Below are 113,844 nucleotides of genomic sequence, written 5' to 3' on the forward strand. Positions count from 1 at the left end.
CGGAGAAAGAGTGGAAAATGCCGCCGCGCGAGTGGAACATGGCGAAGGCGCAATTTGCCGTTCTCTTCGGCGAACGCTTCATCAGGGCCATGACGGCCTGATGGTCAACCGCCTCGCCGCACACGAACGTATGGCCCGCCCCGTTTGCAAGAGGATTTTACGTTGTTCTGATCAGTCTGCGTCAACGTATACGGTCTCATGGGTGAACCCATGGCCAAGATGGACATCCGCGCGATTGGGGCTCCATAAATTCCGCGGTATCAAGTACCGTTCGTGTGCTCGGGCTCTCCAAACGCCGGTCGACTGTCAGGCCATCTTCTCGATCCTTCCCGCAAACCTCTTTGGCCACCGCGCGCTGGCGTGCGGCCGATCTGATCAGGCAGCCATGCAAGCGTGCCCGCGTTCAAAGGACTGATCCTTGCGCAGGACAGCCCACGCGATCCGTGCCAGTTTGTTGGCCAGCGCCACCACGATAGCATTGCGATGTACGCCTCTCTCGATCATCGCCTTCAGCCAGTGACCGAGAGGCGTGTTGCTCTGGGATAAAGACGGCAACGCGGCTCTTGCACCGTGAATGAGCAGGGTACGCAAATAGGTGTTGCCGCGCTTGGTGATCCCGAACAATCGCGCCTTCCCTCCGGTGGTGTGCTGACGCGGGACAAGTCCCAGCCAGGCCCCCAGGTCCCGAGCTTTGGCAAAAGAGCTCGCATCGCCGACTGCCGCCACCAGCGCGGTAGCATTGAGGACACCGATTCCCGGCACCGATATGAGCCGGCGCATGCTTTCATCCTGGCGAGCCAACGCAACAAACTCCCCGTTCAGCGCGTCGATCCGTGCATTAAGCTCCTGCCATTCGGCACGCAAATCCGCGACCATTTGACGCATCCGCGACGATAGGCTTTCCTCCCCATCGCCCAGTAACGCATCCACGCCCATTTCCAGTTTGCGGCGACCGGCTGCAAAGATCACGCCGCGTTCGAGCAGGAAAGCCCGCAATTGGTTGATCAACATCGTACGTGATGCCACCAACCGCGAACGAGCTCGGTGCAGACTCTGAATATCCAGCTGCTCCTGGCTCTTGAGTTCGACAAACCGCATTGTCGGGCGCGACGCAGCTTCGGCGATCCCTTCGGCATCTCGATCATCGTTCTTCTGGGCTTTAATATAGGGGCGAACATATTCGGGCGACATTAGCCGGATCTCGTGTCCTTGCGCTGCGAACAGCCGCCCCAGATGATGCGCACCGCAGCACGCCTCCATCGCAATTACACAGGCTGGGAGCTTGCGCACATAGTCGATCAGACCCTGACGGCGCATTGATCGACGCACCACCACCGCGCCGTTACCGTCCACGCCTACCACACTGCAAACGTTCTTGCCCAGATCAACGCCAAGGATCACAATAGACATCGGTCCGCTCCTTTCCCTTTTCGAGCACCAGCATCATATCCGATGCCGGGGAAAAGGGGCGGGCCATTCCATAAATTCCTGACAGCCCCGAGAGCGGAGATCATTTCCGTCATCCCAGCGAAAGCTGGGATCTCAGGCGATAGCGCACGACCTGGCCTCACGAGATCTCAGCTTTCGCTGGGATGACGATTGTTGGCGTTCACTCCTGGCCATTTCCATCCTCAATGAAAATCCCGCGATTGCGGCAAGATCCGCACATTGCGCGGATGCCCTGAGGCACGTGCATGAGGCTTGCGAGAAGGCTCCTCCACACCTGTTTGCGAAAGCCGCCCCAACTCCACCGTCCGATCATGCACTCGGGCAGCCATCAGGTGGACGACTCCCTCCTTGCTGCGCTGCACTTCCCCTTCGACCAGCATCAGCCGCGACGCCATGACCGGCCGCCGCTGCATTTCGAACAATCGCGCCCAGAGCAGGATGTTGGTGATGCCCGTCTCATCCTCGATCGTAATGAAGACCGCATTGCCCTTGCCCGGCCGCTGTCGCACCAGCACCACGCCGGCCGTCTTCACCAGCGTCCCGTTTTTCACCGCCGATGTCTGCGCGCAGCTCAGCACGCCCTCCGCCGCGAAGACCGGGCGCAGGAATTGCATCGGATGCCCCTTGAGCGACAGCCGCGTCACCAGATAATCGGCCTCGACATGCTCTGATAACGCCATGGCGGGCAGCATCGCATCCGGCTCATCGCCCAGTTCCCGCGCCTTGGCCGCGGCGAACAGGGGTAATTCATCCGAAGGCGTCCGCCGCGCTTCCCAGAGGGCAGCCCGCCGGTCCTGCCCCAGCGACCGGCAGGCGTCGGCGTCCGCCAGCAACCGCAAGGCCCGCGCCGGCAATCCCGCCCGCCGCGCCAGATCCTCCATAGTGGCAAACAGCCCGTCCGCCCGCGCCGCGACCAGTTGCTTCGCCCAATCCTCGCGAAAACCATCCACCTGCCGTAAACCCAGCCGCAGCGCCAAGGCCCGCCCCTGCCCCTCGCCCCGCTTGCCGTGCCGCGATCGCAGCAACGGTTCGAGCGCATTGTCCCAGCCGCTCATGTTCACATCGACATCATGCACGGTGACGCCATGCTCCCGCGCATCCCGCACGAGTTGCGCCGGGGCATAGAAACCCATGGGCTGCGAATTCAGCAGCGCGCAGGCGAACACGGCGGGCTGGTGGCATTTGATCCAGGCCGAGACATAAACCAGCCGCGCGAAGGACAGCGCATGGCTTTCCGGAAAACCGTAACTGCCGAACCCCTCGATCTGCTTGAAGCAGCGCTGGGCGAACTCCGCCTCATAACCGCGCTCGACCATGCCCTTGATCATCTTCTCGCGAAAATGATGGATGGTGCCGACATTGCGGAATGTCGCCATGGCGCGACGGAGCCGGTTGGCGTCCACGTCGCTGAAATCGGCCGCAACGATCGCCAGCCGCATCGCCTGCTCCTGAAACAGCGGCACGCCCTTGGTCTTGTCGAGGATTTTTTCCAGCTCGTCCTTCGGCCCATGGTCCGGCGCGGGCGAGGGATAGGTCACCTTTTCCTCTCCACAGCGCCGGCGAAGATAGGGATGGACCATATCGCCCTCGATCGGCCCCGGACGGACGATCGCCACCTGGATGGTGAGGTCATAGAGGGTGCGCGGCTTCAGCCGTGGCAGCATGTTGATCTGCGCCCGGCTTTCCACCTGGAACACGCCGATGCTGTCGCCCTTGCACAGCATGTCGTAGACGGCATCGTCCTCCGCCTCCATATCGACCGTCAGTTGATGGTCGCCCAGCCCCTGCTCGCGCATCAGGTCGAAGGCCCGGCGGATGCAGCTCAGCATCCCCAGCGCCAGCACGTCGACCTTCATCAGGCCGAGGGCGTCGATGTCATCCTTGTCCCACTCGATGAAGCTGCGATCCTCCATCGCCGCATGGTGCAGCGGAACCGTCTCGTCGAGCCGGTTCTGGGTCAGCACGAAGCCGCCCACATGCTGCGACAAGTGACGCGGAAAAGGCCGATGCAGCAACTGGTCGACAATGGCCTTCAACTGCACGATCTGCGGATTGTCGAGCGCAAAGCCCGCCTCCACGATCCGCGCATCGCCCATGTCGCCGGAATAGCTGCCCCAAACCGTGCTGGACAGGCGCGTCGACACATCCTCGCTGAGGCCCAGCACCTTCGCCACTTCCCGCACGGCGCTGCGCGAACGGTAATGGATGACGGTCGCGGCGATCCCGGCGCGATGGCGGCCATAGCGCTCATAGATATATTGCATGACCTCCTCGCGCCGCTCATGCTCGAAATCAACGTCGATATCGGGCGGCTCGTTGCGCTCTTCGGATACGAAGCGGGAAAAGAGCAGGTCATGCTTGCGCGGATCGACGGAGGTCACGCCCAGCAGGAAGCAGACCATGCTGTTCGCCGCCGAACCCCGGCCCTGGCAGAGGATGCCCTTCGTCCGGGCAAAGGCCACGATGTCGTGAACGGTCAGGAAATAATAGGCATAGTTGCGCTTGGCGATCAGTTCGAATTCCTGCCGCAGCGATTCACGCACCTTCCGGGGAATGCGCGGACCATGGCGGGCATGGGCGGCCGACCAGGTCAGCTCCTCCAGCCATTGCTGCGCCGTCCAGCCCTCCGGCACCGGCTCATGGGGATATTCATAGGCAAGCTGGTCGAGCGTGAAATGCACCTGACTTAAGAAACGCCCGCTTTCCGCCACCGCCTCCGGACAATCACGGAACAGATGGGCGATTTCGGCAGGGCTATGGACATGCCTCTCCGCATTCGCCTCCAACAGGCGCCCTGCTTTGGCGATGCCAGTGCCTTCGCGGATGCAGCTCAGCACATCCTGCAAGGGACGCTGCGCTGGACTGGCATAGAGGGCGTCCATGGTCGCGAGCAAAGGCACGCCCGCCGCCGCCGAAAGCGCCTTGAACCGCGCCAGCCGCCGCGCATCCCGTCCATCCCGACCCAATGCCGCCCCCAGCCAGACCCGGCGCGGCGCCAAGCGCGACAATCGGACCAGAAGCCCCTCCAGATCGGCCGGAGGCGGCGGCGGCACAAGGCTGAGATGGCCCTGCCTGATCGCCTCCTTCGGCGGCCGGTCATCATAATCATACTCCACCGGCTTGCGATGCGCCGTCTGCTCGGTCGCGGTGGAACCGGGCATCACGATCAACAGCAGATCGTCGAGATAGGCGGTCAGATCCTCATAGCGCAGGATGCAGTCGCCCTTCACCGACCGGAGATTGCCGACGGTCAGCAATTTGGTGAGTTCGCCCCAGCCCCGCCGCGTCGCGGGATAGGCAACGATGTCCGGCGTGCCGTCGGCAAAGACCAGCCGCGCCCCGACGACCAGCCGCAGATCGGTCCGGCAGGCGCGCTCCTCTTCATCGCTGAGTTCCAACGGCTGGCCTGCTTCCTTGCGCGCTTCCAGCAGCGCCTCGCGCATCCGTTCGGGCCAGCGCTTGCGCGCGACATGGGCGCGGACCACGCCGGCGACCGTGTTGCGATCGGCAATACCCAGACCCTGAAGGCCCAGCATGATAGCACGCGTCACCATGTCCTGCGCATGGGACGCGCCGCGCAGGAAGGAGAAATTGGTCGCGGCCACCAATTCGGCAAAGGGTGGAGCCTCAGTCGGCGGGGATTGGCCCGGTGGTTTACGCCGCGCTTTCTCCCGCACGGCTTCCAGCGCCTCCTGCTCCCGCCGGTCGATGGATTTGGGTTTTGCCGGATCGGGTCCGCTGCCCCGTTTCATGCGAACAGGCCATGAATATACCAGCCCGGATGCACCGCTTCGATCCCGTAAAGCCCGTGGCGGAAAATCCAGTAGCGCCGCCCGCGTGCATCCTCGACCCGGTAATAGTCCCGCGTCAGCCCGACGCTTTCCCCCTCCAGCGCGCCGTCCTTGGCCGTCCACCATTCGGGCGCGATGCGTTCGGGGCCTTCATAGCGCGTCACTTCATGCAAAGCCCGCCGCCAACGGAAGCGATGCGGCGGGCCGTCGGGCACTTGCGCCACCACATCGATCGGCTGGGGCGGATCGAACAGATGCAGCGGGCGCAGGGGCGGGTCGCCTGCCTCCTGGCTTTGCGGCCAGTTCATGGGCGCGCGGCTTTCCATGGCGGGCAGGGCAAGCTGGGCCTGTTCGGGAATATGGCTGTCGCTTGGGTGAAGCCGCTGGATACGCGCCCGCCCCGCCCGGATCGACAGCCGGTCCACCAGCGCCGCGACGCTTTCTTCGCGACGCGCCTCTCCCCCTTCCAGCGCCAATTGCGTCGGCGCCATCGGTTCAGCCTGCGGCACGGTGAGGCGCAGCATGTCGAAGCCGAAACCGGGGTCAAGTGGATCGGACAGCGCATCGATCCGTTCCTGCACCAGCCGCATGATCGCGGGCGCATCGCGCACCGGCAGGCTGGTTTCGACCCGCAGCGGAAAGGCGAGGCCATCGCTGCGGAAGAACAGCGCTTCGAACCGCCTACCGCCTTGGCCGCGTTCACCGAGCCGCTCTCCCGCCTCCGCCGCCATCTCTTCCAGCACTTTCAGGGCAAAGGCGGTGCTGCCCATCGGTTCGGCAAAGCGCCGTTCGATCCGGATCGCCGGGCGCGACCGCCGGGGCGCAAGCGGCCGCCGCCCCAACCCAAGCAGGCCATGCAACGCATCCACCGCTTCCTCACCGAAGCGCGACGCCAGGATCGCCGCCGGTCGCGCCGCCAGATCGCCCACGGTACGCAGCCCCGCCCGGCGCAGCGCCACCACGCTTTCCTCCTCCAGCCGCAATGCCTCGACCGGCAGGCGCCGCAGCGCCGCATCCTCGTCCGCCGCAGCGCCGACCGAAAAACGGCACAGCGCATGGGCGCCCTCCGCCGTTCCGGCGAGGGCATGGCGCACCCGCATGCCATGGCGCTCCAGCCGCTCCGCCGCCTCCCGCGCCAGCATGTCCTCCCCGCCCCAAAGATGCGCGCAACCCGTAATGTCGAGCATCAGGCCGAAGGGGGAATCGAGCGCCGCAACCGGCGTATAGCGGGCGCAACCGTCGCACAGCCGCTCCAGCCAGTCCTGATCGCCATGGGGATCGGCATCGAACATACGCAGACCGGGTTCCCGCGCGCGGGCGTCGGCCAGCGTCATGCCGGGCGTCAGGCCCAGCGCCAGGGCATCGGCGTCCAGCGTCGCCAGCCGCATCGCGCCGCGCACCTGCTCGACGACGACCGCAGGCCCTTCGCCCTGCGCTGCCCAAAGGTCAGGCCGCGCGATCCGCAGCCGGTCGACCGGCAGGAACGGAAACCACAGCGCCAGATAGCGGCGCTTGCCGATCGCGTCCTCCGCCATCCTGTCTCCTGCCATCCTGTTCCCTGCCGCTCTGGCCAAGGTCATGGCGTTCATCGCGCCCACCTCCACTTTCTTCAAACATGCCCCGGCCATTGTCCCAGACCAGCCGCCAGCCGAGCCCATCCCGCCCCGCCCGCCGCCGCAACAGGCTGAGATCGAAGGCGCACATGCCCGGCCCGTTCCCCGGCACGGGCAGCGAAGGCGCAGCCGCCACGCGCCACCGCGTATCCGCCGCGCTCGGCACCGGATCGCCGCCCACCCGCAACATGAAGGCCGTCACGCCCGATGCCTCCGCCGCCAGCGCCAACCGCCGGCTGGCCGTCAGGTCGAGCAAGGGCGCGGAACCATGCAGTTCCACCACCAGCCCGCCCAAGGCCGGACAGCGCAGCGCATCCACCGCAGCGCGCAACAGCATCCCGTCATCGGCCATCACGCCGATCACCAGCCGCTCGGGATCGACTCCCAGCGCCGCCAGTCCCGGACCATAGGGCATGCCCCCTGCCCGCCCCGCCGCCGCCGTCCGCAGCCAGAGCAGAGGCGCATCCCCTGCCGCCAGCCGCGCCAGGATTAACGCCAATCCCGCCCCCGCCGCCGCTTCCTCCACCGCAGCGAAGAATTCATGCACCCGGCCACGCGCCAATCCGCCATCCAGCGCCTGATCGATCGCCGCATGGCCGGTTTCCACCCGCGCATGAGGCTGCGAGGCTGGAACGCCCTCCAGCGATGCAATATGCCGCCTGAGGGCGGCGAGGGACTTCACCGACTCGACCATATTGTTTGTTCCTGATTTGTTCTTTTCGACGCAATGACGGACGCTGTCAATTGAGCGTGGCGACCCGATCCAGAAAATGCGCAAGGCGGCGCATCTGCCGGTCCATCAAAGGTTCAAGGATGAGGCCGCCCGTTCGGCCACCGTCATCCCGGTCAGGATGAGGAGCTGATATCCCAAGGCCGATAATTGAACCGAAACCGACCTATTCGGCTTCCATAGACTTGTGCGCCCGGCGCTCTGCCACGAATTCGCTGATCGCCTGACCGCTGGCATTGAGCAGCGGATAGGTGCGCGCGTCGGACAACCAATCCGGGCGTCGGGCACCACTGCCGTAGAAAGTGTCGTAGACGAGGCTGAACGCCAGAAACACCAGAGTCGCGCCGATCAAGCCCTTGACCGCGCCGAAGCCCGCGCCCAGCACGCGGTCGACGGGACCGAGCACCGACTGGCGCGTGCGGCGGCCGATCGCATGGGCCAGCAGCTTGCCCGCGCCGAAGGTGATGCCGAACACCAGCGCGAAGGCGAGCACCGCCGCGCCGCTGGTGCTGCCGATGAAGGGTGTGACCAGCTCGGTGGCCGAAGCGTGGAACAGGCGGATTGCGAAGATCGCCAGCACCCAGGCGATCAGCGACAGGGTTTCCTGCACAAAGCCGCGCATCAGGCCGAAGATCGCACAACCGCCGATCAGGAGCAGGACGAGAATATCGATCGCGTTCATCGCGTTGCTGGCTATCCGCGCCCGAGCATCTGGTCAACAAGTTGCGCGAGGGCGCGATAGCCGCTGACGGAAATGCCCTTCACCCCATCGGCCACGGCGGCAGGCACGAAGGCGCGATTGAAGCCCAGCTTGGCAGCTTCGCGCAGGCGGAGCGGCGCATGGGCGACCGGGCGGATTTCGCCGGACAGCGCGATTTCACCGAAGAGAACGACGTCGGCGGGAACCGGGCGTTCCGACAGCGCGGACATCAGCGCGGCGGCGACGGCCAGGTCGGCGGCGGGGTCCGACAGGCGATAGCCGCCCGCGACGTTGAGATAGACTTCGCAGGTCGAGAAACTGAGCCCACAACGCGCCTCCAGCACGGCAAGCACCATGGCAAGCCGCCCGCTGTCCCACCCGACCACCGCACGGCGGGGGGTAGCGCCGCTGGAAAGGCGGACGACCAGCGCCTGTATCTCCACCAGCACCGGGCGCGTGCCTTCCAGCGCCGGAAAGACGGTGGCGCCTGTTACCGTTTCATCGCGGTGCGTCAGGAACAGGGCGGAAGGATTGCTCACCTCCTCCAGCCCCTCCGCCACCATGGCGAAGACGCCAATCTCGTCCGTGCCGCCGAAGCGGTTCTTGATCGCGCGCAAGATGCGATATTGATGGCTGCGTTCGCCCTCGAAGCTCAGCACCGTGTCGACCATATGTTCCAGCACGCGCGGTCCCGCGATGCTGCCATCCTTGGTGACATGGCCAACGAGAATCAGCGCCGTGCCGCGCTGCTTGGCGAAGCGGATCAGTTCCTGGCTGGAAGCGCGCACCTGGCTCACCGTGCCGGGCGCGCCTTCGATCAGGTCGCTGTGCATGGTCTGGATCGAATCGATGATGAGCAAGGCGGGCGGCGTTTCCTCTCCCAGCGTCGTCAAAATATCGCGGACGGAGGTGGCGCTGGCGAGTTGCACCGGGGCATTGCCCAGGCCCAGCCGCTGGGCGCGCAAGCGGACCTGATCGGCCGCTTCCTCGCCGCTGATATAGGCGACGCGGTGTCCCGCCATGGCGATGCGAGCGGCGGCCTGCAACAACAGCGTCGACTTGCCGATGCCGGGGTCACCGCCGATCAGCGTGGCGGAGCCGGAGACGATGCCGCCGCCCAAAGCGCGGTCGAACTCCGCAATGCCGGTGGTGGTGCGGGGCGGCAATTCGACCTTGTCGTCCAGGCCCACCAGCCTCAGCGCGCGGCCGCCGCTGTGCAGATCATGGCGGGCGGAAAAAATTGTTTCGGCCACTTCCTCAACGATGCTGTTCCATTCGCCGCAATCGTCGCATTGCCCCTGCCAACGGTTTGAAACAGTGCCGCATTGCTGACAGACGAATTTGCGCTTTGCCTTTGCCATGGGGCACGCATATCAGAACATATGCGGAACACAAATCCCCTTTGCATCTTCCCATGGAAACCGGGCGCGGAGTGGGGCATTGTTTCGACATGAAGACCGTTCGTGTCGCGAGCTATAATATCCGCAAGGCCATTGGCACCGACCGCCGCCGGGTTCCGGAACGGGTGATCGACGTGCTGAACGAACTGGACGCCGACATCATCGCGCTGCAGGAGGCGGACCGGCGCTTCGGCGTGCGGTCGGCGGCACTGCCGCCCTGGCTGCTGGAGAGCATCAGCCCCTACAAGCCGGTGCCGCTCAACGTGCATGTCGATTCCATGGGCTGGCACGGCAATGCCATATTGGTGCGCAAGGAAGCGCAAATCGGCACGCATGACGTGCTGCACCTGCCTTGCCTGGAACCACGCGGCGCCACCATGGCGGAGGTGACGCTGGGCAAGGCGAGCCTGCGCATCTTCGGCATGCATCTCGACCTGTCGGGGCTGTGGCGGCGCAAGCAGGCGGCGGCGGTGATCCACGCGGCGGGCCTGCGCGACACCATGCCGACGGTGCTGATGGGCGACCTCAACGAATGGAGCGCGGAACGGGGGTGCCTCGCGGATTTCGCGCGGCATTACAGCTTCGCGCCCTGCGGCCGGTCCTTCCATGCGCGGCGGCCAGTGGCGCGGCTCGACCGCATCATGCATTGCGGGCAGTTGAAGCTGGCCGATTGCGGCGTGCATGAAAGCGCGGCGGCGCGGCGGGCTTCGGACCATCTGCCGATCTGGGCGGAGTTCAAGCTGGGGTGATGCGCGATTCCCGTGGGACAAACGCGCATACCCATCAACGCTCTCTCGACAAGCGGCTCTTGCTCTGCAACTCTCAACCCCATGAAAGAGCGGGAACTCAGGCTCGCACTGGTCTGCTATGGCGGGATCAGCCTGGCCGTCTACATGCACGGCATCACAAAGGAAATCTGGCATCTGGCTCGGGCCAGCCGGGCTTTTCATGACGGCGCGCCATCGGGCAACAGCAGCGAGGCGGTCTATCGCAAACTGCTGAAGGATCTTGAACAGGCCTGCGGCGTCAAATTGCGCGTGATGCCCGATATCATCGCGGGCGCGAGCGCGGGCGGGATCAACGGCATCTTCCTGGCACAGGCGATCGAGACGGGCCAGTCGCTCGACCCGCTGACCGACATGTGGCTGGACAATGCCGATGTCGAAAGGCTGCTCGACCCCGACGCCCGGCCCGCCCGGCGGATCACCAAATTCTGGGCGACCCCGCTCGTCTGGATGGCGGCGCGGCATCCGGGCGACACGGTCGAGCGCACCGTCGCCCCCGACACGCGGGAGGAGGTGCGGCACAAGCTGTCGCACTTCATCCGCTCCCGCTGGTTCGAGCCGCCCTTTGGCGGCGAAGTCTTCACCGCCATGATCCTGGACGCCTTCGATGCGATGGAGGCGACCGGGCGCGGCCCCGCGCTGCTGCCCGCCGGTCATCCGCTGGACCTGTTCGTCACCGTCACTGATTTCGAAGGGCATCCGCAGAGCCTGAACCTCCACAGCCCGCCGCAGGTGGTGGAGACGGAGCATCGCCTGTCGATCGGCTTCCGCGCCCATGGTCAGGTCGGCCGCAGCCTTGCCGATCCTGCCGAGTTGGTCTTCGCCGCGCGCGCGACCGCCAGCTTCCCCGGCGCCTTCCCGCCCTTCACCGTGCGCGAGCTGGACCGGGTGCTGAAACGCCGCCATCGCGCCTGGCCGACGCGGGACGCCTTCCTGACGCGCGCCCTGCCCCGCCACGCCGCGCGGGGCCGCGTGGAGGATGCCGTGCTGATCGACGGATCGGTGCTGGCCAACGCCCCCTTCGCGCAGGCGATCGGCGCGCTCAAGAACCGTCCGTCCCGGCGGGAGGTCGATCGGCGCTTCGTTTATATCGACCCCAAGCCCGGGCACCGCTCGATCCAGCTCAACCGGCAGGGCGAGGCGGAGGAGGCGCCTTCGGGCGAGGAGGCGCCCCTGCCTGGCTTCTTCCGCACCATATTCGGCGCCTTGAGCGACATTCCCCGCGAACAGCCGATCCGCGACAATCTGGAGGCGATCGACCGGCACAGCGCCCGCATCCGGCGCATGGTGCGCATATTGAACGCGCTGCGGCCGGGGATCGAGGCCGAGGTGGAGGGCACCATCGGCGGTATGCTGTTCCTCGACCGGCCGACGCCTGCCCGGCTTTCCGCCTGGCGCGGCAAGGCGCAGCAGCGGGCGGCCAACTCCGCCGGTTTCGCCTTTCCGGCTTACGGGCATCTCAAGCTTTCCGGCATTGTCGAGGATCTGGCCGACCTGCTGTTCCGCCTGAGCGGGGAGGAAAGCCCGCTGATGCGCGAAAGCTACCGCCAGTCGCTGTGGAGCCATGTGCGCGCGATCGGTGCGGATCGATTGACCGAGGATGTCGGTCCCGCCTCCGCCCCGGTCGGCTTCTTCCGCCAGCATGACCTGCCCTTCCGCATTCGCCGCCTGCGTTTTCTGGCACGGCGGCTGGCCGAGACGCTGGAGGTGGAGACGACCACGGATGATGCCATCCTCCAGAAGATGCACGACGCCATCTATGCCGCCCTGTCGCATTATACCGAATGCGAAGGCGTCGATTTCTATAATGGCGAAATCCGGGCAGCGGCGCGGGAGGTGCCCAATGATCCGGGCGCCGCGCTGGAGGCGGTGGCGCAACTGCGGGGCTTGCGCGAACGCGACGAGGCGGCGGACATGATGCTGGCCGATGCGCTGGCGGGGCTGCCCAAGGCGGCGCGGCGCACCATGCTGCTCGCCTATCTCGGCTTTCCCTTTTACGACATCGCCACCCTGCCGCTGCTGCAAGGCCATGGGATGGACGAATATGATCCGGTCAAGGTCGACCGGATTTCGCCGGAGGATTGCAGCGCGATCCGGCCCGGCGGGGCGGAAGCCACGCTGAAAGGCATTGAGTTCAACAATTTCGGCGCCTTCTTCAGCCGCGCCTATCGCGAGAATGATTATCTCTGGGGGCGGCTCCATGGGGTGGAGCGGCTTCTGGATATCGTGATTTCGGCATTGCCTGCGGCAAGCCGTCTTTCGCAGGAGGCGGTGCATCAGTATAGGCGGACCGCTTTCCTGGCGATCCTCGATGAAGAAGAAAAGCGGCTGGACCATGTCGCTGATCTGATCGCCAGCTTGCGAGAGGAGATTGGGTGAACGCAGGCCGGACGCTGTTTCCGATGATGGTGCTGGCGCTGGTTGCCGGTTGTTCTCCAGCCCCCGACGAGCAGGTGAGCGCGAGAGAACGGCCTGGTGAACGGGCCGCCCTGCCCGATTCGTCGTTGACGCGGGATGCGCCGTTGCCCCGCGAAGCGGCGGCTCCGGCATCAGCCCCCGCCATTCTTCCCGACATCGATCCCGCCCTTGCCGACATGCAAGCGGCGCAGGGCGGCGAACGGAAGGCGAGAAATCGGACGCCCGCCGATCCGACCAGTAAAACGCCGTCGCAGTCGCTGCCGACAACACCATCTGTGGCCAACATCCGGCCCCCGGCCTATGTCCTGGACCTGCCACCCTCTGACGGTGCGGCCGACGCCCAGCCCTTTCCCGATGAGGTGACGCGCTACATGGTGGACCGCGACAGTTGCGACCATTTTCGCGGCGAGGAAGCCTATGATACGGAGCGGCTTGCCTATTTGCAGGAGAATATAGCGGAGCTTTGCACGGGCACCGACGCCCGGCTGGCGCTGCTGCGCCAGCTTTATGCCCGTGACCCGGCGGTCATGTCCGCGCTCAGCGGCTATGACGACCGGATCGAGGGCAACGCATCGCAATAGCGCTTACAACAGAGCGTCGATCTGCGTGGCGAGGTCGATGTCGCGGCGCGACAGGCCGCCCGCATCATGGGTGGTCAATATGATGTCGACCCGGTTGTAGACATTCGACCATTCGGGATGATGGTCCGCCTTTTCCGCAAGCAGCGCCACCTGCGTCATGAAACCGAAGGCGGCGGTGAAATCCTTGAACGTGAAGAGGCGGCGGATGCCGTCAGGGTCTTGAACGGCCGTCCATTCGGGCAAGTTCCTGAGCGCCAGAGCGCGTTCCTCTCCATCCAGTTTCGCGATCATCTCTTTTTCCTGACTTTTCCCCGCCTCATCCGACGGCATTAACCCATTTTCCGGTGCGTCGAGAGTTTGCAGACGATTCGGAACATGCTTTATGTCTTCCCTATGCATGATGCCGGTCAACCACCCCGATTTGCGCCGACGCGCGAGGATATCGAAAAGCTGGCGCTGAAGGCGCTGACGCGCCTGCCCGAACCGTTCCGGTCGCATCTTTCCGACGTCGTGCTGTTCGTTGAGGAATTTGCCGATCCCGGAATACTCAAGGAGATGGAGATCGACGATCCCTTCGGCCTCACCGGCCTCTATTCCGGCCGGCCGGTGGGGGAAGCGGCGCAGACCGGCGACATGCCGCCGACCGTGCACCTGTTCCGCCGTCCGCTGCTGGACGAATGGGTGGAAACCGGCGTGCCGCTCGACATGCTGATCACCCATGTGGTGGTGCATGAAATCGGCCATCATTTCGGCCTCTCCGACCTCGACATGCATGTCCTGGAGGACATGGTCACCCTATGAGCCGGGTGGGATTGCACCTGTCGGACGTCGCCTGCGTGCGCGGCGGGCGGTTGCTGTTCCGCGGCGTCGATCTTGCCATGGAGCCGGGCGGCAGCGCGCTGCTGAAAGGGCCGAACGGCATCGGCAAGTCCAGCCTGATGCGGATCTGCGCCGGGCTGCTGCGCGCTTCGGCGGGAACGGTGGACCGCCATGGCAGGGTCGCGCTGACCGACGAACGGCTGGCGCTGGACATGGAACAGCCGCTCGGCGCGGCGCTCGGCTTTTGGGCGCGGCTGGATGCGGCGGCGCCGGGCGCGCTGGACGCGGCTTTGGCGGCGATGGCGCTGGAGGCGCTCCGCCAGGTGCCGGTGCGCATGCTGTCGACCGGCCAGCGCAAGCGCGCGGCGCTGGCGCGGGTGATCGCTGGGGGCGCGCCGATCTGGCTGCTCGATGAACCGGGCAACGGGCTGGACGATGCGGCGTTGGAACTGCTGGGCGATGCGGTGGCGGCGCATCTGGCCAAGGGCGGAATCGTCGTCGCTGCGTCGCATCAGCCGCTGCCGCTGGCGACGCCGGTGATATTGGCGATGCAGGATCATGTCGCGGAGGAGGACGCGTGAATATCCTCCTGACCCTGGCCAGCCGGGATTTGCGGCAGGCCTGGCAGTCCGCCGGGCTGTGGCTGCCCGTCGCCTTTCTGTTGCTGGTCGCCAGCCTCTATCCCTTTGCGGTGGGGCCCGATGCGGCCTTGTTGCGGCGGACTGGTGGCGGCATGCTGTGGATCGCGGCGCTGCTCGCCAGCCTCTTGCCGGTGGACCGGCTGGTGGCGCCGGACAGGGACGCGGGCGTGCTCGATCAGATCGCTCTGCGCGGCATCGGGGAGGAGATGGTCGTGCTGGCGCGGCTGATCGCGCATTGGCTGGGTTTCGGCCCGGCGCTCATGATCGCGACCCTGCCCGCCGCTGCCCTGTTGAAGCTGGATGGAGCGACCATCGGCTTGCTGGAGGCGGGACTGTTGATCGGCACGCCTGCGCTGGCGGCACTGGGGCTGCTGGTGGCGACATTGACCGCCGGGCTGCGATCGAGCGGCGCGCTGGCGGGGCTGCTGGCGCTGCCGCTGGCCGTGCCGCTGCTGATCTTCGGCGCGGGGACGCTGGGCGACGGCAGCGGCGCGGCGCTCAAATTCCTGGGCGCGGCATCGCTGCTGCTGGTCGCGATCACGCCCTTTGCCGGCGGTGCTGCGATCCGGGCGGGGCGGGAATAAGCGAGACGGTTTCGGTTGGAAGGCGGACGATCTGCTTCGCGCTGCTTTCCTTGAAGCGCATCGCGCTCCTGCGAAGGCAGGAGCCCAGTTCCTACGGTGCGATGATCCACAAGCGGCGGAACTGGGTTCCTGCCTTCGCAGGAACACGGATCAATCAATGGCTTGCATTGGCCAAAACTCGACAACCGAGTGCCATTAGGCCAAAGGCGCGGACATGATTGCCGCCCTCGCCTCCCTTCTCTTCATTCTCATTTGGTCGACCGGCTTCATCGTCGCACGGGCCATGGTGCCCCACGCTGCGCCGGAGTTGATCCTTGCCCTGCGGCTGACGCTGACGACTCTGCTGCTGGCAGGGGCCGCGCTTTGTGCACGGCAAGCCCTGCCTCGCGGGCGGCGGTTGACGCTGCACTTGGCGGCTGGGGCGATGCTGCACGGCTTCTATCTGACGCTCAGTTGGTGGGCAGTGAACAACGGCATGCCCGCCGGAGTCATGGCGTTGCTGGGGGCGCTGCAACCGCTGATGGTCGCGGTGGCGAGCGTCGCCTTTCTGGGGGATCGGTTACCGCCCCGCGCCTGGACCGGGCTGGCAATCGCGATTCTTGGGGTCGGCTGCGTGCTGCTTCCCGCGATCGGGCGGGCGGGCGCGGGATCGATCACGATATGGCCTGCGTTTGCGGGGATGGTGGCGGTGCTGGGCATGGCGGGCGGCACGCTGATCCAGCGCGGGGCGATTGCCGGCGATGGCATCGCGATTTCAGGCGCGGTGCAGAATGCGGGCGGCGCGCTGGTCGCGCTGATGGCGGCGCTGATCGTAGGCGAATATCGTTGGGATGGAAATCCCATCCTCTGGCTGGGTCTGGGCTGGTCGGTGCTGGGCCTGTCGGCGGGTGGACTGTCGCTGCTGGTGTGGCTGGTGCGGCATCAGGGGCCGACGCGCATGTCTATGCTGTTGCTGCTGGTGCCGCCGCTCGCCGCCATCGAGGCTTGGCTGCTGTTCGGGGAGCGGCTGGGGCCGGTGCAGCTCATCGGCTTCGCTTTGGCGCTCGGCGGGGTGATGCTGGGCCGATCGACACGGCCCGCGCGCGGCCAGGAAATCACCGAACCGGCCTGACGCTCAGCCCTGCTGTTCGCGCAGACGCTCATGGTGCCGGATCACCTCATCGATAATGAAGCGCAGGAATTTTTCCGTGAAGTCGGGGTCCAGATTAGCGTCGGTCGCAAGTTGGCGCAGACGCGTGATCTGGCGTTCCTCCCGGCCCGGATCGGCGGGGGGCAGGTCGTGGGTCGCCTTGTGCTCACCCACCGCCTGGGTGATCTTGAACCGCTCGGCCAGCATGAAGACCAGCGCCGCGTCGATATTGTCGATGCTCTCGCGATAGCGCTTCAAAGTCTCGTCCACTGTGGTCCTCCGATCAATTGGGAGGCTTTTTGCCGCTTCCGCACGCCCGCGCAAGCTATTCCCGCTTGCCTTTAGCATTTTGGCCCGCCACATGGCGCTTGTCATGACAGCATCCGCCACCGGCAATGTCCATCCCATCGGCCGCGCCAACAGCGCGCCTTCGCTCGCCCCCATGATGGCGCTGGTCGCTGAGGGCATGAATCAGGTCAATGCCGTCATCCTGGACCGGATGCAGTCGCGCATTCCGCTGATCCCCGAACTGGCGGGCCATCTGATCGCAGGCGGCGGCAAGCGGATGCGGCCGATGCTGACCCTCGCCTGCGCCGATCTGGTCGGCTATGCCGGGTCGCGCCATTACAAACTGGCCGCCGCCGTCGAGTTCATCCACACCGCGACCCTGCTGCATGACGATGTGGTCGACGGGTCGGGGCTGCGCCGGGGCCGCAAGACCGCCAATATCATCTGGGGCAACAGCGCCAGCGTGCTGGTGGGCGATTTCCTCTTCTCCCGCTCCTTCGAGCTGATGGTCGAGGCGGAATCGCTCAAGGTGCTGAAGATCCTCTCCAACGCCTCTGCCGTGATCGCGGAGGGCGAGGTCAACCAGCTCACCGCCCAGCGCAAGATCGACACCAGCGAAGAGCAATATCTCGACATCATCGGCGCCAAGACCGCCGCCCTGTTTGCCGCCGCGTGCCGGATTTCCGCCGTGGTGGCCGATCGCAACGAGGCCGAGGAGCAGGCGCTCGACGTCTATGGCCGCAATCTGGGCATCGCCTTCCAGCTGATCGACGACGCCATAGACTATGAGTCGGACGGCGCGACCATGGGCAAGGATGCGGGAGACGATTTCCGCGATGGCAAGGTGACGCTGCCGGTGATCCTGGCCTATGCGCGCGGTTCGGACGAGGAACGCGCCTTCTGGAAGGCCGCGATCGCGGGCAACCGGGTGAGCGACGAGGATCTCGCTTATGCGACCGGCCTGCTGCGCAAGACGGGCGCGATTGCGGACACGCTGGCGCGGGCGCGGCATTATGGCCAGCGGGCGATCGACGCGCTCGGCATGTTCGACAACGGCAAGGCCAAGGCAGCGCTGACCGAAGGGGTCGAGTTCGCGATTGCGCGAGCCTATTGAGGGAACAGGCGCTCGGTTCGTTTGATTTCGGTGTTCCTGCGAAGGCAGGAGCAGCGAATATTCTCCTCCAATCAGCGCATTTCCGCCCATGATCCCCTCTCCCGAAACCATCGCCTTTCTGATGGCCGCCGCGCTGATGGCGGGATGCATCGACGCGATGGCGGGCGGCGGCGGGCTGATCGCCCTGCCCGCCTTGCTCGCCGCCGGGATCCCGCCCGTACCGGCCGTCGCGACCAACAAGCTGCAATCCTCGCTCGGCACGTTCGGCGCCTGCATCGCCTATGCGCGGGCAGGGCATATGGACCTCAAGGCCTATCGCTGGCCGCTGATCGCCGCCTTTGTTGGCTCGGCGGGCGGGGCATGGCTGTTGCAGCGGGTCGACCCGTCCATCCTCGCCGGACTAATGCCCGCGCTGCTGATCGCGCTGGCGGCCTATTTCACCTTTTCGCCCAAGATCAGCGAAATGGACCGGCACCAGCGGGTCGGCGTGGTGGCGCTCAGCCTGCTGATCGGCGCGATCGGCTTTTACGACGGCTTTTTCGGGCCGGGCGCTGGGGCGTTCTACACCACTATCTTCATCGCTTTGGGCGGCCTTGGCCTTGTCCGCGCAACGGCGCAGACCAAGGCGGCCAATTTCGCCAGCAACCTGGCCGGGCTGCTCATCATGATCGCGGGCGGGCATGTGATCTGGATCGTCGGCCTCGCCATGGCGGTGGGCAGCATCACCGGCGGGCAGATCGGATCACGCCTGGCGATGCGCTTCGGCAGCCGGTTGATCCGGCCGCTGCTGATCATCATGTCGCTGGCGCTCACCGCCAAGATGCTGCTGGACCCCAAGAACCCGATCCACGCGCTGCTGTTCGGCTGAATCATTGCGTTGAGGCGCGAATGGCGCGAGAGGGGGCAGCGATGACCGCCCTGCCGATCCCCTTGCCGATCCATGCCGTCCTGCCCGACCTGCTCGCCACCTTGCGCAAAGGCAGCAATGCCGTGCTGGTGGCGCCGCCGGGCGCGGGCAAGACGACGGCCGTGGCCCCCGCCCTGCTGAACGAGCCATGGTGCACGGGCCAAGTCCTGCTGCTGTCCCCCCGACGGCTGGCCGCGCGCGCGGCGGCGGAGCGGATTGCCGAGTTGATGGGCGAGGATGTGGGCGGCACGGTCGGCTATGCGACGCGCCTGGATTCGAAGGCCTCCAAGGCCACAAGGCTGCTGGTGCTGACCGAAGGCATTTTCGTCCGGCGAATTCAGGATGATCCCGAGCTTTCAGGCGTCTCCGCCGTCCTGTTCGACGAAGTGCATGAGCGCAGCCTGGACAGTGATTTCGGACTGGCCTTGGCCCTTGATGCCCAGGGCGCGCTGCGGCCCGACCTGCGGATCGTGCCCATGTCCGCAACGCTGGACGGGGCGCGTTTTGCCGCGCTGTTGGACGGCGCTCCGGTCGTGGAGAGCGAAGGCCGCATCCAGCCGCTGGCGCTGCGCCATGTCGGGCGCGCCGCCGAAAAGCGGATCGAGGATGAGATGGCGGCGACCATCCGCCGGGCGCTGAGCGAGGAAGCCGAGGGCGATCTGCTCGCCTTCCTGCCCGGCGTTGCGGAGATCGAGCGGACGGCGGAGCGGCTGGAGGGCGCAGGCGTGGAAGTCCACAAGCTGCACGGATCGCTCGACCCGGCGGCGCAGCGGGCGGCGATCCGGCCTTCGCGGGAGGGGCGGCGGAAGGTCATCCTCGCCACCTCCATTGCGGAAACCAGCCTCACCATCGACGGCGTGCGGATCGTCGTCGATAGCGGGCTGGCGCGACGCCCGCGCTACGACCGGGCGGCGGGCGTCACGCGGCTAGTGACGGAGCGGGCGAGCCAGGCGGCGGCGACCCAGCGCGCCGGTCGCGCTGCGCGGCAACGGCCCGGCGTCGCCTATCGCCTGTGGGAAGCGGCGGCGACGGCGGGCATGCCGCCCTTCGACCCGCCGGAGATATTGGAGAGCGACCTTTCCAGCCTGATCCTCGACTGCGCGCTGTGGGGCGTGAGCGATCCGGCGGAGCTGCGCTGGCTGGACGCGCCGCCGGGCGCTGCGGTGGCGGAAGCGCGCAAAAGGCTGACCGTGCTGGAGGCGTTGGACGCGGACGGGCGAATCACCGCGCATGGCAAGGCGCTGGCGAAGCTGCCGCTGGAGCCGCGCATCGGCCATATGCTAGTGCGGGCTGGCGAAATGGGGCTGGCGGACATCGCGGCGGAGGTCGCCGTGCTGCTGGGCGAGCGGGGAGTTGGCGGACAGGACGTCGACCTGTCGCAGCGGCGCATGCGCTGGCGGCGAGAAAGCGGGAAACGGGCCGACGCGGCGCGGGCCATGGCAAAGCGCTGGAGCAAATTAGCTCCCCTCCCGCTTGCGGGAGGGGTCGGGGGAGGGAATGTCGGCGTAGGAGAGGGCCATGAAACCGGCCTCGCGCTTGCCCTCGCCTTCCCCGACCGCGTGTCCAAGCGCCGCTCCGCCGACGGCGCGGATTGGGCCAGCGTCGGCGGGCGCGGCTTCCGGCTCGATCCGCTCAGCCCGCTTGCCCGAGAGGAATGGCTGGCGGTCGGAGAAGTCCAGGGCAGCGCAGCAGGCGCTCGCATCCTGTCCGCCGCGCCGATCAGCGAGGCGGAGGTCATCGCCCTGTTCGGCGCTCGCATCGCGGAGCATCGCACGGTGCGCTTCCGCCCGGCCAATGGAGGGATCGAGGCGCTGCGGGAACGGCGGCTGGGCGCGGTCAGGCTATCCTCCGGCTCCGACGACCGCCCCGATCCGGAAGCGGTAGTCACCGCCCTGACCGAAGGCGTGGGGCAAGGCGGGCTGGACCTGCTCCCCTGGTCCGAAGCGGCGTGCTCGCTCAGGATGCGGGCGGATTTTGCTGGGGTGGAGGCGCTGTCCGACGCCGCGCTGATGGAGACGCTGGACGAATGGCTGCCGCCGCTGCTGCAAGGCAAGCGCCGCCTGTCCGACATCGACCGCTCGCAGCTTTCCGGCGTCCTCGAAGGCCTGATCGGCTGGGACGGCAAGCAACAGATCGACCGGCTCGCCCCGCCCGATTTCCGTTCGCCCGCAGGCAGCGCCCATGAAATCGACTATGCCGCCGAAGGGGGACCGCGTGTCGAACTGCGCGTGCAGGCGCTGTTCGGCCTGGAGGAGCATCCGGTGGTCGGCAGCCAGCGCACTCCGCTGGTCCTGTCGCTCACCTCGCCAGCAGGCCGCCCGATCCAGACCACGCGCGACTTGCCCGGCTTCTGGGCGGGAAGCTGGAGCGCTGTGGCCAAGGAAATGCGCGGGCGCTATCCTAAGCATCCCTGGCCCGATGATCCGGCAGCGGCCAGCGCCACTTTGCGCACGAAACGCGCCGATGCCAAGGGGAAGCCTTGACTTGGGTCCGTTCGCTGGTGCAACGCAGCGCCATATTCCCTCAGGAGTCTTTATCGCGATGAGCGCGCGCATCTATCAGATCCAGAAGAACGCCCTGCAATCCGGCAAGGCGCTGACCCGTAAATGGGTGCTGGAATATGCGCCCGCCGAAGCGAAGAAGCCCGATCCGCTGACCGGCTGGGCCGGGTCCGGCGATACGAAGCAGCAGATCATGCTGAGCTTCCCCTCGCAAGAAGCGGCGCGCGCCTATGCGGAGCGGGAGGGCATTGCTTATACGGTGATCCCGACAGCGCCGAAGACGTTGAAAATTCAGGCCTACGCGGACAATTTCAGGTAATTTTCTGGCGCGCGCATTCAATGCCACGCCAGCGCCAAATCGGCCACCAGCGCCGCAAAGCTCGCCACCACGCCAATCAGAAACAAGCGGTACGCATAACCCAGATAGCGATATTTCCGCCGCTGGAGCACCTGCCCATTCTGGTACATGTCACGTAGCATCGCCCGGCACAGCGCATCGTCATCCGCGACGAGCGCCATCATCCGCTCGCTGAACTCGGCCTCGCTGAGACTGGTGAAGATGCCGAAGAACAGCAGATTGTCACTCTCCTCCACTTGCCCCAACGGCCGCCCGACGCTCGGCAACACCGCGAGAATCGCGCAGGTCGCGGCCAGAAACACGCCCACCGCCAGCACCGCCACCGGCCACACCAGCGCGCCCGACCGCAATTGCGCGACGCACAGGGTGAAGATCACCATCGAAGCGCCGATCAGCATGTTCGCCTTCTGATCGGCCATCTGGCTCAGTTGCATATTGGTCTGCACCGCCGTGCGCAGCAGGTGGATCGCATTGGGCACCGGAGCATTAACCGCGTCCATCATCTTCCCCTCCCCTTTTTCGCGACACTCATGCCCGATTGCCGCCTTATTCCCTTGCCAAAGAGTGACGCTTGAGGGCAAAAGCCGCTCTTTCACGGAAAGCACCACGGATAATGACGGATCGCCAGCAGATTTTCGACAGCGTTTTGAGCCAGATCGCGCCTTTCAACAAAAAGGGCGCGGACCTGACCGAAGCCACCACTTTCGCGGGCGATCTGGAGTGGGACAGCTTGACCGTGATGGACTTCGTCGCCGCGATCGAGGACGAATTCGACATCATCATCACCATGAACATGCAGGCAGAGATCGAGACCATCGGCCAGCTCGTGGAAGCCGTGGCGAAGCTTAAGGGCTGAAGCCGGCTATACTGATCCTTGGCGCTGGCGACGGCGCCCGCATATTCGCTTAGCGTCCGGTTCTGCCCCGGACCAACGGCTATTGGGACCACATATGACGACCGAAACCCGTGACCTCTTCTCCAAATTCGACCCTTTGATCGCTGAGCGCGAGGCGCTGCTGGCTACCGGCGTGCGCGATCCCTTCGCGATCGTGATGGACGAGGTGAAGTCACCGACCCAGGCGGTCATCAAGGGCAAGGACACGATCCTGCTCGGCACCTATAATTATATGGGCATGACCTTCGATCCGGACGTGGTCGCGGCGGGCAAGAAGGCGCTGGACGAATTCGGCGCGGGCACGACCGGCAGCCGCGTGCTGAACGGCACCTATCAGGGGCACAAAGAGGTCGAGGACGCGCTCAAGGAGTTTTACGGCACGTCCGGCGCTATGGTCTTTTCGACCGGCTATCAGGCGAATCTGGGCATGATCTCCACGCTGGCGGGCAGGGGCGATTACGTCATTCTCGACGCCGACAGCCATGCCTCCATCTATGACGGCTGCTTCCTGGGCGATGCGGAAATCGTCCGCTTCCGCCACAACAGCGTCGAGGATCTGGACAAGCGTCTTGGCCGCCTGCCCGCCGACGCGCTGAAGCTGGTGGTGCTGGAGGGCGTCTATTCGATGCTGGGCGATGTCGCTCCGCTGCCGGAGATGGTCGCGGCGGTGCGCAAGCATCCCAATTGCATGATCCTGGTCGACGAAGCCCATGGCATGGGCTTTTTCGGCCCCAATGGCCGTGGCGTCTATGAAGAGCAGGGCGTGGAAAAGGACGTCGATTTCGTCGTCGGCACCTTCTCCAAGTCGGTCGGCACGGTCGGCGGCTTCTGCGTCTCCAACCATCCGAAGTTCGAGGTGCTGCGCCTCGTCTGCCGTCCCTATGTCTTCACCGCCTCGCTGCCACCCAGCGTCGTCGCCACGGCCGCGACCTCCATCCGCAAGCTGATGCATGCGGGCGAGAAGCGTGCCCATCTGTGGAAGAACAGCCAGCGGCTGCACAAGGGGCTTCAGGACCTCGGCTTCAGGCTCGGCACGGAAACCCCGCAATCCGCGATCATCGCGGTGATCCTGACCGACCAGACCCAGGCGGTGGCCATGTGGCAAGCGCTGCTGGAACTGGGCCTCTACGTCAACATGGCGCGTCCCCCGGCGACCCCGGCGGGGACCTTCCTGCTGCGCTGTTCGCTCTGCGCCGAACATAGCGACGAACAGGTGGGCCAGATCATTGCGATGTTCGAAGCGGCAGGCAAGGCCACGGGCGCCATCGGCTGATCGCGCCTTCATCTCGACCGCACGACCGGACGGGCATTTAACGCGACGTATTTTCACGCGAAATCGGAACTTTCCACCTGTGGCATTTCTCGCTTAATATTGTTCGTCTAGTGTAACTGTCGATGGCGGACGGGTTTTTCATGGATGAACAGGTGACCGGGTGGCGAGCGATCACAGCCCGCTTCCTGCCGCTGGTGCTGGTCGTTCTGCTGGTCGGGTCGCTCGGCATATTGCTGTACAGCGCCAGCCACGCCGCGCGCGACCATGAGCGCGCGCTGAAGGAACAGCGCCGCAGTTTCGAGACCATTGCCCTCGCCCGCGCTTTCGAGGCCAAAACCGCAAGGGCGGAGGTGACTCTGGCCCGCTATGTCATTAGCCTCGACCCCGATACGGGCCGGCTGTTCCAGGATCAGTGGCGCACCGCCGCAAGCCAGCTCAAGACCCTGAACTATACCACCCGCCATTCCGACTGGCAGCGCGGCAACGTACTGGCGCTGCAGGCGGCGTTCGACCAACGGGGCAAGACGTTGAGCGAGATCGGGCTGCGCACCACCTATGATCAGAAGGTAGGCGCACTCGCCCAGTTCCATCAGGCGGGCAAATCGCGGGACCTGATGCGCATCACCGCCCTGCTGGACCGGGTCATCCAGGCGGAAAATGCCCGGTTGCAGGAACGCAGCGAAGCCGTGTCGCTGGCCGGGGACCGCAATGCGTGGTTCGGCAAGACCTCGCAACTTTTCGGCCTGGTGCTGCTGGTCTGCGTGCTGTTCGCGCTGTGGTTTGCCAATGCCGCCTATAGCGAGCGGCGCAATGCGCGGCGGCAGGCTGAGAATGAAGGCGAGCGCGCCGACCGGCTGGAAGCGGCGGTCGCCGCGCGCACGGCCGAACTGTCCGACGCCTATGAGCAGCTCAAGAAGCAAACCACCGAGCGCGCCGCCGCTGAGGAAAATCTGCGCCAGATGCAGAAGATGGACGCCGTGGGCCAGCTCACCGGCGGCATCGCCCACGACTTCAACAATATGCTGGCGGTGGTGGTCGGCGGGCTGGAACTGGCCAAGCGCAAGCTGCGCCTGAAACCGCAGGAGGCGAGCCGCCACCTCGACAATGCGATGGAGGGGGCCAATCGCGCCGCCGCCCTCACCCGCCGCCTGCTGGCCTTTGCCCGATCCGAACCGCTATTGCCCAATGCGGTCGATCCCGATGCGTTGGTGGCGGGCCTCTCGGATCTGATCGACCGGTCGATCGGTGATCAGATCACCATGGCCTTCGAAAAGGAAGCGCAAGGCTGGCGGATCTTCGTCGACCAGCATCAGATGGAAAATGCGATATTGAACCTGTGCGTCAATGCGCGGGATGCGATGGATGGACGCGGCCGCTTGGTCATCAGGACCGGTCGCGCCCAACTCGCGCCCCAGGAGATCGGGGAATGCGCGGGCGGCGAATATGTGATGCTGAGCGTCAGCGACGATGGCTGCGGCATGACGCCCGAAATCCTCTCCCGCGTGTTCGAACCCTTTTTCACGACCAAGCCGGTCGGCAAGGGCACGGGCCTGGGCCTCAGCCAGATTTTCGGCTTCGTGCATCAGAGCGAGGGCGAGATCCGCATCGAATCCGAACCCGGTCAGGGCACCAGCGTCCACATCTACCTGCCCCGCCATATCGGCGCGGAGGGTGAGGATGCGGTCGACGCGCATGCCCCCGACCGGGAACCTGTCCTGCATCCGCCGACGCGCATCCTGGTGGTGGAGGACGATCCCCGCGTCCTCAACCAGACGATGGCGGCGCTGGCGGAACTTGGCCATCTGCCGGTGGCGTGCGACCATCCTTCAAAGGCGGCGAAGCTGCTGACCAGCCATCGCGACATCGGCCTCATCATGAGCGACGTGCTGATGCCCGACATGACCGGGCCGGAAATGATCCGCACCCTGCCCGCCGGCTGTGCGCATCTGCCGGTGCTGTTCGTCACCGGCTATGCGGGCGATACCATCGAAAGCGCGGATTTTGCGGGGCATGAAGTGCTGCGCAAGCCTTATACGCTAACGGGCTTGGCGCAGGCGCTGTCCCACGCGCTCAACGGATCGCACCACCCCGGAACAGCCGCGGCAGCAGAGTGAGCGCGCCGATCAGCGGCCAGCGCCGCTGCCAGGGCTTGATCTCGATTTGCGTGCCCGCGTGACGGTTGATCTTCCAGGCGAGATAATCGATGCCGCCCGCATAAGTGAAGCTGGCCTTGGCGAGACGGATGACGGAGAGCCATTTGCCCCGCCTTTGCAGCTGCCGCCAGCGGATAGCCGCCTGATCCGGCGCGAGCGATGGCGGAAGTCCCTGCGCCAGCGCAGCCTCCCCAAAGCGGCGATAGCGATCAGGATCGGCGTCGACGATGGAGAAAGAACGGCCTTTCCGCTCCGCGCGCAACTCCGCCCCATAGGTCAGCGTGAAGCCTGTCTTCCAGAGCGACAATGCATCCTGCTCCTCCGCCATCGGACGGGCGAGCGACAGCAGTGTCGGGGTGGCGCTGGCGACGGCACCGATGGCGCGCTGACGGGCGAGGTCGTCCGCTGCCCAGAGCAGCCGCGCCGGCTGGGCGAAACGCGCCCAGACCGAGACATTGTCGGCGGCCGGACTGTTCAGCCGCGCAAAATCCGCCTCCGACAGCACGGCATATTTGGCGATCAGGCCGTTATGCTCGAACGGGAACACATTGGGCGGAATCAGCCGGTTGGCGGTCGCGAGCCAGCGCTTTCCATAGGCGGTGCGATAGTCCGACACGATCAGATAGAAATCCAGCATCAACCCGTCGAGATTCTTCTCCCGCAGGCAGGAACCGTAGAAGAGCACGGCACGCGAGGCATGGGGGTATTTGGCCGCCAAAGCGCCAGCCATGGCAGCCGCTCGCGGATCGGCGGGGCCGGCGAGTTCGGCGGTGACGAGGGAGAGGAGAGTTTCGGGCATCGGTCCTGCTGGGCACTTCGCGCTCCTGCTTTCGCAGGCACGCGCCGGTCTTTCAATCCCGCCGTTTAAATAGCAACGACAGGTTGTTGGCAGGCATTTCCACAAGGCGGTCGAAGCGCAGCCCTTGGGCATCGGCGGCGGCGATCACATCCTCGACGCGGCGCAGGCCCCATTGCGGGTCGCGGGCCTTGAGCGAAGCATGGAATGCCAGATTGCTGGGCGCGGTTTCCACATCGTCACGCAGATAGGGACCGTAGAGATAAAGCAAGCCCTCGGGAGGCAAGCATGCCCCTGCCCCACGCAGCAGCCCGAGCGTCGCGATCCAGGGGGAGATGTGGACCATATTGATGCAGAGGATCGCGTTGGCGCGATCCACCGGCCAAGGCGCAGCAGCGTCGAGCCGGATCGGCGTGCGGAGATTGGTAAGGCCCGCTTCCTGACGCCACGCCTCGATGGATGCCAGCGCTGCCGGATCGGGATCGCTCGGTTGCCAATCGAGATCGGGCAAGGCTGCGGCGAAGTGGATCGCATGTTCGCCGCTGCCGCTCGCCACCTCCAGCACGAGGCCGGAGGATGGCAGTTCTTCGCGCAGCAGGCCAAGAATGGCGTCGCGGTTGCGCTCCGTGGCGGGAGCATAGCGCCTGAGATCGCCGCTGCCCGCTGCAACCGGGCCGGAACCGGGTTCCCACGGCTCCGGCTGGTCCGTCATTCGGCGGCCTGCGCCAGCGTGGGTTCGCTCCAGGTCAGGACCGGCTTGCGCGCTGCCAGCGTCTCATCAAGGCGGCGGCGCGGGGCGAAATAGGGCGCGCCCTTCAGCGCTTCATCGCCCGCCTTGGCGCGTTCCGCCAGGCTGCGCAGCGCCATGATGAACTGGTCGAGCGCGGCCTTGCTTTCCGTCTCGGTGGGTTCGACCAGCATCGCGCCATGGACGACCAGCGGAAAATACATGGTCATCGGGTGGAAGCCCTCGTCGATCAGCCCCTTGGCGATGTCGAGCGTGGTGAAGCCCTCGGCCAGCCCCTTGTCGCTGAACAGAGCCTCATGCATGCAGGGGCCGCTGCCGCCGAACGGCGCGTCCAGCACATCGTCCAGGCTGCGCAAGATGTAATTGGCGTTCAGCACCGCGTCACTCGCCACCTGGCGCAGACCGTCCGCGCCGTGGCTGAGGATATAAGTCAGCGCGCGGGTGAACATGCCCATCTGGCCGTGGAAGGCGACCATGCGGCCGAAGCTGCTGGCATGATGCTCCCCGGCCGTCTCTTCCTCGACCAGCGCGAAACCATTGCCCTGCTTTTCCACAAAGGGCAGCGGCGCGAAGGGGGCGAGCGCTTCCGACAGCACCACCGGGCCGGAACCCGGACCGCCGCCGCCATGGGGCGTGGAGAAGGTCTTGTGCAGGTTGATGTGCATGGCGTCGACGCCCAGGTCGCCGGGACGGACCCGGCCGACAATGGCGTTGAAGTTCGCACCGTCGCAATAGACGAAGGCTCCGGCGGCGTGGACCGCGTCGGAGATCGTCTTCATGTCGCGCTCGAACAGGCCGCAGGTGTTGGGGTTGGTGATCATCACCGCCGCGACGTCAGGGCCAAGGCGGGCCTTCAAGGCTTCCAGATCGACGCGGCCGTCCGGGGTCGCCGGAATATCCTCGACCTTGTAGCCGCAAAAAGCGGCGGTGGCCGGATTGGTGCCATGGGCGCTTTCCGGGACGAGGATGACGCTGCGGGCGTCGCCACGGGCTTCCAGCGCGGCGCGGATCGCCAGCAGGCCGCACAGCTCGCCATGCGCGCCTGCCTTGGGGCTCATCGCGACCGAATGCATGCCAGTCAGCTTTATGAGCCATTCGGCCAGTTCATGGATCACCGCCAGCGCGCCCTGCACCGTCGATTGGGGCGCAAGCGGGTGGAGATCCGCGAAACCGGGCATCCGCGCGACCTTTTCGTTGAGGCGCGGATTATGCTTCATCGTGCAGGAGCCAAGCGGGAACAGGCCAAGGTCGATGGCGTAATTCTGGCGGCTGAGGCGCGTATAATGGCGCACCGTTTCCTGTTCCGACAGGCCCGGCAGGCCGATGCCGTCCGTGCGGGCGAGATTGCCCAGGCGGCTGGCGACCTTCGGCGCTTCCGCGAAGTCGACGCCGGTGGTGTCGGTCGAACCGATCTCGAAGATCAGCGCCTCCTCCAGCATCAGCGCGCGGTTGCCCGTGGCGGTTGCGGGGGCCGTGTCGGCTTCGTCCAAGGCTTGCGGCGCGGTGGGGCGGCCTTCCTTCAGCATGGTCATGCCAGTTCCTCCTCAAGTGCCTTGGCAAAACTCTCGATATCCTCCGGCGTCACGGTTTCGGTGACGGCGACGACGAGGCCGTGGCCGATATCCGGCGCATCCGGGAACAGGCGGCCCAGCGACACGCCGCCCAGCACGCCCTTGTCGGCAAGGGTGCGAACGATTTCGCGGGCGTCCTTCGACAGAACCAGCGTGAACTCATTGAAGAAGCTGTCGTTGAGCAGCTTCACGCCCGGCACCTGCGCCAAACGGTCGGCCGCCTGACAGGCAAGCCCATGGTTGAGCGTGGCGAGTTCGCGCAAGCCCTTCTCGCCCAGCAGCGTCATGTGGATGCTGAACGCCAGCGCACAGAGGCCGGAATTGGTGCAGATGTTCGACGTCGCCTTTTCGCGGCGGATATGTTGCTCGCGGGTCGATAGGGTCAGCACGAAGCCGCGCTTGCCCGCCGCGTCCACCGTCTCGCCGCAGAGGCGGCCCGGCATCTGGCGGACATATTTCTGCTTGCACGCGAACAGGCCCAGATAAGGCCCGCCAAATTGCAGGCCGACGCCGATCGACTGGCCTTCACCCACCACGATGTCCGCGCCCATATGGCCCGGCGCCCGACAAGCGCCCAGCGCAACCGGCTCCGTCACGACGGCAACCAGCAGCGCGCCCGCCGCATGGGCAGCGTCCGCGAGCGGGGCCAAGTCAGCGATGCGGCCGAGAATGTCGGGATATTGGACGACGACGCAGCTCGTATCCTTGTCGATCCTGGCGATCAGCGCATCGATGTCCGTGACGGCGTCCAGGGTCGGCGCTTCATGCACCAGCGCGTCGCCGGTGAACTTCGCCATGGTGTTGGCGACCGAGACATAATGGGGATGCAGGCCGGAGGAGAGGATCGCCTTGCCCCGCTTGGTGATGCGGCGGGCCATGCCGATCGCCTCCCAGCAGGCGGTCGAGCCGTCATACATGGACGCGTTGGCGACATCGCAGCCGAGCAGGCGCGCCACCTGCGTCTGGAATTCGAACAGCACCTGGAGCGTGCCCTGAGCGATTTCCGGCTGATAGGGCGTATAGGCGGTCAGGAACTCGCCGCGCTGGATCAGATGATCGACGCTGGCGGGGACATGATGCCTGTAGGCGCCTGCGCCCAGGAAGAAGGGCGCCTCCCCTGCCGACAGATTTTTCCGCGCCAGGGCCGCCATGTGGCGCTCGACCGCCAGCTCGCTGGCATGATCGGGCAGGCCTGCGATCTTGTCGGAAAGCCGGGCTTCGGCGGGGACGTCCACGAACAGGTCATCGATGGAGGTCGCGCCGATGACAGACAGCATCTCCTGCCGGTCGGTGTCGGTAAGGGGTAGGTAGCGCATGATGTTTTCCTGCGGGCGTCATCCCCGCCTTCGCGGGGATGACGATGATAAGATCAGAGCGAGGCCACGAACTTCTTGTAAGCGGCTTCGTTCATCAGGCCTTCCAGCTCGCTCGCATCGGCAATGCGCAGCTTGAAGAACCAGCCGTCTTCCTCGGCGTCGCTGTTCACCAGCGCGGGTTCATCCTCCAGCGCGCCGTTGGTCTCGACGACTTCGCCGGAGATCGGCGCATAGACGTCCGAAGCGGCCTTGACCGACTCCACGACGGCGGCGTCGTCGCCCTTTTCGAAGCTGGTGCCTTCGGCGGGCAGTTCGACGAACACGATGTCGCCCAACTGTTCCTGCGCATAGTCGGTGATGCCGACGGTGGCGATTTCGCCCTCGACATCGATCCATTCATGTTCGTCGGTGAAATAACGGCTCATGGATTTACTCCCCTCGGAAAACAGTCAAGCCTTGCGGCGGTAACGGTGCGGCACGAACGGCATCGGCGCGACGGTGGCGGCGATGCGCTTGCCACGCACCTCGATCTCCAGCGCTTCGCCCAGCCCGGCATGGGGCAGGCTGACCCAGCCCATGGCGATCGGCGCGCCCACGGTCGGCGCGAAGCCGCCCGACGTCACCTCGCCCACCAGCACGTCGCCGGCATAGATCGCCGCGCCTTCACGCGCAGGCAAGCGGCCTTCGATCTTCAGGCCCACACGCTTCGAACCCGGCCCGTCGGCCAGTTCCTTCATCACGCGGGCATGGCCGATGAAGCCGCCTTCCTCGCGGCGGCGCTTCTGGATGGCGAAGCCCAGATCCGCGCCGATGGTGCTGACGGCGGGCGTCAGATCGTGACCATAGAGCGGCAAGCCCGCCTCCAGCCGCAACGAATCCCGCGCACCAAGACCGATCGGCTTCACCTGCGGCAGTTCGCACAGCGCCTCCGCCAGCAGCGCCGCATCCTCGGCGGGAACGCTGATCTCGAAGCCGTCCTCGCCGGTATAGCCCGAACGGCTGATCCATAGCGACACGCCGCGCCAGGTGAACGGGCCGGACTGCATGAAGATCAGCTCGGCGGTTTCAGGAATGAGCGCCGCCAGCGCCTCGCCCGCTTCCGGGCCTTGCAGGGCCAGCAGAGCCTGCTCGTCCATATGATTCATGACGACCTCATCGGGCAGATGCTCGATCATCCAGCCGATATCGTCATATTTGGTCGCGCCGTTGACGACCATATAGATGGCCGCGCCATCAAAGGCGTCGCCGCCAAGGCGCGAGACCATCAGATCATCGAGAATGCCGCCCTCTTCGTCCAGCAGCATCGAATAGCGCTGGCGGAAGGGTGTCAGTCCCTTGATGTCGCTCGGCAGCAGATGCTCCAGCGCCTCGTCCACGCCCTCGCCGGAGAAGGTGAGCTGACCCATATGGCTGACGTCGAACAGCCCGGCATGCTCGCGCGTCCAGGCATGTTCGGCCATGATGCCTTCATATTGGATCGGCATGTGATAGCCGGCAAAGCCGACCATTCGCGCACCCCTGCCACGATGCCAGGCATCCAGCGGCAGATCCTGCAGCGGCAATTCTTCTTCGAGATGAGCGATGTCGTCATTGCCGGACATGGGAGGTGGCCTTTCCGTACGAGTTACAGGCGACACACGCAGGCGTCCGGAGTCGGACCCATCGCGTCTGCCACCCCCTCTGTCACGGAACCTGAGAGCTTTGACCACCGGCCAATCGACCGGATGGCTTACCCCTTCGGTGGGACGGCGTTAAACCGTCCGCTTTCCAGAGTGCCTGCCCATGATGCGGTCCTTTGGCCTGAGAGATTCCGGGGCGGTTGCTCCTTCGGCGATGGGGTGGCCTGAAAGGCTTCCCATGCTCTCCCGCATCAAGTCCGGCGCCGAATCCTCGGCAACGGAGACCTCTTCGCATTGCGTCAAACGCGCCCCGGCGTCAATCGGGCAATCGGAGAGTATGAGCGGTTTTAGGCAATCTCCAGCCTGCCGAAGATTTCCGCATGGCGCTTTTCCGCATAACGATCGGTCATGCCGGCGATGAAATCCGCGATGTGGCGGCTGCGCTGCGGTTCGGACGAGACGCAATCGTCGCGCCATTCCTCGGGCATCAGCTTCGGATCGGCCTGATAGGCGCGGAAGAGGTCGATGACGATCACCCTCGCCCGGTCGGCCGCCGCAAGCTGCGTGGGATGGTGGTAGAGCGTGGCGTACATGAAACGCTTGAGTTCGCGCTCCTGCGCCGCCAGTTCGGGCGAGAAGGCGACCAGCGTGCGTCCAGCCCCACGGACATCGTCGACCGTTTTCACGCCGGCGTCCGCGATATTGGCCCGGGTAGCGGCGATCAGGTCGTTCGCCATGACCCCGATCTGCTCACGCACCAGTTCGCGCAGCAACCGGTCCTGGGGCACGTCGGGATAACGGACGCGAACGCGATCCCAGCAGATCCTGACCAGCGGAATGGTCAGCAACTGGTCCAGGCTCAGCAATCCGGCGCGCAGGCCGTCATCGATGTCGTGATTGTCATAGGCGATGTCGTCCGCGATCGCCGCCAACTGCGCCTCCAGCGAGGCATGGCTCGCAAGGTCGAGCGGAAACAGCGCGTCCACCTCTTGCATCGCCCAGCCGGGACGGGTGATCGGGCCATTATGCTTGGCCAGCCCCTCCAGCATTTCCCAGCTCAAATTCAGCCCCCGGAACAGCGGATAGGGGCTTTCCAGCAGCATCAGCGTGCGCAACGTATGGGCATTGTGATCGAAGCCGCCATGATCGTCGAGCGCCGCCTCCAGCGCATCCTCGCCTGCATGGCCGAAGGGTGGATGGCCGATGTCATGGGCGAGGCAAAGCGCCTCAGTCAGATCTTCGTTGAGGCCCAGGGTCCGCGCCGTGGTGCGGCCGATCTGCGCGACCTCCAGACTATGGGTCAGGCGGACGCGGAAATGATCGCCGTCGGGGGAGACGAACACCTGCGTCTTGTGCCGCAGGCGGCGGAAGGCGATGCTATGGATGATCCGGTCGCGGTCGCGCTGAAACACGTCGCGGGGGCCGCGCATCTCGCCGCCGGGTTCGGCGTGGAGGCGGCCCCGGCTCTTGCCGGGGTGCGATGCATAGGAAGCAAGCAGCGTCATGCCGCGCCCTTTAAAGCTGTTTCCCGTAATTGGCTACGCCGGCCTCGCGGTTCCGAGTCTCCAGATGGTCCATCCGACCTGAAATCGCTCTACTTGGCCGGGAGCTGTTCAACGACCTCCCCGGCATCGCTTTTCCAGGCAAACACGTCCGCCCCTGCCGATTTGAGCTTGTCCGCCAGCGCCTTGGCGCGGGCGAAGCTGCTGAACGGTCCGACCAGCAGGCGGTTGGTTCGGCCCCAGCCCGCGACCCAGGCATCCTGGGGTTCGAGCGAGTCATATTTCTTGCGTAGCCCCTTCATGGTGAAGGCCAGCGCACCCTTGTTCGCTCCCGTACCCACCTGAAGCCAGTTGCGCGAGGGATTGGCGGCAAGGCGCGCCTTTTCCTCGGCGGCCTTCTTCTTTTCTTCTGCCAGTTGCTTCGCCTTGGCGTCTGCTTCCGCCTTTGCCTTGGCGGCAGCGGCCTTCTTCGCCTTTTCCGCGGCAACAGCGGCGGCGGTTTCGCGTTCGGCGCGGCGGGCTGCCTGCATCTGCGCGATTTCGGAAAGGTCCACCGCGACGACGCTCGATTGGCGTTCGGATTCCGGCACGTCGATGGCGTGGATGATGTCGGCCAGCGACCGGGTCACGGCGGGGTCGATCTGCGGCTGGGGCGCGGTTGCCGGAGGCGCGGCTTCAGCCATAGCGGCAGGAGGGGTGGCTGGCGGAGTAGGTGCGGGCGCCGGGACGGGCGCGCTCTGCGGTTGTGGCACGGGCGAACGAGGCACGGACGCCTGCGCCAGCGTGATCGCGTTGAGCTGACTGGCCGATGGGCTGGCGGGCGTGGCAGGCTGGGCCGGGACAGACTCGAAACCGGGCGCCGGTGGACCCTGCACATTCGCGGCAGGAATGGTGGCCTGTTGTGCTGCGCGGGGCGCAGCCTGAGGTGTGGAAGCGGGCGCCTGCGCTGGTCGAGCGGCGGCTTCCCGTGTCGGCGCAGGCTGATAGGAAGGCGGCGCGGCGACCGGACGAGGCGGCCCTTCCGCCTGGGCGAGCGTGGCGCTGCCCGCCCCATTGCGGCGCGAACGATCCTGCCGTCCGGCCTTGGCAGCTTGCGGCGTCTCGGCAACCGGCGGCCTGGCGGTTGACGCCGCTGACGCAAAGGCTGGCGGCGTCGGCGTCACGGCGGCGATGGTCGTGCCGACATTGGCCGGGAAATGCCCGAAATGCACGGCCGCCGCTTTCTGGGCCGCCGTCAGATAGGGCATTTTCTGCATATAGGGCAGGATCGCCGTGGCGAGTTGCGACGGCATGGTCTGCTCGGCAATCTTCTTCGCGTCGGCCTGCCGGTTGTTCATCGCCAGGATGAAGGCGCGGTAGCGCCAGGCGGCACGGTCGCTCTTGTAAAGCAGCGGTTTCAGCACCCGTTCCGCCGCATCCACCTGCCCCGATATGCCAAGGGACGCCGCGTAGCGATGGGTCAGTTCCACATCATCGGGCGTCCGCTGGAGCGCCGCCTGATAATCGCGCTGCGCCCCGGCCTGATCGCCGGTCATGTCCTTGGCAAGGCCGCGATCGGACAGCAGCACCACTTCGGAATAGCCCAGCCGCGTTGCCTGATCGAACAGGCGCAGCGCCTCGCCCGGATTCTGGTTCTTGAGCATCACCCGGCCAAGGCCCGCCTTCACCTTGCCATTATTCGGCTGGAGCATGTCGGCGCGCGCGAAAAAGCCCGCCGCCGCACGCGCGTCGTCCATGTCGAGCGCCGCCTCGCCCGCGCCGATCAGCGCTGCCACATCGCGCGGATTGGACGCCAGACGCGCGAGATTAGTGTTGAGATTTTCCGCGCTGGAAGGGCGCATCCCCTGCACCTGAGCCGGTTGCGCCAGAATTGGTTGTGCTGGCGCGAGGCCCGCTAAAAGCAGCCCGCCCAGAATCCATATGTCATAACGTCTCACAGGCAGCCCTTTAGCGGAAGGAAGCGGGGCAAGGGAATATGTCGAAAGAAAAAGCGCGCCCGGTTGCCCATGGCAGCCGATAGCGCGCTTGTCCTGCTGAGGCGGGGCCGAAGCCCGCGTCCGATTACTGGTTGCTCTGACGGTTCAGGAAACGCGGAATATCCGGAGTCGGCGCGCCATCATCGCTGGCCGCGGCGCCCTTGTCCGCGCCACGGGTAAGACCCGCCATCCGCTCGAACAGCGTCCCGCCGGTGGCGACACGCGGAGCCGCCTGCGGCGCGGGGGCCGGAGCCGGCTTGGCTTCGGCTTCCTCAGCGCCTAGCAGCAATTCGTCTTGCGAGGGGTCTTCATCCGAGAAGACGGCGGCCGGACGCGTCGGCGTGAAAGGCGCAGGCTTGGGCTGTTCCGCGACCGGCGGGGTCAGCGGCGCAGGGGCAGGCGCCGCAGGCACGTCCAGTTCCAGCGTTTCAGGTTCCGGCTCGGGCGCGGCGGCCGGCGCAGGGGCCGGAACCGGCTGCGGCGCGGACCTGGACGCGGCGGCAGTCGGCACAGCGACGGCCGGACGGCTGGCGAAGCTGAACGGCTGCGTCAACGGCGCGGCAGCGGCGCCTGCATCGCTGTCGATGCCGGTGGCGACCACCGACACGCGGATCTTGCCGTTCAGATTGTCGTTGAACGCCGAACCCCAGATGATGTTGGCATCCGGATCGACCAGCTCGCGGATATGGTTGGCGGCTTCGTCCACTTCCATCAGGCGCATGTCGTCGCCGCCGACGATGGAGACGATGACGCCCTTCGCGCCACGCATCGACACACCGTCGAGCAGCGGGTTGGCGATCGCCTTTTCCGCCGCCTGGAGCGCGCGGCCGTCGCCTTCGGCCTCGCCGGTGCCCATCATCGCCTTGCCCATCTCGCCCATGACCGAGCGGACGTCGGCAAAGTCGAGATTGATGAGGCCCGGCATGACCATCAGGTCGGTGATGCCGCGAACGCCCTGCTGCAACACCTCGTCCGCCATCTGGAAGGCTTCCTTGAAGGTGGTGTTCGGGTTGGCGATCAGGAACAGATTCTGGTTCGGGATGACGATGAGGGTATCGACATGCTTTTGCAGTTCCTCGATGCCGCTTTCCGCCGACTTCATGCGGCGGTTGCCCTCGAAGGTGAAGGGCTTGGTCACGACGCCGACAGTCAGAATGCCGCGATCGCGCGCAGCCTTGGCGATGACGGGAGCAGCGCCTGTGCCGGTGCCGCCGCCCATGCCGGCGGCGATGAAGCACATATGCGCGCCGTCCAGAGCCTGCTCGACCGAAGCGATGGTTTCCTCAGCCGCTGCCTTGCCGATTTCGGGGCGGGAGCCTGCGCCCAGGCCTTCGGTGATCTGCGGACCAAGCTGGATGCGCCGTTCCGCGGGCGAGGCGTTCAGCGCCTGCGCATCGGTATTGGCGACGATGAAATCAACGCCCTCGACCGAGGCGGCGATCATGTTCGCGATGGCGTTGCCGCCCGCGCCGCCGACGCCGATCACCGCGATGCGTGGCTTCAACTCGTCCACATGCGGTGGGCTGATTTCAATGCTCATAAATTCTAGCTCCCTCCAGCTTCGGTGACGTGAGCGAAACTGTCATCGAAGGTTAATGCAACAGATGATGGCGTAATTCACCAGTAAATTTCGCCTGACTTCACTTTATTTCAATAGTTCGTCTTCATGGCTTTGACCATTCTTTGCCACCAGGCAGGCGCACCGATACGATGAACCGTCTGAGAGGCAGGCGCTATCGTTCTAAGATCAACCGGGTTCGAAGCGCCGTAAAGCGCAAGACCGGCCAAAGTCGCAAAGGCCGGACCGCTATGCGCCTCGGGCAAGGCGGCGAGGCCACGGGGCCGCCCGATGCGCACGGCGCGCCCTAAAGCACCCTGGGCATAGTCGGCAATGCCCTTCATTTCGGCGCCGCCGCCGGTCAGCACCACTTGCCGCCCCGTGGGCGTGTTGAAACCCATGCCGGCGAGCGCGGCGTTCACCTCGACCATGATCTGGTTCAGCCGCTCGCAGATCACCGCCACCAGCGCGGCGCGAGTGATCTTGCCGCCATCGGCGTTGGGACCGGCGCTCTGGCCGGGAATGGCGACATCGCCATGGGGCGCGGCGATCTCGATCATGTCCCGGAAATCGCGGCGATTCTGCATGGCGGAGCCGTAGAAGCATTTGATCCGCTCCGCCTGGCTGCGGCGGATACCGAAGGCGGAAGCGATGTCGTCGGTGATATCCGACGCGCCGATGGGAATGCTGTGCAGGCCGACCAGCATGCCACCCGCATAAAGCGAGACATTGGTGACGCCCGCACCCAATTCGACCAACGCGACGCCCAAGTCCCTCTCCTCTTCGGACAGGCAGGCCAGGCCGGTGGCAATAGGCGAAGCGACGATGCTGTTCACATTGAGATAAGCCCCTCGAACGCACAGGTCGAGATTGGCCAGCGGCGCGCCATCGGCCAGCACCACATGGATATCGACGCCCAGCAGGTCGGCATGCATGCCCAGCGGCTTCTTCACCGGCACGCGGCCATTGATGGTGAAACAGGTCGGCTGCGCGTGCAGAACCACGCGCCCTTCGGGATCGATGCCCTGCTGGCCGGTGGTAAGCAGGTCATCGATATCGGCCTGCTCGACGCGATATCCGCCCATGTCGCGCTCGACCGTGACGACGTCGCTGACGAGAGAGCCACCCGAAAAGCTGACCCAGACATCCTCGATATTCGTGCCCGCCACGCGCTCGGCCTGCTCGACCGTTTCACGCACGGCCAATTCTGTCCGCTCCATGTCGGCAATGAAGCCGCGCCGCACGCCCCGGCTTTCGCGTTGGCCCGTCCCCAAAATCGCCAGTTCGCCATTTTCGGTGCGCCCCGCGATCAGCGCGGACACCTTCCACGATCCGATATCGATCGCGGTGACGAACTTTTCGACCTTGGGTTGAGCCATGGAGTCAGCCTTCCTCGCCCTTGGCGGGCGCGTCCGCGCTTGCCGCAGGCTTTTCGCTGGACGTGCCGGTGCCCTGGCCCTGCGGCAGGCGCAGCACGAAGCGGTCGGGATCGCGCATGTCGAACTTGACGATGCCCCGGCCCAGCAGCCGGTTCACGCCATCCATCCGCGCGAAATTGACGAGCGCCGTGGCCGACGGCTTGTCGCCTTCGGGCAGGGATAGCGTCTCACCCGACTGAAAGCGCAAATCCCAGCGCCGGTCCCCGACCCAGGTGGCGCCAGCCAGCATGGGCTTCAGCGCAGGCGCATTTTCCATCAACTTGTTGAGGCCCGCCGTCTGGAGATTGGCATTGGGGCCGACCACCAGCGGCAAATCGGGCATCGCGCCCGCGGACACCGATTGCAGCACCACGCCCTGCACGTCGATCAGATGGAGTTGGCCGTCATGCTGCCAAACCGCCACCGGATCGCGCTCGACGATATCGACCACCAGCGTATCGGGCAGGCGGCGGGAAATGCGCGCATCCTTGACCCAGCCAAGCTTCAGCATGTCGTCCCGCACCTTGGGCAGATCGAGCGACAGCATGGAGCGGCTCACCTGTCCCAGCGCGATATTGTAGATGGGCAGTTCGTCCATCCGCTCGACGCCGCGCACTTCGACCTTCTCGACCTCGAAACCCGCATTGGCGGCGAGTTCGGAGGCCTTCTGCCCGGCCATGGCGGGAAGACCCATCAGCATGGCTATGCCGACCAAGCCCGCTAGCACAATGCTAACGATGGCCCAGCTCGCCATGCGTTGGAGCGTTTCCTCGCTGAAAGGGAGCAGGTCGAGCAGGCTGTCGACCCAGTTCCGGCGCTTGACCGAGCGGCCCCTCCCTCCGCTGCGGCCGCGCGCGCCGGTCGCGCGCGTCAGCCGCGCCGTCCCGCCACGCCGGATGCGTGCTTCAGCCATGATCTGCCCCCTTTGCGCGCTGCTTCCCCTTCAACGCGTCCTCGACAATACGCTCCACCAGCTCGGCATAGTCAATGCCCAGCTTCGCCGCCTGTTCGGGAACAAGGCTTAAGGGCGTCATTCCCGGCTGGGTGTTCACTTCGAGCAGGAACAGCCCCTCGATCCCCTGATTGTCGTCCCAGCGGAAATCGGAGCGCGACGCGCCCTTGCAGCCCAGCAGTTGATGGGCGCGCAGAGCGATCGCCTTGCAGGCTTCCGCGATCTCGTTGGGAATCTCCGCCGGGCAGACATGCTCGGTCATGCCGTCGGTATATTTGGCGTCGAAATCGTAGAAGCCGCTTTTCGGGCGCAGTTCCGTCACCAGCAACGCCTCATCGCCCAGCACGGCGGTCGTCAGTTCCCGGCCGCGAATATAGGGTTCGGCCAGCAGCTCATCGAAATGCAGCCACGGCCCCTCGACATCCCGGCCGATGGGCGAGCCGTAATTGCCGTCCTGCGTCACGATGGCGACGCCGACCGAGCTGCCCTCATTGACCGGCTTCACCACATAGGGGCGCGGCAGCGGATCGGCTTCGAACAGGCTTTCGCTGCTCACGATATGGCCGCCGGGCATGGGGATGCCATGGGGCACCAGCGCCTGCTTGGTAAGTTGCTTGTCGATGGCGATGACCGATGTGGCGAGGCCCGAATGGGTGTAGGTGAGGCCCATCAGATCCATCATGCCCTGCACCGTGCCATCCTCGCCAGGGACGCCGTGGAGGGCGTTGAACACGACATCGGGCCTCGTTTCGGAGAGGCGCAGGGCCACGTCGCGGCCCATGTCGATGCGCGTGACCTTATGGCCGCGCGATTCCAGCGCCTTGGCGACGCCCTCGCCGCTCGACAGCGAAACAGGCCGCTCGGCGGACCAGCCACCCATCAGGACGGCGACATGCCAAGGGCCACGGCTCACTTGCTTACTCCCACAAGATTTTCCCGATTGGCATCGTCGGCCAACAGGCCGACACGCTGTATTTCCCATTCCAGTTCAATGCCGCTCTTTTCCCTGACGCGGCGGCGGACTTCCTCGCCCAAGGCCTCGATGTCCGCGCTGGTCGCGTCACCAAGGTTGAGGAGGAAATTGGTGTGCTTTTCCGAAACCTGCGCGCCACCCAGTTGCAGACCACGGCAACCGGCTTCATCCACCAGCGCCCAGGCCTTGTGACCTTCGGGGTTCTTGAAGGTCGAGCCGCCGGTCTTGCTACGGAGCGGCTGGCTTTCCTCACGGGCGGCAGCGATGCGGTCCATTTCCGCCTGGATTGCAGCAGGTTCGCCCGGAACGCCCCGGAAAACAGCGCTCACGACAACCGCGCCTTCGGGCAAAGTGCTGTGACGGTAGGTGTAACCCAGCGCGTCGAGCGGCAGCGTGACCACCTCGCCGGAACGCAACACGACTTCGCATTCCACGAGAATATCGCAGGTTTCGCGGCCATAGGCGCCGCCATTCATCCGCACGAAACCGCCGACCGTGCCGGGGATCGAGCGCAGAAACTCCAGCCCCGATATGCCTGCATCGCGCGCGGTCGAGGAAACGAGAATACCCGAAGCCCCTCCCCCGCAGCTCAGGGTCGTCGCGTCGATCTGCTCGACCTTGGCGAAGGGCTTGCCGAGGCGCACGACCACACCTGGAACGCCGCCATCGCGGACGATCAGGTTGGAGCCGAGGCCCAACGCCATCACCGGGATCGCCGGGTCCAAATCACGCAGAAAATCCGAGAGATCCTCCACATCCTTCGGCTCGAACAGCCATTGCGCAAGACCCCCCGTCTTGAACCAGACGAGGGGGCCAAGCGGCGCATCAGGCTTGAGCGAACCGCGAACCGAGGGAAGAGCCGTCGCCGCCAACCTCAATCGCGTATCCCCCAGAGCCGCATCCAGCCCTTCATCGCCTTCATGCCCGCTTCGCCCGCCTGGGTCGCGGCATGCCCGGCCTCGACATTGCGCTGCGCCGTATCGACCATTTCGCGGGCGACTTCGATGCCTTGCATCTGAATGTCGATTATCCGCTTCTGCATTTCCAGGCCGACATTGAACAGTTCGAACATCAGGCGGCCTCTTTCGCTGCAACGGCAGCAGCAAGCCCCGCCGCCCATTTTGTGATGTCCCCCGCGCCGAGACAGATGATCATGTCGTCCGCCTGAACATCAGCGGCGATCACGCGGGCAAGCTCATCGGCTCCTTCGACGATCGAAGCGCGATGATGCCCCCGGCGCTTCAAACCCGCGACCAGTTCGGCACTGTCCACGCCCTCGATCGGCTGCTCGCCCGCCGGATAAACCGGGGCGGCATAGACGATGTCGGCGTCGTTGAAGGCTTGTTGGAACTCGTCCATCAGGTCGCGCAGACGGGTGAAGCGGTGCGGCTGGACCACGGCGATGACGCGGCCTTTAGCCCCTTCACGGGCGGCAGCCAGTACCGCCTTGATCTCGACCGGATGGTGGCCATAATCGTCGATGACCGTGGCCGTGCCGCCGTCGACGGCGATTTCCCCGACCTTGGTGAAGCGCCGCTTCACCCCGCCGAATTTGGCGAAGCCGGTCTGGATCGTGGTGTCGTTGATCCCCATTTGCAGCGCCACGCCGATCGCCGCCATGGCGTTCAGCACATTGTGGCGGCCGGGCATCGGCATTTCGATCCCTTCGATGCGGCGGGTCGAGCCGTCCCGCTCGCGGATCTGCACATCGAAGCGGTTGCCGCCGGGGATAGGCTGGACATTCTCGCCGCGAATATCGGCCTGCGCCGAGAAGCCGTAAGTAACGATGCGCCGGTCCTGCACGCGGGGCAGGATCGCCTGCACTTCCGGATGATCGAGGCACAGCATCGCCGCGCCATAGAAAGGCACATTCTCGACGAATTCGACAAAGGCGTCCTTCACCTTGTCGAAGCTACCATAATGGTCGAGATGCTCGGGATCGATATTGGTCACGACCGCCAGCGTGCCGTCGAGCCGCAGGAAGCTGCCGTCGCTCTCATCGGCTTCGACCACCATCCAGTCGCTCTTGCCGAGACGGGCGTTGGAGCCATAGCTGTTGATGATGCCGCCATTGATGACGGTCGGGTCCACCCCGCCCGCGTCCAGCAGCGCCGCGACCATGGAGGTGGTCGTCGTCTTGCCATGCGTGCCCGCAATCGCGACCGTGGATTTGAGCCGCATCAGTTCCGCCAGCATTTCCGCGCGGCGGATGACGGGGACACGCTTTTCCAGCGCCAGATCGACTTCCGGATTGCCTTTCTTGATCGCGGTGGAGGTCACGACCACGGCGGCATCGCCCAGATTTTCGGCCTTGTGGCCGATCATCACATCGATGCCCTTCTTGCGCAGCCCCTCGACCACATAGCCTTCGGCGACGTCAGACCCCTGAACCTTGTAACCCAGATTATGCATCACCTCAGCGATGCCGGACATGCCGATGCCGCCAATGCCGATGAAATGGATCGTGCCGATGTCGGTGCCGACACCCTTCATGCGGGAACTCCCTGGAGATTAAGGCTGGTCGGCGTAGGGCCGACACGCAGCGGGTCATTGACGATGGGCGCGGGGCCGATGCTTTCCAGCAGGTCGGCCATGTCACGCGCGGCATTGGGGCGGCCGCAGGCGCGAGCGCGCTTCGCGGCATTCTGTAGGGCGCCGGGTTCCAGCGCCATCTTCTGCATCTGCTTGGCGAGTTCGACCGCCGTGAAGCGCGCCTGCGGGATGGTGCGCGCACCGCCCGCCTCGGTCATTTCTCGGGCATTGGCGGTCTGGTGATCGTCCATGGCGCTCGGCAGCGGGATCAGGATCGCCGGACGGCCCGCGCAGGTCAATTCCGCCAGCGTCGAAGCGCCCGCGCGCGCGATCACCAGATGCGACCAGCCCAGTTTCTCCGGCACATCGTTGAAATAGGTCGCGAGATCCGCAGGGATTTCGAGATCGGCGTAGAGCTTGCGCACACGTTCGATATCCTCGGCGCGGCATTGCTGGGTGACTTGCAGACGGCGGCGGAGGCTCAAAGGCAACATGCCCAGGCCATCGGGCACCACGCTGGAAAGGATCGTCGCCCCCTGGCTGCCGCCGATCACCAGTACGCGGAAGACGCTTTCGTCGGTCAGCGCCGGAAATTCCTCCTCGCGCAGATGCTTCACTTCCTCGCGCACCGGATTGCCGATCAGGTGGACCTTCCCGGCATATTTGTCCTTGAGCCGTCCGACCTCCGGATAAGCGGTCGCGATGGCATCGACCCGTCCGGCCAGATAGCGGTTCACCCGGCCCAACACCGCATTCTGTTCATGGATGGCGGTCGGGATACCGTCGGCCAGCGCGCCGAGCAGCGCAGGCATGGCCGGATAGCCCCCAAAACCCACCACAGCAGTTGGACGGAAGGTTTCGTTGAGCCGTCGCGCCATCGCCCGGCCCGCGAGGATCGCATTCAAGGCGCCCGGCCAGCTTTTGGGATTCTTGGTCATCCGCCCTGCGGGCATGACATGGACCTGCGCCTTATCGAAAATGCCGGGAATCTTCGCGCCGCGCTCATCGGTCACCAGAGCGACATGATGGCCGCGCAGCATCAGCTCTTCCGCGACGGCATGCGCCGGAATCATATGACCACCCGTCCCGCCTGCGGCGAGGACGAAGTGACGGGAAATGCTCATCGACCACTCCATTTGACGACCGTGTGCCGACCCATGAAGGGGTTGCGCCGCGTGAACGCGAGCAACAGGCCGACGCCGATACAAAGCGCCAGCATAGAGGAGCCACCGTAGCTGATAAAGGGCAGCGTCATGCCCTTGGACGGAAATATCTGGGCATTGACGCCCATGTTGATGATCGCCTGTAAGCCAAACTGGGTGGTGAGGCCTGCTGCTGCGAGGATGGTGAAATTATCATCCTCATCCAGCATCCGCAGGAAAACGCGCACGACGATGGCCAGATAGACGCAGGCGATGCCGATGCAGGCGAGCAGGCCGAACTCTTCCCCGATCACGGAGAAGATATAGTCGGTATGCGCTTCGGGCAGGCGAAATTTATTCTGCCCGCCGCCAGGTCCGACGCCCAGAAAGCCGCCATGGGTGATGGTGCGGAAAGCCAGTTCGGTCTGGTCCGGCCCGGTATCCTGCGCCACGCCGATGCCGAGAAAGTCGTTGATGCGCTGGCGGCCATTCTCATAGAATATGTACATTAATACCAAGCCACCCAGCCCGCCGCCCGCCAAACCGCCAATGGCGCGCATCGACACGCCCGACAGCAGCAGCAGCCCGCCCCAGCAGGCGAGGAAGATCACCGTCTGACCAAAGTCCGGTTGCCGCATCAGTACCACCGCGATCATCGCGGTGGTCACGAAGGTCAACTGGATCACCGGCAGCGTCATATCCTTGCCGCGCAGCGACAACAGCCAGGCCATCGTCACCACATAGACGGGCTTCAGAAACTCGGACGGCTGGAAACGAAAGCCCGGCAGGTCGATCCAGCGCTTCGCCCCGTTCACCGTGGACCCGAGCACCGGCACCAACAATAATGCCAGCGCAAAGACGATGCACAGGCAGAAAGCCAGCCGCCGCGCCTGTGTCCGGGGCAGCATGGAGATCACCAGCATGATCGGCAGGCCGATGAACACCCACATCAGCTGGCGGTAGAAATAGATGAGAGGCGTCACGGAAACCGTGCTCGTGGACCGGTCGATCGCCGCCACGGGCGAAGCCGCCGCCACCGCCACCAGCCCGATCGCCATCAGTGCGACGATCAGCGACAGCAGCACACGGTCGATTTCCCAGAACCAGATGGCCAGCGCCGTGCGCTCACGCGGGACGGTACGGTTCCTGAACTCCCTGACCAGTTCACCAGCTCTGGACATGCCTCTTGCCCCTCTATTCCAGTGCCGCGACGGCGGCGGCGAAGGCATCGCCCCTCGCCTCGAAATCGCGGAACTGGTCGAAACTCGCGCAGGCGGGCGACAGCAGCACCACATCCCCCGGCTGGGCCACCCTCGCCGCGCGGCGAACGGCGGCGGATAGCATTTCCGAGTCATCCACCGCCATAGAGCCACGCAACAACTCAGCGAACATAGGCCCCGCTTCACCGATGGTGTAGGCCTGTGCCACATTGTCGAAATAGGGTGCGCACTCGTCCAGATTGTCGGTCTTGGCGAGGCCACCGACGATCCAGTGCAGCCGTTTGCGGCCCTCGACCGGCGGATAGGCCGCCAGAGCGGGCGCGGTCGAGGCTGCGTTGGTCGCCTTGCTGTCGTTGACGTAGAGGACGCCGTTCAGTTCCCGCACCCGCTGCATCCGGTGCGGGAGCGAGGCGTAGCTGGCAAGGGCGGCTTTGATCGTAGCAGGATCAATACCGAGCGCCGCAGCCGTTACCATCGCGACTGCGGCATTCTGCGCATTATGCGGCCCTTGCAGCGAGGGCCAGCCACGCTGTTCCACAGGATCAACCAACCCGGACGACACCTCGACCACATCTTCTCCACCGCCACGGGCCTGGCAGACCTGGGCGAGGATGGAACGGCTCGGTTCATCTTCGGCCGCAATGATGGCGCGGTGCCCCGCCGACTGCATTTCAAACAGACGCGCCTTGGACGCTACATAGCCTTCAAAGCCATTATAGCGGTCCAGATGGTCCGGCGTGATGTTGAGCAGCACCGCCACATCGCAATCGAGGCTCTGCGTCAGGTCGATCTGATAGCTCGACAGCTCCAGCACATAGACGCCGCCCTCCGGCAGTGGATCCTGCCCGAGAATGGGAAGGCCGATATTGCCGCCCATGCGCGTCGGGATGCCCGCCGTCTCGATGATATGATGGACCAGCGCGGTGGTGGTCGACTTGCCGTTGGTGCCGGTGATCCCGACCACGCGATGCTTGGGCAGCGCCGGGCGGGCCAGCGCGAACAGCTCTATGTCGCCGATGATCGGTACGCCCGCCAATTTGGCGTGCATGGCGATGGGATGCTTGTTGAGCGGCACGCCGGGCGAAACGACCACGCCGTCAAAGCCCTTGAGGTCGATCTCAGCCGGATCGGCCAGTTCCGCCTTGTCCGCGACAGCCGCGCGGGCTTCGTCGCGGCTATCCCAGGCGACGACCTGCGCCCCGCTTTCCGCCAGGCATTCGACTGTGGCGAGGCCGGAACGGGCCAGACCCAGCACCGCATATTTCTTGCCCGCAAAGACGTCGGATACGATCCCCATGGCGCTCACCGGAGCTTCAGAGTGGCGAGGCCGGCCAGGGCCAGCACGAAGGAAATGATCCAGAAACGGATCACGACGGTCGGTTCGGCCCAGCCTAGCTGTTCGAAATGATGGTGGATCGGCGCCATCTTGAACACGCGCTTGCCGGTCCGCTTGTAGAAGAAGACCTGGATGATGACGGACATGGCCTCGACCACGAACAGCCCGCCGATCACGCCCAGCACGATTTCATGATGCGCGGTGACGGCGATCACGCCAATGGTGCCACCGAGCGCAAGACTGCCCGTATCGCCCATGAACACGGCCGCAGGCGGTGCGTTGAACCAGAGGAAGGCCAGGCCCGCCCCGATGATTGCCCCGCAAAGAATGGTGAGGTTGCCCGCGCCGGGCACATGCGGAATGCCCAGATAGCCCGCAAAGTCCGCGCGGCCGACCAGATAGACGATCGCCATGAAGGCCATGCAGGCGATGATCACCGGCATGGTGGCGAGGCCATCAAGACCGTCAGTCAGGTTCACCGCATTGCCGAAAGCCACGATCACGAACGCTGCGAACAGGAAGTAAAACGGCCCCAACTCGATCGCCGGGCCATTGTAGAAAGGCACATAAAGCGCGGTATTGCCATGCTGGCTGACAATCAGCCATGCCGCAAAACCCGCGATCAGAAACTCGAAGGCCAGACGCATCTTGCCCGAAAGCCCCTTGTGGCTGGCCTTCGTCACCTTGTCATAATCGTCGAGGAAGCCGATGGCGCCAAAGCCCAAAGTCACGAACAGGCAGGCCCATACGTAAATGGACGACAGGTCCATCCACAGCAGCACCGACGATACCACCGACGTCAGGATCATCAGCCCGCCCATGGTCGGCGTGCCGCGCTTGGCAAGGTGGGTCTGCGGGCCGTCGTCGCGGATCGGCTGCCCCTTGCCCTGCCGCACCCGCAGCCAGCCGATGAAGCGCGGCCCGATCACCAACCCGATGATCAACGCCGTCGCAATCGCGGCGCCAGCGCGGAAGCTGAGATAACGGATGAGGTTGAACACACCCGCGAAATCCATGGTCTGGGCAAGCCAGTAGAGCATCAGTTCGTCTTTTCCTTGAGCGCGGCGACGAGCCTCGACAAGCCAATGCCGTTCGAGCCTTTCACCAGAATCGCGTCACCCGCGCGCATTTCCCTTTGAATAAGATCAGTTGCATTCGCCGTGTCCGACACATGATCAAAAGCGATCACGCCGCCGAGCGCATCCGCCAAAGATTGCATTTCCTCGCCAACGAGGATGGCATAATCCACCTGTCCCGCCGTCAGCGGTTCGACCAGCCCGGCGTGCAGCTCCCGGCTCCGGTCGCCCAGCTCGCGCATGCCGCCCAGCACGGCGACGCGGCGCCTGGCCTGCTCCCGGCCCAACTGCTTGAGCGTCGCCGCCATGCTCAGCGGATTGGCGTTGTAGCTTTCATCGATCAGCAGCGCCTCGCCGCCCTCAACCGGCACAATGCGCCGCTCGCCCCGGCCCGGCAGCCCCGGCATCTCCGCCAGAGCCAGCCCCGCCGCCGCCAGGTCGCCGCCCAGCGCCTCGACCGCCGCCAGCACGGCCAGCGCATTGGACACCCAATGCTCGCCTGGCGCGCCCACGGTGAAGCATAGTTCCACGCCGGGCAGCGTCGCCGTGACCAGCGTGCCGCCGCCCGCCGCCGGCACCATTTCGCGGGCGCGGACATCGGCCTCCGGATCAAAGCCGAAGGTCAGGATGCGCGCGGCATGCCGCTCCGCCTTGGCATAAAGGGTGGCGACATGGGGGCTGTCATAGGGGATGACCGCCGTGCCGCCCGGTTCCAGCCCTTCGAAAATTTCGGCCTTGGCCTCCGCGATCTTCTCCTCGGTGCCGAAAAATTCGATATGGGCGGGCGCGATGGCGGTGACGATGGCGACATGCGGTCGCACCTGCTGCGTCAGCGCAGCCAGTTCGCCCGCATGGTTCATGCCCATTTCGAACACGCCGAAGGCCGAGTCCCGCGCCATGCGCGCCAGGCTGAGGGGCACGCCGACATGATTATTATAGCTTTTGACCGAACGATGCACTTTGCCGGGGCAGATCCGGTCGAGCGCATGGAACAGCGCTTCCTTGGTGCCGGTCTTCCCAACCGATCCAGTGACGCCGACCACCTTGCCCTGCATCCGGGCGCGCGAGGCCCGGCCCAAAGCCACCAGCGCCGCCGCGCTGTCGGGCACCAGCACATGCGGCTGGGCGATCGGTTCGCTGACGATGGCGCCCGCCGCGCCCTGCCCGAAGGCTTTTTCCACGAAACGATGGCCGTCCGTCGTTTCGCCCTTCATCGCGACGAACAGGTCGCCGCCCGTCACTTCGCGGCTGTCGAACGCCATGCCAGAAACGGCGAAGGGCGCCGAAGCGACGCCCCCTGTGGCCTGCACAATCTCTTCGGAGGTCCACAATGCGCTCATCCAGCGCATTCCCGCGCCACGGTCACATCGTCAAAGGGCAACACACGGTCCCCGATAATCTGCCCCTGCTCATGCCCCTTGCCCGCAAGCAGCACGATATCATCCGCGCCCGCCTGCGCAATGGCGGCGGCAATGGCGGCGCGGCGCCCACCAATCTCCTCTGCCCCCGGCGCGCCTGCCATCACGGCGGCGCGGATCGAGGAAGGTTCCTCCGAACGCGGATTGTCGTCGGTCACGATCACATGGTCGGCCAGTTCCGCCGCGACCTTGCCCATTTGCGGCCGCTTGCCTGCATCGCGGTCTCCGCCCGCGCCGAACAGCGCGATCAAGCGCCCACGCGTATGCGGACGCAGCGCCTCGATCGCCGCGCGCAGGCCATCGGGCGTATGCGCATAATCGACATAGACCGGCGCGCCCGCTCTGGTGATGACGGCCCGTTCCAGCCGCCCGCGCACCGGCTGCACCCGGCCGAGCAGTTCCAGCACCTTGGCCACATCTTCGCCGCCCGCGATCACCAGCCCGGCGGCGGTCAGCGCATTGGCGGCCTGATAGGCGCCGATCAGCGGCAAATTCACTTTATAGAGTTTGCCCTCGACCTCGACTTCCAGCGCCTGGCCCAACTGGGTCGGGGTGCGGTTGGCAAGGCGAAAGCCAAGCCCCTGCACCCCGACGCTCAGCACACGAAGCCCCCGCTTCGTAGCCCGCTGGATGACCTTGTCCGACCACTCGTCATCGGCCCAGACGACCGCCGTGCCATCGGGCGCGACCACCTCGTCGAACAGCCGCATCTTGGCCTCGAAATAGCTGTCCATGTCGCCATGATAATCGAGATGATCGCGCGACAGGTTGGTGAAGGCGCCGACCGACACCGGCAGCCCTTCGGTGCGATATTGAGCAAGGCCATGGCTCGACGCCTCGAACGCGGCGTGGGTGACGCCCTCGCGCTTCAGGCCGGACATGTTGGAGAGGAAGGTCACGATGTCCGGCGTGGTCAGCCCTGTGGACACCTGATCGACCGAGGTGGTGACGCCCAAAGTGCCAATGGAGGCCGAATGATGCCCCAGCATCCGCCACAATTGCCGCGCCAGTTCCACCGTGGAGGTCTTGCCGTTGGTCCCTGTGACGGCAACCGTGACATCCGGGAAAGGCGCGAAATAGCGCGCGGCCAACTGCGCGAACAGGCGGCGCGGATTGTCATGGGCGATATGGATCGCGCCATCGACCTTGGCCTCGGGCCGGGCAACGACCGCCACGGCTCCTGCGCGAACGGCGGCGGGAATATAATCCTCGCCATTCACGCGCGCGCCCTGGAAGGCCCCGAACACCGTGCCCGGCGCGACCTTCCGATTATCGATCGCAAAGCCCGACACCGGCACATCTAGCGATGCCTTGGTGTCGGGCTTTGCATCCAGCCCCTCGATGAGCGACCCGAGGCGCATCCTATTCTTTCTCCTTGTCGCCGTGCAGCAACGGCATGAGGTCGGAAATATCGACGTCGCGGCGCTCGTCGGGCAGCACGCCCAGCATCGGCCCGGTGCGCTCGACCACCCGCTTCACCACCGGCGCGGCGGTCCAGGCCGCCGTGCGCAGGCCATATTGACCCGTCGCCTCGTCCATGGTGACGAGGACCACATAGCGCGGATTGTCCATCGGGAAGGCAGAAGCGAAAGTCGTCACCAGCGAAGTCTTGTTATACCGGCCTTCTTGGGGTTTTTCGGCCGAACCAGTCTTGCCGCCCACCCGGTATCCCTTGGCGTCGGCGCTGCGACCTGTACCCGCCGCGACGATCATGCGCAACAGTTGCCGCATGCGCGCGCTGGTGGCGGCGGAGAAGACCCGGCGGCCCTCCGGCACCTCTTCGGCCTTCAATTTGCGCAACGTAGCGGGCCGCCACAGCCCGCCATTGACCAGCGCCGCATAAGCCGAAGCGAGATGCAAAGGCGTTACGGCGATGCCATGGCCATAGGAAACGGTCAGCGTGGTGATGCGCCCCCAATTGGCCGGCCAGAGCGTCCCGGCGCGTTCGTTGAGTTCGATCGGCGCACGATCGTTGAAGTGCAACTCGCGGAAAATATGCTGCAAAGGCTCCGCGCCCATCTGGTCGGCGATGCGCGCCGTGCCGATATTGGAGCTGTGCACGAGGATTTCCGGCACGTTGATCCAGCGGCCAAGCGGATGGTCGTCCTTGATCCGGAAACCGGCGATGGCAAGTGGGGCTGTCGCGTCATAGGTCCTGGACATGGAGGTCACGATCCCCCGGTCCATCGCCGCGGCGATCGACAGCGGCTTGAACGCCGAACCCAGCTCATAGCGCGCCTGCACCATATGGTTGCAGAGCGGCGATTCGCTGCACGACTTGCCCGCGTAATTTTGCAGCTTGTTGGGGTCGAAGACCGGGATTGACGCCATGGCGATCACTTCGCCGCTATTGGCATCCAGGATCACCCCGCTTGCGCCCTTGGCGCGGGTCTGCACCAATTGCGCGTAAAGCTCGCTCTCCAGCGCGCCCTGGACCCGGCTATCGATGGACATGGCGAAGGGCTGCCCACGCAGCGCAGGATCGGTCAGGCGGTCGTTGAACGCGGCCTCGACGCCCATGCCGCCCTTGCCATCCGCATTGGGCGCAAAGCCAAGCACATGCGCCGCCAAGGTGCGCTGCGGATAGAGCCGTTCCTTTTCACGCGGAAATTCGATGCCGATCTCGCCCAGCGCATTCACCGCCGCCACTTCCTCGGGCAGCGCGCGGCGGCGCAGATAGGCCCAGCCTTTGCCGGTCAGCTTCTTGTGGAAGGCCGATTCCGGTTCATCGGGGAAAATCTCATGCAGCTTGCGCGCAAGATCGGATGGATCGCTGATCAGCTTGGAAGGCCGCACCGCTATGGAATAAGCGTCCATGGTCCGCGCCAGCGGCACCCCGTTGCGGTCCACAATGTCGGCCCGAGCAGGCAGTCCCGACATCACGTCGCCGCCCCGTCCGCCACCCGAAAAAATGCCGACCCAGGTCAGCCTCAGGACCACCACGCCTGTAACAACCAAGAACAGGATCAGCAGCAGCATCAGCCGGTTGTGCGCGATCGCCGTCAGGTCGACCCGCTGCTTGCCCGCTCTGGCTCCGCCTGGCTGGACGATGATCGTCGCCATTTCAGCGATCCCCCTTGCGACGCTCGCGCTTGGCCTGCGCCGTCAGATCGCCCATGGTGCTGTCGTCCAGCAGCTTCGCGTCCAGCATCGCCATCCGCTCGGCGCGGCGAGCGACGGGATTGGGCTTCGAACTGTCGGCGTCATCCTTTGCCTTTTCCTTGGCGGTCTTAACCACGGGCTTGGCAATCTTGTCGACATTGTCGGCGGCATGGGCTTCGCGAATCACGGCGATGTCGCTGCGGATCTGCGTCGCGGCAGGGCTCGCCGGGGCGGCCTGGGGCGCGGAGGGCAGGTCGGCGGGCGTCTGCACCATCGCCACCATCACCGGCGGCGCGACATAGTCCGGCCCATTGGGCTGCACGCCGTCCAGATGCGCCAGAGCGCGCTCGCCCGCCAGATATTGCTGGGCGGTCGGCGTCGCATACATGAAATCATCCTGATTCCAGCGTTCAAGCTGGCGCATGTTCGCGCGCGCGCTGAACTCGGTCTCCAGATAGCGGATATCGGCCTTCGCCCGCGCGATCTGCACCCGCACCTTCATCAGCTCGTTGCGCTCGGTCGCAACCTTCAGCGACACCATATAAGCCCCCAGCGCACCTAACGCGACGAGCAAGATCCAGATCAGGCTCTGCAATCTCTTGACCGCGATCATGAGCGGGGACTCCGGGTGGCAACAGGGGCGGAAGTGCGAATGGCGCTGCGCAGGGTGGCGGATCGGGCTCGGGGATTGCGGGCCAGCTCCGCTTCTCCGGGCCGCACCGCCTTGGCAGGCTTTTCGAAAGTGGGCGCGGGACCGAGCTTCTTCTGAGGCAAATGGCGCGATCCACCTGCTTCGCCACCACTGCGATTGCGCAGGAACTGCTTGACGATGCGGTCCTCAAGGCTGTGGAAGGTCACGACCGCCAACCGCCCGCCTTCCTCCAATATCGCCTCGGCCGCCTCCAACCCGCGCTCCAGCTCCTCCAGTTCGCGATTCACATGGATGCGGATCGCCTGGAAGGTCCGGGTGGCCGGGTCTTTCTTGTCATGCGGCTTGTGGCCGAGCGCCCGGCGCACGACGCTCGCCAACTGGCCGGTACGCTCCAACGGACGCGCCTCGACAATCGCCTTCGCCACGCGGCGCGAGCGCGGCTCCTCGCCATAGCGATACAGGACATCGGCAATTTCCTGCTCGGGGGCATTGTTGAGGAAATCGGCGGCGCTCATGCCGCTCTGGCTCATGGTCATGTCCAGCGGCCCGTCACCCTGGAAGGAAAAACCCCGCTCCGGCCGGTCCAATTGCATGGAGGACACGCCAATATCCAGCGTCACGCCCGCCACCGAGGGCACGCCCCGCTGCGCCAGCAGTTCCTCCATCCGCGAAAACTCACCGGCGATCAGGGTAATGCCCTTCTCGTCGGCCAGCGCCTGTCCTTCCCGAATCGCATCGGGATCGCGGTCGAAGGCGAAGACCTTCGCGCCCTTGCCCACCATGGCGCTGGAATAGCCGCCCGCGCCGAATGTGCCGTCGACATGGACCTCGCCGGGGTTGATGGCGAGAGCGTCGAGCACTTCGTCGATGAGCACCGGAATGTGACGATCGGGGTCGACGGGAGCGCTCACTTGCCGCCTCCCGCTTCGCGCTGGTCCAGCCAGCGGCGCACCTTGTTGCGGATCAGTTCCGGCCGGTCCTTGCTGCCGACCAGCGTTTCGGGCTTCCAGATCTGGATGTAGCGGCCCACACCATAGAAGAAGACTGCGTCAGTGATGCCATATTCCTCTTTGATATCGGGGTACATGGCGAAGCGGCCGCCTTCGTCGAAATTCACCTCCTCGATCGTGCCGAGGCGGCGTTCCAGCTCCAGATCGGCATCATAGTCGCGGCCGGCCGCGCGCGCTTCGCGGGCCAATTCCTCGACTTCGGTGAACAGATGACGGCGATGCGACTCACCAAAGGCCGTGGCGCAGGGGTTGCCACCATGGACCGAGAGAAAAAGCCGCGTTTCGTTGCCGCTGGAGAGCTTGACCTGCCGGCGCATCTCCAGGGGCAGCACGAAACGGCCCTTGCCGTCCGCGACGCTGAACGCGTTGCCCGTATAGAGAATGACTTCCGACACTTTTGGACCGCTGCCCCTCTGTTCCCAGGGCGCAGGCTGTCGCCAACCGGATCGCCACGATGACGAACCGGCTCACAGGACTAGCAAAGCCTGACAAACCCCTATGGCTTTCAAATACCAAGCCACGGGGTTCAAGAAAAGGGATATTTTGGGAGAATCCGGGAAATCCTGTTTTGTTCTGGTATTTAGTCCCCAATTTCTGGTTTCGGGACGATGACATGTTGTCGAGAGCGGTCAAAATGCGCCCGATTCCGCCGCCGGAACAGCACCGCGCCCAAGGCTGCCCAGAAAATCCCGGCCAGAGCTGCCCAGCGGACGGCGTTGACCAGCGCCTGGCCCGACCTGACCCAGCGGCGACCGGCAGGAAGCTCGCCACCCAAGGCCTGTGCGACAAATTGCGGCGTATCGGCGGTCCACTGACCGGGGTCCAACGGCGCGGCCGGATCGGCCAGCCAGAGGCGGTCGTCGATCAGGTCGGCATCGGCCACGATGGTCGCCACCCCCTTTCCCACCCCGCAGTGCGCCACCAGCCCACGTCCCCCGATGCGGCAATCCGGCCCGGCATCATCGAAACCCGAGGCCGCATAGACGGTCAGCATCCGCCCATCGCCCAGAAAACGGCGTTCCTCGCCCGCTCCAGCGGCAGGCGGCATCAGCTTCACGCCCCAATATTCGATCATCGCGGAGAGCGGGGTAACGGCAGGCGGCCGGCGCCGGTCACCCAATGGCAAGTCCATCGGCCAGCGCAATTGCGGATCGGCCAGGATCAGCGCTTTGCCGCCCCGCCTGATCCACGCATTGAGCGCCACCAGTTCATCCATCGAAAAGGCGCGCGGTTGGGCAAGCAGCAGCGCCTTGGTCCGGCTCTTTTCCAACGCGAATGGGCTGTCGACGGGCGTGACCGTGAAGCGCTGGCGCAACAGGGCGATGATGGGCGCGTCAGCCTTGGCCGCCAGCCCCTTCTCGCCGTCTCTCCAGAAAAGCGGCAAGCCACTGATGACCGCCAATTCCGGCCGCCGTTGTAAAGGTTCAACGCGAGGCTCTCTGGCAAGCCAACATATCGCCAAAGCCAGCAGAGCCAGCCCTAGCCCCACCAACTGCCGTGCTCCTGCAACGGCAGGAGCACGAAACCTTTCAAATTGAAGCCCCGCCAAGGTTGCCAGTGCCACCACGCCGAGCAACCACGCCACCGGCACCAACCCCGGCACATGCCAACTCGCCAAAAACGCGCAAGATAGCACCGCCCCCGGCGTTCCCAGCCCGACCCACCAGGCCGCCCCCTCACCCCGCCGCGCTTTTAAAAAAGCAGCCGCCGGGGTCAACAACAGCGCAGGCAGCATCCAGCCACGCGGATCGACCTGCCCCGTCCGCAGCAACGCCGGAAGCCCGCCGAGCAGCACCAGCACCCCCGGCAAAGCCAGCATCGCCCAAGTTCGGAGCAGAAATTTCAAGCTGTTAGTCAGCGCGAAGCCGGTGGAATCTCACGATCCATGGGTTTCTTCAGATTGGGGTCCGGCTGCAAATCCGGCACGATCGGCGCCTGCTCCGGCGCGGGCTGCACGCCCAGTTCCGCCAGCGGCTCCTTGGGCGACACGGCATTGACGTCCAGCGTGGGCACGGTGGGCGGCGGTACGGTCGGATCGTCAATCCGCGCCTTATCGATCACGATATTCGCCAGACCCACGAGCAACACCACGCCCGCCAGCCCGGTGAGGCCGATCTGGACACGCTGCAACCCTTCCTGTTGGCGGGGTGTTTCAGCCATGAAGCGCTCTTTTTCTTTTACCGTCGAGACCCGTATCAACGGTCAACGAGTGTGCGCGAGCCAGGGGAAGACAGTCAAGCCCTTCGATTCCAGCCATTCGCGATTATAGAGCGTTGAAAGATAACGGAATCCCGTATCGCACAGGATGGTGACGATCCGCTTGCCCGGCCCGAGCTGCTTCGCCAGCGCCACCGCGCCCGCGACATTGATGCCCGAGGACAGCCCCAGACATAGCCCTTCCTCGGCCAACAAGCGCCGCACCCAGAGCAGCCCTTCTTCATCGGAAATGCGGAACTGCGTATCGATCGGCGCGCCTTCCAGATTGGCGGTGATCCGGCCCTGACCAATGCCCTCGGCCACCGAATTGCCCTCCGCCTTCAACTCGCCATGGGCGTAATAATTGTAGAGTGCCGCACCATGCGGATCGCTCAAGGCGATGGTGATATTCTCGTCATGCGCCTTCAGGCCCAGCCCGACGCCCGCAATCGTCCCGCCCGTGCCCGCCGCGCAAGTGAAGCCGTCGACCTGCCCATCCATCTGGGTCCAGATCTCCTCGGCCGTGCCGATGATATGCGCCTTGCGGTTGGCGATATTGTCGAACTGGTTCGCCCAGATCGCCCCTTCGGTTTCCTCGGCCATACGGCGAGAGGTGTGCACAAAATGGCCGGGGTTGGAATAGGGCGCCGCCGGCACCGTCACCAGCTCGGCGCCCAGAGCGCGCAGCGTGTCCATCTTCTCGCGGCTCTGCGTCTCGGGCATGACGATGATCGTCTTATACCCCTTGGCATTGGCCACCAGCGCAAGGCCGATGCCGGTATTGCCCGCCGTGCCCTCCACGATCGTGCCGCCAGGCTTCAACAGCCCCTTTTCCTCGGCATCGTTGACGATGAACAGCGCGGCGCGATCCTTCACCGAAGCGCCGGGGTTGGCGAATTCGCACTTGGCGAAAATGTCGCAGCCCGTCTCTTCCGAAGGGCCGGTGAGGCGCACCAACGGCGTGTTGCCAATCAGGGCAAGGCTATCATTCTGAACCAGCATGGTCTCCGCATAGCGGACCAGATACGCCCTTGCCAAGCAAGGGAATGATGGCCGCGCAAAAGTCCGGTTTGTCCTTCGCCCCGTTAAGCTTTGCTTCCCCCGCTGTTCCATTGCGGGACAGCGCGTAATCGTGGGAGGAAATGGCAAGGCTTTTCCCTTATGGCCGGTGCCAAGCTACGGATTCTCAGAGGAAAAGATCAGTTGGCGGGCGGCAGGACAGTAAAGGCGATGAGGGCGAGGCATGGCGCGATCGCCGCGCTGGCGCTTGTCGCACTGGCCGCGCCGCGCCTGATCACCGCCGCGCCTCTCGACCTTCTGGCCGCGACGGGAATCCAGGATGACCCCGCCGAAAAGCCGGGCCAGAATTTCCCCGGATCAGCCTTTTTCTTCGCTGAGGGCGCTTTCGATCCCGTAGCTGGCGCCGCCACGCTGAACAGCGAGCATGTTCTGGGACTCGACGCGGTGCAGGTCGCCCCCGCCATGGCATTTCGCGGGCTGACGGCGCTCGACAGCTACCGGGCACTCAACTGCCTGACCTCCGCCATCTATTATGAGGCCGGGAGCGAGCCGGAAGAGGGCCAGCGCGCCGTGGCGCAGGTGGTGCTGAACCGGGTGCGCAATCCGCTCTGGCCGAAAAGCGTGTGCGGCGTCATCTATCAAGGGTCGGAACGCGCCGATTATCGCTGCCAGTTCACCTTCAGTTGCGACGGTTCCATGGCGCGCATGGCCAACGCCGAAGGCTGGGCGCGTGCGCGCCGCATCGCCGCCCAAGCCCTCTCCGGTCTCGTCTATCAACCCGTGGGCCTCGCCACCTATTATCACACGCTGGCGGTCCGGCCCGACTGGGCGACGGCGATGCGGCCCGTTGCAGTGATCGGCGCGCATATCTTCTACCGTCCGTCCGGCTTTGACGGAACGCCCGCCGCCTTCCGCGCCGCCTATCTGGGGCGGGAAACGCAGTCAGGTCCGGCCTGGCCGGTGAAGCCCTTGCCGTTCGCCCCTGCCCTGGAACTGCCCATCCCCATTTCCTCCCCGTCCGCCACAACCGGTGCGGCAACCGCCGATCCCTTGCCTGCTGCGGCGCCCGGCCTTCCCCAGTCGACGATCCGGCCCGAATATCGCAACAGCGGCCGTCCCCTCATCTGACCTGGATTTTTTTGGCGGCGGAGGGAATATTTTACGTTTAATCCGTTAGAAACCATTCAACTCGTTGAAAAATAACATAATAAAAATCTGATGATTTTTCGGAGCTCCGGGAACCTAATCCTCCGCCCGATAGTTCTGCACTGCGGATAGCAAATCTTTTGCCCCCCGCTCTTGCTATCCAAAAAAACATGAGCCCGGAACGCATCTCCCCCCCCCCGACGCGTTCCGGGCTCAGAATTTTTGGGCTTATCCCACGGAAATCGGAGATATTTTCGCTTTCGGAACGCTTTTCCGAGCGGCGGGTTGTTCCCTGGGTCACCGGCATGATGTCCGGTTGAAGCATTTCCCGTCAGGGATGCAGGACAAAAAGCTCTGAAAAGGAGACGATGATGACCAGGAAGATTCTAGCTGCCCTTTTGTTGACCGGTTCATTGATGGTCGCGGCCTGCAATACCGTCGAGGGTGCCGGCAAGGACGTGCAGAGCGCCGGCCAGGCGGTCGAGAACGCCGCCAACTGATCCGAAAAGGCTCGCCTCCTCGGCGAGCCTTTTTTCTTCAGCTCGCAGCTTCGGCCGCCGCCACGTCTCTGGCCTGTCTCCGGTCAGTGAACCAGATGGCGATGATGGTGATCTCATACAGCGCCAGCAACGGGATCGCGAGCATCAGTTGCGACACCACATCGGGCGGCGTCAGCACCGCGGCCAGGATGAAGGCGGCAACGATCATATAGCGGCGCAGGCCGATCAACTGCGCCCGGCTGACGAAGCCCGCCCGATTGAGCAGCATCAGCAGCACCGGCATCAGGAAGCTGATGCCGAAGGCCAGGATGAACTGCATCACCAGCCCCAGATAGGCGTCCGCGCTTGGCAACGCCTCCACCTGAAGGCCGCTGCTGTTCCCCTGAAATTCCAGGAAGAAATGAAAGGCGGTCGGCATCACCACGAAATAGGCGAGCGAAGCCCCCATGGCGAAGAGAAAGGGCGTGGCGATGATGAACGGCAGCAGCGCCTTTTTTTCCTTCGCGTAGAGCCCCGGCGCGACAAAGGCCCAGAGCTGGTTCGCGATGATCGGAAAGGACAGGCAGAAGGCGCCGAAAACCGCGATCTTCACCTGCACGAAAAAGGCTTCGTAAAGTTTGGTATAGACCAGCCGCCCGCCGCCATCACCAAAGGCTTCCTTGAGCGGATAGACCAATATGGCGAACAACTGCTCAGAAAAATAGAAACAGATCGCGCCCGTGATGAACAGCGCATAGACGCATTTGAGCAGCCGCCCACGCAGCTCGATCAGATGGTCGAGCAGCGGCGCCTTGCTGTCGTCGATATCCTTCATGCCGCCGTGTCCCCCTTCCGCGCAGGCTCCTGCGCGACATAGGGCGGTCCGTCGGTCGCGGGCTGGACCTCCGCCACATAGGGTGGCGCGTCATTCGTCACCGGCGCGGATTCTGCCACGAAAGGCGGCACTTCCCCAGCCGCCGCCGCTTCAGCGCCAGGTGCGGGCAGCGCTTCCATCTCCCCGGTCGTTTCCGGCGGATGCTCTTCCATGATCCGCTTGTTCTGCGCGGCCCATTTCTTTTCCAGCTCCTCCAGCTCAACCTCGCGAACCATCGCGTCGATGCCGGTGCGGAAATGGCGCGCCATGCCCTGCGCCTTCCCGACGATCTGCCCCACTTTGTAGAGCGCGCGAGGCAGGTCTTTTGGGCCGATGACGATCACCGCAATGATGATGATCACCAGAAGCTCAGACGAATCGATACCAAACATGCGTGCCTACCGCCCCGGCCGGAGGAAAATCAGGCCTTGGTCTTTTCATCTGCCGCATTTGGCGTGGCAGTCGACGCGTCCTGTTCCGGAACGCGATGGCCCTCGATGCGCGTGGCGGGCTTGGTCGGCACGACATCGTCGTCATCCTCCGCCATGCCCTTCTTGAAGCTCTTGATGCCCTTGGCGACGTCACCCATCAACCCGGAAATCCGGCCGCCGCCGAACAGCAGCATGACCACCAGGAGAACGATGACCCAGTGCATCAGCGAAAAGGAACCCATTTTAACTTTCTCCTGAAACTGCCGCTTATCTAAAGTGATTTCGAGTGAAATGGAACATTTCACGGCTCGGAAATCACGACAAACAAAGCCCGCAGATCATATTGCCACAGAATATGATCTAAGCGTCTTCCTCGTCATTTTCCACAACGGATTGGGCGCCCAGACCCTCAAGCGCCAAATCCACCGGATCGAGCAGACCCGCAGCGCGCAGATCATCGATACCCGGCAGGTCGCGGCGGCTGCTAAGGCCGAAATGTGACAGGAATTCATGCGTGGTGGCATAGATCAGCGGTCGCCCCGGCACTTCCCGTCGTCCTGCGGGCCGCACCCATCCCGCCTCCATCAGCACGTCCAGCGTGCCCTTCGCCACCTGAACGCCGCGGATGGCCTCGATCTCCGCGCGGCTCACCGGCTCATGATAGGCGATGATCGCGAGGGTTTCCATAGCGGCGCGGGACAGCTTGCGCGTCTCGTCCTTCTCACGGCGCAGGATATGGGCCAGATCGGCGGCAGTCTGGAAATGCCAGCGCCCGCCCCGCTCGACCAGATTGATGCCGCGCCCGGCATAGTGATCGCTCAATGTCGCGAGCGCGGCGGTCAGATCCCCCGCCTCCCCCACATGCAGCTTGAGTTCGGCCGGGGTCAGCGGTTGTTCGGAGACGAACAGCACGGCTTCGACGGCGCGGAGAAAATCATCAGGTTCTTCGATCACAACAGACGCCCCGCAGTCGGTTCCGGCACAGCGGCGCGCAGGAAAATGGGTTCGAAAATCCCCTCCTGCTGGATTTCCAGCCGCCCCTGCCGCGCCAGTTCCAGCGCGGCGACGAAACTGCTGGCGAGCGCCGATCGTGCCATCGGCCCATCCTGCCCGGTCGGCAGGAAGGCTTCAAGCGCGGTCCAGTCGATCGCCGCGCCGACCAGGGTGCTGACCCGCTGGATCGCTTCGTCCAGAGTCATCACCGGCCGAACCGCGACCATATGCACGACCGGCTGGGTCCGGGCGCGAATCTGGCCGTAGGACTGGATCAGGTCGAACAGGCTCGCCGCCCATTTCGCCCTGCGGACGAGGCGCAGCCCTTCAGGCTTTTCCCGCGCGAAGACGTCGCGGCCGATCCGGTCCCGCGCCATCAGCCGCGCCCCCGCCTCCCGCATCGCGTGCAGGCGCTGGAGCCGCAATTGCAGACGCAGCGCCAGCTCCTCCGGACTGGGGTCGGGCTGCGCCTCCTTGGGCAGCAGCAGCGCCGATTTGAGATAGGCGAGCCACGCCGCCATCACGAGATAATCGGCGGCCAGCTCCAGCTTCAGCTTCCGCGCGCCCTCGATATAGGCGAGATATTGCTCGACCAGCGCCAGGATGGAGATTTCGCGCAGATCGACCTTCTGCGTCCGCGCCAGCGCCAGCAACAGGTCGAGCGGCCCCTCCCAGCTTTCGAAGCTGAGCATAAGGGTTTCGGGCCCGGGAACGGCGGGAGGGGTGAAAAGATCGTCCATCGCTAGACTGTCGCTTTTAGGTTTTTGTGGCATCCCCTCTTCACGCCGGAACCATCGCCAGCAGCGCATCGCGGGTGGCGAGCAATTCCTCCAACAGCGGGCCGTCCGACAGCCTGTGCGTCGACGCCATCGCGCGACCGAGGCGCGTCATGGCCTCCGGCGTGATCTCCGGCAGCAGATCGGCAATCCCCACCATATCGTCCATCCGCCCCCAGCAATTGAGCGCTAGATCGCATCCCGCCGCGACGGTCGCCGCCGCCAACTCGGGAATGCTGCCCTTCAACGCCTTCATGTCGAGATCGTCGGACATCAGCAGCCCATCGAAGCCGATCCGCCCCCGGATGATGGTCTCGATGATGGAGGGAGACAGGCTCGCAGGCAGATCGGGATCCCAGGCGGTATAGACGACATGCGCCGTCATCCCCATGGGCGCGTCCTTGAGCGCCTGGAACGGCGCCAGATCGACCGCCAGCGCATCCTCGTCAGCGGTGACGATGGGCAGTTCATGATGGCTGTCGACCATCGCCCGGCCATGGCCCGGCATATGCTTGACGATGCCGACCACCCCACCATCGGCCAGTCCCTCGATCACCGCCCGTCCCAGCGCCGCGACCCGCATCGGCTCGGCGCCCAGCGTCCGGTCGCCCATGATATCGCTCGCTCCCTCCTGCCGCACATCGAGCAAGGGCAAGGCATCGACGCTGATCCCCACTTCCGTCAGCGTGGCGGCGATCGCCCGGGCATTGGCGCGGGCGGCCGCGATGGCGCTGGACGGCGCGACCTCATAGAGCCGGTCGAACACCGCGCCGGGCGGGAAGCTCGGCCAGACCGGCGCCTGCATCCGCGCCACCCGGCCGCCTTCCTGATCGATCATGATGAGCAGATCGTCCCGGCCATGCAGCGCCCGCAGATCATCGGTCAGCGCCCGAAGCTGCTTCCTATCCACGATATTGCGCCGGAACAGGATATAGCCGGCAGGCTGCGCTTGGCGGAAGAAGGCGCGCTCGTCCGCAGTCAGGGTCTCACCGGAAAGGCCGAAGATAACGGGTTTCATGGCAGCGATGGTAGCGGCTGGAAGAGGCTCTGTCGAAGGGGTTGTGACCTCATCCCTCTCTCCTTCAGGGGAGAGGGGAACAGCTATGCGTCAATTCACCACCATGCAGCTCTCGCCCGCCACCTTCAGCTTGCCGCAGAGCGTGCTGGCCTGCCCGCCCGCCGCCGCGCGCAGGCGATAGACGGTGCTGCCGCTCACCTCTGCCTGCTCGATCGACATCGGCAGCGGCTCCAAATAGGTGAAACGTTTGGACAGCCGCTTCCACGCATCCTTCGCGAAGGCCTGATTGCCATAGGCGCCTAACTGGATCATGCCGCCTGCGGGCCGCGCAACCGTCGTCACGGGCTTCGCATTGGTTTCATCGGCTACCCGAGCCGTGACGCTCTGACCCGGTTTTCCCGCCACCGCCGACTTGGCGTTGCCAGCCGCGCCGGTCGGCGTGATCGGCGCTTCCGGCACCCGAGTCGGATCGATCCGCCCGTCGCGGGCCACGCCCTCGCTCGCCGCATAGCTGGCATCGCCCTCTCCGTCGAACTTCTTGGCGTCGGCTTCCTTGGCGGGAATCTTGTAATCCCCGGCCGGCGCGGCGATCAGCTTGCCTTCGCCGCCAGCCCCGCCCGAGCGGTTCTGGATCAGCCATACACCCGCGACGACCAGACCGATCAACACCAGTCCAAAGAGAATGAAGCCCAGCAGCCGCAGCGGCGAGAGCCCCTGCTCCTCCTCATCCTCGATGGCGGGTTCGAGCCAGGGCAGACGCTCCTCGTCGTCCAGGTCCAGCCTGCCCCGCGCATAATCGCCCATCTCGTCCGTGCCTCCGCCGGTTACTGCATCTCGGTCAAGGCTGCGACGCCCATCAGCGCCAAGCCGTTACGGATGATTTGCCCTATTCCCCGGCTCAAGAAAAGCCGCGCGGAAGTAGTGGCCGGATCGTCCATCAGGATGACCCGCGCCTGCGGATTGTCGTTGCCCAGATTCCACCAGCTATGGAACGCCGAAGCCAAGTCATTGAGATAGAAGGCGATGCGATGCGGTTCGCGGGCCGACGCCGCCCCTTCCACAACGCGGGGGAACTGCGCGGCAAGCTTCACCAGTCCCAGTTCCTCCGTCCCAAGGCGGGACAGGTCAGGCGCGGGCAGGTCGATCCCCGCCTCCTCCGCCCGCCGGCCAAGCGAGGAAATCCGCGCATGGGCATATTGCACATAAAAGACCGGATTGTCCTTCGACGCCTCCACCACCTTGGCAAAGTCGAAGTCCATCTGCGCATCGGCCTTGCGGGTCAGCATGGTGAAGCGCACCACATCCTTGCCCACTTCGCGCACCACATCAGCCAGCGTCACGAAATTGCCTGCGCGCTTGGACATCTTCACCGGCTCGCCGTCGCGCAGCAGGCGGACCATCTGGATCAGCTTGACGTCGAAACGGGCCTTGCCTTCGGTCAACGCCGCGACCGCAGCCTGAATGCGCTTCACCGTGCCGCCATGGTCGGCGCCCCAGATGTCGATCAACTGGTCGGCCGTCTGCGCCTTCTGATAATGATAGGCCATGTCGGCGCCGAAATAAGTCCAGCTTCCGTTGGATTTCTTGATCGGCCGATCCTGATCGTCACCGAATTTCGTCGAGCGAAACAGCGGCAGCTCAACCGGCTCCCAATCCTCCGGCGTCTCGCCCTTGGGCGCTTCCAGCACGCCATCATAGACGAAGTCATGTTCGCGTAGCCATTTTTCCGCGGCTTCGGGCTTCCCGGCGGCCTGCAATTCGGCTTCGGAAGAGAAAATGTCGTGATGGATGCCCAGCAGCGCCAGATCGCTGCGAATCATGTCCATCATCGCCGCCACGGCCCTGGTGCGGAACGGCACCAGCCATTCGCTTTCCGGCGCGCCAACATATTTGTCGCCATAGTCTGCGGCCAGCACCTGCCCCACCGGCACCAGATAGTCGCCCGGATAAAGACCCTCGGGAATCTCTCCGACGGCTTCGCCCAGCGCCTCGCGATAACGCACATGCGCCGACCGGGCGAGCACGTCGACCTGGCCGCCCGCATCATTAATATAATATTCGCGGATCACCTTATGCCCGATATGCTCCAGCAGGGTCGCGAGCGCGTCGCCCACCACCGCACCCCGGCAATGGCCCATATGCATCGGCCCGGTCGGGTTGGCGGAGACATATTCGACATTGACGGTGATGCCCTCGCCCGTGGCGGAGCGGCCATAATCCTCCGCCTCGGCATGGATCGCGGCGAGTTCCGCGCGCCAGGTAGCATCGGTCAGCCTGAGGTTGATGAAGCCCGGCCCGGCGATGGACGCTCCCTCGACCTCGTCCAGCTTTTCCAGGCCAGCCACGATCTTTTCCGCCAAAGCACGCGGATTGGTGCCAGCCGGCTTGGCCAGCACCATCGCCGCATTGGTGGCAAGGTCGCCATGGCTTGCGTCGCGGGGCGGCTCGACCGTTACCGGCTTGCGGTTCAGGCCAGCGGGCAGCGAACCATCAGCCTCCAGCGCGTCGAGCACGGCGTCGAGATGGGCGGTGAAACGGTTATAAAGAGACAAGGGACGAACTTTCCTTCAACTCCGTTCGCCCTGAGCGCAGTCGAAGGGCCGTCCTTTCCTCAAAAAAAGGTCAGGGCATCGACTTGTCTCAGCCCGAACGGAAAATGGGCTTAGCGGGTAGCGTTGTAACGGAGCTGATCCTGGGTCAGGTTGAAACCCACGAGCAGCTCGAAGCTGGTTCGCTGCAAGGCCGCCTTGACGTCCGGCTGCGCGAAGGGATCGATCGCCGCGTCTGCATCGCCCGCTTTACGCTTCTGCGTGATCATCGCCTGGATCGGCCCCGGCAGCGTTGCGGCGGCCTTGTTCACATAGGATCCGGCCTTGGCGTTCGCGCTGGCGCGATATTGTCCCGCCGGGAAATCCAGCACAACCTGGCCCACGCGCTTGGCGACCACGGCGTTGCCGCCCCGCACCACGGCGGAATAATAAGGCAACGTCACCTGCCGGGCAGCGCTTGCGTCACTGCGGCGGGCGTTCACGGTAAAGGTCGCCTCGGTATAAAGCTGCTCTCCATCGGCGCAGGTCGAGCGCAGATTGGTGATTTCCGCCACCACGTCGATCGCGCGGGCATCGGTGCTGCCTGCCGGATTGAACAGGGTGATGTCGCCGGTCTGGGCCGGGACCGCCGCCACCGGGCAGGCCGAGCGCACGGCCACGATGCCGCCGGTCGGGTCGATTTCGCCCCGCTGGGAACAGCCCGCAAGGGCCATGGCGATCATTCCGGTCAGCGCAATTCGAGAAAAGGTCACAGGCAATCCCTTGGGAACAGGCGTTGGGCTTCTTATCCATAGGCTGCGGGACGCGCAACATAAAGGAAGCGGCTTTCATCCTCCGTCACATTCGCCTAAGCGGCAAGCCATGACCTCTCGCTCGCCCATGAAGCTGCTGATCGCCGCCCCACGCGGCTTTTGCGCCGGTGTCGACCGCGCCATCATCATCGTCGAAAAGGCGATCGAGAAATATGGCGCCCCGGTCTATGTCCGCCATGAAATCGTCCACAACAAATATGTGGTCGACAGCCTGAAGGCGAAGGGCGCGATCTTCGTGGAGGAACTGGACCAGGTGCCCGACGGCGTGCCGGTGGTCTTTTCCGCCCATGGCGTGCCCAAGGCCGTGCCCGCCAAGGCAGAGGAACGCGGCCTCGACTATCTCGACGCCACCTGCCCGCTGGTCAGCAAGGTCCACCGCCAGGCCGAACGCCAGGTGGAGGCCGGACGCCACATCCTCTTCATCGGTCACAGGGGCCATCCGGAGGTGATCGGCACCTTCGGCCAGGTCGATGACGGCAACATGACCCTGATCGAAACGGTCGAGGATGCCGAAGCCTTCACGCCCGCCGACCCCGACAATCTGGCCTTCCTGACGCAGACGACCCTGTCGGTGGACGACACCGCCGCCATCGTGGCCGTGCTTCTGCGCCGCTTTCCCACCATCCATGCGCCCAAGGGGGAGGATATCTGCTACGCCACCTCCAACCGGCAGGCGGCGGTCAAGGCGATCGCCGGGCAATGCGACGCGGTCTATGTGATCGGCGCGCCCAACAGCTCCAATTCGCTGCGGCTGGTCGAGGTGGCGGAGCGCGAAGGCACCCCCGCCCGGCTGATCCAGCGCGCCGACGATATGGACTTCGCCTGGCTGGAAGGCGTGCGCACGCTGGGCCTCACCGCGGGCGCCTCCGCCCCCGAAGTACTGGTGCGCGAAGTGGTCGACCGGCTGGCCACGCGGTTCGACGTGATCGAGGAGCAGGTGGAAACCGCCCGCGAAAACATTGCCTTCAAGCTCCCTCGCGGACTGGAGGCCGCGTAAATCCATGGCCGTCTATACCCAGGTTCCCGCCGAAGAAATCGACGCCTTTCTCACCCGCTACAACGCCGGACGCCTCGTGTCGGCCAAGGGCATCGCGGAAGGCGTGGAAAACAGCAATTACCTGCTCGAAACCACCGGCCATGACGGCGCCTTGGGTTCCGGGGGAGGCCACCGCTACATCCTCACCCTCTATGAAAAGCGGGTGAATGAGGCGGACCTGCCCTTTTTCATGGACCTGCTCGATCATCTGGGCGCTCGCGGTTGCCTTGTCCCCCGCTTCATCGCGGACCGCGAGGGCAAGCGCCTCCAGCAGCTCGCCGGCCGCCCGGCCTGCCTGATCGAGTTCCTCACCGGCATCTCCGTCACCGAACCGACCGTCGGCCAGGCCCGCGCGGCGGGCGCGGCGCTAGGCGAAATGCACCGCGCAGCGGAAGGCTTCACCGGCACCCGCCGCAACGCCCTCGACCTACCCGGCTGGCATGAACTGGCCGCCAAATGCGGCGAGGATTTCGACCGGATCGCCCCCGGCCTCGGCGCGCGGGTTGCGCAGGAACTGGCTTTCCTTGATGCGCATTGGCCCGCCGACCTGCCCCGGTCGGTGATCCATGCCGACCTTTTTCCCGACAATGTGCTGATGCTGGGCGATGAGGTGACGGGCCTGATCGACTTCTATTTCAGTTGCACCGATATCCGCGCCTATGACCTTGCCGTCACACACAGCGCCTGGGTGTTCAGCAATGACGGCGCGACCTGGTTCGGGGACCGCGCCGCAGCCCTGGGCGCCGGTTATATGACGGCCCACGGCCTGTCCGACGCCGAACGCACAGCTTTCCCAATCCTCTGCCGGGGGGCGGCGCTGCGTTTCCTGCTGACGCGGGCTTATGACTGGATCAACACTCCCGCCGACGCGCTGGTGACGCGCAAGGATCCGCTGGCCTATCTGCGCCGCCTCGATTTCTACGCCAGCGCCGACCCGGCGGCGCTGCTCGGCGCATGAGCGAGCTTCCAGAGGTCGAGATCTTCACCGACGGCGCGTGCAAGGGCAATCCCGGCCCCGGCGGCTGGGGCGCCGTGCTGCGCTTTGGAGAGAAAGAGAAGGACATCTCCGGCGGAGAGGCGCAGACCACCAACAACCGCATGGAAATGATGGCGGCGGTGCAGGCGCTGGAGACGCTCAAGCGCCCGTGCCGGGTGACGCTCTATACCGACAGCAAATATGTGATGGACGGCATCACCAAATGGGTATTCGGCTGGCAGAAGAACGGCTGGAAGACGGCCGACAGGAAGCCGGTGAAGAATGCCGAACTCTGGCAGCTACTGGTGAAGGCCGCCGCCCGCCATCAGGTGACATGGCAATGGGTGAAGGGCCACGCAGGCCACGCGGAAAATGAGCGCGCCGATCAATTGGCCTGCGCGGCGGCGGAGAGTTTCCGGAAGTAGCGGCTGTAACGGGTGGAAGGCCGCCTTCACCGTAGCCGTCATGCTGAACTTGTTTCAGCATCCATCGTGCCCCACGGACGGCGGAATGTGAGGAGAAATGGATGCTGAAACAAGTTCAGCATGACGAATGAGGCAAAGGCAGCTTAGCCCCCTAATGGCCAAACCCACCCCCACTCTCAAACCGCGCTCAACCCCGCATCCGCCAGCCCGCGCCACAGATGCAGCGCCTGCACGCTTTCCTTGACGTCATGCACCCGCACCATCTGCGCGCCCAGTTCCACCGCGCGGAAGGCCAGGCCCACCGATCCGCCCAACCTTTCCGCCGCTGGTGCCTCATTGGACAAAGCCCCGATCAACCGCTTGCGGCTCCCGGCGAACAGCAACGGCACGCCCAGCCCCTGGAACAGCGCCAAGCCGTTCACCAGCGCCAGATTGTCGCTCAACGACTTGCCAAAGCCCAATCCCGGATCGACCATGATCTTCTCGCGGGCCACCCCGGCCGCCAGACAGGCCTCGACCCGCGTCTCCAGCATATCGAACACATCGGCCACGACATCGCCATAACCGTCCGGATTCGCATGCGGATCGTCCCCAGCCGAGGGCGCATGCATCAGGATCACCGGACAGCCCGCCGAAACCACCACATCCATCGCCCGCGGATCGTGCCGCAACGCGCTCACATCGTTGACGACCGCCGCTCCCGCCGCCAGCGCGGCTTCCATCACCGCCGCCTTGCGCGTGTCGATGGACATGGAAATACCCGCCGCCGCCAGCTTCTCGATCACCGGCACGACGCGGGCGATCTCATCCCCTTCCCAGAGTTTCGGCGCCTTGGGACGGGTCGATTCCCCGCCTACATCAATTAGCGAAGCCCCCGCCGCCGCCATGGCGAAGCCTGCATCCGCCGCCGCCTGCGGATCGTCCATATGCTTGCCGCCATCGGAAAAGCTGTCGGGCGTGATGTTCAGGATCGCCATCACCTGCGGCGCGTCGAAACGGATCGTCCGCCCATCCAGCGCCAAAGGCAGACGCTGCGCCGAAATATTGGCCGCCAACCGTTGCGCCCGCTCAGCCAGCGCATCGGGCAATCCCGCGACGGCATCGACAAATTCCGCGACCGGCACCGTCACCCGAGCCACCCGCCGGCCATCCTTCCGCGCAGTCAGCTCATAGCCCTGAAACCAGATCAGCCCATTGCCCATCCGCGCCGCCGACCCTTCGGCCAAGCCGATGGGCGACGGCACGAACCAAGTGGGGCGCAGGTAAAGCCGGGCGTCGGCAGGGATTTGGGAAAGCATTGCCATGTCCTTCGATCGGATCGAGAGCTTCCCTTAGCGTCCCGCCGTGCTCCTGCGAAGGCAGGAGCCCAGTTCTGAGGTAGCGCGCATAAACCAGGGTCTAAACTGGGTTCTCACGAGCCGCTTGTCTCGCTCGAACGCCTGCCCAGGAACACGGAGCCGCTTAAGGCTCGTTCGCCAGCAAATAGGTCTGCCGCAGCGTATCGATCGGCTTCAGCGCCCCATCGATCTCGATATGCCAGAAGGTCCACCCGTTGCAGCTTGGCGCACCCTGGAGTGTGGCCCCCATCTTGTGGATAGACCCCGTATCCGCCCCGACGCTGAGCGAACCGTCCGCCCGCACCACCGCCTGCCAGCGGCGCTTGCTGTCCGTCAGCACCGCGCCGGGCTGCAAATAGCCCGTCTCGACCAGCGTGCCGAATGCCACCTTGGGCTGCTGCCGCGCCGTCTGCATGATAGTGAGCGCGCTTTCGTCCAGCGGCAACGCCGCCTCGATCCGCTCCAGCGCAACCTCGATATAATCGTCCTCGCGCTCGATCCCAATCCAACGTCGCCCCAGACGCTTGGCCACCGCGCCCGTCGTCCCCGTCCCGAAGAAGGGATCGAGCACCACATCGCCCGGCTTGGTGCAGGCCAGCATCACGCGGTAGAGCAAAGCTTCCGGCTTCTGCGTCGGGTGCGCCTTGGTGCCGTTGCGCTTCAACCGCTCCTGCCCGCCGCAGATCGGCAGCACCCAATCGGAGCGCATCTGCAATTCGTCGTTGAGCGTCTTCATCGCCTTGTAGTTGAAGGTGTACTTCGCATCCTCGCCCTGGCTGGCCCAGATCAACGTCTCATGCGCATTGGTGAAGCGCGTGCCCTTGAAATTGGGCATGGGGTTGGACTTGCGCCAGATGATGTCGTTGAGGATCCAGAAGCCTTCGTCCTGCAGGGCCGTGCCGACGCGGAAGATATTGTGATAGCTGCCGATCACCCAGATCGAGCCATTGGGCTTCAATATGCGGCGCGCCTCGCGCAGCCAGGCCTTGGTGAAGCGGTCATAACTGCCCAGCGTGTCGAACTTGTCCCAATCATTGTCGACCGCATCGACGCGGCTGCCCTCTGGCCGGAACAGGTCGCCGCCCAGTTGCAGATTATAGGGAGGATCGGCAAAGATCATGTCGATGCAGGCGTCGGGCAGCTTCGCCATTTCGGAAATGCAGTCGCCACGCAGCAGGCGGTCGGCCTCGATCTCGACCGGCGCAACCGCCTTTTTCCGCCGCGGCGCGACGCGTTCCATGACACCCATTAGTGACCCCCGTTTGCTTCTGAGGCCCAGCGATGAGTCCTCGGGAGTCCGCCGTCAAGATCAGCAACTTAGGGTTCAAGCCTCACATAAAGGTTAACACGGCGGAGAACGAACCGGGTAGCCACTAGATATTGAGTCGACGGCGACTCGAAAGACTCAACATGGGCTAGTGTGACGCAAAAGACTCAGCGAAAAAGGCCCGGAAAGTTTTTTTGGTTAACGCCGTTTCGGAGGGCAAAAACGGACCTACGCTTGACCATTTCATAACTATTTGGTTATGTCATAACGATGACAGAACATATTTTGAGGGGGGATCGCTCGGCCTCCTGCGACGAACTTTTCAAGGCCTTGTCCGACGGCACCCGGCGGGCGCTGCTCGAATATCTGGTGCGCGAAGGCGAACAGAGCGTCCACGCCCTCACCGCCATTTCCGGCGTATCGCAACCCATGGTGTCCCGCCATCTCGGCAAGCTGAAGCGCGCCAGCCTCGTGACGGCCCGCCGCGCAGGCCGCGAAACCTACTACACCGCCCGCGCCAAGGGGCTCGCCCCGATCGTCCAATGGATGGCGGTATATGGGGCGCTCTGGTCCCAACGCTTCACCGCGCTGGAAGATCTGGACGGTTATTGAGGGCATAACATGCTCCTGCCTTCGCAGGAGCACGTCGCTTCTATATCGCGGCCCCCGCCAAAATCTCTTCGATCAGCACAACATCATCCGGCTTGTCCGCATCGATACAGGCCTCCGCCTGCTCCATCGCCACCAGCCGCGCCACCAGCCCAAAGCGCCGCCCCACCCGCGCAATCCCGCCCCGCAAGCTCGAAATCCTGAGCACCGCCCCCAGCAAAGCCAAAGGCCCGAAGGCGGACAATATCTTCCACCCCTTCTTGCGGTCCTGCTCAACCTCTTGCCAAAGCGCGATCACCGGCCGGGCCTTGCCACTCCCGAACCAGAAGATATTCGCCCCCGACCACCAGCCGTCGCGGAACTTCAGCCAGGTCCGCCGCGATCCCGGATAGCGCGCCAGCAAGGTCGCCCGCTCCACCATCGCCACGGCAATGTCGGCGCCATCAGCCTCCCGCACCATCTGGTCGAGCATCGCTGCATCCAGCAGCACATGATCCGCCGTCGTCATCAGCAGCGGAAAGGGCAAATCCGCCCGGTCCAACAACGCCATCAGCGAGGATGCAATCCCGCCCCCACTCGTTTCGAACCGCACCTTGGGATGCGCCGCCAGCCAGGCGGTAGTCGGATCGCCAGCAAACAGCTCCGGCGCCTGCGTCAGCACGATCACGCGCCCGATCACCGGATGCGCCAGCAAGGCCCGCGCCGGATGGTTGATCATCGGCTCGCCCGCTACGGGCGCCAGCGGCTTCACCGCCACCCCCGCCGCCACAGCCAAGGGATCGGGAACAGGCCGCGCCCCGGCCAGCAATATTGCAGTGATGTCAGAAGCCGGTGCGATCATGACCGCCCGTTAGCGGAGCCTGTTTCCCACGAAAAGCTATTTCCCGGAAGCCGCCGGTCCCGCACTCTGGGCTTGCTGCTTTTGGGCCACCTGCACGGGCAATCCCACGCGCAGGCTCTTCAACTGCACCAGCCGCGCCCGGAAAGCCGCCAACTCCCGCCCAGCCAATTGCGACGTGGTCGTAAAGCGAACCGACAGCGGATTGATCGTCTGCCCGTTGCGATACAGTTCATAATGCAGATGCGGCCCGGTCGACAGGCCGGAGGAGCCGACATAGCCGATCACCTGCCCCTGCCGCACGCGCTGCCCCGGCGCGGCCGCGATCCGGCTCATATGCGCATAGCCGGTGGCAAGGCCACTGCCATGCTCCAGCCGCACATAATTGCCATGTCCGCCATGCCGCCCGGCATAGGACACCACGCCGTCGGTCGCCGCATAGATGGGCGATCCATAGGCCGCCGCGAAATCGATCCCCGCATGCATTCGGGTATAGCCCAATATCGGGTGCCGCCGCATGCCGAAGCTGGACGACATGCGCCCCGCGACCGGCGCGGACAGCACACCCCGCCGCTGGCCCACGCCCGACGCCTCGAACCATTGGGTCCGCCCGTCGCTATTCCATTTCAGCATGTCGATGCCGCGCCCGCTGGCCCGGTGCAGTCCGGCGAACAACAGGTCGCCCACCTCGACATCGCCGGTATCCGCCCGCCGATATTCGGTGACCATATCATAGCGGTCGCCCGCCGAGATCGATCCCAGATCGATCTGCTGCGCCACCACGCGCAGGAAGCTCTGGATCGCCTTGGGCGGCGCCCCCGCGGCCCGCGCCGAATGGTACAGGCTCTCGCCCACGACGCCCTGGATGCGCAGCGGCGTATCGTCGACATGGATCGCGGTCCGCTGCACCTGCAACACCCCGCCAGCCCGCGAAATCTCTATCCCCAGGTCCAGCCGCGCCCGGAATGCCAGCTTGTCCAGCGGCCGGGGCACATCCCGGCTCGCCCGGCGACCGAGCACGATGTCCAGCGGCGTCCCCGGCTTCATGCCCGCGCCGACATCGCCGGCGACAAGGCTCATCACCGTCGCTACATCGCCCCCGCTCACCCCGGCCCGCGCCAGCGCCCGGCCCAGCGAATCGCTTCCGCCGATCTGCGCGCGCAGCTCGATCTGCGGCCGCTCCGGCGTCTCGCGCAGCGGCTGCACGGCGTCGGTCGGTCCCATGCGCCGCCCGCTGTCGGCGCCCATGGCGAGCGGCATGATCATCTGGCTGCGCACTTCGTCGAATTGCCGGGACGCCATCAAAGGCTGCGGCTCGCCCGGCAGCGCATGGAAACCCGGCGACAGATAAAGCGCCGCCGCGCACAGTCCGAAACAGGTCGCAAGTCCCCGGAACCAGGTGAAACTTCCCACCCGCTGGCCAAGGTCGGGAACCAGCTCCACATCCTCCGCCCAGTCGCGCAGCTTTTCGCGCCAATCGCGCGAATCCTCGACCGGCGCCCCATTGCGGATGGAGTCAGTCAGCCACAGGGACGCAGAGGCGCCCCCCTGTTGGGCATTGATCTGACTGCCATGAAACACGGTAAAACAAGCCCCCGGGGCAATATACGCCACGACCCCCGCCGCGCGTTCATCCGCAATTCTGTGAAGGCATAAGGTTAAAGTCAAATAAAGACGGCTATTTTAACCCTTTTTCTGCGCCCGGACGAGCCACATGGCGGACCGGCGGACCAATTTGGGGCATCGCACCGCTTTGCCAGGCCTTTGCCCTTGCCCTTCCTCCCGCCATGCCCGACATAGCAGGGGTCATGGCCCTATTTGCCCGCTCGCCCATCACCGCCGTGTTGGGCCCTACCAACACCGGCAAGACCCACCTCGCCGTCGAACGCATGTGCGGCCATTCCTCCGGGATGATGGGCTTTCCGCTCCGCCTTCTGGCGCGCGAAGTCTATGACCGGGTGGTCGGGATGAAGGGCGCCAGCCAAGTCGCTCTCATCACGGGCGAGGAAAAGATCGTGCCGCCGAACGCGCGCTATTTCCTCTGCACGGCGGAATCCATGCCGGTCGACAGAGATTACGCCTTCGTCGCCCTGGACGAAGCCCAACTCGGCGCCGACCCGGAGCGCGGCCATGTCTTCACCGACCGGCTGTTGCGCGCCCGGGGTCGCGAGGAAACGATGATCCTCGGTTCCGCCAGCATCAGCCGCGTCGTCAAATCCCTCGTCCCCGATGCGGAGATCATCGGCCGCCCTCGATTCTCGACGCTCAGCTACGCAGGCGCGAAAAAGCTCTCCCGCCTGCCCAAGCGCTCCGCCATCGTCGCCTTCTCCGCCGAAGAGGTCTACGCCGTGGCCGAAATGCTCCGCCGCTTCCGGGGCGGAGCGGCGGTGGTGATGGGCGCGCTTTCCCCCCGCACGCGCAACGCGCAGGTGCAGATGTTCCTGAACGGAGAGGTCGACTATCTGGTCGCCACCGACGCGATCGGCATGGGGTTGAACCTGGACGTCGCCCATGTCGCCTTCGCCTCGCTGCGCAAGTTCGACGGCCGCCGCACGCGCCGCCTCACCGTCGCGGAAATGGCGCAGATCGCAGGCCGCGCGGGCCGCCACCACAAAGACGGCACCTTCGGCAGCCTGGGTCATGAAGAGGGCGACGCCGCCTTCACCCCCGAAGAAATCGAGACCATCGAAGCCCACCGCTTCCCGCCGGTCGAGCAACTTTTCTGGCGCGGCGGCACCCCGCGCACCGACCGGCTCGACCATCTGATCTTCGATCTGGAAGAGAAACCCGAACGCCCCGAACTGCGCGCCGCGCCCGAGGCTGTCGACCTTGCCGTCCTCAAACGCCTAGCCGACGACCCGCTGGTAATCGAGCGCGCCAAGGGCCAGAAGCAGGTCGAACGTCTCTGGGCCGCCTGCGGCCTGCCCGATTTCCAGAAGCTGGGGGCGGAACATCATGCCCGCACGGTCAGCCGCATCTGGCGCTTCCTCTCGGAAGGGAGCGGCCACATTCCTCGCGACTGGTTCGCCCAGCAGATCGCGCGACTCGATTCGGTTCAGGGCGACATCGACACGCTATCGGGCCGGATCGCCGCGGCGCGCACCTGGTCCTATATCGCCCATCGCGCCGACTGGCTCGCCCATCCGGCTGAAATGGCCGAACGCACGCGTACGCTTGAAGAAAAACTCTCGGATGCGCTCCACGCCGCGCTGATGCAGCGTTTCGTGGACCGCCGCACCACGGTTCTGCTAAGGGATATCGGCCAGAGCGTGGACAATCTGCCCGTCGAAATAGAGCCGGACGGGACAGTCTGCGTCGATGGCGAGACGATCGGGCGACTTGACGGATTTCGTTTCTCGGTCGATCCCGCTACCCGGCATCAGGACAGGAAGATGCTGTTGGCGGCCGCTGAACGGCGCCTTGGAAGGATATTGCGAGTGAAGGCTGACGAATTGCTGAGCGCACCCGATACTGATTTCGCGCTCATGGACGAAGCAGGACAAGCCCCCGGCATAAGCTGGAAGGGGGACGCGGTGGCCACGCTGCATGGCGGCCCCGCGCTGCTGACCCCGGAAATCCGGCTGGATCGCGCGCTTCTGGCGCTGGGCCAGGATGTGCAGAAGCTCGTTCTCGCCCGCCTCACCACCTGGTTCGACGCGCAGAAGGAAAAGCACCTCCTGCCGCTGACCAAGATGGTCGCCAGCTCCTCCGACCCCGAAGTCCCCGCCGTCGTCCGCGCCGTCTTCGCCCAGCTTGCCGATGCGGGCGGCGTGATCGCGCGCACCGATCTCGATTCGGCGCTCGGCCATCTCGACAAGGATCAGCGCCATTTGCTGCGCCGCGCCGGCATCGATATCGGCGTGCTCGACATCTATCATCCCGGCCTGCTCAAGCCCGGCGCCGCCCGCTGGCGCGCCGCTTTGCTGGCGGCCCGCATCGCCAAGCCCTGCCTGCCTCTACCCGGTCCCGGCCTCACCCTGATCCCCGCCGGCGAAAAGCCCGAGCAGATGGGCGCCCGCATCGCCGGTTTCCGTGGCTTTGGCGAACAGATGCTGCGCATCGACATGGCCGAACGCATGGCCCGCACCGCACATGAAGCCATCGCCAAGAACGAGGCCTTCACCGCGCAAAGCCCGCAGATCGTCTCGCTGGGCCTGTCGGAAGAGGCCTTCCTGCAATTGATGCGCCTCGCCGGCTTCCGCCCCGTGGAAGCGCCCGAGGAGGGCGGCCCCAACTGGGTCTTCCGCGGCCGGCAAAAGCCCCGCCCGCACCAGCAGCACCAGCGCAGCGACAAGCGCGCCGCTCCATCGCAGGGCAAGTCCCAGGGTAAGACACGCGGCGACCGGGCGCCCCGTCCCGCCGCCTCATCCGGCCCTGCGCCCACTGGCAACCACGCTTTTGCGGGTCTTGCCGAATTGCTGGGCCGTAATGGCTGACGCGGGCATGGTGTCGGTCCACGGACCAAGCCTGCGCATCGACAAATTCCTCTGGTTCGCGCGCCTCGCGAAGAGTCGCTCGGTCGCCCAGAAAATGGCGGAGGAAGGCCATATCCGCCTGAATGGCCGCCGCATCGACCGCTCGCACGCCCCGGTGCGGGCGGGTGACCTCATCACCTTCCCCCACCCCAGCGGCGTGCGAGTGGTTAGGGTGACCCAGCTCCCCGATCGCCGAGGCCCGGCACCGGAGGCGCAGGCCTGCTATGAAGAACTGACCGTAGGCGCCTGAAGCCGCAGAAGCTTAAGCCCAACAATCACCCCGCCAACAATATCCTCATTGACCTTCGCCGCGACCGCGCATAGCAGGGCGCCCAATTGTCCTAATTCCAAGAGTGCTGACCCATGACCTACGTCGTGACCGATAACTGCATCCGCTGCAAATATATGGATTGCGTCGAGGTTTGCCCCGTGGATTGTTTCTACGAGGGCGAGAATATGCTGGTCATCAACCCCAATGAGTGCATCGACTGCGGCGTGTGCGAGCCTGAGTGCCCTGCCGAAGCGATCCTACCCGATACCGAAAACGGCCTGGAAAAATGGCTGGAGTTGAACACGAAATTCTCCGCCGAATGGCCGAACATCACCGTCAAGGGTGATGCCCCCGCCGACGCCGACGCGATGAAGGGCGTCGAAAACAAGCTGGCACAGTTCTTCTCGCCCGAGCCCGGCAGCGGAAGCTGATCTGCCGCGCCGCAGCGTCGACCGCGCGCGGTCCGGACATCCCCCAAACTAGCTGTTGCGTTTAATTTGCAAGGCCACTCCCGGATTTTGTGTCCGGGGGTGGCAATTTTGTTACGAATCTGCTAAATAGGGGCCAACAGGTGGACATGGTCGCGTCCGCTACGGAGACAAATGCCTGATGTATTGATGGTGGCGCCGCATCCCCCTCGGCTCGTGCATCTGTTCGCACTTGCAACGCGAACGCCACCGCTCCCCCTGTAATATGGAAAGGTTTCAAATGGCTGCCAAGGCGCTGTCCTTTGACGTAGGTGATTATGTTGTTTACCCCAAGCATGGCGTTGGCCGCGTCATAGAGCTGCAAAAGGAGCAGATTGCGGGCATGGAGCTGGAGCTCTATGTTCTCCGCTTCGAAAAGGAGCGCATGACGCTCCGCGTGCCCACGAACAAGGCCGAAGGCGTCGGCATGCGCAAGCTGTCCTCCAACAAGACGCTGGAGGAAGCGGTCGAAACGCTTAAGGGCAAGCCCAAGGTGAAGCGCACCATGTGGTCGCGCCGCGCTCAGGAATATGAAGCGAAGATTAATTCGGGCGACCTGGTGTCGATTGCCGAAGTGACCCGCGACCTGTTCCGCGCCGACGACCAGCCGGAACAGAGCTATTCCGAACGGCAGATCTTCGAGGCCGCCTCCAGCCGCCTCGCCCGCGAACTCGCGGCGATGGAGGAAACGGACGAGCCGAGCGCGCTCAAGAAAATCCTGCGCATCCTCAACGAAGCCGCACCCCGTTACGTGAAGGTGGAAAGCTGATCAAGCCGCGCTCGAGCCGACAACGGCAGGCGTAAAGAAAAGGGCGTCCCGATCGGGGCGCCCTTTTCCGTACATCCTGAGTTGGCGGCTTCCAGAACCATCCGCTTCTACGCAAGCGCCGGACCGAAGCAGACGGCTCAAGACACGGCGCAGATCGAAAGGCAGAACTGGGTTCCTGCCTCCGCAGGACCACCAAACAGGCGCAATCTTATTGCTGATCCTTTACGGCACCCGCCGCATCCTTGGCTGCGTCACCGACATCGCTTGCCGCCTGACCGACCTGCGTAGCGGCGCCTTCGACAGCGCTATCCTTGCGGGTTTGGCTGCTGATCAGGAAGAAGGCGGCGATCGCCACCACCACGACCAGCAAGAGAACGGCTACCATGGTGCCGCCGCCACCACGTTTTTCGATGACCGTGGTGGTCGTCGGACGCTCCTGATAATCCGCCATAGAAATCCTCCTCATCTTCACGCCACCCGGCAACATAATGCGCAAGCAAGCGGACGGGTTCCTGAGCCTTCAGCGGCAATAGCCCTCCCGCCCCGGCACCACGATCAGACAATCCTGCCTGCCCGCGAGATATTTGAACCCCGTCTCGGCGCCCGCGCCCGGCCGGATGCTGAGCTCCTGGCCGTCCCGCGCGAAGCGGATCGCCGCCCCTGCGGCCACACCGTCATAGCCACCCTGCCGGTCGAGATTGTCCCGGTTCGTGATGGCATAATGGCCTGGCCGGCCATCCGGCGAGGGCTGAATGTCCAGGAAAAGCCCCTCCGGCCCGTTCCACCGTCCCACCCAATCATCAGTGAGGCCCGCCGCTTCATTGGCGGCCACGCCGACCGCATCCGGCTCCTCGACCGCCTCGACATCCGGCGCCTGCGCGGCATTGTTCGTGACCGGCCCCTTGTCCACGCTCTTCGCGCAACCGGACATCAGCGCACCCGCCAGCATCAACGGCAGAAGCGCGCGGTTCAGATCAAGACGCCTCATTCATCTTTCCCCTTGCAATTGGCCTCATAAACGGCTGAACGCCGGTCTTCGATCCATTTTCCTGAATGGGGACGGAGCGCTTGCCAGCGGTTCCGGCAGGGAGCAGGATCATGGTGGGGAAAAGAAATGGAGCACAAGGTTGAAGGGCGCCCCGAACGGGCGCGTTTCGTTCGCGAAACCGCAGATGTCCGGCGGCAGGCTCTGATCGAGGCAACCGCGCGCTGCCTGGCCGAAAAGGGCGTGGGCGGCACCTCCGTCCGGGCGATCTGCGCCTATGCGGGCGTGTCCGCAGGCCTGCTGACTCATTATTTCGACGGCGTGGACGCCCTGATCCTGGCGACCTATCGCGATGTCGGGGAACAGGTCGCCGCCGCGATGGAACGCGCGGTGGCGGAGGCTGGAGCCGATCCCCGCGCCCGGCTCTGGGCCTATTTGCGGTCCAATTTCCAGCCGCCGGTACTGGATCCCAATCTGCTTGCGACCTGGATTTCCTTCTGGAGCCTCAACAAGACCAATCCGAAAATCGCCGCCACCCATGCCGAAACCTATGGCGGCGGGCGCGAACGCATGGAGGTGCTGCTGCGGGAGGCCGCGCCGCAAATTCCCCGCCCGGACGCGCGCATCGCCGCCATCGGCCTTACTGCGATGATCGATGGCCTCTGGCTGGAACTGTGCCTCGATTCGTCCACCTTCACCATCGAGGAAGCGTTGGGCATGATCGAGGAAGCGATGAATTACGTCCTGCACAAACCCAGAGGCGGTCCGATCGATCAATAAGACGGTCTGTGATCGCTTTTATCAATCGACTTGGCCAAGAAAACCAATTTCACGGCACCATGCGCATTCCCTACATGGGTCGGGCAACAGCAACTCCCTAAAAGGAACTGGAAAGCCCATGGCTCTTATCAACACGACCATCAAGCCGTTCACCGCCACCGCGTACAAGCAGGGCAAGTTCGTCGACGTCACCGACGCCGATGTGAAGGGCAAGTGGGCCGTCTTCTTCTTCTACCCCGCCGACTTCACCTTCGTCTGCCCGACGGAGCTGGAGGATCTGGCCGATATCTACCCGACGCTCCAGAAGCTGAACGTCGAGGTTTACTCGGTTTCGACCGACACGCATTTCAGCCACAAGGCCTGGCACGACACCTCGCCGGCGATCGGCAAGATCAACTATTTCATGCTGGGCGACCAGTCGGGCACCATCACCAACAATTTCGACGTGATGCGTCCGGGCGTCGGCCTGGCTGACCGCGCCACCTTCCTGGTCGATCCCGAAGGCGTGATCCAGTTCATGGAAATCACTTCGGAAGGCGTCGGCCGCAACGCGACCGAACTGCTCCGCAAGGTCAAGGCCGCGCAATATGTCGCCGCCAACCCTGGCGAAGTCTGCCCGGCCAAGTGGGAAGAAGGCGAAGCCACGCTGGCGCCCTCGCTCGACCTCGTCGGCAAGATCTAACGGCCTCGCCGACATTCCGCCCATGCGGGCCTGCGAAGCGCGATTTCCTGCGCTTCGGTGCTCACGGACCAGAAGTCCGCTGCGCTCCGATGCTCGGAAATCACGCTTCTCGGCTCCACCTGAACGAAATGTCGACAAGGCCTTAACTCTTGTCGGGCTGGGTCGAAGGCACCCTCCCCGGCCCGGCGGGAGCCATTATATGCAACGTGCTCCTGCGAAGGCAGGAGCCCAGAGCGTCAGGTCACGCGCCAAAGCCTGGGATCCTGCCTTCGCAGGAGCACGCCGCTCTCAATTTACAACCTCCGCAAACGCCGGGCCTTCGGATCGCACCGTCCCGGCGAAGGACAAGCCGCGTGCCCCGGATCGGCGCGCCCAACCCATGGAGACCAATATGTTGGACGCAAATCTCAAGGGCCAGCTCAAGGCCTATATGGCGAACATCACCCAGCCGATCGAGCTGGTGGCGTCGCTGGACGAAGGCGCGAAGAGCCGTGAACTCAAGACGCTGCTGGATGAGATCGCCGAACTGTCGGACAAGGTATCCATCACCACCGGCCCAAAAACCGATAGCACCAAGCGCGTCCCCAGCTTCATGATCCGCCGTACCGGCACGGACATCGGCGTGACCTTCGCCGGCCTGCCCATGGGCCATGAATTCACCTCGCTCGTCCTCGCCCTGCTGCAAGTCGGCGGCCACCCGTCCAAGGCGGCGCAGGAACTGCTCCAGCAGATCAAGGACATCGACGGTGACTTCGCCTTCGAAACCTATTTCTCGCTGTCCTGCCAGAACTGCCCCGATGTGGTGCAGGCGCTGAACCTGATGGCCGTCCTCAACCCCCGCATCAGCCACACCGCCATCGACGGCGCGCTATTCAAGGAAGAAGTCGACGCCCGCAAGGTCATGGCCGTCCCCACCGTCTTCCTGAACGGCGAACCCTTCGCCAGCGGCCGGATGGAACTGGAGCAGATCGTCGCGAAGATCGACAGCGGCGCGGCCACCCGCGCAGCGGAGAAGATCAAGGCGCAAGACCCGTTCGAAGTGCTGATCGTCGGTGGCGGTCCCGCTGGCGCTGCGGCGGCGATCTATGCGGCGCGCAAGGGCATCCGCACCGGCGTCGCGGCGGAGCGCTTCGGCGGTCAGGTGCTCGACACCATGGATATCGAGAATTTCATCTCGGTCAGCCGCACCGAAGGCCCCAAATTCGCCGCCGCGCTGGAAGCCCATGTGAAGGACTATGACGTCGAGATCATGAACCTGCAGAAGGCCGCCAAGCTGATCCCGGCCAAGACCGAAGGCGGCTATCATGAGGTCGTGCTGGGAAATGGCGCGTCCTTGAAGGGCAAGACCGTCATTCTCTCCACCGGCGCGCGCTGGCGGCAGATGGGCGTGCCCGGCGAAGACGAATATCGCAACAAGGGCGTGGCCTACTGCCCGCATTGCGACGGCCCGCTGTTCAAGGGCAAGCGCGTGGCGGTGATCGGCGGCGGCAATAGCGGCGTCGAGGCGGCCATCGACCTGGCCGGCATCGTCGCCCATGTGACTCTGATCGAGTATGACAGCCAGCTCCGCGCCGACGCCGTGCTCCAGCGCAAACTCGCCAGCCTGCCCAATGTCAGGATCATCACCTCGGCCCTCACGACCAAGGTGGACGGCAATGGCGAACGCGTCACCGGCCTCAGCTACAAGGATCGCAACAGCGGCACGGAGCATGATATCGAACTGGAAGGCATTTTCGTCCAGATCGGCCTCGTCCCGAACACCGAATGGCTGAAAGACACGATCGCCCTTTCCCCACGTGGCGAGATCGAGATCGACGCGCGCGGCGAAACCAGCCAGCCCGGCATCTTCGCGGCGGGCGACTGCACGACTGTGCCCTACAAGCAGATCGTGATCGCTTGCGGAGCGGGCTCGACGGCGGCGCTCTCCGCCTTCGATTACTTGATCCGCCTGCCAGCGGCGGAGGAGACCGCCGAAGCGGCCTGATCATCCGGGCCAAAGAATCGCGGGGCGGCGGATTCCACGGGAGGATCAGCCGCCCTTGCCTCATCCAAGCCACTCAAAAGACACGCGATTGTAAAGTTAATGTCTTTTTCACCATGATTCGCGATTCTGGGCGGCGTCAATTACGCAAGCAGGTATCGTCATGGCGCCATGTGCCTATCGCAATCCGGAATGGCTGTCAGCGGTCTACGCCATGGTCGACGATGTCTGCGCGCGGGATGGCGCCCCTCCGCCGGGGATGATCGGTGCCCTGACCCGCCTCATCGACAGCGCGCAAAGCGATCGCTCGGCGGACAATTTCCTTCCCCGTGCACAGGACATGCTGCTGGCCATCCACCGCCTGCGCGCCTCCCTCGCGCAATCCGATTCCCAGGCCAGCGCGATCCGCGGCGAGCTTCGCCTGATGTGCAACGACTGGATCAAGTCGGCCCGCTTCTGCTAACCCGAATTCCTCTTAACGCCGCATCAAGCGCAGCCGGAAAATCCCCGGATCGACCTCCAGCATCGGCGCGGCCGTCTCATCCCGCTGCGCCAGCACCACCGGCGCTTGCGGCGCGAAAGTCACGACGGCGCTTCCCGGATCGCCCACCACCAGCGCATCCACCATCAACACCGGACTCAATCGGTCCGAGGTCACACTGACCAGAGTCCCGACTTGCGTCATCCCGAACAGCTTGCGCGCAAAGGCATAAGGCAGCCTGATGCACCCATGGCTCGCCGGATGGCCGGGATTATGCCCCGCATGGAGCGCAATCCCGTCCCAGGTCAGCCGCTGCATGAAGGGCATGGGCGCGTTGGAATAGATGTTCGACCGATGCCATTCCCGCTTCTGCAGCACCGGAAACTCCCCGGTCGGCGTGCGATGCCCCTTCATGCCCGTCGACACGCTGGCAATCCCGACCAGCCGGTCGCCATCATAGACATGCACCATCTGTCGCTCGATGCTGATCACCATATAGAGCGGCCCGACGAACGGCCCCTCCTCCAGCCAGCGATAGCCCCCCGGCCCCACCGGCTCCTGCCCCGCCACGGGCACGGCGATCACGCACAGCAGCGGCAAAAGCATCCAGGTTAGAAAGGCGCGCATCAACACTTTCTTAACCACAAGACGCGCCAGCGCCAGCCCCTGATCGGCCCGCCCAGGTTCAGACTGGGACGATGCTACAGCAAGCTCAATTGCGCGACCGGCGCGAAGCTCCTGCGGTGCAGCGGCGTCGGCCCATGTTCGCGCAGCGCGGCCAGATGCTTGGCGCTGCCATAGCCCTTGTTGCTTTCCCAACCATAATGGGGATGCACCGCCGCCGCCTCGATCATCATCCGGTCGCGTGCTTCTTTCGCCAGGATGGAGGCCGCCGCGATCGACAGACATTTGGCGTCACCCTCGACCACCGCCGTCGATGCCCAGCGCCATTGCGGGCAGCGATTGCCGTCCACCAGCACATGCGCGCAATCCTGGGTCAACGCCTCGACCGCCCGCCTCATCGCCAGCATGGTCGCCCAGAGGATGTTGAGGCTGTCAATCTCCTCGACCGAAGCGACGCCCAGCCCCCAGCACAGCGCCCGCGCCTTGATCTCCCCCTCCAGCATGGCGCGCCGGGCAGCGCTCAACTGCTTGCTGTCGTTGAGACCTTGCGGGCAATCCTCCTGCCGCAGGATCACCGCCCCCGCCACGACCGGCCCGGCCAGCGGGCCGCGCCCTGCCTCGTCCACCCCGGCAACCAGTCCCGGATGATGCAGCAGTTCATGGGAAAAATCAGGCATGGTCGTGAAACCCGAAAGGCGCGCCCATCGGCCCATGTCCCTGCCCTAGTCCCGGTGCGAGAGCGAGCGCCTCCCGCACATATTTGCGCCCGCGTTCGATGGCGTCGACCAGATCCAGACCCTGCCCCAGCCCGGTCGCGATCGCGCTGGCCAGCGTGCAGCCGGTGCCATGGGTGTGCGGCGTATCGATTCGCGCATTGCTCCACGCCTTGAGAACGCCCTGTGGCCCGATCAGCCGGTCCGTCAGCATCGGCCCCTCGCCATGGCCGCCCTTGGCCAGCACATGGGTTGCAAAACGGATCGCGATCTCCTCCCCGCCCAGCGCTTCCAGCTCCGGGATATTGGGCGTGACCAGCGTGGCCAGCGCCATCAGCTTCTCAAAGGCGGCGACGGTCGCCTCGTTCGCCAGCGCGGAACCGCTGGTGGCCACCATGACCGGATCGAAGACGATCGGCACGCCCTCCAGCGCCGCCAGCCGCTCCGCCACAGCCACCGCCGTTTCCGCCGATCCGATCATGCCGATCTTCACCGCATCGACCCCGATATCGCTGATGACACTCTCCATCTGTTGGAGCACCATGTCGGTCGGGATCGGATGAACGCCCTGCACGCCCAGCGTATTCTGCGCGGTAATCGCGGTGATCGCTGTCATGGCATGGCCGCCGAGCAGCGTCACGGTGCGGATATCCGCCTGGACGCCCGCGCCCCCCCCGCTGTCGGACCCGGCAATGATGAGGATGCGCGCGGAAGTCATGCCTTGAAATGCCGCTCCGTCGAAGCCGGATGGCGTTTGAGCGCATCGCCGGTCCGGGTCGGCCGGTCCATCAATTCACCGCCGCAATTGGGACAACGATCGTCCAGCGCCTCAGCGCATGACGCGCAGAATGTGCATTCGAAGGAACAGATAAATGCCCCCGGTTCATCGGCGGGCAGGTCCGTCCCGCAACGCTCGCAATCGGGCCGCAATTCCAGCATCAGGCAGCCGCCTTCGCCACGGCGTCGCAGATGCGCTCGACCACGTCCTTGACCTGCTCCTCCCGGTCGCCCTCGGCCATCACGCGGATGACCGGCTCCGTGCCCGAAGGCCGGATCACCAGCCGCCCGCACCCGTTCAACTCCGCCTCGGCCTGGGCGATCGCCCGCTTCACATCCTCATGCTCCAGCGGCTTGCCACCGGAGAAGCGGACATTCTTGAGCAATTGCGGCACCGGATCGAACTGATGCAGCACTTCGCTCGCAGGCTTGCCCGATCGCACCAGCGCCGCCAGCACCTGCAACCCCGCCACGGTGCCGTCGCCGGTCGTCGCATAGTCGGAAAGGATCATATGCCCTGACTGCTCGCCACCGACGTTGAAACCGCCCTCGCGCATCCGCTCCAGCACATAGCGGTCGCCCACCTTGGTCCGCTCCAGCGCCATGCCCTGACCCACAAGGAAACGCTCCAGTCCCAGGTTCGACATCACCGTCGCCACCAGCCCGCCGCCGCGCAGCATCCCCGCCTTCGCGAAATTGCCTGCGATCAGCGCCATGATCTGGTCGCCGTCGACGATCGCGCCATGTTCGTCCACCACGATCAGCCGGTCGGCATCGCCATCCAGCGCAATGCCTATGTCCGCGCCCGCCGACACCACCGTTTCCTGCAACAGCAACGGCGCGGTCGATCCGCACTGGTCGTTGATATTGATGCCATTGGGCGTGACGCCGATCGCCACCACCTCTGCCCCCAATTCCCAGAGGGCCGAGGGCGCGACCTGATAAGCGGCCCCATTGGCGCAATCGACCACGATCTTGAGGCCATCCAGCCGAAGGTCGGCCGGAAAGCTGGATTTGACGGCATGGATATAGCGGCCCCGAGCGTCCTCCACGCGACGGGCGCGGCCGATTTCCTGCGACGCGGCAAGCGGAATATCTTGGCTTAGCATCGCCTCGATCTTCAGCTCATCCTCATCCGACAGCTTGTAGCCATCCGGCCCGAACAGCTTGATGCCATTGTCGAAATAGGGGTTGTGGCTGGCCGATATCATCACGCCCAGATCGGCGCGCATCGAATGGGCGAGCAGCGCCACCGCCGGAGTCGGGATCGGCCCGAACTGCACCACATCCATGCCGACGGCGGTGAAACCCGCGACCAGCGCATTTTCCACCATATAGCCCGACAGGCGCGTGTCCTTGCCGATGACGACGCGATGGCGATGCGTGCCGCGCTGGAAATGCTTGCCCGCCGCCATGCCGACCTTCATCGCCAGTTCGGCGGTCATCGGCCATTGGTTGGTGCGTCCGCGAATGCCGTCCGTGCCGAAATATTTTCTGCTCATAATCCCTGCCCGCCCATGCGGTTAAACCTCTCATCATTCCCATAGCAATCTTTGTTCGACTTTCCAGCAAGGAGCAGCCATCCCTTTGCAAATGGACGGATTCAATGCAGCGGTCGACGCCCTTTCCGGCGCGGTCTTCTTCAAGGTGCCGGTGCTGGGGACGCAGATCGAGCTGATCGTGCTCTATCTGGCGCTGCCGATGCTGTTCTTCACCGTCTGGCTGGGCTTTCCCAATCTGACCGCGGTCGGCAGGGCGCTGCGCATCCTCAAGACCCAGCCGCATGAGGGCGAGGCGAAGGGCGACGTCAGCCAATGGGGCGCGCTGTCGACGGCGCTGTCCGGCACGATCGGCCTGGGCAATATCGCGGGCGTGGCGGTGGCGCTGACGATGGGCGGGCCGGGCGCGATCCTCTGGATGTTCATCATCGGCTGGTTCGCCATGACGGTGAAGATGGCGGAGGTAACGCTGGGCCTCAAATATCGCACCTTCGACAGCCGGGGCCATGTGCATGGCGGGCCGATGTATGTGCTCAAAGCCGTGGGCGCGGCGCGGGGCTGGCCGAAGATCGGGCTGCTATTGGGCGGGTTCTACGCCTTTTTCGCGCTGTTCGGGGCAATCCCGATGGTGCAGGTCAACCAAAGCTTCGCGCAGGTGAAAGTGGTGACGGGCTTCAGCAATGGCTGGGCCTATGGCACGATCCTCGCGGGTGCGGTGGCACTGGTGACTTTGGGCGGCGCTGCCTGGCTGGGGGAAGTGGCGAAGAGGCTGACGCCGCTCAAGGTCGCGGTCTATATGATCGGCGTGGCGACGGTGCTGATCCTGCACGCCGCCGCCATTCCAGCCGCGCTGACGGAAATCTGGCAAGGCGCCTGGAACGGACAGGCCGCGACCGGCGGCGCCGTGGGCGCGTTCGTTTCGGGAATGCGGCGCGCGGTGTTCGCGAGCGAGGCAGGCGTGGGGTCGGCGGTCATGGCGCATAGCCTGGCGCGGGCGCGGCATCCGGTGTCCGAGGGGCTGGTCGCGCTGCTGGAGCCGTTGCTCGGCACGATGATCGTCTGCGCCTTGGGCGGGCTGGCGCTGGTGGTCGCGGGCACATGGAAATCGGGGCTGGAGGGCATTGCCATCACCTCCGCCGCCTTCGCGCAGGTGTCGCACTCCTTTCCATGGCTGCTGGCGGTGGTCGTGGTGCTGTTCGCTTATTCGACGCTGGTCGCCTGGGGCTTCTATGGCTTGCAGGCCTGGGGCTATCTGTTCGGCAACGGACCCAAGGCGCAGTGGAGCTACAAGATTCTCTACATCATCGCCCTACCCCCGGCGGCGGCCATCGATCTCGGCCGGGTGGTCGGCATTGTCGACAGCAGCTTCTTCCTGATGGCGATCCCCAATGTGATCGCACTCTACCTCTGCGCCGGGGAATTGCGGCGCGATGTGCGCAATTATCTGGCGACACCCGAGGAGGATTAACGCGCCATCGCCGTTTCGATTTCCTCGACGGTTCGGGGAATGCCTTCGCTCAGGCGCTGCGATCCGGTCGGCGTGATCAGATAGAGATCTTCGATCCGAATGCCATAATTGGCGGATTGGACATAAAGGCCCGGCTCCACGGTAATGACCGCGCCCGCCGGCAGCGGCTTGGACATGTCGCCCACGTCATGGACATCAAGGCCGACCAGATGACCAAGGCCATGGGTGAAATCATCGACCCGCCCGGCCTTGCGGAAGACATCTTTCGCGGCCTCCACCAGATCCTCATAATAGACCCCGGCCTTGAGCTTGGCCACGGCGGCGGCCTGAGCGGCGAGTACCAGTTCATAGGATGCGCGCTGTTCAGCACTAAACTTGCCGCTGGCGGGGAAGGTCCGCGTCACGTCGCAGGCATAGCCACCGACCGAAGCGGCCGCGTCGATCAGGATCAGGTCATTGGGTCCGATGACCCCGCTGCCGCCGGTATAATGCAGCGAAGCCGCGTTGCGCCCGGTGGCGACGATGCTGTCATAGGCCAACCCCTCTCCTCCCCCGGCGCGGAAAGCATCCTCCAATATGGCCTTGAGCTGCCTTTCGCTCATGCCGGGCCGCACTTGCTTCATCGCCGCGATATGGCCGCGCGCCGTTGCCGCCGTCGCCCTGCGCATCAGGTCGAGTTCGCGCGGTTCCTTGACGATGCGGAGCGAAGGCAGCAGGCCGCTCTCATCCTTGAGCGAAACGCCGGGCACGCGCTGCATCACCTTGCCGTAAAGCTCCAGCCCCTGGGGCACCGGCGCGGATGCGCTGACGATAGGGCCAAGGAAATGCAGCGTCTTGGACCGTTCGGCCAGGGTGGTGACGAGGCCTCCCAGACCGCTGGTGCGCGACACGCGGGCAAAGCCGGTGCGCCGCTCCAGTTCCGTGCCCAAAGGCAGGCGTTCGACCTCCCAACGCTCCGCCTCCGGATCGCGCGAGGGGAGCAGCAGCCATTCCTTGATCGTCCGCTCGGCGGGCGCCATGACGAGAATCGCGCCGGGTTCATCGACGATGCCGGTCAGCCAGGCAAAGTCCCCGTCCTGCACGAAGGGCGGCGCGACGGCGGCGGCAATTTCTACCGGCCCGGCGCCATAAACGACGGCGACACCGTCTTTCAGCAATTCCATGACGCGACGGCGGCGTTCGCGAAACACATCCGGGGTGAAAGGCGAAGTGCCCGCCGGGGTCGCGAAGCCCTGCGGCGGCAATGTCTGTGCGATGAGTCGCGTGGAAAGGACCAGCGATGCCGTGGCGCCCGCCAACATGGTCCGCCGATTATACATAGAGTTCTCCCTTGCTGCGCCAAACAGGAGCATGAAAGGAAGCGGGCGGCAAGGGGCGTATCAGGGTGATGATACAGTAAAGACCCCGCCAAAGGGCGAGGCCTTTCATGATGTCTGCGGCGGCGGGTCAGATCTTGTCGCCCAGGGCGCCTTTCACCGAACCCTTGATGTCCTGAACGGTGCCCTTGCCCTTCTGGGCCTGGCCTTCCGCCACCAGATCGGGATCGCGCCGGTTGCGGCCTACGGCTTCCTTGACGGCGCCTGCGGCCTTATTGCCTGCGGCCTTTGCCTTGTCGGTCAGTTCGCCCATGGAATGTCTCCTGTCAGTTGCTCTTGCAGGGTCAACCAATGGAGTTGGCGGAAGGTTGCCATCGGTGCGGATGCGAAATGGTGGCTTTGGGTAGATAGGAGACGGTCTGCTTCGCGCTGCTTTCCTTGAAGCGCATCGTGCTCCTGCGAAGGCAGGAGCCCAGTTCCTACGGTGCGATGATCCACAAGCGGCGGAACTGGGTTCCTGCCTTCGCAGGAACACATATCCACTCAATGGCAGCTAATGGCCGAAATCGGCCTTTTGCGCACAAAAAGAAAAGGGCCGGAAAACCGGCCCCTTCCCCAATTTCGTTCCGATCGAAAGATCAGCGCTTCGAGAACTGGAAGCTGCGGCGGGCCTTGGCCTTGCCGTACTTCTTACGCTCGACGGCGCGGCTGTCGCGGGTCAGGAAGCCTTCGGCCTTGACCGCGCTACGCAGCGCCGGCTCGTACTTCGACAGAGCCTGGGCGATACCGTGCTTGACCGCACCGGCCTGGCCCGACAGACCGCCGCCCTTGACGGTGGCGATCACGTCGTACTGACCTTCGCGCTCGGTGACGCCGAAGGGCTGGTTGATCACCAGACGCAGGGTCGGGCGGGCGAAATAGATTTCCTGATCGCGGCCGTTGACCGTGATCTTGCCGGTGCCGGGCTTCACCCAGACGCGAGCGACGGCGTCCTTACGACGGCCAGTCGCATAGGCGCGGCCGAGGCTGTCGATTTCCTGGGCGCGCAGCGGAGCCGAAGGCTGGACCGGAGCGATCGGCGCGTCAGCAGCGATGGGCGCTTCCGCAGCAGCGGTGGCGGGCGCCGGGGCGTTGGCGGTCAGCGACGCGAGGTCGGACAGGGACTGGCGGTTATCGGACATTATGCACCCACCTTGTTCTTGCGGTTGCGCGACGCGAAATCGAGCACTTCGGGGTTCTGCGCTTCGTGGGGATGCTCAGCGCCGGCGAAGATGCGCAGGTTGCGCATCTGCTGGCGGCCCAGCGGACCACGGGGGATCATGCGCTCGACGGCCTTTTCAAGCACGCGCTCGGGGAAACGGCCTTCCAGAATCTTCTGGGGGGTGGTTTCCTTGATGCCGCCGGCATAGCCAGTGTGCTTGTAATAGACCTTGTCAGTCAGCTTGCGGCCGGTGAACTTCACCTTGCCCGCATTGACGATGATGACATTGTCACCGCAATCGACATGGGGCGTGAAGCTCGTCTTGTGCTTGCCGCGCAGGATGTTCGCGACGGTCGAGGCGAGGCGGCCGACGACGAGGCCTTCCGCGTCGATCAAAATCCACTTCTTTTCGACCGTGGCCGGGGTTGCCGGCTTGGTGGTCTTCATCAGCGCCTTCATGGTGCCAATACTCCAGTTGAAATTAGTCACCGATCACCGTCACCGGCTTTCGGAAGATGCGCGCTAATGACGGGTGAGGCGCGCCAAGTCAAGAGATTCGGCGGGATTGCTGACGGGTAAAATAATACCTGTCATTTGGTGGACTGATCTCCCACCCACCGGGCGAAGGCGCTATCGGCCGCCTCCACCGGCAAAGCGAGGATCGCGGGAACCTCATAATCATGCAGTTCGGCAAGGCGCGCCATCAGCGCATCGCGGCGGGACGGCGCGGTCTTGAAGAGGACCGGCACCTCGGCCGCCTCCTCCATCGCGCCGTTCCATTCGTAGAAGGAGGTCGCCTCCCCCAGCAGGTTCGCGCAGGCCGCCAGCCGTTCCTCGACCAACTGGCGCGCGATGCGGGTCGCGGCCTCACGCGAGCCGAACAGCGTGTAGACGAGCGCGACGGCGCTCATCCCCGGCGTTCCCCAAGCGCATGGGCGCCCCAGGTGGCCGATGCGACCACCAGCGCGCCGACCGCCTGGTGCAGCACGGCCAGCGGCAACGCGATGCCGCTGATGACGGTGGCGATGCCAAGCGCGACCTGCGTGCCGACCGCCGCGTTGATCGCGATGGAGGGGCCGCGCTCCCCAGCCTGCTTGGCCATGCGGGCCAGCATGACCAGCATGAACGCAGCGACCCAGGCCCACCAGCGATGGATGAAATGCACCAGATAGGGATCGCTGGACAGCGTCGCCCAGAGCGAGCCGAGCCACTGGATTCCTTGCGGTACGAGATGGTCGTTCATCAGCGGCCAGGTGTTGGAAACATAGCCCGCATCCAGCCCCGCCGTGAACGCGCCGAACATCAACTGCACCAGCAGCGCCACCAGCGCGGCGATCGCGAAGGGGTGCAGCATCGCCGGTTTCGCAAAGGGCGTGCGCGAGCGCGTCAACAGGTCCAGCGCGGTCCAGATCAGCCCGCCCATGATGAACAGCGCCGTCAGCAGATGCACCGCCAGCCGGTAGTGGCTGACATCGGTTCGCACCGACAGGCCCGACTTCACCATCCACCAGCCGATCGCGCCCTGCAGACCGCCCAGCGCCAGCAGCGCAAGCAGGCGCGGTCCATAGCCCTGCGGGATCGCCCGCTTCCACGCGAACCAGAGCAGCGGCAAGGCGAAGGCCACGCCGATCAACCGCCCGAGCAGCCGGTGCACCCATTCCCAGAAGAAGATGAACTGGAAATCGCCCAGGGTCATGCCCTGCCGCAACTGCTGATATTCGGGAATCTGCTGATAATCGCGAAACGCCTCCATCCACTGGTCATGGGTCAGCGGCGGGATGGCGCCGGTAATCGGCTTCCATTGGGTGATCGACAGGCCGGATTCGGTCAGGCGTGTGATGCCGCCGACGACGACCATGCAAAAGACGAGGGCGGCGACCGTCAGCAACCAGCGCGCGATCGTCGCGGGGCGTGGGATGGCGACGGCGGGGCGGGTCAGGGTCAACGCGGTCATGGTGCCGATCCATGCTCGCTTGTCCGGCCGGTTGCAAGAACAACAGGAACCGGAGGACAAAAGGTCATAACGCCTTGTGCATCAACGGATACAAACCGTCGGACAGGCGTATCACGCCTCATGGGAAAGCTGATCGAGGATAAGATGAGCGGCACGCAGGGCATTGCGGGCATGATCGCCGCGCAGGGGTCTCTGGGCGCCTTGACCGCGCGCATCGACGCCGGGTCTCCGCTGGGTCCGGTGGAGGGATGGTCTCCGGCACTGGTGTCGACCGTCCGGCTGATGCTGTCGTCCAGGGCGGAGATCGTGCTGTTCTGGGGCTCCGATCTCTGCGCGCTCTACAATGAAGCCTATGCGCCCACCATCGGGGACAAGCATCCCCGCGTGCTGGGCCGTCCGGCGCGGGAGGGATGGTCGGAACTGTGGGACGATCTGGAACCGCTGCTGCGGTCGGTGGTCGAGGGCGGCGAGTCCGTGCACGCCAGGGACCGCCCCTTCTATATCGAGCGCGACGGTGGCCAGGGAGAACAGGTGTTTTTCGACATCAGCTACTCCCCGGTGTTCGAGGCGGACGGGTCGATCGGCGGCGCGCTCTGCATCGTCAGCGAGACGACCAGACGCGTGCTGGCCGAAAAGGAAGTGCGGGCCGACCGCGCCCGGCTGTGGGCACTGGCGCGCGATCCCTTTCTGGTCGCGGACAAGGACGGCGTGTGGATGGCCGCCAGCCCGGCCTGGACGGACATATTGGGCTGGAGCGAACAGGAACTGATCGGGCGCACGTCGGAATGGATGGAACATCCCGACGATCTGGAGAAGACGAAGGGCGAAATCGCAGGCCTGGCCAGGGGCATGCCGACGGTACGCTTCGAAAACCGGTTCCGGGCGAAGGACGGCAGCTATCGCAATTTCAGTTGGACGGCGGTGCCGGAAAACGACCTTGTCTATTGCGTCGCCCGCGACGTGACGGAGCAGCGCGCCCATGCCAGAGCCTTGGCGGAGGCGGAAGCGGCGCTGCGGCAGGCGCAGAAGATGGAGACGCTGGGCCAGCTTACCGGTGGGGTGGCGCATGACTTCAACAATCTGCTGCAGATCGTCACCGGCAATCTGGAACTGTTGCAGCGCGGGGTGGATAAGATCGGCGGCGAAGATCAGGCGCGGCTGCGCCGGGCGGCGGACAATGCGATGGGCGGCGCCGAGCGCGCCGCGCTGCTGACTCAGCGGCTGCTCGCTTTCTCCCGGCGCCAGCCGCTGGCGCCGGAGCGGATCGATCCCAACCGGCTGGTGAGCGGCATGTCCGACCTGCTCAATCGCACATTGGGCGAGACCATCGAGATCGAGACGATCCAGAGCGCCCGCGTGTGGCCGGTAGAGATCGACGTCAACCAGATGGAAATCGCGTTGCTCAACCTGGCGGTGAATGCCCGCGACGCCATGACGGACGGCGGCAAGCTGACCATCGAAGTCGCCAACACGCATATCGATGCGGACTATGCCGCGCAGGAAGCGGAGGTGTCGCCCGGTCAATATGTGCTGATCAGCATGTCCGATACCGGCGCGGGCATGGACGAGGAAATATTGAGCCACGCCATCGAACCCTTTTTCACCACCAAGGAGGTCGGGCGCGGAACGGGCCTGGGCCTGTCGATGGTCTATGGCTTCATCAAGCAGTCGGGCGGCCATTTCCGCGTCTATTCGGAGGCGGGGCACGGCACGACGGTGAAAATTTATCTGCCGCGTTTCTACGGGCTGCTGCCGGACAATGACACCGGCACGGTGGACCGCTGCGCGCCGGAATGTCCCGGCGACGAAACGGTATTGGTGTGCGAGGATGATGAGAAGGTGCGGGCCTATACCGTCGATGTGCTGAAGGAACTGGGCTATCGGGTGATCGAGGCGGCCGACGGTCCGGCCGCGTTGCAGGCGCTGGAGGGGCCTTCACAGCCGATCGACCTGCTGTTCACCGATGTCATCCTGCCCGGCGGGATGACCGGCGCGGACATAGCGCGCGAGGCGCAAACGCGTCGGCCGGGGCTGAGGGTGCTGTTCGCGACCGGCTATGCGCGCAATGCGATCTTCCATCATGGCCGGCTCGATCCGGGGGTGGAGTTGCTGACCAAGCCCTTCACCTATGCCGAGCTGGCCGCGAAGGTGCGGGATATGCTGGATCGTGCTGAAGTGCGGCATGCGGGGTGAGTCAGTATATGCGTTAGAGCGTCCGCCTCCACGCAGCGACCAGTTCCACCGCCCGTTCTCTGACCGCCGCGACGCTGTCGCCGGGACGATAGAGCGCTCCGCCGACACCGATCCCTTCGCAGCCAGCGGCCAGCCATTCCCCGATCGTGTCGGCGCCCGTGCCTCCGACCGCCCAGACGCCGACATGTTTGGGCAGCACGTCCTTCACCGCCTTCACATAGGCAGAGCCGAGGCGCGCGGCGGGGAAGAGCTTGATGCGGCGAGCGCCCGCCTTGATCGCAGCGAAGGCTTCGCTGGGCGTCATGAAGCCGGGAAGCAACTCCAGGCCCAGCTGCGCGCCTCGGGCAATGACCTGCGGGTCGGTGTTGGGCGTCACCATGATGCGGCCGCCTGCATCGTGCAGATTCTGGACCGCCTCGACCGACAGCACCGTGCCGCCGCCGATCAGTGCGCGGTCGCCAAATTCGGCCTGCATCGCGGCGATGCTCTTGAGCGGTTCGGGCGAATTGAAGGGGACTTCCAGGATGCGGATGCCTGCCTCGATCAGCGCGGCGCTCATGTCGAGCGCTTCTACGGGCTTCACGCCGCGCAGGATCGCGCAGATAGGAGGCGCGCCGACGGCAAGCAGGTCATCGAGGGTCATAGGCGGGGTCTCCGGTCAATGAGGCAGGTTGTGCGGTGTGTTTTGGCCATTTCCGTACATTTTCGAAGTTCGTCATCCCCGCGAAGGCGGGGATCCATCTCCTGACCTAACCGCTTGATGCAACGCTGGGAGATGGATTCCCGCCTTCGCGGGAATGACAAAACAGGAAGCGTCCGCCTTCCACCCAAAGCTGCCATCACACCAAACCCAGCCCGGCTAGCGAACAAGCATCGCCATCCAGCACTTGCGAGGCCAGCCCCTGTCTTCCCAGCGCCTGCGCATAGCGAACCGATAACTGGGCATCTCCGACCAACAGAATGTCATCCGCTTCTCCCAGCGTGCTGCGGATTTCCGCGATCTCGCAGCCGATGATGAGGCCGGACAGATAGCCCGTCGACCAATCCTCCGACCTGCCGCCACGCAACCGCATCGCCCGCGCGGCGAACAGCGAGGCGAGCAGCCGCCCCTCCCCTGCCCGCTCCAGCCCTTCGGCAAAGCCTGCTGCTTCCTGCGCGGGATCGGCCCGGTCAACCTTCGTCCCCAGGGTCGAGCGATCCCGCAGCAGCGCGAACAACTCCCCCGTCGGCATGGTGCGGAAGGAGACAATGCGGCCATCTTCTACCACCGACCATTTATTGTGCGTGCCGGGCAGGACGATGAGGTGCCGCCCCTGCCGCAATGCCGGTTCGCGGGCCATGGCTCCGAAAATCTGCGTTTCCTCGCCCCGCATCACATCGGGCACCCCGTCAGGACCGACGCAGGCGAGCCCGGCCATGATGCTGAGCGGCGTGCCGCGCCAGTCGAAGCGCACCGCGGCGGCGCGCCAGGCTGCGGCGTCAGCGGGGCAATCGGCATAGGGCGCCTCCACCCAGCCGTCGCGAGCGCCGGCCATGCCGCAGAGGCGTATCTCTCTGGGCGCGCCTTCCTCCAACCAAGGGGCGATGGTGGCGGCAAAGGCGGCTTCAGCTTCCTTTCCCACCGCGCCGATGCCGGGGCCGTCGCGGCGGGCCGTGACATGGCCCTGCTCCACGCGAAACAGGCGCAAGCGGCTGGTGCCCCAGTCCCCGATGACCGCATATTGGCTCATCAAATTCGTCACTAGCTCTCAAGCATCCTTGAATTTCTATTTGTCTGAGTATATCGGAGAGGCGAGCGCGTCAATGTGCCCCCAATTCGATCTGCCCTTTTCTTCGACAGGATGCCCCTTTCATGAGCGAATCGCCCAAGCCCGCCCATAAGTTGCGCAGCCGCGCCTGGTTCGACAACCCCGACAATATAGACATGACCGCGCTCTATCTGGAGCGTTATCTGAATTTCGGTCTTTCGCTGGAGGAACTGCGCAGCGGCAGGCCGATCATCGGCATCGCCCAGACCGGCAGCGACCTGTCACCCTGCAACCGTCACCATATGGTGCTGGCGGAGCGCATTCGCGAAGGCATCCGCGAAATGGGCGGGATCGCGCTGGAATTTCCGGTGCATCCGATCCAGGAAACCGGCAAGCGGCCGACGGCGGGGCTGGACCGCAACCTCGCCTATCTGGGGCTGGTCGAGGCGATCTACGGCTATCCGCTGGACGGGGTGGTGCTGACCACGGGCTGCGACAAGACGACGCCCGCGCTGCTGATGGCGGCGGCGACGGTGAATATTCCCGCGATTGCCCTGTCGGTCGGACCGATGCTCAATGGCTGGCACAAGGGCGAGCGCACCGGGTCGGGAACCATCGTGTGGCATGCGCGGCAATTGCTCGCGGCGGGCAAGATCGATGATGAGGGCTTCATCAAGCTGGTGGCGTCTTCGGCGCCCTCGACCGGCTATTGCAACACCATGGGCACGGCGACGACGATGAACTCGCTGGCCGAAGCGCTGGGCATGATGCTGCCCGGATCGGCGGCGATCCCGGCGCCCTATCGCGATCGGCAGGAGGTCGCCTATCGGACCGGCAAGCGCATTGTCGAGATGGTGGCGGAGGATCTGAAGCCTTCCGATATTTTGACGCTGGACGCCTTCCATAACGCCATTGTGGTGAACTCGGCCATTGGCGGATCGACCAATGCGCCGATCCACCTGGCCGCCATTGCGCGCCATGCCGGCATCGACCTGCCGCTCAAGGATTGGGAGACGGTCGGGCATAAGGTGCCGCTGCTGGTGAACCTCCAGCCTGCGGGCGAATATCTGGGCGAGGATTATTATCGTGCCGGTGGCGTGCCCGCCGTGGTCAGCCAGCTTATCGGGCAAGGACTGATCCGCGAGGGCGCGATGACCGTCAACGGCAAAACCATCGGCCAGAACTGCAGGGGCGTGGAGATCGAGGATGAGAAGGTCATCCGTCCGTTCAACCAGCCGCTCAAGGAAGAGGCGGGCTTTCTCGTCCTGTCGGGCAATCTGTTCGACGCGGCGGTGATGAAGACCAGCGTGATCTCCGAGGAGTTCCGCAGCCGCTATCTCTCCAACCCCAACGACCCCAATGCCTTTGAAGGTCCGGCGGTCGTGTTCGACGGGCCAGAGGATTATCACCGCCGCATTGATGATCCAGCGGTCGGCATCACGCCCGACACGCTGCTGTTCATGCGCGGCGCTGGCCCCATCGGCTATCCAGGCGCGGCGGAGGTCGTGAACATGCGGCCGCCCGCTTATCTGATCACCGAAGGCATCTCCGCCCTGCCCTGCATCGGTGACGGACGTCAGTCGGGCACGTCGGGCAGCCCCTCGATCCTCAACGCCTCGCCCGAAGCGGCGGCGATGGGTGGGCTTGCACTGCTGCGGACCGGCGACCGGGTGCGGATGGACCTCAACACCGGCACGGTGAACGTCCTCATTCCCGACGAGGAACTGGAAGCGCGCCGGGCTAAGCTGGTGGCGGAGGGCGGGTTCAAATATCCCGCCTCCCAGACCCCGTGGCAGGAAATCCAGCGCGCCGTCGTCGGCCAGATGAATACAGGCGCGATCCTCGAAGGCGCGGAGAAATATCAGCGCATCGCCCAGACCATGGGCCTGCCCCGCGACAATCATTGAAGGCCATTGGCATTAATCCCCCAATCCCGGAGTTTTTCCCATGTTCAACGGAGCCATCCTCATCGGCGCGAGCGAGCGTCAGGGCGGCGAGCCTTTCTTCGCGATCGATCCGTCGACCGGCGCGAAGGGCGAAGTCGCCTTCCGCAACGCTTCGGCCGCTGACGTAGCCGATGCCTGCACACTCGCTGACGCCGCGTTCGAGAGCTTTTCGACGCTGACGCCCGAAGCCCGCGCCGCCTTTCTGGAGGCCATGGCCGACCAGATCATCGCCATTGGCGACCTGCTGATCACGACTGCCATGAGCGAGACCGGCCTGCCCCGCGGCCGTCTGGAGGGTGAGCGCGGTCGCACCATCGGCCAGTTGCGCCTGTTCGCCGGCTATGTCCGTCAGGGCGACTGGCTGGACGCCACCATCGACCCGGCCCTGCCGGAACGCACCCCGCTGCCGCGCGGCGACCTGCGCCGCGTCAACCATGCGGTCGGCCCGGTCGCCGTGTTCGGCGCGTCCAACTTCCCCCTCGCCTTCTCGGTCGCGGGCGGCGACACGGCATCGGCCTTCGCCGCCGGTTGTCCGGTCGTGGTCAAGGGCCACCCCGCCCACCCCGGCACCGGCGAGCTGGTCGCCCGCGCCATCGCCGCCGCCGTCAAGGCCAGCGGCCTGCATGAAGGCGTGTTTTCCTACCTGCCCGGCACGACCAACGAACTGGGCGGCGCGCTGGTGGCCGATCCGCGCATCAAGGCGGTGGGCTTCACCGGATCGCGCGGCGGCGGCCTTGCTCTGATGAAGATCGCGGCGAACCGCGAGGAACCGATCCCGATCTATGCCGAAATGTCGAGCATCAACCCGGTCGTGCTGTTGCCGGGCGCGCTCGCGGCCCGCGCCGAAGCCTTGGGCAGCGCCTTCGTCGGCTCGCTGACTCTCTTTTCGGGCCAGTTCTGCACCAATCCTGGCATGGTGATCGCGCTCGACGGCCCCGATCTGGACCGCTTCATGGCTTCGGCCGCCGAAGCGCTTTCGGCCAATAGCGCGCAGGTCATGCTGACGCCGGGTATCCATGCGGCTTACGAAAAGGGCGTCGCTGCGCTGGCCGGGGCCGAGGGCGTCGCCACGCTCGCACGCGGCGCGGAACCAGAGGGCGTCAACCGGGGCCGGCACGCCCTGTTCGCCGCCAGCGGCGAGCAGTTCCGCGCCAATCCGGCGCTGGCGCATGAAGTGTTCGGTTCCTCCTCGATCCTCGTCAAATGCGCGACCATAGAGGAAGTCGTCGCCACCATCGCCCGGATGGAGGGCCAGTTGACCGCGACGCTCCAGATGGAAGACAGCGACCAGGCCGATGCCGCAAAGCTGCTGCCCACCTTGTCCCGCAAAGTCGGCCGCGTGCTCGCGAACGGCTGGCCGACCGGGGTCGAAGTGACCCATGCCATGGTGCATGGCGGTCCCTTCCCTTCGACCTCCGACGGGCGCACCACCTCGGTCGGCACACTGGCGATGATGCGCTTCCTGCGCCCGGTCTGCTATCAGGATGTGGCCGACGCGGTGCTGCCCCCTGCCTTGCAGGCCGCCAATCCGTGGAAGCTGACCCGCCGCATCGAAGGCAGGCTGGAAGTCGCGGCATGACCATCAAGGCAGGCCTTGTCGGCTTGGGCAAGATCGCCCGCGACCAGCATCTGCCCGCGATCGAAAAGATCGAGGGCATAGAGCTGGTCGCGGTTGCCAGCCGCAATGCGCTGGGCGAAGGGGTGCGCAATTATCCCGACCTTGGCGCCATGCTGCCGGGCGAGCCGGATCTCGACGCCGTGATCCTCTGCCAGCCGCCGCAGGTCCGCTATCAGGCGGCGCGGCAGGCGATATTGGCGGGCAAGCATGTCTTCCTGGAAAAGCCGCCCGGCGCGACCGTGTCCGAAGTGGAGGCGCTGATCGCGCTGGCGAAGGCGCAGAATGTCACCCTCTATGCAAGCTGGCACAGCCGCTATGCCGCCGCCGTCGCGCAGGCCAAGACGTGGATGGCTTCGCGCACCATCGAACGCATATCGATCCAGTGGCGGGAGGATGTGCGCCACTGGCATCCCGGCCAGCCCTGGATCTGGGAAGCGGGCGGCTTTGGCGTGTTCGATCCGGGCATCAATGCGCTCTCGATCCTGACCGAGATCGTGCCGGAGCCGGTGACGCTACTGTCCGCCAGTCTGGAAGTGCCCGCGAACAAGGACGCCCCCATCGGCGCCGACCTTAAAATGGCGACCGCTTCGGGCGCGCCGGTGGAGGCCGTGTTCGACTGGCGGCAGACCGGGCCGCAGACCTGGGACATCGCCGTCGAAACGGCGAATGGCAGCCTGCTGCTGTCCGAGGGCGGGAACACGCTTCGACTGGACGGAGAAGTCCAGTTGAAGGCGCCGGACGAGGAATATCCGGCCATGTATCGGCGTTTCGTCGGGCTGGTGGCGGACAAGGCGATCGATGCCGATATCGCGCCGCTGCGATTGGTGGCGGATGCCTTCCTTTGTGGGCGGCATTGCCCTACGACGGCGTTCGAGGATTGAACCGAGGGGGCTGAAAGTTGGGAAGCGGGCGCAAGGATGGGACGGAACGCAGATTTGCGCCGGACGAAAGCTCGCTCCGCATCCACCAAGCCATTGCGAAGCAGTTGGGCACCGCGATCCTGATGGGCACCCACAAGCCCGGCGACCTGTTCGAAGGGGAGATCGAGGCGTCGGAACGGCTCCAGGTCTCCCGCACCGCCTATCGCGAGGCGGTGCGCATCCTGATCGCCAAGGGCATGCTGGAAAGCCGCCCCAAGGCCGGAACCCGCGTGCTGCCGCGCGCCCGCTGGAATGTGCTGGACCCCGAAATGCTCGCCTGGATGTTCGCGGGCGAGCCGGACCGCGATTTCATCCGCGATCTGTTCGAACTGCGCGGCGTGATCGAACCGGCGGCGGCCGAATTCGCGGCGCGGCGGCGGACTGATGAGCAATTGGCCGTCATGGCGCAGGCACTGGAGGATATGGAAAGCCATGGCCTCTCCACGCCAGAGGGCCGGGCGGCGGACCAGCGCTTTCACAACGCGATCCTCGCCGCGACGCATAATGACGCGCTCGCCGCGCTGGCAAGCTCAGTGGGGGCGGCGGTGAGCTGGACCACCACCTTCAAGCATCGCAAGAAACTCCTGCCCCGCGACCCACTGCCCGATCACAAGGCGGTCTGTCAGGCCATCGCCAGCCGCGACACTGCGGCCGCGCGCAACAGCATGGTGGAATTGCTGCGGCTGGCGATGGCCGACATGGACAGTGTCCTCGCTGAACCCGGCAGGGATTGAGGGTTCGTCCAAGGGCTGCGCCAGGGTCTGCCGCCAACGGATAATCCGGCTTGCCAGCCTTTGCCGGGAACAGGGCGGCGGTACGTGGCATGCCCCCTCCCCTGGCTGTGCGATGAGCCGCGCTGTCGAGCAAGTGGGCCATGCGCTGTATCAGAGCAGTGATCCGTGCCGCGATTAAACTGGATCAACTTCCCTATATGGATAGAAACATTATGATATGTTTATAGACATATATCTAATGATATAAATGACCCGTTTTGATACTTATGCTTTACTCCAACCGCATTGAAAATGACAAATTTCTACTTCATCTTCCCCTAGGGCTTACCAAAGAAATATGTCGATTCGGGCATATTCTTAACGCGTTGGGTATGTGTCGGGCGCTGAGCCGCCCATGTGGGGGGGCATTGTCATGGCAGGTGCAAGCGGTACGACCATTTTGAACGGCGGGACCGGCAGCGACAATCTCGTCGGCGGATCGGGCGACGACTTCCTGGATGGCGGCGCGGGGAACGACACGCTGAACGGCGGGTCCGGCAGCGACACGCTCGATGGCGGCGCCGGCATCGATCGCGTCCTGGGCGGATCGGGGGCAGACACGCTGATCTACAAGGCATTCGAAAATCAGTGGCTCAGCGGGTCCAGCTATTCCAGCGGCGCCGTTTCCGGCGGAACCTATATGGGCACGTCGAGCGGCACGGGATATTCGGGCTATGACTATTATGACGGCGGGTCGGGCTCGTCCAAGCTGGGCACGCAAAATGTCGCTGATGTGGACAAGCTGCAAATCTGGCTGAGCCCGACGCAACTTGCCGACGCGGCGATCCGCGCAGAGATCGACTATGTCCAGAACATCTGGATCCCGGCGCAGAAGAACGCGAATACCGGCCAGACCGGGCCTGCCATCTATCAATTCAAGACGATCAACCTGCAGATTTCCCAGGTTGAAACCATCGACATTCGGAACTTCAACGGAAGCACCGATATAATCGGCCCTAAGCTTATCTCCGTGACGATGAGCGACACGGCGCTGAAGATCGGCGATACGTCGACGGTGACGGTCACCTTCTCCGAAGCGGTGACCTTCGACAATAGCGACGTGACGGTGGAGCATGGAACGCTCTCGACCTTCACCAGCAGCCCGGACGGCAAGGTCTGGACAGCGACTTTCACGCCGACGGCGAATATCGAGGACAGCTCGAACGTCGTGACGGTGGGGCCGAACTATACCGACATTGCAGGCAATGCGGGCACCGGCGGGACGAGCGCCAATTACGCGATAGACACCAAGGCGCCGACCCTGTCGATCACCGATGATGAAGCCGCGGCGGTCGCCAACAATGCTGGCGGCGCGGTGGTATTCACCTTCACCTTCAGCGAAAATGTGACGGGGTTCGCGGCAGGCGACATCACTGTCACCGGCGGCACCGCCGGAACGTTCACGGCGATCAATGGGCAGAGCTATACGCTGTCGGTCACGCCGGACGCCGACAGCCAGTCGGGGACGATCGCTGTCTCCGTCGCCGACGGCGCTGCCGTGGATGGTGCGGGCAACCCCATCATCGGAGCAAGCGCCAGCCAGAATTACGATACAAAGAACCCGACCGTGACCGACGTGACGGTCAGCGATGCGCTGATCGCGGACAATGATGCTGGTTCGATTTTCACGGTGACGGTGACCTTCAGCGAGGCGATGGACCAGAGCGTCGATCCGACGCTGAGCTTTGCTCCCGCCATGGGCGCCACCCTCACGCCTGGATCGGGCGGCTGGGTCAACGCGACCACCTATCAGGCGCACTATGCCGTCGCGGACGGCAATGTCGATCATGACAGCGTGACCATCGACGTCAGCGGCGCCCGGGACTTGGCGGGCAATCTGCAGGACGACTATGCCCCGCAGAGCGAGTTTGCGGTGGATACGCTCAATCCGACCGTGACCGTCGGCTTTGCCGGGACGGCGCTCAGCGACGGCACCGCCAGTTCGCAGGTAAACTTCGTCTTCAGCGAGGCGCCGGTCGGCTTTGCCCAGGGCGACATCAGCGCGACCCACGGCGCCATCAGCAATCTGGTGATGGACGACGCCACCCATTATCACGCCACCTTCACCGCCGATGACGGCTTTAGCGGCACTGGCTCGGTGACGGTCGACGCGGCCAGGTTCACCGATGCGGCGCTCAACGGCAATGCGGCGGCCACCCCGGCAACGATCGATATCGACACGCTCAATCCCACTCTTGTATCGGTGACGATGAGCGACACGGCCCTGAAGATTGGGGACACGTCGACGGTGACGGTCACCTTCTCCGAGAAGGTGCTGGACTTCGACAACAACGACGTGACGGTGGAGCATGGGACGCTCTCGACCTTCACCAGCCTGGACGGCAAGGTCTGGACCGCGACCTTCACGCCGACCGCGAATATCGAGGACAGCTCGAATGTCGTGACGGTGGGGCCGAACTATACCGACCTGGCGGGCAATGCGGGCAGCGGCGGGACGAGCGCCAATTATGCGATCGACACCAAGGCGCCAACCCTGTCGATCACCGATGATGAAGCCGCGGCGGTCGCCAACAATGCAGGCGGCGCGGTGGTGTTCACTTTCACGTTCAGCGAGGATGTCACCGGCTTTACCACCGATGACATCACCGTCACCGGCGGGACGGCGGGCACGTTCACGGCGATCGACGGCCACAGCTATACGCTGTCGGTCACGCCGGACGCCAATAACCAGGCAGGAACCATCGGCGTTTCCGTGGCGAACGGCGCCGCCACGGATGGCGCGGGCAACCCCATCATCGGATCGAGCGCCAGCCAGAATTACGATACAAAGAACCCGACCGTGACCGACGTGACGGTCAGCGATGCGCTGATCGCGGACAATGATGCTGGTTCGATTTTCACGGTGACGGTGACCTTCAGCGAGGCGATGGACCAGAGCGTCGATCCGACGCTGAGCTTTGCTCCCGCCATGGGCGCCACCCTCACGCCTGGATCGGGCGGCTGGGTCAACGCGACCACCTATCAGGCGCACTATGCCGTCGCGGACGGCAATGTCGATCATGACAGCGTGACCATCGACGTCAGCGGCGCCCGGGACTTGGCGGGCAATCTGCAGGACGACTATGCCCCGCAGAGCGAGTTTGCGGTGGATACGCTCAATCCGACCGTGACCGTCGGCTTTGCCGGGACGGCGCTCAGCGACGGCACCGCCAGTTCGCAGGTAAACTTCGTCTTCAGCGAGGCGCCGGTCGGCTTTGCCCAGGGCGACATCAGCGCGAGCCATGGCGCCATCAGCAATCTGGTGATGGACGACGCCACCCATTATCACGCCACCTTCACCGCCGATGACGGCTTTAGCGGCACGGGCTCGGTGACGGTCGACGCGGCCAGGTTCACCGATGCGGCGCTCAACGGCAATGCGGCGGCCACCCCCGCGACGATCGATATCGACACGCTCAATCCCACTCTTGTGTCGGTGACGATGAGCGACACGGCCCTGAAGATTGGGGACACGTCGACGGTGACGGTCGCCTTCTCCGAAGCGGTGACGGGCTTCGACAACAGCGATGTGACGGTGGAGCATGGGACGCTCTCGACCTTCACCAGCCTGGACGGCAAGGTCTGGACCGCGACCTTCACGCCGACCGCGAATATCGAGGACAGCTCGAATGTCGTGACGGTGGGGTCGGGCTATACCGACCTGGCGGGCAATGCGGGCAGCGGCGGGACGAGCGCCAATTATGCGATCGACACCAAGGCGCCAACCCTGTCGATCACCGATGATGAAGCCGCGGCGGTCGCCAACAATGCTGGCGGCGCGGTGGTGTTCACTTTCACCTTCAGCGAGAATGTGACGGGCTTTACCGCCAGCGACATCACCGTCACCGGCGGGACGGCGGGCACGTTCACGGCGGTCAATGGCCACAGCTACACGCTGTCGGTCATGCCGAACGCCGACAGCCAGTCGGGGACGATCGCCGTCTCCGTGGCCGATGGGGCTGCCACCGATCTTGCCGGCAACGCGGTCACCGGCGCCAGCGCCAGCCAGAATTATGATACGCTCAACCCCACCGTGACCGTCGGCTTTGCCGGGACGGCGCTCAGCGACGGCACCGCCAGTTCGCAGGTGAACTTCGTCTTCAGCGAGGCGCCGGTCGGCTTTGCCCAGGGTGACATCAGCGCGAGCCACGGCGCCATCAGCAATCTGGTGATGGACGACGCCACCCATTATCACGCCACCTTCACCGCCGATGACGGCTTTAGCGGCACGGGCTCGGTGACGGTCGACGCGGCCAGGTTCACCGATGCGGCGCTCAACGACAATGCGGCGGCCACCCCCGCGACGATCGATATCGACACGCTCAATCCCACTCTTGTGTCGGTGACGATGAGCGACACGGCCCTGAAGATTGGGGACACGTCGACGGTGACGGTCGCCTTCTCCGAAGCGGTGACCGGGTTCGACAACAGCGACGTGACGGTGGAGCATGGGACGCTCTCGACCTTCACCAGCCTGGACGGCAAGGTCTGGACCGCGACCTTCACGCCGACCGCGAATATCGAGGACAGCTCGAATGTCGTGACGGTGGGGCCGAACTATACCGACCTGGCGGGCAATGCGGGCAGCGGCGGGACGAGCGCCAATTATGCGATCGACACCAAGGCGCCAACCCTGTCGATCACCGATGATGAAGCCGCGGCGGTCGCCAACAATGCTGGCGGCGCGGTGGTGTTCACTTTCACCTTCAGCGAGGATGTCACCGGCTTTACCACCGATGACATCACCGTCACCGGCGGGACGGCGGGCACGTTCACGGCGATCGACGGCCACAGCTATACGCTGTCGGTCACGCCGGACGCCAATAACCAGGCAGGAACCATCGCTGTCTCCGTCGCCGACGGCGCTGCCGTGGATGGTGCGGGCAACCCCATCATCGGATCGAGCGCCAGCCAGAATTACGACACCCTCAATCCGACTCTTGCGTCGGTGACGATGAGTGACAGCGCTCTCAAGATTGGCGATACGTCCATTGTGACGGTGACCTTTTCCGAAGCGGTGACCGGGTTCGACAACAGCGACGTGACGGTGGAGCATGGGACGCTCTCGACCTTCACCAGCCTGGACGGCAAGGTCTGGACAGCGACTTTCACGCCGACGGCGAATATCGAGGATGATTCGAACGTCGTGACGGTGGGGTCGGGCTATACCGACCTTGCGGGCAATGCGGGCACCGGCGGGACGAGCGCCAATTACGAGATAGACACCAAGGCGCCGACCCTGTCGATCACCGATGATGAAGCCGCGGCAGTCGCCAACAATGCTGGCGGCGCGGTGGTGTTCACCTTCACCTTCAGCGAGAATGTGACGGGCTTTACCGCCAGCGACATCACCGTCACCGGCGGGACGGCGGGCACGTTCACGGCGGTCAATGGCCACAGCTACACGCTGTCGGTCACGCCGGACGCCAATAACCAGGCAGGAACGATCGGCGTTTCCGTGGCGAACGGCGCCGCGATGGATGGCGCGGGTAACCCCATCATCGGAGCCAGCGCCAGCCAGAATTATGATACGAAGAACCCGACAGTAGCTGTAAACATCATCGATGCTTCTTTGGATAATAACGATCCCAGTTCCCAGGTGACCTTCACATTTTCCGAAACGCCGGTTGGATTTGGATCCGGCGATATAAGTGCGGTCGGCGGCACGATAAGCAACTTCCAGTCTACGGCCGATCCGCTGGTCTATACCGCGACATACACCAAAACTGCCGGCTTTACCGGGACTGGCAGCGTATCGGTGGGTTCGACGCTCTATACGGATGCGGCGCTCAATCCGGGCGCTCCGGGATCGGACACCGTGGCGGTCAGCAGTGGAGATACGACATCACCGGGCATCACTTCTATTACAGGCCTTCAGGGCAATAATAATCAAAACAGCAAGTTGATCATTACGTTCAACGAAGCGATGAACACGTCGTTCTTCGATGCTTCGAAAATTCACCTTGCCGCCGCCACCGGAACCGCCTCAATCGTGACAGGAACCGGGGCATGGTCATCGAACAACACTGTGTTCACGATCGAGGTCGCCAAAACGAATGGCGCCAATAACGGCACATCCTATACTGCAGCCATCGATGCGGGCGCGTTCAAGGATGTCGCAGGCAATTTAAGCAATGCTGCACAGGCAAGCGGCCTGAAACCGGCGGGCGTCGCGGGAGCGCCGATCAACCTTGGCCTCTCCTCTCCGGCCGACCAGGCGGGCGATGTTCTCGTCACCGTCACCCACATGCCCGACGACTGGGCGCTGAACGGCGGCACCCGCAATGCTGACGGCAGCTGGACCGTCCTGACCGCCGATCCGCGCGCACTGTCCGTCACCACGCCTTCCACCTTCGCGGGCGCCATGGTGCTGGATGTCGCGATGAGCTGGACGCAGGCAGACGGGGCCATGGCGACCATGCATATCGCTGACAATGTCGAGGCCTATGCCCCCGGCAACCCGATCTTCGCCTGGTCGGGCGACGACACGCTGACCGGATCGGCGCAAGCGGACATCTTCGTGTTCGCTCAGCCGATCGGCGCCGATCAGGTACATGATTTCGATATCGGAGCCGACCGGATCGATCTGATCGGCTATGCCGGGATCGGTGATTTTTCCGGCGTGCTCGCGCATCTTGCGGAGGACGCATCGGGCAATGCGCTGCTCACCTTGGCGGAAGGGCAGACGATCACGCTTCAGGGCGTGACGGCGGCGGCGCTGACGACGGCAAACTTCCTGTTCGACGAAACGCCTGTGGTCAGCAATTCCGGCGTCATGACTATCGGCAACGGGGCAATGCTTCCCTTGAGCGGCACGATCGTCAACAGCGGCGTGATCAGCCTTGAATCGACGGGCGACACGACATTGCTGCAGCTTATCCAATATGGCACGACGCTTCAGGGCGGCGGCCATGTGGTGCTGAGCGACGATGGCGGCAATGTCATCAGTGGAACGCTGCCGTCCGTCACGCTGAACAATGTGGACAACATCATATCTGGCGCGGGCGAGATCGGCGCGGGCACGCTGACCCTCATCAATGGTGGCTCGATCATCGCCGACGGAACCCATGGGCTTGTGCTCGACACGGGAACCAATATGATCAGCAACAGCGGAATCATCGCAGCCACGGGCAGCGGTGGCCTGACGGTGGTCAGCGCGATCGACAATGAAGGTCTGATCCAGCTCAACTCCAGCCATGCGGTGCTGGTCGGGGATGTAAGCGGTAGCGGCGATGTGGTGCTGTCGGGCACCGCGACGGTCGAATTCGGCGGTCACGTGACATCCGACATCGTGGTCGATGCGGGGGCGACTGGCCTGATCCTGTTCGATGACAGCATCTCTTTCAGCGGGACGATCGCGGGACTGGACAGCGATGATCGCGTCGACCTTTCAGACCTGGCGTTCGATGCGGCGACCATGCTGAGCTATGCTGCCAATGATACAGGGACCGGCGGGGTGCTGACGGTGACCAGCGGAGCCGACGTCGCGCATCTGACGCTGATCGGCAGCTATCATGCCGAAGATTTCGGCCTGTGGTCCGACGGGCATTCGGGAACGCTGATCAGTTTCGGCTGATCTGGGTCTCTTCGAAATTCCGATGGCATTTCCCGCCGGGACCATCATGATCGGTTACATGAGCACCATGGCAGCGCCATGGTGCTCATGCGTTTTCCCGATGAACCAAGAGAGCCTTGATCGACGCGATGATGGAGCACCCCATTCTCATCAATCGTCCGCTGGTGGTGTCACAGCTGAGCGTTAAGCTCTGCCGCTCATCCGAGGCGGTTCTGGATCTCCTCCCATCCCCGCAGTCCGCCCCTTTCGTGAAGGAGGATGGCGAAGCCGTGAAGGCGACGCGGCGATGACCATCGTCATTCGTCCGGCCAGGATCGCGGACGCGGCTTCGATCGCCGCGATTTATGCTTATCATGTACTGCATGGCACGGCGACTTATGAGACCGTTCCGCCCTCCGTCGCTGATACCGAGGCGAAAATCAGGAACCTGGCCGGACGCGGCTGGCCCTTTCTGGTCGCCTACATCAATGCGGAGGTCGTTGGCTATTGCTATGCGACGCAGTTTCGGGACCGGCCCGCCTACGCCTTTGCGTGCGAGGACAGCATCTATGTCGCCCATGACCGCCTGGGCGCCGGGATCGGCCGCGCCTTGCTCCGGGCCTTGATCGATGCCGCCACAATTTCCGGCTTTCGCCAGATGGTCGCGGTCGTCGGAGGCGCGGAGCCGGCGTCCGTGGCGCTGCATGCATCCTGCGGCTTCCACCAGGTCGGACGCCTGGCCGCTATGGGCTGGAAAGCCGGAAAATGGCTGGACACCGTCTATATGCAGATCGCGCTGGGCGACGGTTCCACGACGCCTCCCCCTTCCGCCTGATCGGAGATCCGGCCATGACCCTGTTCGAACGATATCTCACCTTGTGAGCGGCCCTTTGCATGGGCGCGGCATCGGCGTGACGCGCGTCGTGCCCGTGGTCGTCGCACAGCTTGTTCGGTCCGCCATGTTACGGCGCAACCATGCCGCGCTCGATGCGCTGCCACTTAACTGTGGTCACGACCCGGCAATGCCAAGCCGGGGAAATGGGGTGGGGCAAAGCCCACCCCGCCCGTCTCACAGACCGTCTACGGCCTTGCTGACAAGAATATTCACCGCAACGCGGCGGTTCTGCGCCTTGCCTTCAACAGTATCATTGCTCGCCACAGGGTCCGCTTCGGACATCCCGGTGGGGGTCAGCATGCGATAGGGTTTCCAGCCGCAGGCTTGCTGCAGGTAATTGATGACGCGACCGGCTCGCTTTTCGCTAAGCTGCTGGTTATATTCATAGTCTCCCGTCGAATCCGTGTAACCGACGACAAGCAGCAGGGCGTTGCTCATCCCTTCGGCAGTGGTCGCCGCGGCGCAGAGCTCGTTTTTCGCCTGAGCGGACAGCACCGCCTTGCCAGTGTCGAAATTCACGTTCGTCGTGCTTTTGATATTATACTGGTCGATCTCACCCATGCGACCGCGCAGCGCCGCCGTTGCCGCAGTCTGTTCGGCAAAGCCCTGCTCGGTGCCGTTTTGGATCATCGACGCAGTCCGGAGATCCTTGTTCTGCAGATTGATCTGGCTCGCCACCAGGCCGCCATCCGATTGCAGCGTCTTGACCGTCACCGGCACACCGTTGAGCAGCGAGGTCGCGGCAAGCCTGCTGCGGTTGAGGCCGAAAAAGCCCTTGCTGGCGCTGATCTTGGTGGCATCGTTGATGACGATGACGGACTTGGTGCCGTCGGCCGCCGTGACCTGCATCTTGTCGCCGCTGCGCGCGGAAATGATGCCCTTGATCTCCGGCCCTGCGGCCAGCTTAGCCGGAGGCAAATAGGCGGTCGCCGAAACGTCGGCGGCAGGCGCGGGCGCGTCCTGCGTCTGCGCGGACAAACTGCCCGAAGATGCCCCGGAAAGTAGGGCAAGCATTAAGAGAAATTTCGGGCTTTTGGAAATGACACTCATCACGCTACTCCTTCAAAATTCGACCAGTCGGGCCTGCGTGACCGCAGCTTTTCGTCCGACTGCCGCCCGCGTGATGGCGTATTCAGCTGTCAGAACCCCCTCCATTTACCTTCGTAAGATGTACGGCACGGCGCTGCGGATGAGCGCCATGGATGTTCTGCCTGTTCAGATTAACCTTTCTGCCACATGAACAGGCCGCTCACGCCGGTGCTTGTGCAGGCAATAGGAGTGCATCGTGCGACGAACCGATGCAGACCATGCAGACCATGCCGGGCAAACGAATGTTCATGCGTGGTAGAGTTACCCAATAGATTTTGGAGAGATTGTCCTCAATTGACAACCATTTGTTCCAAAGAAAGCAGTACTGAGTTCCCGGCCAAAATTCGACAGTCCACGATTTTTCCTTTCGAAACATTCATTTGGTGCCGTCTTGGCATCTGCTTTCGGCGCCTTGAACCGGTCCTGCCCACCCGAATCGGGAATCCAAGCCGGGATTTGAGCGATCTCCCATTCAAAGCAACGAGGCAGATCCGAGGTTCCGGAACGATCAGGGAGTCCGTCATGAAGCGCGTCGACCAGCCCGCAACAATTCTTGCGCGGGGTAGAGCTTGTTATTGATTAACGCAGGGCGCATATCAGGGTCATTGGCACTCTTGTTGGAGACTGCCAGCTCGCAAATTGGTAGCGCTGGCTTCCGCTTGTGAAAGCGACGATTTAGTCGCGGACCAGCGCCAGGAAAGTCGGACCCAAGCCATGACAGCCAAAGACGTGAAATTGGCGCACGAAGCCCGTGAAGGCATCGCGCGCGGCGTCGACATCCTTGCCAATGCCGTGCGCGTGACGCTTGGCCCAAAGGGGCGCAACGTCCTTATCGACAGGGGCTTCGGCGCGCCCCGGATCACCAAGGACGGCGTCACCGTCGCCAAGGAATTGGAATTCAATAACAAGTTCGAGAATATGGGCGCGCAGATGATCCGCGCCGTCGCGTCCAGGGCGCATGATCATGCTGGAGACGGCACCACGACGGCGACCGTCCTCGCCCAGGCGATCGTTCAGGAGGGGATGAAGTCGGTATCGGCCGGCATCGATCCAATGGACCTCAAACGGGGCATCGACCTGGCCGTCACCGCCGTCGTTGCCGAACTCAAGGCCCGGTCCAAGCCGGTGTCGAACAATCAGGAAATCGCACAGGTCGGCATCGTGTCGGCCAATGGCGATGAGATCGTCGGCAACCGGATTGCCGAGGCGATGGAGAAGGTCGGCAAGGAAGGCGTCATCACCATCGAGGAAGGGGCGAGCGTCGAGTTCGAACTGGATGTGGTCGAGGGAATGCAGTTCGATCGCGGCTATCTGTCGCCCTATTTCGTTACGAACAGCGAGAAGATGGCGGTCGAACTGGAAGACCCCGTCATTCTGATCCACGAAAAGAAGATGAGCAATGTGCAGGCGATGCTGCCCATATTGGAAGCGGTCGCGCAAGCGCACCGTTCGCTGCTCATCATTGCCGAGGATATCGAAGGGGATGCGCTGTCGACGCTGGTCGTCAACAAGCTGCGCGGGGGACTGAAGGTCGCTGCGGTCAAGGCGCCGGGCTTTGGCGATCGCCGCAAGGCGATGCTGGAGGATCTGGCCATATTGACGGCAAGCGACGTGGTGACCGAGGATCTTGGCATCAAATTGGAGGATGTCACGCTGGACAGGCTGGGTACGGCCAAGCGCGTGACGATCGCGAAGGATCACACGACGATCGTCGACGGCGCCGGCAGTCCGGAAGTCATCAAGGCCCGCGTCGCGGCGCTCCAGGCACAGATCGAAACCACCACGAGCGATTATGACCGGGAAAAGCTGCAAGAACGTCTTGCGAAGCTGTCCGGT

General features: G+C 64.6%; 103 protein-coding genes, 1 pseudogene and 1 riboswitch (1 of these 105 only partly in view). Of the genes and pseudogenes, 38 read left to right on the top strand and 66 right to left on the bottom strand.

Annotated features, from left to right (window positions below; genetic code table 11):
- Positions 1-375: 375 nt before the first annotated feature.
- The 6 genes from HHL26_RS14635 to radA all read right to left on the bottom strand — a co-directional run bounded on the left by HHL26_RS14635 (position 376) and on the right by radA (position 9,644).
- The gene (locus HHL26_RS14635; protein WP_066559298.1) at positions 376-1,410 is read right to left on the bottom strand and encodes an IS110 family transposase; all 1,035 of its coding nucleotides are present in this window, start codon (positions 1,408-1,410) and stop codon (positions 376-378) included.
- A 221-nt stretch (positions 1,411-1,631) separates the two neighbouring features.
- On the bottom strand, positions 1,632-5,201 hold the full coding sequence (locus tag HHL26_RS14640) for an error-prone DNA polymerase (RefSeq protein WP_066559304.1): 3,570 nt from the start codon (positions 5,199-5,201) through the stop codon (positions 1,632-1,634).
- A complete protein-coding gene (locus HHL26_RS14645; RefSeq protein WP_066559307.1) occupies positions 5,198-6,790 on the bottom strand; it encodes a DNA polymerase Y family protein in 1,593 nt (530 codons plus the stop codon). The genes HHL26_RS14640 and HHL26_RS14645 overlap by 4 nt, the downstream gene beginning before the upstream one ends.
- Positions 6,687-7,547, bottom strand: a complete 861-nt coding sequence (locus tag HHL26_RS14650) for a hypothetical protein (RefSeq protein WP_066559310.1) — start codon at positions 7,545-7,547, stop codon at positions 6,687-6,689. The genes HHL26_RS14645 and HHL26_RS14650 overlap by 104 nt, the downstream gene beginning before the upstream one ends.
- A gap of 202 nt (positions 7,548-7,749) precedes the next feature.
- Positions 7,750-8,265: a CvpA family protein gene (locus HHL26_RS14655; protein ID WP_066559311.1), complete on the bottom strand. Its 516-nt coding sequence runs from the start codon at positions 8,263-8,265 to the stop codon at positions 7,750-7,752.
- 11 nt (positions 8,266-8,276) lie between these two features.
- A complete protein-coding gene (gene radA / locus HHL26_RS14660) occupies positions 8,277-9,644 on the bottom strand; it encodes a DNA repair protein RadA (protein WP_066559313.1) in 1,368 nt (455 codons plus the stop codon).
- A gap of 89 nt (positions 9,645-9,733) precedes the next feature.
- Here radA and HHL26_RS14665 point away from each other — a divergent pair, with 89 nt between their 5' ends.
- From HHL26_RS14665 to HHL26_RS14675, 3 genes are all read left to right on the top strand, one after another.
- Positions 9,734-10,432 (top strand): endonuclease/exonuclease/phosphatase family protein, encoded by a 699-nt coding sequence (locus HHL26_RS14665; RefSeq protein WP_176392455.1) that lies wholly within the window; start codon positions 9,734-9,736, stop codon positions 10,430-10,432.
- A gap of 81 nt (positions 10,433-10,513) precedes the next feature.
- Positions 10,514-12,847, top strand: a complete 2,334-nt coding sequence (locus HHL26_RS14670) for a patatin-like protein (protein ID WP_066559316.1) — start codon at positions 10,514-10,516, stop codon at positions 12,845-12,847.
- Positions 12,844-13,467 carry a hypothetical protein gene (locus tag HHL26_RS14675; RefSeq protein WP_066559318.1) on the top strand — a complete coding sequence of 208 codons (624 nt, stop codon included), beginning with the start codon at positions 12,844-12,846 and terminating at the stop codon, positions 13,465-13,467. The genes HHL26_RS14670 and HHL26_RS14675 overlap by 4 nt, the downstream gene beginning before the upstream one ends.
- A gap of 3 nt (positions 13,468-13,470) precedes the next feature.
- On the opposite strand, the gene HHL26_RS14680 is transcribed toward HHL26_RS14675, so the two are convergent.
- Positions 13,471-13,758, bottom strand: a complete 288-nt coding sequence (locus HHL26_RS14680; RefSeq protein ID WP_066561903.1) for a 4a-hydroxytetrahydrobiopterin dehydratase — start codon at positions 13,756-13,758, stop codon at positions 13,471-13,473.
- 84 nt (positions 13,759-13,842) lie between these two features.
- On the opposite strand from HHL26_RS14680, the gene HHL26_RS14685 reads away from it, so the two are divergent.
- From HHL26_RS14685 to HHL26_RS14700, 4 genes are all read left to right on the top strand, one after another.
- A complete protein-coding gene (locus HHL26_RS14685; protein WP_066559320.1) occupies positions 13,843-14,268 on the top strand; it encodes a metallopeptidase family protein in 426 nt (141 codons plus the stop codon).
- The gene (gene ccmA, locus HHL26_RS14690) at positions 14,265-14,867 is read left to right on the top strand and encodes a heme ABC exporter ATP-binding protein CcmA (protein ID WP_066559325.1); all 603 of its coding nucleotides are present in this window, start codon (positions 14,265-14,267) and stop codon (positions 14,865-14,867) included. The genes HHL26_RS14685 and ccmA overlap by 4 nt, the downstream gene beginning before the upstream one ends.
- Positions 14,864-15,511, top strand: coding sequence for a heme exporter protein CcmB (locus HHL26_RS14695; RefSeq protein ID WP_066559326.1), 648 nt, complete (start codon positions 14,864-14,866; stop codon positions 15,509-15,511). Before ccmA ends, HHL26_RS14695 begins: the two co-directional genes overlap by 4 nt.
- Before the next feature lie 214 nt (positions 15,512-15,725).
- Positions 15,726-16,622 (top strand): DMT family transporter, encoded by an 897-nt coding sequence (locus HHL26_RS14700; RefSeq protein ID WP_066559327.1) that lies wholly within the window; start codon positions 15,726-15,728, stop codon positions 16,620-16,622.
- A gap of 3 nt (positions 16,623-16,625) precedes the next feature.
- Here HHL26_RS14700 and HHL26_RS14705 read toward each other — a convergent pair whose 3' ends face one another.
- Entirely contained in the window at positions 16,626-16,910 is a 285-nt protein-coding gene (locus tag HHL26_RS14705; RefSeq protein WP_066559329.1) for a chorismate mutase, read from the bottom strand.
- Positions 16,911-17,013: 103 nt separating this feature from the next.
- Between HHL26_RS14705 and HHL26_RS14710 the strand changes: the two genes are divergently transcribed.
- The 4 genes from HHL26_RS14710 to HHL26_RS14725 all read left to right on the top strand — a co-directional run bounded on the left by HHL26_RS14710 (position 17,014) and on the right by HHL26_RS14725 (position 21,769).
- A complete protein-coding gene (locus tag HHL26_RS14710; RefSeq protein WP_066561905.1) occupies positions 17,014-18,042 on the top strand; it encodes a polyprenyl synthetase family protein in 1,029 nt (342 codons plus the stop codon).
- A gap of 88 nt (positions 18,043-18,130) precedes the next feature.
- Positions 18,131-18,910, top strand: a complete 780-nt coding sequence (locus tag HHL26_RS14715; protein WP_066559332.1) for a TSUP family transporter — start codon at positions 18,131-18,133, stop codon at positions 18,908-18,910.
- A gap of 41 nt (positions 18,911-18,951) precedes the next feature.
- Complete coding sequence (gene hrpB, locus HHL26_RS14720) at positions 18,952-21,432, top strand: ATP-dependent helicase HrpB (protein WP_066559335.1); 2,481 nt, start codon at positions 18,952-18,954, stop codon at positions 21,430-21,432.
- Between the two features lie 58 nt (positions 21,433-21,490).
- Positions 21,491-21,769: an ETC complex I subunit gene (locus HHL26_RS14725; RefSeq protein WP_066559337.1), complete on the top strand. Its 279-nt coding sequence runs from the start codon at positions 21,491-21,493 to the stop codon at positions 21,767-21,769.
- A gap of 17 nt (positions 21,770-21,786) precedes the next feature.
- On the opposite strand, the gene HHL26_RS14730 is transcribed toward HHL26_RS14725, so the two are convergent.
- Positions 21,787-22,311, bottom strand: coding sequence for a Pycsar system effector family protein (locus HHL26_RS14730; protein ID WP_066559345.1), 525 nt, complete (start codon positions 22,309-22,311; stop codon positions 21,787-21,789).
- A gap of 110 nt (positions 22,312-22,421) precedes the next feature.
- Between HHL26_RS14730 and HHL26_RS14735 the strand changes: the two genes are divergently transcribed.
- From HHL26_RS14735 to HHL26_RS14745, 3 genes are all read left to right on the top strand, one after another.
- Positions 22,422-22,664: an acyl carrier protein gene (locus HHL26_RS14735; RefSeq protein ID WP_066559347.1), complete on the top strand. Its 243-nt coding sequence runs from the start codon at positions 22,422-22,424 to the stop codon at positions 22,662-22,664.
- Between the two features lie 94 nt (positions 22,665-22,758).
- Positions 22,759-23,976 (top strand): aminotransferase class I/II-fold pyridoxal phosphate-dependent enzyme, encoded by a 1,218-nt coding sequence (locus HHL26_RS14740; protein WP_066559350.1) that lies wholly within the window; start codon positions 22,759-22,761, stop codon positions 23,974-23,976.
- 122 nt (positions 23,977-24,098) lie between these two features.
- Complete coding sequence (locus HHL26_RS14745) at positions 24,099-26,090, top strand: ATP-binding protein (RefSeq protein WP_066559351.1); 1,992 nt, start codon at positions 24,099-24,101, stop codon at positions 26,088-26,090.
- Here HHL26_RS14745 and HHL26_RS14750 read toward each other — a convergent pair.
- From HHL26_RS14750 to HHL26_RS14885, 28 genes are all read right to left on the bottom strand, one after another.
- Complete coding sequence (locus HHL26_RS14750) at positions 26,047-26,928, bottom strand: hypothetical protein (protein ID WP_066559354.1); 882 nt, start codon at positions 26,926-26,928, stop codon at positions 26,047-26,049. The genes HHL26_RS14745 and HHL26_RS14750 overlap by 44 nt on opposite strands.
- 52 nt (positions 26,929-26,980) lie before the next feature.
- Entirely contained in the window at positions 26,981-27,637 is a 657-nt protein-coding gene (locus tag HHL26_RS14755) for a DUF938 domain-containing protein (protein ID WP_066559357.1), read from the bottom strand.
- A complete protein-coding gene (gene gcvPB / locus HHL26_RS14760; RefSeq protein ID WP_066559360.1) occupies positions 27,634-29,205 on the bottom strand; it encodes an aminomethyl-transferring glycine dehydrogenase subunit GcvPB in 1,572 nt (523 codons plus the stop codon). The genes HHL26_RS14755 and gcvPB overlap by 4 nt, the downstream gene beginning before the upstream one ends.
- Positions 29,202-30,560 (bottom strand): aminomethyl-transferring glycine dehydrogenase subunit GcvPA, encoded by a 1,359-nt coding sequence (gcvPA, locus tag HHL26_RS14765; RefSeq protein WP_066559362.1) that lies wholly within the window; start codon positions 30,558-30,560, stop codon positions 29,202-29,204. The genes gcvPB and gcvPA overlap by 4 nt, the downstream gene beginning before the upstream one ends.
- 53 nt (positions 30,561-30,613) lie before the next feature.
- Positions 30,614-30,985, bottom strand: a complete 372-nt coding sequence (gene gcvH / locus HHL26_RS14770; RefSeq protein WP_066559365.1) for a glycine cleavage system protein GcvH — start codon at positions 30,983-30,985, stop codon at positions 30,614-30,616.
- A gap of 24 nt (positions 30,986-31,009) precedes the next feature.
- Positions 31,010-32,161 carry a glycine cleavage system aminomethyltransferase GcvT gene (gene gcvT, locus HHL26_RS14775; RefSeq protein ID WP_066559367.1) on the bottom strand — a complete coding sequence of 384 codons (1,152 nt, stop codon included), beginning with the start codon at positions 32,159-32,161 and terminating at the stop codon, positions 31,010-31,012.
- A gap of 177 nt (positions 32,162-32,338) precedes the next feature.
- Positions 32,339-32,438, bottom strand: a riboswitch (glycine riboswitch).
- 88 nt (positions 32,439-32,526) lie between these two features.
- On the bottom strand, positions 32,527-33,684 hold the full coding sequence (locus HHL26_RS14780) for a deoxyguanosinetriphosphate triphosphohydrolase (RefSeq protein ID WP_066559368.1): 1,158 nt from the start codon (positions 33,682-33,684) through the stop codon (positions 32,527-32,529).
- Positions 33,685-33,773: 89 nt separating this feature from the next.
- Positions 33,774-35,522, bottom strand: coding sequence for an SPOR domain-containing protein (locus tag HHL26_RS14785; RefSeq protein ID WP_206377483.1), 1,749 nt, complete (start codon positions 35,520-35,522; stop codon positions 33,774-33,776).
- A gap of 220 nt (positions 35,523-35,742) precedes the next feature.
- The gene (gene ftsZ / locus HHL26_RS14790) at positions 35,743-37,197 is read right to left on the bottom strand and encodes a cell division protein FtsZ (RefSeq protein WP_066559375.1); all 1,455 of its coding nucleotides are present in this window, start codon (positions 37,195-37,197) and stop codon (positions 35,743-35,745) included.
- Between the two features lie 110 nt (positions 37,198-37,307).
- The gene (gene ftsA, locus HHL26_RS14795; protein WP_066559376.1) at positions 37,308-38,594 is read right to left on the bottom strand and encodes a cell division protein FtsA; all 1,287 of its coding nucleotides are present in this window, start codon (positions 38,592-38,594) and stop codon (positions 37,308-37,310) included.
- 4 nt (positions 38,595-38,598) lie between these two features.
- Entirely contained in the window at positions 38,599-39,546 is a 948-nt protein-coding gene (locus tag HHL26_RS14800; protein WP_066559379.1) for a cell division protein FtsQ/DivIB, read from the bottom strand.
- Positions 39,539-40,498 carry a D-alanine--D-alanine ligase gene (locus HHL26_RS14805; protein ID WP_066559381.1) on the bottom strand — a complete coding sequence of 320 codons (960 nt, stop codon included), beginning with the start codon at positions 40,496-40,498 and terminating at the stop codon, positions 39,539-39,541. The genes HHL26_RS14800 and HHL26_RS14805 overlap by 8 nt, the downstream gene beginning before the upstream one ends.
- Positions 40,495-41,436, bottom strand: a complete 942-nt coding sequence (gene murB, locus HHL26_RS14810; protein WP_082748644.1) for a UDP-N-acetylmuramate dehydrogenase — start codon at positions 41,434-41,436, stop codon at positions 40,495-40,497. The genes HHL26_RS14805 and murB overlap by 4 nt, the downstream gene beginning before the upstream one ends.
- The gene (locus HHL26_RS14815) at positions 41,433-41,630 is read right to left on the bottom strand and encodes a hypothetical protein (RefSeq protein WP_066561907.1); all 198 of its coding nucleotides are present in this window, start codon (positions 41,628-41,630) and stop codon (positions 41,433-41,435) included. The genes murB and HHL26_RS14815 overlap by 4 nt, the downstream gene beginning before the upstream one ends.
- Positions 41,630-43,051, bottom strand: a complete 1,422-nt coding sequence (gene murC / locus HHL26_RS14820; RefSeq protein ID WP_066559383.1) for a UDP-N-acetylmuramate--L-alanine ligase — start codon at positions 43,049-43,051, stop codon at positions 41,630-41,632. Before murC ends, HHL26_RS14815 begins: the two co-directional genes overlap by 1 nt.
- Positions 43,048-44,214 carry an undecaprenyldiphospho-muramoylpentapeptide beta-N-acetylglucosaminyltransferase gene (gene murG / locus HHL26_RS14825; RefSeq protein WP_066559386.1) on the bottom strand — a complete coding sequence of 389 codons (1,167 nt, stop codon included), beginning with the start codon at positions 44,212-44,214 and terminating at the stop codon, positions 43,048-43,050. Before murG ends, murC begins: the two co-directional genes overlap by 4 nt.
- Complete coding sequence (locus HHL26_RS14830; protein WP_066559387.1) at positions 44,211-45,413, bottom strand: FtsW/RodA/SpoVE family cell cycle protein; 1,203 nt, start codon at positions 45,411-45,413, stop codon at positions 44,211-44,213. Before HHL26_RS14830 ends, murG begins: the two co-directional genes overlap by 4 nt.
- A 13-nt stretch (positions 45,414-45,426) precedes the next feature.
- Positions 45,427-46,749 (bottom strand): UDP-N-acetylmuramoyl-L-alanine--D-glutamate ligase, encoded by a 1,323-nt coding sequence (gene murD, locus HHL26_RS14835; RefSeq protein ID WP_066559390.1) that lies wholly within the window; start codon positions 46,747-46,749, stop codon positions 45,427-45,429.
- Between the two features lie 5 nt (positions 46,750-46,754).
- Positions 46,755-47,828: a phospho-N-acetylmuramoyl-pentapeptide-transferase gene (gene mraY, locus HHL26_RS14840; protein WP_066559393.1), complete on the bottom strand. Its 1,074-nt coding sequence runs from the start codon at positions 47,826-47,828 to the stop codon at positions 46,755-46,757.
- On the bottom strand, positions 47,828-49,204 hold the full coding sequence (murF, locus tag HHL26_RS14845) for a UDP-N-acetylmuramoyl-tripeptide--D-alanyl-D-alanine ligase (protein WP_066561910.1): 1,377 nt from the start codon (positions 49,202-49,204) through the stop codon (positions 47,828-47,830). Before murF ends, mraY begins: the two co-directional genes overlap by 1 nt.
- The gene (locus HHL26_RS14850) at positions 49,201-50,643 is read right to left on the bottom strand and encodes a UDP-N-acetylmuramoyl-L-alanyl-D-glutamate--2,6-diaminopimelate ligase (protein ID WP_066559395.1); all 1,443 of its coding nucleotides are present in this window, start codon (positions 50,641-50,643) and stop codon (positions 49,201-49,203) included. The genes murF and HHL26_RS14850 overlap by 4 nt, the downstream gene beginning before the upstream one ends.
- 1 nt (position 50,644) lies before the next feature.
- The gene (locus HHL26_RS14855) at positions 50,645-52,345 is read right to left on the bottom strand and encodes a penicillin-binding protein 2 (protein ID WP_066559398.1); all 1,701 of its coding nucleotides are present in this window, start codon (positions 52,343-52,345) and stop codon (positions 50,645-50,647) included.
- A gap of 1 nt (position 52,346) precedes the next feature.
- Entirely contained in the window at positions 52,347-52,997 is a 651-nt protein-coding gene (locus HHL26_RS14860) for a colicin transporter (RefSeq protein WP_066559400.1), read from the bottom strand.
- Positions 52,994-53,947: a 16S rRNA (cytosine(1402)-N(4))-methyltransferase RsmH gene (gene rsmH, locus HHL26_RS14865; protein WP_066559402.1), complete on the bottom strand. Its 954-nt coding sequence runs from the start codon at positions 53,945-53,947 to the stop codon at positions 52,994-52,996. The genes HHL26_RS14860 and rsmH overlap by 4 nt, the downstream gene beginning before the upstream one ends.
- Positions 53,944-54,441, bottom strand: a complete 498-nt coding sequence (locus HHL26_RS14870; protein WP_066559403.1) for a division/cell wall cluster transcriptional repressor MraZ — start codon at positions 54,439-54,441, stop codon at positions 53,944-53,946. Before HHL26_RS14870 ends, rsmH begins: the two co-directional genes overlap by 4 nt.
- Before the next feature lie 185 nt (positions 54,442-54,626).
- Positions 54,627-55,892, bottom strand: coding sequence for a Gldg family protein (locus HHL26_RS14875; protein WP_237229822.1), 1,266 nt, complete (start codon positions 55,890-55,892; stop codon positions 54,627-54,629).
- Positions 55,893-55,900: 8 nt separating this feature from the next.
- Entirely contained in the window at positions 55,901-56,206 is a 306-nt protein-coding gene (locus HHL26_RS14880; RefSeq protein ID WP_044660141.1) for a hypothetical protein, read from the bottom strand.
- A 42-nt stretch (positions 56,207-56,248) separates the two neighbouring features.
- On the bottom strand, positions 56,249-57,244 hold the full coding sequence (locus HHL26_RS14885; protein WP_066561911.1) for a cysteine synthase A: 996 nt from the start codon (positions 57,242-57,244) through the stop codon (positions 56,249-56,251).
- 228 nt (positions 57,245-57,472) lie between these two features.
- Between HHL26_RS14885 and HHL26_RS14890 the strand changes: the two genes are divergently transcribed.
- Both HHL26_RS14890 and HHL26_RS14895 read left to right on the top strand, forming a co-directional pair.
- Positions 57,473-58,390 (top strand): cell wall hydrolase, encoded by a 918-nt coding sequence (locus HHL26_RS14890; RefSeq protein WP_066559406.1) that lies wholly within the window; start codon positions 57,473-57,475, stop codon positions 58,388-58,390.
- Positions 58,391-58,779: 389 nt separating this feature from the next.
- Entirely contained in the window at positions 58,780-58,908 is a 129-nt protein-coding gene (locus HHL26_RS14895; RefSeq protein ID WP_025546951.1) for an entericidin A/B family lipoprotein, read from the top strand.
- Positions 58,909-58,945: 37 nt separating this feature from the next.
- Here the strand turns inward: HHL26_RS14895 and tatC are convergent, their stop codons facing one another.
- The 9 genes from tatC to HHL26_RS14940 all read right to left on the bottom strand — a co-directional run bounded on the left by tatC (position 58,946) and on the right by HHL26_RS14940 (position 66,250).
- Positions 58,946-59,722, bottom strand: a complete 777-nt coding sequence (gene tatC / locus HHL26_RS14900; RefSeq protein WP_066559409.1) for a twin-arginine translocase subunit TatC — start codon at positions 59,720-59,722, stop codon at positions 58,946-58,948.
- Positions 59,719-60,153: a Sec-independent protein translocase protein TatB gene (tatB, locus tag HHL26_RS14905; RefSeq protein ID WP_066559412.1), complete on the bottom strand. Its 435-nt coding sequence runs from the start codon at positions 60,151-60,153 to the stop codon at positions 59,719-59,721. The genes tatC and tatB overlap by 4 nt, the downstream gene beginning before the upstream one ends.
- A 29-nt stretch (positions 60,154-60,182) precedes the next feature.
- A complete protein-coding gene (locus tag HHL26_RS14910; protein WP_066559414.1) occupies positions 60,183-60,434 on the bottom strand; it encodes a twin-arginine translocase TatA/TatE family subunit in 252 nt (83 codons plus the stop codon).
- Between the two features lie 118 nt (positions 60,435-60,552).
- Positions 60,553-61,146 carry an SMC-Scp complex subunit ScpB gene (gene scpB, locus HHL26_RS14915; protein ID WP_066559416.1) on the bottom strand — a complete coding sequence of 198 codons (594 nt, stop codon included), beginning with the start codon at positions 61,144-61,146 and terminating at the stop codon, positions 60,553-60,555.
- Positions 61,143-61,925: a ScpA family protein gene (locus HHL26_RS14920; RefSeq protein ID WP_066559418.1), complete on the bottom strand. Its 783-nt coding sequence runs from the start codon at positions 61,923-61,925 to the stop codon at positions 61,143-61,145. Before HHL26_RS14920 ends, scpB begins: the two co-directional genes overlap by 4 nt.
- Positions 61,926-61,965: 40 nt before the next feature.
- Positions 61,966-62,979, bottom strand: a complete 1,014-nt coding sequence (gene nagZ, locus HHL26_RS14925; RefSeq protein WP_066559423.1) for a beta-N-acetylhexosaminidase — start codon at positions 62,977-62,979, stop codon at positions 61,966-61,968.
- Between the two features lie 90 nt (positions 62,980-63,069).
- Positions 63,070-63,783, bottom strand: a complete 714-nt coding sequence (locus HHL26_RS14930) for an SPOR domain-containing protein (protein ID WP_066559425.1) — start codon at positions 63,781-63,783, stop codon at positions 63,070-63,072.
- A 20-nt stretch (positions 63,784-63,803) separates the two neighbouring features.
- Entirely contained in the window at positions 63,804-65,531 is a 1,728-nt protein-coding gene (argS, locus tag HHL26_RS14935) for an arginine--tRNA ligase (protein ID WP_066559427.1), read from the bottom strand.
- Positions 65,532-65,641: 110 nt separating this feature from the next.
- On the bottom strand, positions 65,642-66,250 hold the full coding sequence (locus tag HHL26_RS14940; RefSeq protein ID WP_066559428.1) for a hypothetical protein: 609 nt from the start codon (positions 66,248-66,250) through the stop codon (positions 65,642-65,644).
- A 139-nt stretch (positions 66,251-66,389) separates the two neighbouring features.
- On the opposite strand from HHL26_RS14940, the gene ispH reads away from it, so the two are divergent.
- The 3 genes from ispH to rnhA are packed head-to-tail and all read left to right on the top strand — an operon-like array spanning position 66,390 to position 68,777.
- Positions 66,390-67,337 (top strand): 4-hydroxy-3-methylbut-2-enyl diphosphate reductase, encoded by a 948-nt coding sequence (ispH, locus tag HHL26_RS14945; protein WP_066559429.1) that lies wholly within the window; start codon positions 66,390-66,392, stop codon positions 67,335-67,337.
- Between the two features lie 4 nt (positions 67,338-67,341).
- A complete protein-coding gene (gene thrB / locus HHL26_RS14950) occupies positions 67,342-68,334 on the top strand; it encodes a homoserine kinase (protein ID WP_066559431.1) in 993 nt (330 codons plus the stop codon).
- The gene (rnhA, locus tag HHL26_RS14955; RefSeq protein ID WP_066559433.1) at positions 68,331-68,777 is read left to right on the top strand and encodes a ribonuclease HI; all 447 of its coding nucleotides are present in this window, start codon (positions 68,331-68,333) and stop codon (positions 68,775-68,777) included. Before thrB ends, rnhA begins: the two co-directional genes overlap by 4 nt.
- A gap of 176 nt (positions 68,778-68,953) precedes the next feature.
- On the opposite strand, the gene folP is transcribed toward rnhA, so the two are convergent.
- Both folP and HHL26_RS14965 read right to left on the bottom strand, forming a co-directional pair.
- Positions 68,954-70,075: a dihydropteroate synthase gene (gene folP / locus HHL26_RS14960; protein ID WP_066559435.1), complete on the bottom strand. Its 1,122-nt coding sequence runs from the start codon at positions 70,073-70,075 to the stop codon at positions 68,954-68,956.
- Between the two features lie 163 nt (positions 70,076-70,238).
- Complete coding sequence (locus HHL26_RS14965) at positions 70,239-71,363, bottom strand: site-specific DNA-methyltransferase (protein ID WP_066559437.1); 1,125 nt, start codon at positions 71,361-71,363, stop codon at positions 70,239-70,241.
- A 288-nt stretch (positions 71,364-71,651) separates the two neighbouring features.
- On the opposite strand from HHL26_RS14965, the gene HHL26_RS14970 reads away from it, so the two are divergent.
- Positions 71,652-71,993 (top strand): metalloregulator ArsR/SmtB family transcription factor, encoded by a 342-nt coding sequence (locus HHL26_RS14970; RefSeq protein ID WP_066559439.1) that lies wholly within the window; start codon positions 71,652-71,654, stop codon positions 71,991-71,993.
- Between the two features lie 40 nt (positions 71,994-72,033).
- On the opposite strand, the gene HHL26_RS14975 is transcribed toward HHL26_RS14970, so the two are convergent.
- Positions 72,034-72,831 carry a nucleotidyltransferase family protein gene (locus tag HHL26_RS14975; RefSeq protein ID WP_066559441.1) on the bottom strand — a complete coding sequence of 266 codons (798 nt, stop codon included), beginning with the start codon at positions 72,829-72,831 and terminating at the stop codon, positions 72,034-72,036.
- Positions 72,832-72,867: 36 nt separating this feature from the next.
- The gene (locus HHL26_RS14980) at positions 72,868-74,409 is read right to left on the bottom strand and encodes a M23 family metallopeptidase (RefSeq protein ID WP_066559443.1); all 1,542 of its coding nucleotides are present in this window, start codon (positions 74,407-74,409) and stop codon (positions 72,868-72,870) included.
- A 206-nt stretch (positions 74,410-74,615) separates the two neighbouring features.
- On the opposite strand from HHL26_RS14980, the gene HHL26_RS14985 reads away from it, so the two are divergent.
- The 4 genes from HHL26_RS14985 (at position 74,616) to HHL26_RS15000 (ending at position 78,810) form a co-directional block, all read left to right on the top strand.
- Positions 74,616-77,264, top strand: coding sequence for a helicase-related protein (locus HHL26_RS14985; protein WP_066559445.1), 2,649 nt, complete (start codon positions 74,616-74,618; stop codon positions 77,262-77,264).
- Positions 77,257-77,553: an RNA-binding S4 domain-containing protein gene (locus HHL26_RS14990; RefSeq protein WP_066559447.1), complete on the top strand. Its 297-nt coding sequence runs from the start codon at positions 77,257-77,259 to the stop codon at positions 77,551-77,553. Before HHL26_RS14985 ends, HHL26_RS14990 begins: the two co-directional genes overlap by 8 nt.
- 113 nt (positions 77,554-77,666) lie before the next feature.
- Positions 77,667-78,005, top strand: a complete 339-nt coding sequence (fdxA, locus tag HHL26_RS14995; RefSeq protein WP_066559458.1) for a ferredoxin FdxA — start codon at positions 77,667-77,669, stop codon at positions 78,003-78,005.
- Between the two features lie 277 nt (positions 78,006-78,282).
- Positions 78,283-78,810, top strand: a complete 528-nt coding sequence (locus tag HHL26_RS15000) for a CarD family transcriptional regulator (protein ID WP_066559459.1) — start codon at positions 78,283-78,285, stop codon at positions 78,808-78,810.
- 208 nt (positions 78,811-79,018) lie between these two features.
- Here the strand turns inward: HHL26_RS15000 and HHL26_RS15005 are convergent, their stop codons facing one another.
- Entirely contained in the window at positions 79,019-79,261 is a 243-nt protein-coding gene (locus tag HHL26_RS15005; protein WP_066559460.1) for a hypothetical protein, read from the bottom strand.
- A 69-nt stretch (positions 79,262-79,330) separates the two neighbouring features.
- The gene (locus HHL26_RS15010) at positions 79,331-79,798 is read right to left on the bottom strand and encodes a hypothetical protein (RefSeq protein ID WP_066559462.1); all 468 of its coding nucleotides are present in this window, start codon (positions 79,796-79,798) and stop codon (positions 79,331-79,333) included.
- A 126-nt stretch (positions 79,799-79,924) separates the two neighbouring features.
- Between HHL26_RS15010 and betI the strand changes: the two genes are divergently transcribed.
- The 4 genes from betI to HHL26_RS15030 all read left to right on the top strand — a co-directional run bounded on the left by betI (position 79,925) and on the right by HHL26_RS15030 (position 83,701).
- Complete coding sequence (gene betI, locus HHL26_RS15015; protein WP_066559464.1) at positions 79,925-80,575, top strand: transcriptional regulator BetI; 651 nt, start codon at positions 79,925-79,927, stop codon at positions 80,573-80,575.
- Between the two features lie 118 nt (positions 80,576-80,693).
- Entirely contained in the window at positions 80,694-81,257 is a 564-nt protein-coding gene (gene ahpC, locus HHL26_RS15020; RefSeq protein ID WP_066559466.1) for an alkyl hydroperoxide reductase subunit C, read from the top strand.
- Positions 81,258-81,648: 391 nt separating this feature from the next.
- A complete protein-coding gene (gene ahpF / locus HHL26_RS15025; protein WP_066561913.1) occupies positions 81,649-83,241 on the top strand; it encodes an alkyl hydroperoxide reductase subunit F in 1,593 nt (530 codons plus the stop codon).
- A 160-nt stretch (positions 83,242-83,401) separates the two neighbouring features.
- Positions 83,402-83,701, top strand: a complete 300-nt coding sequence (locus HHL26_RS15030; RefSeq protein WP_066559469.1) for a hypothetical protein — start codon at positions 83,402-83,404, stop codon at positions 83,699-83,701.
- A 12-nt stretch (positions 83,702-83,713) separates the two neighbouring features.
- On the opposite strand, the gene HHL26_RS15035 is transcribed toward HHL26_RS15030, so the two are convergent.
- From HHL26_RS15035 to glmM, 5 genes are all read right to left on the bottom strand, one after another.
- Positions 83,714-84,325: a L,D-transpeptidase family protein gene (locus tag HHL26_RS15035; RefSeq protein ID WP_197672808.1), complete on the bottom strand. Its 612-nt coding sequence runs from the start codon at positions 84,323-84,325 to the stop codon at positions 83,714-83,716.
- Between the two features lie 95 nt (positions 84,326-84,420).
- The gene (locus HHL26_RS15040; RefSeq protein WP_066559472.1) at positions 84,421-85,020 is read right to left on the bottom strand and encodes a ribonuclease HII; all 600 of its coding nucleotides are present in this window, start codon (positions 85,018-85,020) and stop codon (positions 84,421-84,423) included.
- Complete coding sequence (gene thiD / locus HHL26_RS15045; RefSeq protein WP_066559474.1) at positions 85,013-85,774, bottom strand: bifunctional hydroxymethylpyrimidine kinase/phosphomethylpyrimidine kinase; 762 nt, start codon at positions 85,772-85,774, stop codon at positions 85,013-85,015. The genes HHL26_RS15040 and thiD overlap by 8 nt, the downstream gene beginning before the upstream one ends.
- Entirely contained in the window at positions 85,771-85,995 is a 225-nt protein-coding gene (locus tag HHL26_RS15050; protein ID WP_066559476.1) for a DUF1272 domain-containing protein, read from the bottom strand. The genes thiD and HHL26_RS15050 overlap by 4 nt, the downstream gene beginning before the upstream one ends.
- Positions 85,995-87,335 (bottom strand): phosphoglucosamine mutase, encoded by a 1,341-nt coding sequence (gene glmM, locus HHL26_RS15055; protein WP_066559478.1) that lies wholly within the window; start codon positions 87,333-87,335, stop codon positions 85,995-85,997. The genes HHL26_RS15050 and glmM overlap by 1 nt, the downstream gene beginning before the upstream one ends.
- Positions 87,336-87,426: 91 nt before the next feature.
- On the opposite strand from glmM, the gene HHL26_RS15060 reads away from it, so the two are divergent.
- Positions 87,427-88,800, top strand: a complete 1,374-nt coding sequence (locus tag HHL26_RS15060; protein ID WP_066559480.1) for an amino acid carrier protein — start codon at positions 87,427-87,429, stop codon at positions 88,798-88,800.
- Here the strand turns inward: HHL26_RS15060 and HHL26_RS15065 are convergent.
- From HHL26_RS15065 to HHL26_RS15090, 6 genes are all read right to left on the bottom strand, one after another.
- Entirely contained in the window at positions 88,797-90,119 is a 1,323-nt protein-coding gene (locus HHL26_RS15065; RefSeq protein ID WP_066559483.1) for an aminopeptidase P family protein, read from the bottom strand. The genes HHL26_RS15060 and HHL26_RS15065 overlap by 4 nt on opposite strands.
- 127 nt (positions 90,120-90,246) lie before the next feature.
- Positions 90,247-90,429: a general stress protein CsbD gene (locus tag HHL26_RS15070; RefSeq protein ID WP_066559486.1), complete on the bottom strand. Its 183-nt coding sequence runs from the start codon at positions 90,427-90,429 to the stop codon at positions 90,247-90,249.
- Between the two features lie 325 nt (positions 90,430-90,754).
- On the bottom strand, positions 90,755-91,297 hold the full coding sequence (gene rpsI, locus HHL26_RS15075; protein WP_082748646.1) for a 30S ribosomal protein S9: 543 nt from the start codon (positions 91,295-91,297) through the stop codon (positions 90,755-90,757).
- Entirely contained in the window at positions 91,297-91,776 is a 480-nt protein-coding gene (gene rplM, locus HHL26_RS15080; RefSeq protein WP_082748648.1) for a 50S ribosomal protein L13, read from the bottom strand. Before rplM ends, rpsI begins: the two co-directional genes overlap by 1 nt.
- A gap of 131 nt (positions 91,777-91,907) precedes the next feature.
- On the bottom strand, positions 91,908-92,228 hold the full coding sequence (cutA, locus tag HHL26_RS15085; RefSeq protein ID WP_066559489.1) for a divalent-cation tolerance protein CutA: 321 nt from the start codon (positions 92,226-92,228) through the stop codon (positions 91,908-91,910).
- Entirely contained in the window at positions 92,225-93,271 is a 1,047-nt protein-coding gene (locus HHL26_RS15090; RefSeq protein ID WP_066559492.1) for a COX15/CtaA family protein, read from the bottom strand. Before HHL26_RS15090 ends, cutA begins: the two co-directional genes overlap by 4 nt.
- A gap of 120 nt (positions 93,272-93,391) precedes the next feature.
- Between HHL26_RS15090 and HHL26_RS15095 the strand changes: the two genes are divergently transcribed.
- Complete coding sequence (locus HHL26_RS15095) at positions 93,392-95,464, top strand: PAS domain-containing protein (protein WP_066559494.1); 2,073 nt, start codon at positions 93,392-93,394, stop codon at positions 95,462-95,464.
- A 13-nt stretch (positions 95,465-95,477) separates the two neighbouring features.
- Here the strand turns inward: HHL26_RS15095 and HHL26_RS15100 are convergent, their stop codons facing one another.
- Together HHL26_RS15100 and HHL26_RS15105 are read right to left on the bottom strand one after the other, a co-directional pair.
- Positions 95,478-96,107: a 2-dehydro-3-deoxy-6-phosphogalactonate aldolase gene (locus HHL26_RS15100; protein WP_066559496.1), complete on the bottom strand. Its 630-nt coding sequence runs from the start codon at positions 96,105-96,107 to the stop codon at positions 95,478-95,480.
- 196 nt (positions 96,108-96,303) lie between these two features.
- Positions 96,304-97,194, bottom strand: coding sequence for a 2-dehydro-3-deoxygalactonokinase (locus HHL26_RS15105; RefSeq protein WP_066559498.1), 891 nt, complete (start codon positions 97,192-97,194; stop codon positions 96,304-96,306).
- A gap of 122 nt (positions 97,195-97,316) precedes the next feature.
- Between HHL26_RS15105 and HHL26_RS15110 the strand changes: the two genes are divergently transcribed.
- The 7 genes and pseudogenes from HHL26_RS15110 to HHL26_RS15140 all read left to right on the top strand — a co-directional run bounded on the left by HHL26_RS15110 (position 97,317) and on the right by HHL26_RS15140 (position 110,859).
- Positions 97,317-99,119: an IlvD/Edd family dehydratase gene (locus HHL26_RS15110; RefSeq protein ID WP_066559501.1), complete on the top strand. Its 1,803-nt coding sequence runs from the start codon at positions 97,317-97,319 to the stop codon at positions 99,117-99,119.
- Positions 99,120-99,159: 40 nt separating this feature from the next.
- Positions 99,160-100,737, top strand: coding sequence for an aldehyde dehydrogenase (NADP(+)) (locus tag HHL26_RS15115; protein ID WP_066559503.1), 1,578 nt, complete (start codon positions 99,160-99,162; stop codon positions 100,735-100,737).
- Positions 100,734-101,657: a Gfo/Idh/MocA family oxidoreductase gene (locus tag HHL26_RS15120; protein WP_066559506.1), complete on the top strand. Its 924-nt coding sequence runs from the start codon at positions 100,734-100,736 to the stop codon at positions 101,655-101,657. The genes HHL26_RS15115 and HHL26_RS15120 overlap by 4 nt, the downstream gene beginning before the upstream one ends.
- A gap of 17 nt (positions 101,658-101,674) precedes the next feature.
- Positions 101,675-102,430: a FadR/GntR family transcriptional regulator gene (locus tag HHL26_RS15125; protein WP_066559509.1), complete on the top strand. Its 756-nt coding sequence runs from the start codon at positions 101,675-101,677 to the stop codon at positions 102,428-102,430.
- A gap of 412 nt (positions 102,431-102,842) precedes the next feature.
- A complete protein-coding gene (locus HHL26_RS15130; protein ID WP_240962458.1) occupies positions 102,843-110,045 on the top strand; it encodes an Ig-like domain-containing protein in 7,203 nt (2,400 codons plus the stop codon).
- 113 nt (positions 110,046-110,158) lie between these two features.
- Positions 110,159-110,335 (top strand): annotated as a pseudogene (locus HHL26_RS15135) (ArsC/Spx/MgsR family protein); the annotation flags it as partial.
- Positions 110,332-110,859 (top strand): GNAT family N-acetyltransferase, encoded by a 528-nt coding sequence (locus HHL26_RS15140; RefSeq protein ID WP_066559525.1) that lies wholly within the window; start codon positions 110,332-110,334, stop codon positions 110,857-110,859. The pseudogene HHL26_RS15135 and the gene HHL26_RS15140, both read left to right, overlap by 4 nt.
- A gap of 234 nt (positions 110,860-111,093) precedes the next feature.
- On the opposite strand, the gene HHL26_RS15145 is transcribed toward HHL26_RS15140, so the two are convergent.
- Positions 111,094-111,969: an OmpA family protein gene (locus HHL26_RS15145; protein ID WP_066559527.1), complete on the bottom strand. Its 876-nt coding sequence runs from the start codon at positions 111,967-111,969 to the stop codon at positions 111,094-111,096.
- Between the two features lie 753 nt (positions 111,970-112,722).
- On the opposite strand from HHL26_RS15145, the gene groL reads away from it, so the two are divergent.
- A protein-coding gene (gene groL / locus HHL26_RS15150; RefSeq protein WP_066561921.1) for a chaperonin GroEL crosses the window boundary here: on the top strand, positions 112,723-113,844 show its 5' portion. It continues 504 nt past the right edge of the window; 1,122 of the gene's 1,626 nt are visible here — the first part of the coding sequence; its start codon is at positions 112,723-112,725; the stop codon falls past the right edge of the window.

It is taken from the genome of Sphingobium sp. TB-6 (assembly GCF_012927365.1).
Taxonomy (GTDB): domain Bacteria; phylum Pseudomonadota; class Alphaproteobacteria; order Sphingomonadales; family Sphingomonadaceae; genus Sphingobium.

Excerpts from the sequence above, each read along its gene's own strand:
- HHL26_RS14635 (WP_066559298.1), bottom strand. The coding sequence starts at position 1,410 with ATGTCTATTGTGATCCTTGGCGTTGATCTGGGCAAGAACGTTTGCAGT.
- HHL26_RS14640 (WP_066559304.1), bottom strand. The coding sequence starts at position 5,201 with ATGAAACGGGGCAGCGGACCCGATCCGGCAAAACCCAAATCCATCGAC.
- HHL26_RS14645 (WP_066559307.1), bottom strand. The coding sequence starts at position 6,790 with ATGGCAGGAGACAGGATGGCGGAGGACGCGATCGGCAAGCGCCGCTAT.
- HHL26_RS14650 (WP_066559310.1), bottom strand. The coding sequence starts at position 7,547 with ATGGTCGAGTCGGTGAAGTCCCTCGCCGCCCTCAGGCGGCATATTGCA.
- HHL26_RS14655 (WP_066559311.1), bottom strand. The coding sequence starts at position 8,265 with ATGAACGCGATCGATATTCTCGTCCTGCTCCTGATCGGCGGTTGTGCG.
- radA (WP_066559313.1), bottom strand. The coding sequence starts at position 9,644 with ATGGCAAAGGCAAAGCGCAAATTCGTCTGTCAGCAATGCGGCACTGTT.
- HHL26_RS14665 (WP_176392455.1), top strand. The coding sequence starts at position 9,734 with ATGAAGACCGTTCGTGTCGCGAGCTATAATATCCGCAAGGCCATTGGC.
- HHL26_RS14670 (WP_066559316.1), top strand. The coding sequence starts at position 10,514 with ATGAAAGAGCGGGAACTCAGGCTCGCACTGGTCTGCTATGGCGGGATC.
- HHL26_RS14680 (WP_066561903.1), bottom strand. The coding sequence starts at position 13,758 with ATGATCGCGAAACTGGATGGAGAGGAACGCGCTCTGGCGCTCAGGAAC.
- HHL26_RS14685 (WP_066559320.1), top strand. The coding sequence starts at position 13,843 with ATGCTTTATGTCTTCCCTATGCATGATGCCGGTCAACCACCCCGATTT.
- ccmA (WP_066559325.1), top strand. The coding sequence starts at position 14,265 with ATGAGCCGGGTGGGATTGCACCTGTCGGACGTCGCCTGCGTGCGCGGC.
- HHL26_RS14700 (WP_066559327.1), top strand. The coding sequence starts at position 15,726 with ATGATTGCCGCCCTCGCCTCCCTTCTCTTCATTCTCATTTGGTCGACC.
- HHL26_RS14710 (WP_066561905.1), top strand. The coding sequence starts at position 17,014 with ATGACAGCATCCGCCACCGGCAATGTCCATCCCATCGGCCGCGCCAAC.
- HHL26_RS14715 (WP_066559332.1), top strand. The coding sequence starts at position 18,131 with ATGATCCCCTCTCCCGAAACCATCGCCTTTCTGATGGCCGCCGCGCTG.
- hrpB (WP_066559335.1), top strand. The coding sequence starts at position 18,952 with ATGACCGCCCTGCCGATCCCCTTGCCGATCCATGCCGTCCTGCCCGAC.
- HHL26_RS14725 (WP_066559337.1), top strand. The coding sequence starts at position 21,491 with ATGAGCGCGCGCATCTATCAGATCCAGAAGAACGCCCTGCAATCCGGC.
- HHL26_RS14730 (WP_066559345.1), bottom strand. The coding sequence starts at position 22,311 with ATGATGGACGCGGTTAATGCTCCGGTGCCCAATGCGATCCACCTGCTG.
- HHL26_RS14735 (WP_066559347.1), top strand. The coding sequence starts at position 22,422 with ATGACGGATCGCCAGCAGATTTTCGACAGCGTTTTGAGCCAGATCGCG.
- HHL26_RS14740 (WP_066559350.1), top strand. The coding sequence starts at position 22,759 with ATGACGACCGAAACCCGTGACCTCTTCTCCAAATTCGACCCTTTGATC.
- HHL26_RS14745 (WP_066559351.1), top strand. The coding sequence starts at position 24,099 with ATGGCGGACGGGTTTTTCATGGATGAACAGGTGACCGGGTGGCGAGCG.
- HHL26_RS14750 (WP_066559354.1), bottom strand. The coding sequence starts at position 26,928 with ATGCCCGAAACTCTCCTCTCCCTCGTCACCGCCGAACTCGCCGGCCCC.
- HHL26_RS14755 (WP_066559357.1), bottom strand. The coding sequence starts at position 27,637 with ATGACGGACCAGCCGGAGCCGTGGGAACCCGGTTCCGGCCCGGTTGCA.
- gcvPB (WP_066559360.1), bottom strand. The coding sequence starts at position 29,205 with ATGACCATGCTGAAGGAAGGCCGCCCCACCGCGCCGCAAGCCTTGGAC.
- gcvPA (WP_066559362.1), bottom strand. The coding sequence starts at position 30,560 with ATGCGCTACCTACCCCTTACCGACACCGACCGGCAGGAGATGCTGTCT.
- gcvH (WP_066559365.1), bottom strand. The coding sequence starts at position 30,985 with ATGAGCCGTTATTTCACCGACGAACATGAATGGATCGATGTCGAGGGC.
- gcvT (WP_066559367.1), bottom strand. The coding sequence starts at position 32,161 with ATGTCCGGCAATGACGACATCGCTCATCTCGAAGAAGAATTGCCGCTG.
- HHL26_RS14780 (WP_066559368.1), bottom strand. The coding sequence starts at position 33,684 with ATGACGCTGCTTGCTTCCTATGCATCGCACCCCGGCAAGAGCCGGGGC.
- HHL26_RS14785 (WP_206377483.1), bottom strand. The coding sequence starts at position 35,522 with ATGCGCCCTTCCAGCGCGGAAAATCTCAACACTAATCTCGCGCGTCTG.
- ftsZ (WP_066559375.1), bottom strand. The coding sequence starts at position 37,197 with ATGAGCATTGAAATCAGCCCACCGCATGTGGACGAGTTGAAGCCACGC.
- ftsA (WP_066559376.1), bottom strand. The coding sequence starts at position 38,594 with ATGGCTCAACCCAAGGTCGAAAAGTTCGTCACCGCGATCGATATCGGA.
- HHL26_RS14800 (WP_066559379.1), bottom strand. The coding sequence starts at position 39,546 with ATGGCTGAAGCACGCATCCGGCGTGGCGGGACGGCGCGGCTGACGCGC.
- HHL26_RS14815 (WP_066561907.1), bottom strand. The coding sequence starts at position 41,630 with ATGTTCGAACTGTTCAATGTCGGCCTGGAAATGCAGAAGCGGATAATC.
- murC (WP_066559383.1), bottom strand. The coding sequence starts at position 43,051 with ATGAAGGGTGTCGGCACCGACATCGGCACGATCCATTTCATCGGCATT.
- murG (WP_066559386.1), bottom strand. The coding sequence starts at position 44,214 with ATGAGCATTTCCCGTCACTTCGTCCTCGCCGCAGGCGGGACGGGTGGT.
- HHL26_RS14830 (WP_066559387.1), bottom strand. The coding sequence starts at position 45,413 with ATGTCCAGAGCTGGTGAACTGGTCAGGGAGTTCAGGAACCGTACCGTC.
- murD (WP_066559390.1), bottom strand. The coding sequence starts at position 46,749 with ATGGGGATCGTATCCGACGTCTTTGCGGGCAAGAAATATGCGGTGCTG.
- mraY (WP_066559393.1), bottom strand. The coding sequence starts at position 47,828 with ATGCTCTACTGGCTTGCCCAGACCATGGATTTCGCGGGTGTGTTCAAC.
- murF (WP_066561910.1), bottom strand. The coding sequence starts at position 49,204 with ATGAGCGCATTGTGGACCTCCGAAGAGATTGTGCAGGCCACAGGGGGC.
- HHL26_RS14850 (WP_066559395.1), bottom strand. The coding sequence starts at position 50,643 with ATGCGCCTCGGGTCGCTCATCGAGGGGCTGGATGCAAAGCCCGACACC.
- HHL26_RS14855 (WP_066559398.1), bottom strand. The coding sequence starts at position 52,345 with ATGGCGACGATCATCGTCCAGCCAGGCGGAGCCAGAGCGGGCAAGCAG.
- HHL26_RS14860 (WP_066559400.1), bottom strand. The coding sequence starts at position 52,997 with ATGATCGCGGTCAAGAGATTGCAGAGCCTGATCTGGATCTTGCTCGTC.
- HHL26_RS14880 (WP_044660141.1), bottom strand. The coding sequence starts at position 56,206 with ATGGCTGAAACACCCCGCCAACAGGAAGGGTTGCAGCGTGTCCAGATC.
- HHL26_RS14885 (WP_066561911.1), bottom strand. The coding sequence starts at position 57,244 with ATGCTGGTTCAGAATGATAGCCTTGCCCTGATTGGCAACACGCCGTTG.
- HHL26_RS14890 (WP_066559406.1), top strand. The coding sequence starts at position 57,473 with ATGAGGGCGAGGCATGGCGCGATCGCCGCGCTGGCGCTTGTCGCACTG.
- HHL26_RS14895 (WP_025546951.1), top strand. The coding sequence starts at position 58,780 with ATGACCAGGAAGATTCTAGCTGCCCTTTTGTTGACCGGTTCATTGATG.
- tatC (WP_066559409.1), bottom strand. The coding sequence starts at position 59,722 with ATGAAGGATATCGACGACAGCAAGGCGCCGCTGCTCGACCATCTGATC.
- tatB (WP_066559412.1), bottom strand. The coding sequence starts at position 60,153 with ATGTTTGGTATCGATTCGTCTGAGCTTCTGGTGATCATCATCATTGCG.
- HHL26_RS14910 (WP_066559414.1), bottom strand. The coding sequence starts at position 60,434 with ATGGGTTCCTTTTCGCTGATGCACTGGGTCATCGTTCTCCTGGTGGTC.
- HHL26_RS14920 (WP_066559418.1), bottom strand. The coding sequence starts at position 61,925 with ATGGACGATCTTTTCACCCCTCCCGCCGTTCCCGGGCCCGAAACCCTT.
- nagZ (WP_066559423.1), bottom strand. The coding sequence starts at position 62,979 with ATGAAACCCGTTATCTTCGGCCTTTCCGGTGAGACCCTGACTGCGGAC.
- HHL26_RS14930 (WP_066559425.1), bottom strand. The coding sequence starts at position 63,783 with ATGGGCGATTATGCGCGGGGCAGGCTGGACCTGGACGACGAGGAGCGT.
- HHL26_RS14940 (WP_066559428.1), bottom strand. The coding sequence starts at position 66,250 with ATGATCGCCATGGCCCTTGCGGGCTGTTCCCAGCGGGGCGAAATCGAC.
- ispH (WP_066559429.1), top strand. The coding sequence starts at position 66,390 with ATGACCTCTCGCTCGCCCATGAAGCTGCTGATCGCCGCCCCACGCGGC.
- thrB (WP_066559431.1), top strand. The coding sequence starts at position 67,342 with ATGGCCGTCTATACCCAGGTTCCCGCCGAAGAAATCGACGCCTTTCTC.
- rnhA (WP_066559433.1), top strand. The coding sequence starts at position 68,331 with ATGAGCGAGCTTCCAGAGGTCGAGATCTTCACCGACGGCGCGTGCAAG.
- folP (WP_066559435.1), bottom strand. The coding sequence starts at position 70,075 with ATGCTTTCCCAAATCCCTGCCGACGCCCGGCTTTACCTGCGCCCCACT.
- HHL26_RS14965 (WP_066559437.1), bottom strand. The coding sequence starts at position 71,363 with ATGGGTGTCATGGAACGCGTCGCGCCGCGGCGGAAAAAGGCGGTTGCG.
- HHL26_RS14970 (WP_066559439.1), top strand. The coding sequence starts at position 71,652 with ATGACAGAACATATTTTGAGGGGGGATCGCTCGGCCTCCTGCGACGAA.
- HHL26_RS14975 (WP_066559441.1), bottom strand. The coding sequence starts at position 72,831 with ATGATCGCACCGGCTTCTGACATCACTGCAATATTGCTGGCCGGGGCG.
- HHL26_RS14985 (WP_066559445.1), top strand. The coding sequence starts at position 74,616 with ATGCCCGACATAGCAGGGGTCATGGCCCTATTTGCCCGCTCGCCCATC.
- HHL26_RS14990 (WP_066559447.1), top strand. The coding sequence starts at position 77,257 with ATGGCTGACGCGGGCATGGTGTCGGTCCACGGACCAAGCCTGCGCATC.
- fdxA (WP_066559458.1), top strand. The coding sequence starts at position 77,667 with ATGACCTACGTCGTGACCGATAACTGCATCCGCTGCAAATATATGGAT.
- HHL26_RS15000 (WP_066559459.1), top strand. The coding sequence starts at position 78,283 with ATGGCTGCCAAGGCGCTGTCCTTTGACGTAGGTGATTATGTTGTTTAC.
- HHL26_RS15005 (WP_066559460.1), bottom strand. The coding sequence starts at position 79,261 with ATGGCGGATTATCAGGAGCGTCCGACGACCACCACGGTCATCGAAAAA.
- HHL26_RS15010 (WP_066559462.1), bottom strand. The coding sequence starts at position 79,798 with ATGAGGCGTCTTGATCTGAACCGCGCGCTTCTGCCGTTGATGCTGGCG.
- betI (WP_066559464.1), top strand. The coding sequence starts at position 79,925 with ATGGAGCACAAGGTTGAAGGGCGCCCCGAACGGGCGCGTTTCGTTCGC.
- ahpC (WP_066559466.1), top strand. The coding sequence starts at position 80,694 with ATGGCTCTTATCAACACGACCATCAAGCCGTTCACCGCCACCGCGTAC.
- ahpF (WP_066561913.1), top strand. The coding sequence starts at position 81,649 with ATGTTGGACGCAAATCTCAAGGGCCAGCTCAAGGCCTATATGGCGAAC.
- HHL26_RS15030 (WP_066559469.1), top strand. The coding sequence starts at position 83,402 with ATGGCGCCATGTGCCTATCGCAATCCGGAATGGCTGTCAGCGGTCTAC.
- HHL26_RS15035 (WP_197672808.1), bottom strand. The coding sequence starts at position 84,325 with ATGCTTTTGCCGCTGCTGTGCGTGATCGCCGTGCCCGTGGCGGGGCAG.
- HHL26_RS15040 (WP_066559472.1), bottom strand. The coding sequence starts at position 85,020 with ATGCCTGATTTTTCCCATGAACTGCTGCATCATCCGGGACTGGTTGCC.
- thiD (WP_066559474.1), bottom strand. The coding sequence starts at position 85,774 with ATGACTTCCGCGCGCATCCTCATCATTGCCGGGTCCGACAGCGGGGGG.
- HHL26_RS15050 (WP_066559476.1), bottom strand. The coding sequence starts at position 85,995 with ATGCTGGAATTGCGGCCCGATTGCGAGCGTTGCGGGACGGACCTGCCC.
- glmM (WP_066559478.1), bottom strand. The coding sequence starts at position 87,335 with ATGAGCAGAAAATATTTCGGCACGGACGGCATTCGCGGACGCACCAAC.
- HHL26_RS15060 (WP_066559480.1), top strand. The coding sequence starts at position 87,427 with ATGGACGGATTCAATGCAGCGGTCGACGCCCTTTCCGGCGCGGTCTTC.
- HHL26_RS15065 (WP_066559483.1), bottom strand. The coding sequence starts at position 90,119 with ATGTATAATCGGCGGACCATGTTGGCGGGCGCCACGGCATCGCTGGTC.
- HHL26_RS15070 (WP_066559486.1), bottom strand. The coding sequence starts at position 90,429 with ATGGGCGAACTGACCGACAAGGCAAAGGCCGCAGGCAATAAGGCCGCA.
- rpsI (WP_082748646.1), bottom strand. The coding sequence starts at position 91,297 with ATGTCCGATAACCGCCAGTCCCTGTCCGACCTCGCGTCGCTGACCGCC.
- rplM (WP_082748648.1), bottom strand. The coding sequence starts at position 91,776 with ATGAAGGCGCTGATGAAGACCACCAAGCCGGCAACCCCGGCCACGGTC.
- cutA (WP_066559489.1), bottom strand. The coding sequence starts at position 92,228 with ATGAGCGCCGTCGCGCTCGTCTACACGCTGTTCGGCTCGCGTGAGGCC.
- HHL26_RS15090 (WP_066559492.1), bottom strand. The coding sequence starts at position 93,271 with ATGACCGCGTTGACCCTGACCCGCCCCGCCGTCGCCATCCCACGCCCC.
- HHL26_RS15095 (WP_066559494.1), top strand. The coding sequence starts at position 93,392 with ATGGGAAAGCTGATCGAGGATAAGATGAGCGGCACGCAGGGCATTGCG.
- HHL26_RS15100 (WP_066559496.1), bottom strand. The coding sequence starts at position 96,107 with ATGACCCTCGATGACCTGCTTGCCGTCGGCGCGCCTCCTATCTGCGCG.
- HHL26_RS15105 (WP_066559498.1), bottom strand. The coding sequence starts at position 97,194 with ATGAGCCAATATGCGGTCATCGGGGACTGGGGCACCAGCCGCTTGCGC.
- HHL26_RS15110 (WP_066559501.1), top strand. The coding sequence starts at position 97,317 with ATGAGCGAATCGCCCAAGCCCGCCCATAAGTTGCGCAGCCGCGCCTGG.
- HHL26_RS15115 (WP_066559503.1), top strand. The coding sequence starts at position 99,160 with ATGTTCAACGGAGCCATCCTCATCGGCGCGAGCGAGCGTCAGGGCGGC.
- HHL26_RS15120 (WP_066559506.1), top strand. The coding sequence starts at position 100,734 with ATGACCATCAAGGCAGGCCTTGTCGGCTTGGGCAAGATCGCCCGCGAC.
- HHL26_RS15130 (WP_240962458.1), top strand. The coding sequence starts at position 102,843 with ATGGCAGGTGCAAGCGGTACGACCATTTTGAACGGCGGGACCGGCAGC.
- HHL26_RS15140 (WP_066559525.1), top strand. The coding sequence starts at position 110,332 with ATGACCATCGTCATTCGTCCGGCCAGGATCGCGGACGCGGCTTCGATC.
- HHL26_RS15145 (WP_066559527.1), bottom strand. The coding sequence starts at position 111,969 with ATGAGTGTCATTTCCAAAAGCCCGAAATTTCTCTTAATGCTTGCCCTA.